Below are 115,343 nucleotides of genomic sequence, written 5' to 3' on the forward strand. Positions count from 1 at the left end.
CTTTGAATTCTTGTAAAAGTTGCCCTTGCAAGTTCCACAACCGCGCTGTTTTGTCCCAAGATGCAGTGGCGATAGTTTTGCCGTCCGGGCTGAAACTCAGGCTTAAGACACTGTCCTGATGCCCTTTGAATTCTTGTAAAAGTTGCCCTTGCAAATTCCACAACCGTGCCGTATTGTCAGCAGATGCGGTGGCGATAGTTTTGCCGTCGGGGTTGAAACTCACACTTAAGACATTGGCCTTATGTCCTTGGAATTCTTGTAAAAGTTGACCTTGCAGATTCCACAACCGCGCTGAATTGTCAAAGGTGGTGGCGATGGTTTTGCCGTCGGGGCTGAAGCTCACACTATAGAAGCTCTGATGACCTTTGAATTCTTGTAAAAGTTGCCCTTGCAGGTTCCATAACCGTGCTGTTTTGTCAGATGAACCGGTGGCGATGGTTTTGCCGTCGGGGCTGAAACTTACACTTAAGACACTGTCCTGATGCCCTTTAAATTCTTGTAAAAGTTGCCCTTGCAGGTTCCATAACCGTGCTGTTTTGTCAGATGAACCGGTGGCGATGGTTTTGCCGTCGGGGCTGAAACTTACACTTAAGACACTGTCCTGATGCCCTTTAAATTCTTGTAAAAGTTGCCCTTGCAGGTTCCATAATCGTGCTGTTTTGTCAGATGAACCGGTGGCGATGGTTTTGCCGTCGGGACTGAAACTTACACTTAAGACACTGGACTGATGCCCTTTAAATTCTTGTAAAAGTTGCCCTTGCAGGTTCCACAACCGTGCTGTTTTGTCCGGAGATGCGGTGGCGATAGTTTTGCCGTCGGGGTTGAAATTCACACTGAAAACACTGGACTGATGCCCTTTGAATTCTTGTAAAAGTTGCCCTTGCAAGTTCCACAACCGCGCTGTTTTGTCATGAGATGCGGTGGCGATAGTTTTGCCGTCGGGGCTGAAACTCACACTTAAGACACCGCCCTGATGCCCTGTGAATTCTTGTAAAAGTTGCCCTTGCAAGTTCCACAACCGCGCTGTATCGTCATCTGAGGCAGTGGCGATGGTTTTGCCGTCAGGGCTGAACCTCACACTAGTGACACCACCTTGATGCCCTTTGAATTCTTGTAAAAGTTGTCCTTGCAAGTTCCACAACCGCGCTGTTTTATCTAATGAGGCGGTAGCAATGGTTTTGCCGTCGGGGCTGAAACTCACACTAGTGACACCGCCCTGATGCCCTGTGAATTCTTGTAAAAGTTGCCCTTTCAGGTTCCACACCCACGCTGTTTTGTCCCAAGATGCGGTAGCAATGGTTTTGCCATCGGGGCTGAAACTCACACTAGTGAGACTGTCCTGATGCCCTTTGAATTCTTGTAAAAGTTGTCCTTGCAGGTTCCACAACCGCGCTGTTTTATCTAATGAGGCGGTAGCAATGGTTTTACCGTCGGGGCTGAAACTCACACTAGTGACAATGTCCTGATGCCCTATGAATTCTTGTAAAAGCTGCCCTTGTAGGTTCCACAACCGCGCTGTCTTGTCCCAAGATGTGGTGGCGATGGTTTTGCCGTCAGGGCTGAAACTCATACTATAGACACCGTCCTGATGCCCGTGAAACTGGTTACGTTCTTTAATATTGCTAAGGATGGTATACAAAGCATAAATCGGACTAAAAGCTGGATATTTTTCTATTGGGCGGCCATCTTTAACAATATTTTTCAACTCTTTACCACTGTGCATTGCCGACATCAGCGATTCTAACTCGGCATATTCAAATTGTCTTAAGGCATTAACTCCCGCCCGTTCTAAGTTTGTACCTTGTAGTGCTTCTTTTTGTGCTGCTTCTGCGGCAATTTTTGCGCTTTGTGCTTGTGTCAGGCTTGCTTGTGCTTGCTTCAAAATCTCATCAGCTTGTCTAGCTTTTAATTCTGCTTCTTTTTGTTGTGTTTCTGCCAGTTTTACTTTATCTTCAGCATCTTTTACATTTGCGTTAGCCGTTTTAATTCTCTCTTCTGCTTGGACGTTTTTCTCTTGTAATGTTCCTGCTTGCTGATTTACCTTTTCTAAATCTGCTTTAGCAGTTAACAAGTTTAGCTCTGCCTGTTGCGTCACCTGTTCTGCTAATTTTGATTTATCTTCTGCGGTTTTTTGAGTTTTTAATGCCTCTTGATAGTTTGTTTCTAAACCTTTCTTTTTATTTTCTAAGTCTTGTGCTTTTTTCTGAATTTCTCCCAGTCGCTTTTCTGTTTGTCGCTTTTGTAAATTTACATTTTCTAGATTGGTATTCGCTTCTGCCATTTTTGCAAGTGAGTCTTGCTTTCCTACATTTGCAATATTTGCTTCCCTAATTTTATTAAATGCATACAAAGCAGATAAACCCGCAGCCACTAATAAAACTATTGCCAAACCAGAACTCATCGCTAATCTATTACGCCCTTTCTTAATTTTATGTTCAGCTTCCCGGTTAGCATCGGCTAATACCTTCTTTGCCGCTTGTTCACGTTGTAAATTTTCCTCTGCTTGCAAACGTTGCTCACGTTCTCTTGCTAATTCTTCTAATAAATCATTTCCTTGCTGCTGGCGAATCAAATCAACTAAATAATCATGCACCAATTGATAACGTTCTGCTGGCGATTCTTGTAACAGCAATACCAAACCAGATTTAACAAAAATCTCCAACACCAAATCTAATTCCTCGGCTACTCCCAAATCTACGGCTAACTCAGCTTTAGTCTTTAGCGGGCGTGTCCCATTTTCATCAGTTAATAAATATAAAACTAATCTCGCAGTTCGTTCATTACCTGCACCACAATCTTTAATTACTTCCTCTAAAAATCGCTCAACTAGTTTTTCTTTAGTTCCCGCCTGACGATACTTTGCTAAAGTCGTAATTTTCTCAGTTTGCAATTGCGTCCCCACAATTTGCAACTCAATCGGGCGTACTTCCCCAATATCACCCGCCAAATCTATTACTAATTCATCAATCAGGTTAGGCTCTAAATAAAAGTGTGTTTTCTCTGTCAAACTCTGAATTACTGTCTTAGCATCTGCGGGTGAAAAATTACCCAAGTAATAACGAATATTTTTATCGAGAATATTATTATTAATAACTTTTAAATCAAATATCCGGTCTAATTCTAATAAATAATGTAAATAATCTTCCCGCAATGATAGAATCACCTTCACAAAAAGGATATCTAAGCAGACGCGCAGAAATTCATAAAAAGGTCGCCTTTGCGCTTGGTCTTTATAAACAAAGAAAAACTCTTCAAATTGGTCAAAAATTAAAACTGTTAACAAATTCCGTTCTGCATTGTTCCGCAACTGCGCTAATATATCTGCCGCTGAAGTTAGATATATTCCCCGCAACCTCTCAACACTTTCTACTAACCTCCTTCCCAATATCCCCACCCAATCTGTATAACTTCGCAACAGAATAGGTAAAGCATCTCGCTCACCAATTGCTTGCTGTTGCAACGCTGGTATTAATCCCCCCTGCAAAATAGAACTTTTCCCTACTCCCGACTGTCCATGAATTACAGTTAATTTATGTTCAGTCCCGCTAACTCTTTCGCGTAACCGCCTAACATCCTGTACTCGGCTAGAAACTGCAATTTCTTGAGCAATTGTTTCTGTATTTTCTGTTTGTACCTGTGCAGGGTTAATTGCCTGTCGCTGCGGGTTAAGATAAGATGCACCAATAAAAGCACGAAAACCATATTGCTGTTCAGTTTGTAATCGCTCTTGCTTGAGATGAAAAGCATCTAAATATCTAGCTTGCTCAAAGTAAAGTTCACGCAATCTCTCCAAAATCGAGATATATAATTGCGGGTTGTACTGCGGATTACTTTCTGATTTTGCCTGTTCTAAGCTACTAATTTCTGCTTCTACTTGTCCTAAACCCCGTTGCGCACGAGCCAACAAAACCCGATAAAAACTATGCTCATGGGTTTGTAATATCATGTCCGGTTGATTACTTACTAAACCCGATGAACCCCACCCCGCCAAAGCGGCGCTTTGTCTCCCCTCCCCGCAGGCGGGGAGGGGATTAAGGGGTGGGGTAAAAGCGTACTGCATCCCCACGGAAATCGCTATATTTAATACTTCCAGCGCTTGTTCTGCAAATTGCTGCGCCTCTTCCCATCGTGACTGCTGTAGCGCTACCTGTGCCAAAAAACCGTAATCTTCAGCTAGCTGTCGCGGTGTACCATAATCTTGATGCAGTATTAAAGATTGTTCCGCAAGGCTTTGTAGATCGCTCCATGCTTGTAAGCTGCGCAGCACTTCACCCAATTTACTAATATATTGAGCAATTAAATCTGGCTTTTCTGCTTCTTCAAAAATCTCAATAGCTTGCTGAAAATAATTTCTCGCTGCTTGCCAATAGCCTTGATTTTCTACCGAATTAATACTAGCCTTGCGTTGATATGCTAAAGCGATATGCGCTAATAATATACCTTGCCGTTCTACATCATTACTTTGTCGCCAAAAATTCAAACTTTGCTGATACTGTGCTAAAGCCGAATCTATGCGATCGTGTAAATAATCATGCAAACCAAGTACAAATTCGAGACTTGCTTGAATTGCTGAGTCTAAAACTTGCTGGCGACTTTGTAAATCCTGATGAGCAATTGTTAATTCCCAACAAATTTGCGGATTGGGGATAACATCACCAGCAAATATCTCATCAGTTTTTTGCCGCAGAAACTCTATTAAATTATTACTAGTATTATTAAAAGTAATCGTCGTCGCCCAATTATCCAAATCTGCTGCCAAGCGAATCATCTTTTGCAGAACTTGGTCATTAATCCACAACAATATAGGAAAAGGAAAGTTTTTTCTAAACTCTTCCCTAACTTGGTTAGCCGCAGTCAGAACCGTATCAATATCTTTAACCGATTCCAAACCAAAAACCATTAATGCTGGTGGTTGTTCATCTCCCAGTTGTTCTTTAATAGCTGTGTAAAGCGTTCTCACCGATGCAGGTAAAGTAATTTCGCGGATTTTCACCGGAGATAATTGGTGGAGGCGTTGCACTATGCGCTGACGCAAATCATCATAATTACAGCGCAGTAAAATCAGCGAAAATTCACCTTCAGAAAAGGTAATCGCTCTTACCAGAGTTTGTAATGATCTTTCGTTATCAACGTCTAAATTTTCTATTTCTTCATGACTCATAACATAATGATTTATTTAGTAGGATGGGCATTGCCTACATTTGTGATTTAGATCCCCGACTTCTTGAAGAAGTCGGGGATCTAAGCAGCAGAGTTTGTGATGCATCATTCATAACCGAAATTCTTTCGCCTCTATCAAAATTGGATTGATATCAAACCAAGAACCATCCTCATCCCGATATTCAAATACAAACATACTGCGAAGCAAAAGTTCGTATTTTTCATGTCCTCTAAAGCTTTTATCTTGCGCTACCTCACGCAATGATTGCCATTCATCAGGTGTAATCCCTAAAGTTAGCTCATTGCGGCGTTGTTTAATTACGCTTTCTACGCAATCATGCGAAAGCGGTGGATCTTCTCTTTGCAAACAACGAAACAACAGCATCAACAAGTTACGCAGATGTCCACCGCTAACTCGGCAAATTCGTTCTAATGTATCTGGACTGTCAAAAACCTGAGTAATTAAATTTTGGCTTTGTTCCCAACTTACCCCAGGAAAAGCCCTAACCATAATCATCTTTTGCAATAACGTAATTCCCTGTTGAGCATCAGAACTATCTCGTAACTGCACCGGAACCATCGGTAAAACTTTTGGGTCTACGCCAAAGCGATTGGTTAACCTGCCCAAAGCGTTAGAAAATACTAAAACTAGGGGAATTGTATAAATAACATGACAATTTAGCTGGTTTAACTGTTCACCGCGTTCGACAAACAAATATTCTGGCTGGTAATAACCCGAAGGCTTCAAAGAATTATCAACTCGGTCAAGATTATCGACAATTACCACCAATCCGGCTTTACCTTTCTCCTTCAGCTTGTCTCTAGCAGGCTGGAGTAATTCTTTATTAATTGCTTCTAAAATTCCATTAGTGCGCGGTTCTAGATATTGGCGCAACTGACTACGAAGCTTTGGGCTATCTTTAGTTTTAGCAGTAATCTTAGCAATCCCCGCCGATAGTTCAACTTCCGAAAGTTCCATCGGTGTAAGTAATAAATCGGTGATTTCCTTAAATAAATTTTGGAAATAACCTGGTTTGATATTAATTTTTATTGCTTCCAGACTTTGACTTACCTCACGAGCTATAGCTAATAAAATATCTGTAACATCAACATCTGCCATATCCAGGCTGTGGCTAGACTCAAAATAAACTACATGAAATCCCTGCTGTTCTAACTCTGCCTTTAATCGCAGTAATTCGGTAGACTTGCCACAACCGATATGTCCCGTAAATAATTGGCAGGTTGGCTCCTCTGGTGAAAGGCGGGTGATAGTTCGCCCTAATTCCTCAATAATCTTCGCACCCCGCACTTTAGAAAAATCAATATAATACTGCCGATCCTCTGCTTTGCTGACAACCAAAGTCTTGCTGGGGTTGGACGCCTGAAAAAACTTCTTTAAATCCAGTTTCATGACAAATCACCCGAATCAGCTTGATACTACTGCCCATTTCAGTGATTATACAAATGACTCAGCCACGCTTACGGAAAAGAGCGATTGGGAATTGAAGGTTATATGATGTCCGGCAAATTACCCTTAATATGTCATTGCGAGCGGAACGAAGTGGAGCGTTCGCCGAAGGCGTTCTCGCAGTGAAGCAATCACAAGGACTCTGCGATTGCTTCACTTCGTACCCTTCGAGAACGCCTGCCGTAGGATGCCCGAAGGGCTGTAGGGCGAACGCAATGACGGGCATTTGAACGGACATGATATTAGTCCTCAGTAGGGCGAGCATCGCCTACCAAAACCCGGATATAGTCGGCATGACCTAGATAAATTTACAAATATTTATATGCCATTTGTTAAAAAAATCTGACATTAATCTCTCACCAAAGTAATCCTAATTGTTGATCCTACATTTAGAAATTTACTTCTTTGACTAAACACCACTTTTTTATGGGAGTTTCCATCCCTCTATCTACAATAATTCTCAGCAACATCTGACTATAAATATCACTAATTTATGTGGAATTAATAGAAATTAGCGGTAAACATATCGGGATAGGTAACTTATAAAACTCTATATAAAAACCCTATTGACTCTTAAAAAATATAAGTCTAACGTGATAATTAAGTCCTCTCAAGGACGACTCACAATGCATCAGCAAGTTAGGAGGTTTTCCTATGATGATGATGATGATGAACGAATCCATGACAACTGAAATGCAAACTTGCATGGACGCTTGCATGGAATGTCATAAAATGTGCATGGAAACCATGACCCACTGTATGTCCATGTCTAAAGGCAAACAGATGGACATGAACATGATGAGCATGATGGGCATGATGCGCGACTGCGCTGAAATGTGCATGATGTGCATGAACATGATGATGAGTGGTTCCGAATTCATGGGACGCACTTGTATGCTATGTGCAGAAATGTGCGATCGCTGTGCAATGGCTTGTGAACAAATGAGCGACGATTCTAAAATGATGGAATGCGCCGCAGCTTGCCGTAAGTGTGCAGAATCTTGCCGTTCTATGCAAATGATGCCTGCTTAACTTCAATAACCAGCAGAAGTTTCTCTGCAACCTAATATTCAAGCGCTCAGGCTCAAAAAGTCTGGGCGCTTGAAGTATATTTATGGTTATGGGGTACATCTTATTTTGGAAGCAACAGGTTAAAACGAAAAATCCCAACCTAACAAAAACATTTTTTAGCTAAACAGTCTGCACAGGCTGGCTTAGTTTATTTAGCTTTAGGCTTTTAGCCTGAGAGCAACTGATACGATGTAGGTTGTCATGAAATACTTGTGCTGCGGATGACTTACAAATAAACGCAGATGAAACACCTTAAATCGCGTTCTCAAGATTTGCGGAGTTTGTTTGAGAACAACATCACGATTGAATACGTAGCAGAACCCCTCAAAGCAGTTTCAGGTGAAGCAGAAGTAACAGAGGTGCTGCATTGGATGCAAGCACGGGATTTTGATGTGGTTGGTGTGGAGTCGGAAGATAGTATTAGCGGTTATGTAGAACGCATCAGCTTAATGAAAGCCACATCAGGTAAGTGCAGTAATTATCAGCGAGTGTTTCATCCTAAAGAACTTATCGCTATTTCCACTCCACTGATGAAATTGCTACCAATTCTGCAACAAACTCCCCGATTATTTGTGCTTGACTGCAATCAAGTAACAGGAATTATTACCTGTGGCGATTTGCAAAAAGCACCTGCACGAATGCTGCTGTTTGGTTTAGTAACGTTGCTAGAGATGAATCTGCTGCGGCTGGTGCGGCTTTACTATCCTCAAGATTCCTGGCAGAAAGTTCTCAAACCAGAACGTTTACGAGTTGCTCAACGACTATGGCAAGAAAGCCAAGAAAGAAACGAAGCCACAGATTTGTTAGATTATCTGCAATTTTGCGATAAACGAGAGTTAGTTTTAAATCAACCAGAACTTCTTGAGCAACTTGGACTAAAATCAAAGCGATTTGGAGAGCGTTTTCTCAAGTCTGCCGAACAGCTACGCAACCGATTGGCGCACGCGCAAAATTTAGTCAGTGGTTCCTCTTGGATAGACTTAATTTCTTTAGCAGAAGCGATGGAAACATTATTAATCCGTTGTGAGGAAATTGAGTGATAATATGACGACTGGTACACTTTGCGGCATTTTTCACTTGAGTAAACCACAAGCGTAAGGGCACAAATAAGCTAATAATCATTAAAATTGCATCTCCGCGTCTTCCTTTCTCCGCGTCGCCGCGTCTTTCTGAGGCTAAGGATTCTGCAACTTAAAGGCGGGTTAGCTTATATTTTGCCCCTACAATCACCTATGCTTGATGCATGGGAATCATTTCATCAGCGAGCATTTATAAATGGAGCCAAGCATCTTGTGACTTTCCCTGTTTATATCGAGTTAGGTTCCTTACGAATTCATCCTCATATTTTGTTTGAGTCTTTGGCTTATGCCACTGCCTTTCGTTTATTATTACTTCGTGTCCGCAAAGATTCTATTGCACCTAGCCAACGCAGTTCTGTAATAGTTGGTGGTATGGTAGGTGCTTTAATTGGTGCCAAAATTTTGGTTTGGCTGCAACATCTTGATTTAATCTGGCAAAATCAACAGCAATTATTATTACTATTAATGCAAGGAAAAACAGTGGTAGGTGCACTTCTAGGTGGACTGATTGGTGTGGAAACTACCAAAAAAATTCTTGGTATTCATCAGTCTACTGGCGATGTATTTGTATATCCTTTAATTGTAGGCACAGCAATTGGCAGGATTGGTTGCTTTCTTACAGGGTTGAGCGATCGCACTTACGGAATTGCCACAAAATTACCTTGGGGAATAGATTTTGGCGATGGTATTCACCGTCATCCCACACAATTATATGAAATTTTCTTTTTAGTATTACTAATACTATTTTTGCACTTTCGCAGCCGCTATAAATATCAAAATGGCGATTTATTTAAATTTTATTTAGTTTCTTATTTCGGGTTTCGTTTTCTGGTAGATTTCATTAAACCGGATTTTCATCCTTTCTTAGGGTTGACTGCCATTCAAGTTGCTTGCCTATTAACTATTTTGTATTACCGCCGCAGTATTTCCCAAATCTTGCAATTCAAAAATTGATTTTAAATTAGACTTAACGGACATCTTTAGAATTTTCAGTAACCGTAAGGTGGGCAGTGCCCATCCTACATAAATGGCTTCTACCTTGTACCCTCTGCCTTATTTAAAAATTACCATGCCTACTCGCAATTATCTATTTTACGCCTTAACTAATAGTGTTTGTTCAAAATGTTTAGTTAAGGTAGAAGCCAAAATCATTTTTCAAGATGATTGTGTTTACTTAGTTAAGCATTGTCCCACTCATGGACAAGAAGAAGTTTTAATAGCTGATGATATTGAATATTATAAAAAGTCTTTAGAATTTATTAAACCGGGGGATATGCCCCTCAAGTTTAATACTCCGATAAAATATGGCTGTCCTTATGATTGTGGGCTTTGTCCCGATCATGAACAACATAGTTGTTTAACATTAATCGAAGTTACAGATCGGTGCAATCTTTCCTGTCCAATTTGTTACGCCGATTCTGGTGCAGAAGAAGTTTCCCAATTATCTCAGCAACCACGACTGCATCGCAGTTTAGCGCAAATTGAACAGATGATTGATGCGGTAGTAGCAAATGAAGGAGAACCGCAGATAGTTCAATTAAGCGGTGGTGAACCAACTATTCATCCTGATTTTTTTCAAATTTTGGATATTCTCAAAAGCAAGCCGATTAAGCATTTAATGATCAATACCAATGGCGTGATGATTGCTAAGGATAAATCATTCTGCGATCGCTTGAGCCAATATATGCCAGGAATTGAAATATATTTGCAATTTGATAGCTTTGAAGCCGACGCTTTAAAAGAGTTACGCGGTGCAGATTTACGAACTGTGCGCGAAAAAGCAATTGCCAATCTCAACGAGTATAATATCTCAACTACTTTAGTTGTCACCCTCAAAAAAGGACTGAATGACCACGAAATTGGAAAAATTATTGAGTATGCTTTGCAACAGAAATGTATCCGAGGCGTGACTTTTCAACCGATACAAGCAGCCGGAAGATTAGCAGGATTTGACCCCAAGCGAGACAGATATACCTTAACAGAAGTTCGTCGCTCAATTTTAGAACAAAGTCCTTATTTTAAACCTGAAGATATTCTCCCAGTTCCCTGCCATCCTGATTCTTTAGCGATGGCTTATGCATTGAAATTAAATGGTAAAGTAATACCTTTGACTGGCTTAATTAATCCAGATGTTTTTGTAAAAATTATGCCTAACAGTGTACTTTATGAGCAAAATGAAGAACTAAAACAGCAAATTTTTCAATTATTTTCTACAAGTCATTCACCAAATTCTGCGGCTTTATCACTCAAGCAGCTTTTGTGTTGTTTACCAATGATAGCCGTACCAGAAGGAATTAACTACTCTAATATATTTCGAGTGATGATTGTTCAGTTTCTTGACCCTTTTAACTTTGATGTCCGTTCAGTCAAGCGCTCCTGCATTCATATTGTGCATCCAGATGGTAGGATTATCCCATTTGATACCTTTAATATGTTTTACCGCGAAGGCAGTGCTGGATATCACCTAGTGAATAACCGTCCTGCTTGAAATTAATTTATCAGTATCATCTACAGGACTAAATTAATGTCTCAAAGAAATGAAATTTTAAATGTTTTTTTAGGGATATTTCTTTTATTCGGGCTGCATATCATAGCAATAGCTATAATCTTTTTGTTGGGCTGGATTTATGGTCAAATATTTGGGTATAGTAGTTACAATTATTTAGGTATTTGGATTATTGGGGCTTGGGGATTTTTTATTTGGCAAATGTTATATGTAATTCCCCTTTGTATTTGGCTCAGACGGCAACAGCGCCTAGCAATGATGAAAGGCGTAATTATTGGAGCAGTGATTACTGCTTTATTAAATGGCACTTGTTTTTTACTACTATTTACCAATCGTTAGAACAAAGATTCCCGACTTTTTTAAAAAGTCGGGAATCTTGTTTTTCATGTCTGATATCATGTCTGCTAAATTAGTTGCGATGTGTCCGCCGCGAGTGCAACGTAGTGGAACGACGCAATCCCTACATCTTTGCGATTGCTTCCCTCCGGTCGCAATGACAAGTGTTCAACCGGACATAATATGATTTAGCACTGTTATATTAGCGCGGCTTATTGAGAGAATCACTTAGCTGAGTCCCTGTGTAATTAGGCAACCAACCTTCTGCGGTGATGAAATAGCGTACTGCTTTAAAATTCAAAGATGCATTAGGACTACACCAATGCTCAACTCCCGCCGGAATAACGAGATAGTCTTGAGCTTGAACTAAAAGCTGTATCTGACTACCATCGGGTTTCACAAAGCCAAATATCATCTCTCCTGCCAAAACGTAGATGGGTTCAGCAGCAGTGTGAGTATGATAACGGTTGTAAGTGGCAATTAGGGTCTCGATATGCGGGGAACCAGGATGCACATTTAGCAAGTCACACCAGAGATACCCTGTTTCTTGCTGGAGAAATTCAAAGACGCCATTGTGGAGTTCTAAAATGTAGCGCTTCTCAGATTCTGTAACAACGTCTTGCGCTACTAAGTGAGGGAAAAGCAGTGATGTTCCTGGATCGTAGTGTTTCAGATGAATGCCAAGAGGAGCTAATTCACGGACTATATCGCCTAAATCACTCTCGATTGTACCGTCGTCAAGCAATAGAGTAGCCATAACAGAAACACTAATTAACCATTAACAAAAGTATACTTAAATTTTAATTAATTAGCCACTATGCCGATAGGTAAACCGGAGTTGTATATTCTCGTTCGCTGACACGGCAATTATGTTTGTGTAGTACGCTGTTTGGTGCTATTGAAAAGGCTAGAGTCTCTGACTAGTAGCACTCAAAATATGATTCAAAAACCTTAATTTTAAATTTTTGCCCAGAAATTTATCGCTAGAGTGATGCTTACGGGTACATAAGACTTTAAACTAGTACGGGCGAACTATTATGTGTATGGAATGTCTGACTTAATTTTATTTTGGCATCGCCGCGATTTGCGTATTGCTGATAATACAGGACTGGCTGCGGCACGCAAACAAAGTCCCAAAGTAGTGGGAGTATTTTGCCTCGATCCTAATATTCTCGAACGGGATGATGTTGCTCCAGTCAGAGCAACTTACATGATTGGCTGTTTACAGGCACTACAAGAGCGATATGCTCAAGCTGGTAGCCAACTGTTAATCCTCCACGCCAATCCTGTACAAGCAATTCCTGCATTAGCAGCGGCTTTGAATGCCAAAGCTGTTTTTTGGAACTGGGATGTAGAACCTTACTCCCAAGAACGCGATCGCACTATAATTAATGCTCTCAAAGAAAAAGGTATTGCGTTTCTAGACCACAACTGGGATCAAATTCTGCACGCACCAGAACAAATTCGCACAGGTGGCAATGGCCCTTATACTGTTTACACTCCCTTCTGGAAAAATTGGAGTAGCAGAACCAAGGCTAAACCAGTAGAAACTCTCCAAGATGTTGAGGGATTGACACCAGATGAACAGGAAATTGCCAAGCAAACAGGAGCAATCTCATTACCAACAGCCAAAGATTTAGGATTTATCTGGGATGGAGACTTGATTCTTTCCCCAGGAGAAGCCGCAGCACAAGAACGACTAGAGGGATTTAGCGCAACTTCCATTAATGAATATCGGGAACAGCGCAACTTTCCCGCAGTTGATGGTACATCCCAACTGAGTGCAGCTTTAAAATTTGGTGTCATCGGCATTCGTACCGTTTGGCAAGCCACCCTAGAAGCCGAAGAAAATAGCCGCAGCGAAGAAACAGCCGCCAATATCCGCACATGGCAACAGGAATTAGCATGGCGCGAATTTTATCAACATGCAATGTATAACTTTCCCGAATTAGCTGAAGGTGCTTACCGCGATACTTTCAAAACCTTTCCTTGGGAAAACAACGAAGAACATTTCCAAGCATGGTGTGAAGGCAGAACAGGTTATCCCATTGTCGATGCAGCCATGCGTCAAATGAATGAAAGCGGCTGGATGCATAATCGTTGCCGAATGATTGTTGCCAGCTTCCTCACTAAAGACTTATTAATTAGTCCTCAACGAGGAGAAAAATACTTTATGCAGAGATTGATTGATGCTGATTTATCTGCCAATAATGGTGGTTGGCAGTGGAGTGCTTCCAGTGGCATGGACCCCAAACCAGTGCGAATTTTTAACCCAGCCAGCCAAGCACAAAAATTCGATCCGGATGCCGAATACATCCGCCAATGGTTGCCAGAATTGCGGTCAATAGATACTGAATATTTAGTAACTGGTAAAATCACACCTCTGGAACGTCGCGCTGTTGGCTATCCTGACCCAATTGTCGAGCATAAAATTCAGCAACAGCAATTTAAGCAGCGTTATCAAGAGCAAAAACAGGTGCTGGGATAAAGATAAACTTAAGTTTGTAGTTAGCGGTTCTAGCTCCCAAAACCTTATACCAAATCCCATTGTTGAATGTAGCGCGATCGCAGGCAGCTTTTGAGAAAGTATGCGATCGCTTCTTAAAGAAGAATCTATAAACACCGCACGATAATATAAAAGGAGTTTTGAGGTCAGATATGGGTACTTTATCAGAGATTGAAGCTGCGATTAGACAGCTACCAGAAAACGATATTCGCCAACTTGCAACATGGCTTCAAGAATATTTAAATGATATGTGGGATCGGCAAATTGAAGGTGACTTGAAATCAGGCAAATTAGATAGCCTCATTGCTAAAGCAGAAGCAGACATTGAAGCTAACAGGCTCAAGGATATTAATGAAGTCATTTGCGACAAGTGATTTTTGGGAAGCTTATGCAAAACTACCAGAAGATATAAAAGAACAAGCTCAAAAAGCTTATCAACTTTGGCAAGATAATCAAATCCATCCTTCACTACACTTCAAAAAAGTAGGCAAAAACCTCTGGTCTGCTCGTGTTAGCGGTGGATATAGAGCTTTAGCATTGAAAAAAGGCGATGATTATTACTGGTTCTGGAGCGGTACTCACGACGAATACGACGCCATATTAAATTAAATTTTTCGGTTTTTATGACTAAAGAGAGCTATCTTAATTATGCTATGTGTCGGGTTTATTCATTAAGGCGATCGCAGCTTAGTTGAAAAGTATGCGCTCCCTCCTTGGCAGTCTTGTCATTACTTAATCAAGATAATTTCCTATCTTTGGCTTGCCTGGAAGTAGCTTCTAAAAAGTCAGTAAATACTTGGGTGAACTTATGTATTCCCTCGCTACCTCCAGCAATTAAACCACCTGTTAACAATGCATCTAAACAGCGAAAAATAATTATTTGAATGGGATTATTAGCATCAAGTACGACTAGTGGCTCAATAGAGCGAATACCGATCGCACTAATTAATAGACCGCATAAAAGAGATGTCCATAAAGCAATTATTCTAGTATCAGACTTATAATTTACTCGCTGCCTTTCTATTTCATTCAAATTCTTAATTCTGGTATTTAAATCATTAATATGCGGTTGTAATTGCTGAAATGCTTGTGTAGGAATTTGGTTATAATCTTGGATGAGTTGCTGTTCTAAAGTGGTTCCACCTGACTGATTAACTTTGATAGGACTTGCTTCTAAAGAAGAGATTTGATTTTGACTTTGTTGTTCTTCGATAAATTTTCGCTTTTCAGAAATTAGAGCTGTTTGTTGTTGAATACTAATTTCTAGCTGTTCTGTAGTAGGACCTCGCCAAGTAGTTATAAAAACTTCTAAGGAACGCTCTAATAAAAGTGAAATAAAAAACGGTAACGTAAGTAACTGCATAAGATCATCTAACCCAAAGGGTTTTAACTCCAAAGGTCGTTGCGATAACCAAGCTGTTAAAGTTACCAATAAAAAACTAATAATTATTAATAAAATAAATACCGGAGATTCCAGAGAAACTTTTAGCAACATTCCTATAGTCCTGCTTTGTTCCACAATATCTAACACAAAGAGAAATGTAGAACAGCAGGAAGAAATTAGTCTTACTTGAAAATACTTTGTGCCTTGGTATTTTAAGGAATATTAAATTACTAAGACACAAAGACACAGAGAAAAAAGGTTTTTATACAGCGAATTTCAAGTTAGTGAAGTACAGATCCTCAGCCTCAAACCCAAGCATAAAGACTGTTTTACTCCTGAATTCTGCTGTACGTGCTGGTATACGTAATTCATACTGGCTACTTCGTTAAATTCCCGCACCATCAAGAAAGTCTGCAATTACGCGATCGCTATCACAGGTACTACTTTCTATTACTCCATTGTCTTCTGGGATTGACGACAAACTTGACTCAGTTTGCAACTGTTCCAGGTGTTTTTCTAAAGCCTTAACTCGTTCAAACAAAGCGCGAATTGCTTCAGCTTCGACGTCCCGGACTTTACCATGAGCTAGAACATCGCCATTAACGTTGTTTTGACGAGTTATCCGTCCGGGAATCCCCACAACAGTAGTATCGCTTGGTACATCTCGCAGCACTACCGAACCTGCGCCGACACGCACGCGATCGCCAATTTGAATATTTCCCAAAACCTTTGCGCCTGCTCCCACTACTACATGGCTACCTAATGTGGGATGGCGTTTACCGCTTTCTTTACCAGTACCACCAAGGGTAACACCTTGATAAATTAAGGCATAGTCACCCACAATCGCCGTCTCGCCAATTACTACTCCCATTCCGTGATCGATAAACACACCCTTACCAATCACTGCTCCTGGGTGAATTTCAATCCCAGTGAAAAACCGACTCAGATGGGAAATAAATCTCGGTAGAAAAGGAATCCCCGCTTTATGCAACCTGTGTGCTAATCGATGAAACAGCAAGGCTTGCAGCCCAGGATAACAAAACAATATCTCTAGCCAGTTACGAGCTGCTGGGTCGCGCTCGTAAATTGTTCGCAAATCAGTTAGTAACATACATCTGGTGATTAAGATTGTCGTTGATGGGCGAGGCTCTGGATTTTGAAGAACGCAGGAGTCCAATAATTTCTACAAAAGATTCAAACTATTTATGAGAATTTTATAAGATAATCTACGGTAAGTCGATAGGTATACGTAGATTTATATAAGAAGTGAACATGCAATCGCATGTTCCACTTTTAACCGCATAAATAACGATAAATCAATCGACCCACCGTAGTATATTGAGTAGAGACTTGAATAGCCAAACATACGCTCTCCTGGATCTGTCTTCCAAAGTCGAATACGCACTGCTGGCACTTTTAGAGTTAGCAAGCAACCACAGCAAAAAAGTTCCTCTGACCATGAGTGAGATTACTGCCAAGCAACCCATACCCGAACGCTATCTAGAACAAATTTTGACCAACCTGCGGCGTGCTGGTGTGGTGCAGAGTCAACGCGGCTCTAAAGGAGGTTTTATTTTAGTGCGTGAGCCGTGGCAGATTACCTTACTGGAAATTGTTACTGTGGTGGAAGGTGAACGTAAAGAGAAAGACAGCTCTGAAGCTCGCACTTTAGAGAAGACTCTGGTTCATGAAGTTTGGGAGCAGGCTAATGCAGCCTCGATAGAGGTGTTAAATAGCTATACACTCCAAGACTTATGCCAGCAAAGAGAGGCTCGCGCACAGCAGAGTCCAATGTATTACATTTAGTTACGCAGGAGTACCCCTGATGCGGATAGCGAAAGACATCACAGAGTTAGTAGGACGGACGCCTTTAGTTCAATTAAACAAGATTCCCCAAGCTGCGGGCGCAGTTGCTCAGATTGTGGTGAAGCTAGAAAGCATGAACCCAGCCTCTTCTGTTAAAGACAGAATTGGTGTCAGCATGGTGGAAACCGCAGAAAAAGCTGGTTGGATTCAGCCGGGAAAAACCATTTTAGTGGAGCCAACCTCCGGTAATACAGGTATTGCTCTGGCAATGGTGGCGGCCGCTAAGGGCTACCATCTTATTCTAACGATGCCTGATACGATGAGCCAAGAACGGCGAGCAATGTTGAAAGCCTATGGCGCGCAATTAGAGTTAACACCTGGCGTAGAAGGAATGCGCGGGGCGATCGCCCATGCAGAGCAAATTGTCGCCAAAACGCCCAATGCTTATATGTTGCAGCAGTTTCGTAACCCTGCCAATCCCAAAGTTCACGCCTTAACTACGGCTGAAGAAATTTGGGCTGATACAGATGGACAAGTAGATATCCTCATCGCCGGAGTCGGTACTGGCGGGACAATTACAGGCGTGTCAGAAGTCATTAAACAACGCAAGCCAAGTTTTAAAGCGATCGCAGTTGAGCCTACTAACAGTCCTGTATTAGCAGGTGGTAAACCAGGTCCCCACAAAATTCAAGGAATTGGCCCTGGATTTGTACCAGCAATTTACCGCTCAGATTTGGTAGATGAGGTTATTGAAGTTACAGATGAGCAGGCGATTTCCTACAGCCGTCGTTTAGCAAAAGAAGAAGGATTACTTTCAGGTATTTCTGCTGGTGCAGCTTTATATGCAGCACTTGTAGTAGCACAGCGACCAGAAAATGAAGGTCGCCTGATTGTCATGGTGCAACCTAGCTTTGGCGAACGCTACCTCAGTACCTCTTTGTTTAGAGATCCAGAGGAAAGTGAATGGTTAAGTAAGGTTTGATGCCTAGTTTTTTTCTATTTCCTTGACATTTTCATCATCATTTTTTAACAGAATTGTCAAACAAAGACAACTACCAGCAAGCTTTATTAAACTTAAAGCTTCGCTCTTCAATACAATAAAAGCACCTAAACCCATCAGTACGAAAGGCACAATCTTGTTGCCGTAGCGAGTTAAGAAATTAGCTATGGTTTTCTGATGGGTTAGCTGATATGTGGCGTAGCACCATACTCCTAAAAGCAGAAAAAATAAGCCAATAATAACAACAAAACTTTCTAAGTTGTTGTTAGCAAACAAAGGCACATACACGCTAATGTTATCGCTACCATTAGCTACTGTTAGCGATGCCACAGTATAAATTTGTGGAGAAATAAAACTAGCAACAGCTGAGCCTTCAAATTGTTCCATTTCTGGTAGTAATTCTTCAGATGAATTAGCTTGCCAATTGACTAGGCTACTAAGACCAATTGCAAGAGGAATCAAACCAAGTAATCCAATCCAGTTTTGCGGTACAACTAATCCACCAAAAAAACCAGGAAGGCTCAGTATTAACAATGCAGTGAAACCTAAATATTGGCCAGCAACGATGTGCCAAGGGCTGAAGGTAGTATTAATCTGAGAAAAGAACAGTAGCAAAATAACAATATCATCAATGTTTGTAGCACTGAATGCGGCTACTCCTGTGCTAATTGCAGTGATGAACTCGTTCATATAGGGCTCATATTTGATTTGTGAAAAAATCTAAGTATCTGTAGGGTGGGCCATGCCCACTCTACATACTCTGCAATTTTGAATTTTGAATTTATTAATTTGGTATGGTGGTAAATTGTACATTCTAACCATCCACCATGAGCCAGCTTGGAGCAGCTTTCGCTGAAGGAATTATCGCCTTTGTCGCTACAAATATTGATGACATACTTATCCTATTGTTATTTTTTACCCAAGTAGATATTAACTTTAGACGACGGCATATCATCATTGGTCAGTACCTAGGTTTTGTAGCAATTATCCTTGCTAGCTTACCAGGATTCTTTGGTGGCTTGGTGGTACGACGAGAATGGATTGGATTATTGGGAATACTACCAATTGCAATTGGTCTTAAGCAATTACTATCTTGGCAACAAGAAACTACAGAAGTGCAGACAGTATCTACTAATTTTGCACAGACATCACCTAGTAACTTTATATTCTCTTTTATTTGGACTATTTTGCATCCCCAAACCTATAAAGTGGCAGCAGTAACAATTGCTAATGGTGGCGACAATATTAGTATATATATCCCCTTATTTGCTGGTCATAACCTTGCCAGCTTGGGGGTAATTTTAATAGTATTTTTTGTCATGGTAGGGATTTGGTGTGCGATCGCTTATTACTTAAGTCGTCACGCTGCCATTGCTGCTGTTTTAAGCCGCTACGGTCACCATATAGTACCTTTTGTATTGATTGGCTTGGGTTTGTTGATCATGTATGAAAGAGGTACATTCAGCTTACTACCGTGGGTAAAAGGCTAATTAGCAATTCATATTTCTTCTGCCTTCTGCCACTAGCTTAAACTTCATTTCATACTTGATAAACTAACTTCCAACTTACCATCATCAAAATCGCATAAACAATAAACCGTAGTGGACGTTGAGGGGCAATTTGGCAGATTTTCGCACCTAGTAACACACCTGGAATTGAGCCTATCCATATTGGTAATACCAAACTCCAATTTACTGTTCCTAGGGTGAGATGTCCTAGGGAAGTAAATAGCAATAAAATCGCTGCCTGGGAAATATCTGTACCTACTAATTTCCGCGCATCAAGACGGAAAAAGGCAATCATTACCAAAGCAAACATTGAGCCTGAAGAAACACTAGTAAGCCCTACCAAGCAGCCCAAAACTGCGCCTATGAGGATTGTCAGAAAACGACCCAAGTTGGTTTTTAAATCTAACTTTGGCAGTTCGGGTAAATTGAACTTGGGGAAAAAAGTCAACAACAGCAATTGTACTAGTGCTAACACTGTCACTAGGAGAATCATCACTCCTAGCATCCGCAGCATCATGTTATCTAGATGATACTCGCCTGTGCGCCGGAGAAAGTGCAAAATTCCTACCCCAAACAGCGAACCAGGAACGCTTCCCAGTGCCAGCCATTTTACAACTTCCACATCAAGGGTTTTCTGCTGCCAGTGCTTGGCACTACCAACAACCTTCATCAATGTTGCAGCTACCACATCAGAACTTACAGCAATGGAAGGGGGAACCTGAAAGACAAAAATCAACATGGGAGTGATTAGCGAAGCTCCACCAATCCCTGTTAACCCAACAATAATGCCAACAAAGAAGCTAAATAGTGGTAGTAATAAATAGTGCATACTCCTATCCAGAAACGAGGTTTCAAGTGTAATGAAGTCAGCTAGGACTTAAGCAGGCGAAATTTAGCCTAGTGGTAGACTAAGCTCGGTCGGTTATGGTACTGCTCAAGGGATAGGTAACACAAAGGTTATCCAAACTCAAGCTTTGGTCGAGTTAATCTCCAGTCCACAAAAAACATTTAGGAGTTGTTTGAGCATGGATGCTGGCATCGCTATTAAGCAAACCGTGATAACTGCTTATTGATCGCTTGTCCTGCTAGGTTTAACTGCCGATTGATTTTTTGTAGTTTTACATGTAAACACGGAAAACCGACTGGCTTACCGTATTTTAATCGTAAAGTTGATTTAAAGTCTAGGGTACTCGTGTTATAAATCACAAAAATTTTGGATAATACATGCCATTAAAAGGGATTCTCTAATTATTGCTGCTATAAAAATTACCCACCTCAGTGCGTGCCTTCCCAGTTCCCAGAAATTTAGGTGGTGCTAAGACATACAAGAGCGATCGCCTGCTATGTATGAATTAGCTGACGAGAGGTTTTGAAGTTACAATCGCTTGAGTTATATCCCCAACTTTCATTGATAGTCAAACAAGTTTGCCAAGGATGAGCAGGCGGTTGATGGGGAATAAACTGCTCAGGAGTTTCAAAGTCTCCACAATTTGGTAAGCGATCGCTGATGAGAATACAGGATAACTCCCACCCTTGTTGAGAACTATGTCCCCAATGAGTAAACATCCCCAACCGCGCTATTTGAAACCAATTATTCATAATTTGTATATCTATTAAGATTATTGTTTGATTTCTGAAAAACCGACCTACTCTTCTAGTTATCTTGTTCCCTGTTACCTATTCCCTGCCTTTGTGACTAAATTCAGTCCTTAATTAGAGGACTGACCTGAGATTAATATTTATTGTGGAATTAAACCAATACAAAATCATGCAAACTGTGAAACAAGCGACTAATGAGCGCCGTTCGCCGCTGAGTTTTCTCAAAAACCTACTTATTGCCCATTGGCGTTCTTTATTGATCCTATTAATAGGAGTTTATTTACCTTTTCAGTTCTTTGAAATTTTGGCAGTCAAAGTATGGCAGAATGCAGGTGGCTTTCCTTGGGATGTGCCGATTCTGTTGTCAATCCACTCTCAAGCATTGCCACAATTAGATATGGTGGCGGTGATCCTAACGAAGTTTGGCTCGTTTTGGACTGCCTTACCGATTTTCACTGCGATCGCCATCATATTATGGCAAAGACGGTGGTGGCGATCGCTAACTTATCTGCTCACCACAGCATTGGGAAGTGTGATCATCAACCGCACCGCTAAGGAACTCATGCACCGAGTGCGTCCGCAACTGTGGGTATCTGGTGCGCCTGAATTTGATTATGCATTTCCCAGCGGTCATGCAATGACAAGTATGACGCTAGTAATAGTTCTGCTAATTTTGAGCAGAGGTTATCCTTGGCGTTGGTTGATTCTTCTTTTCGGTAGTTTATATCTCTTGGCTATTGCTTGGACAAGGCTGTACTTGGGAGTTCACTTCCCTAGCGATATTCTAGCAGGTTGGATGGTTGCGATCGCCTGGGCCATTGGAGTGAGTCTAATTATCAAACCCCATTTGAATTTAGCCAACCCGATAATTGCCGATGAAACTGTAGATGAAACTTCTTTATTACCAGAAGAAAAACAGCTTTTAGCAAAAGATTAAACCTATCCTCTACCTGTTGTGAACACAGTGCAGGTGTTATGGATATCAAACCACAGATAAACACAGATGAACACAGATAAGTATCGGTGTTTATCTGTGTGCATCTGTGGTTCTTAATTTATCTAGATTTAAGCCTTTTTGGTAGGCGCATTAGTTACTCGTGCATCCACAATTGCCTGCGACACATTAGGGATAAACCAGTCTACTTCACCAGATTTGAGAATTTTAGTACCAGCTTGATTAAATTCAATTGCCCCAGTATCTGGATTTGCCTTCAGAGCTAAGTTAGTTCCATTTGGAACCTTAATTGCAACACCACCTGCCACTTCTGCACTTTGTCCCTCTTGGTTCAAAGCCGCAGCTGTCAAATCACTCGGCAGATAAATACCCTTACAATTCCATCTATCTCGAGTTGTCTGACCATTACCCAAAAAATACAGTGCAGCTCCTTGGGAGTAGTCATCATCATCTAGATTTGGTTCTGGCCCGTAGACAGCTAAAGTCTTACCTGTTTGATTAGTACACTGCCCCCAGTCAATTCCCGACTCAAAAGCATATTTTTGCAACTCTAACTCATTGATTGCTTGCTCAATTTGCTCTGGTGTATAGCCCTCTAATTGAGCTTGTGTTTCTTTGGCAGCTTGCAGCTTATTAATCTCTTCAGTTAGGGCTACATAATCAGGGTTTTTCGTAAATTTCGGGCGATCGGCAAATGAAGGTTGAGCAAAAACTAGATTGGCTATAAACAGCACTACCAACAATATATATTTGCAGGTTTTCATATTGTATGTCCTACTTTTTACAAATTGCAGTTTATGTGTATCTAAATAAATTGTCAATTTTGTAACAAAAATAATTTTTAATCTTTCTGAAAAATTCTTCTACAAAAACTCAGTATTTTTCAGAATAACTATTAATTTTAACCTACCACTTAAATTCAAACTTGGCAACATTAGCCTAGTAATTGAGTTTTATACTTTTTAAATTTAGGTAGATATTGTGCTGGTTATCAGCTTAAATCCTACATAGATTTGATCCCAGCATTTAATTTAATTAAATTTACCCAATTCCTACGATCTTATCGGGTATTATTTTTATCTTGTTATTCAATGTATTAATTATCAATTTATTTCTCATAAATTCAAATACACTATCTCGATAAACTTACTGTGAATAAATAAGCTTTAAATAAAGTTTAAAAATTATTTTTTACTAATACTTGATTGTAGAAAATACATGAGGTAGGATGGCATCTATCGTAAGAAATAGAACTAATGATAGAGATTGTTTAGTTGAGATATATATCGAAGTCTATGCTCAAACTTTTGGGATATCTGAATAGGGATATTGTGATTTAAAGCAACATCATAAACACCCATAATCCTCTCGATATATGTACTATTCCCTCTCAAAAGCAGCAACATGAAAAAGGAAATCTCATCGCATCACAGTGTTCATGGCTTAAAGCCAGAGTGTCTTTCCTTCACAGAAGTTTTAGCGCAATCTTTTGCTGTAATTGCACCCACAACAATCCCAGCATCTAACATTGGTTTGATAGTTGCACTCGCAGGTACTGGAACTTGGTTAAGTTTTCTAATTGGATTGATCGGGCTATTATTTGTCAGCATTAATATCAACCAATTTGCTAGTCGTTCCGCCTCTCCCGGTTCACTCTATTCTTATATCAGTAAAGGAATCGGTCCGATGGCTGGTGTAATTTGCGGCTGGAGTTTGGTCTTAGCTTATTTATTAACTGGCATGTCAGTACTCTGCGGTTTTGCTAACTTCAGCGGCATGTTCTTCGGTCATTTAGGTATTCATCCGTCTAGTATTACGCTGTTAGCGATTGGTGCTGGCATTTCCTGGTATGCAGCTTATAAAGATATTCAAATTTCCGCAGTAGCGATGCTATTAATGGAAGGAGTATCCATTTTTTTGATCGCTATTTTGTGCATCATCATTTGGGCACACAAAGGTTTTGTGCTGGATATTTCCCAATTGACTTTATCTGGTACAACACCAGGTAGCGTGGCCACAGGCCTTGTCTTAGTAATGTTTGCTTTTTCTGGCTTTGAAAGTGCAACATCGCTAGGTGATGAAGCAAAACACCCTTTGCGAACCATTCCTAAAGCTGTAAAGGGTAGCGTAATTCTGGCAGGTTTGTTTTACATTGCAACTACTTATATAGAGGTATTAGGGTTTAGCGGTACAGGAGTTTCAATTACCAAAACTGAAGAGCCACTGGGTTTTTTATCACAACAAGCCGGAGTTGGTTTTTTAGGAGAATTAGTTGCTTTAGGTGCTTTACTTAGCTTCTTTGCTTGCATTCTTGGCAGTATTAATCCTGCTGCTAGAGTGTTCTTTTTAATGGCGCGTCATGGTTTGTTTCATTCCTCTTTAGGTACAGCACATTCATCCAATAAAACACCCCATGTTGCAGTCACGATGTGTTCGTTAATTACATTTCTTGTGCCTGCTTTCATGTCTCTATGTCATATCAAACTGTTCGAGAGTATGGGTTATTTGGGCGCAATATGTAGCTATGGATTTTTAACAGTGTACATTTTGATATCTATTGCAGCACCAGTTTACCTATACAAAATTAGACAACTGCGTTTGCGAGATGTAGTGTTTGCAGTTTTGGCAGTTGGATTCATGATTATTCCAATTTTAGGAAGTGTTGGAATTCCTGGTAGTACGCTTTTCCCAGTTCCCGAAGCTCCTTACGATCTGTTTCCCTACCTATTCTTGCTCTACCTAGTTGTCACTTGTGGATGGTTCAACATCAAAAAGCTTCGTTCTCCTAACTTAGTTGCGGGTATGCGTCAAGGAATTGAAGAAATTCACGCTAGATTCAGCGACAGAAAAATTCCTTAATTTTTGTTGATTTTCTCTAATTTCCAAAATCTAAAATCCAAAATTGATATGAGTGGTTTAGTCACTGCAATTAACACCGGGATCGCAGCTTTCAGCGCTACCAATATTGATGATATGGTGCTGCTGACGCTGTTTTTCTCACAAGTAAATGCTAAGTTTCGCCGTTGGCATATTATTGCTGGTCAGTATCTAGGTTTTACAGCACTAATAGTTGCTAGTCTTCCCAGTTTCTTTGGTGGTTTAATAATACCACGTCCTTGGATTGGTCTATTTGGTATAGTGCCAATAGTTATAGGAATCCGTTCTTTACTTAAACAGGAAGAAGACAATTCGGAATCAGACGAGACAGAAATAAAGCAGTCTCATCACTCAGTTTTAACCAAATTTCTCAATATCCAAACTTACAGTGTGGCTGCTGTGACCTTTGCCAATGGTACAGATAACATCAGCATTTATGTTCCTTTATTTGCTAGTAGTACTGGGGAAAGCTTGCTGATAATTTTAACAGTATTTTTTCTGCTGGTTGGATGCTTGTGCTACGCAGCATATAAATTAACTCATAACAGAGCGATCGCAGATGTTATGGCTCGCTACGGTAATAATATTATGCCTTTTGTTTTGATGGGATTAGGAGCTTTTATTTTGTTAGAAAGTGGGTCTTTGACTTTCGTAAATCTATTAAAGGGCGAATTCTTCTTACCTTCCTTATAAATCTAAGCAACAAAAATCATCGGCTGGCGCTGGAAGTATCAAAAAAATGAAATGTTATCTAAGCATCATATTTAGCTTTCATCCGCCTGCCAGAGAGTAATTATTTATTTATCATCTATATTAAAAATCTCATCACACATTGATATATATCTAAGACAGAGGTATGAAATTTGAATATCCTAGAATTTTCTTTACTAGTTTGGACAGGTTCATTTACTGCTGGCTTTTTAGGTGCATTAACTGGTTTAGGTGGTGGAGTTGTAATCGTTCCCTTATTAACTTCGGTATTTGGTGTTGATATTCGATATGCTGTTGGTGCTTCCCTAGTATCTGTAATTGCTACTTCATTAGGTGCTGCGTCTACTTATATTAAAAAAGGCTACACCAATTTAAGGCTGGGAATGTTTTTAGAAGTAGCTACAACTTTAGGAGCTATAGTTGGTGCTTTATTAGCCACTGTTGTCTCTGTTAAAGCACTGACTATTGTGCTAGCGATCGTCCTTATATATTCAGCATATCTTTCTCAAAGACCTAGAGTCGAGCATATTGAAGATGAAGCAGCCGATCCTTTAGCAAACTATCTCAAACTCAATGGTACTTATCCAACTGCTGATGGACTGATGTCTTACCAAGTTCATGCTGTTCCAGCAGGATTTAGCGTGATGGTAGTAGCAGGCGTGCTTTCTGGTTTGCTTGGTATTGGTTCGGGGGGGTTTAAAGTATTAGCAATGGATCAAGCCATGCGTTTACCCTTCAAAGTTTCCACCACTACTAGCAATTTTATGATTGGCGTTACAGCCGCCGCATCAGCAGGAGTTTACCTAGCACGGGGTTACATCGATCCGGGATTGTCAATGCCAGTAATGTTGGGAGTACTACCTGGTGCTTTTTTAGGTGCTAGAGTCCTTTTAGGAGCCAAAACTCAAACTTTGAGAATAATTTTTAGTCTTGTACTGGTAGTAATGGCTTTGAAGATGGTCTACAACAGTGTCATAGGAGGGCTGTAAAATGTATAAATTCAATTCGGTTTTTCAGTCACTCTCATCAACACAGCCTGATACTGAAGTAGTAGCAATAGCTTTACAGCAAAAAGACTTAGATGCTGATATCGAACAATTTCAAGAACCACAACCCAGTATAGTGGCACCTTTGCCTAATGGTTGTGAGATTGAAAATAAAAAGAATTTAACAAAAACATTAAGCGAACAACAACTAGAAACTTTACTGAGCAACCTCCTAAAATATGGAGTTTTGCTTGCTAGTACTGTGGTATTAATAGGAGGAATACTATACCTAATACGCCACGGTTCTGAGCCTGTTACCTATCAGTTTTTTCAAGGAGAACCATCAGAATTTCGCTCACCGGTAGGTGTAATAAATGCAGTTTTATCAGGTAGCCGGCGTGGTATTGTCCAACTTGGATTGCTATTATTAATCGCTACACCTGTTTTGCGTGTAGTAATTTCTTTGTTAGCTTTTATATGGCGACGAGAATTTATTTACGTTATGGTCACTTTGTTGGTATTAGCCAGTTTAACTTATAGCCTTGTGGGAGCCTATTACTAATATTGTTATTTTTCTACTTAAAAGCCATTTATCATGTAGATATTAATGTAGAAGAGACAAAAAGCGCAAAAAGCTTTGCAAGGTTTCTTCGCAAGCTATTTTGCTAGACGGCGGTGTGGATTTTACCCCCACTTTATTGCCTTGGTGTAACGGCTGTGTAAGCATTTGAGCGTTTGCAATAGTAAGAATTAGCCGTAATCCACCTTTGTATCAGCGTTTATCTGTAGTTCGATATAAAAACGTAAGATTATACAAGATATCTATTTATGTATACCCCCAATAAAAATTTTACTTCTTTAAGAGCCAGCTAAAAAATCATTAACAAATCCTATACTTTGTTGAATTAAATTTGTTAAATAGGTTCTTAATAAATCTAGGGTTTCCACAGAAGTAGTTCCTGATACGAGAGCAGCTGCTAAACTTATTAAACCTATCAATAAAGCTAAAGTTCTGCCGAAACAACCTGGATTAATTTCCGCAAAACCTAGTTTAGTTTGCCCTAAAACAGCAATCAAGAGGAAAACAATTCCTGCTATTAAAAAGACGTTGGTTAAAGGAAAGTTTGTCATACTGTTTTAAACACTCATATTTTTGATTATAGCGATTCTAAAATTTTTCACCCAACCCAAAAATGTGGTTCAACCTGCTATATTCACTAATTTGTTCATAGATTAATTTCCTAATTATTAGTATCATTACTCGATTAAACATACTACTGAGTAATATTTTATACATTAAATTTAATCTTTTACTAGTTAAAACAGCCAAAATCTCAAATGGTATCAGTATTGTACTAGACTTTTTTTCAGTTTCTAGATTAAACTACACTAGACTGGTAGGAATAGTGTGTTTTTATGGAAAGCGTCCAAGAAGTTAGTCAAGAGTTGAGCGTAGCAGGGGAAAAACAGCCGGAGCAATTACAACAGGCTGCACCCCAAGAGCTAAAAAAAGGTATTTTAAAAAAGCTTAGAGGTGGCTTTTTCCTCGTACTTGGATATTTGCTCTCACCACTGTGTTGGTGGAATGACCTGTTATTTAATTTACCGATCGCTTACTTTTTTGGGTATATGTGTAGTTTACTATCACCCAAATTACTTCTACCTTGTTCAATTATAGGATATTGGCTATCTAACATTGTAGGCATTCTGTTAATGCAATTTGGGTCTGCGGATGTTTTTCAAAACGAAGCTAAAGAACGTAATTTGAAAAAAGAGTTATTAACAGGTTTTGTATCTTCAACTGTTTATACTCTTGTAATTATGGTATTGATACAGTTAAAAATACTCGATACTCCAGTTTTGTTCTCTAACGGTTAGCGATCGCGTTATCTAGAACAAGCAAGATTAGTTTTCGTAACCTTTAAAAAGTTCGCTCAAATTCCAAAATTTGGGCGTTTCCTTACCAACAATTAATGGTAGTTTGCCATTCCACTTTTCTATTGCTTGCCTTTGCAATATTTCTGTGGTCAAACCGTCTCGCAGTAACCTTTGTACCTCAGCTTCTCCTTTTGCCAAATTCACTTTAGCCTCAGCTTCTTTTGCTGCTCTAATCGCTATAAATTCTGCTCGCTTTGCTTCTTGTTCAGCAACTTGTTTTGCCTCTACTGCTTCGCCAAATCGTTCTGAAAAATGAACATGAACTAAAGAAATATCGTCAACAGCAATGTGATAATTACCCAGTCGTATACTCAATGCATTATCTACACCACTTTTAACTTCTCCTCGTTTAGTTATAATTTCTTCAGCCGTATACTTAGCAATGATTGCTTTTAAAACTTCTTCAACTGCTGGATGAATAATACTTTTAACTACGTCTTTCTCATCTCCAATCTGTTGAAAAATGGCATTTGCTTCCTCAGGAATAATATGCCAATTGAGCGCTACATCAGTGAAAACATCTTGTAAATCTTTCGAGGATGCCTCAGCCGAAATTTCCTGGTTTTGCACGCGAACGCTCAATTTTTTTACTGTGTTGACTACAGGAATAATTACGTGAATACCCTCCCCTAGTATTCTATTTTGCACTTTACCAAACTCCATTAAAACGCCGCGTTCACCAGCGTTAACAATTACAAACGGTGTCAAAAATATAGTTATCAATATTAATAGTGCAGTTAATTTACCAGCACTATTGAAAGCTTTATATTGTTTCATAACTATCTTTAAAAGCAAGGTAGAGCATATAAATACGGTAACTCGCTAGGAATACTGAATTAATAATGTCTAGATACAAATATGTCATAATTACACCTATCAAACAAGCCTTCTGAAGGTATACCAAAAATTGCAAAGCACTCTATTTATCTAGAGTAGTCTGGAAAAAATGCGCTGTTAGTAGGGTTAGCACAACTACCGTAGGGAACATTATTATGTTCTTACGAAACACCTATATGGCCTTTTTATTTAATTTGTAAAACCTTTGCCAGTGCTGCATTGTCTGCATATTCGGATTTTGCTGGGCAATGCCTACCCCTACCCTACAGAATTACTAATTTTTCCCAATTATTTAGGCTGGCTATCCAACAGGAAATTAGAAATGGCTATTAATAATTTTGGAAAATATATTTAATCTATTTAGTTAATCTTGTTGCCGATTAAACTCATCAACTGTTTATCCAATTTGATGAGATAATCTTTACCGTAGGCACCATTCTCTAAACCTGTAACTAGATGAATGGGAATGTCCTGTCTAATTTCTTCACTGCATGAACCAGCAGCTAAGGCAATTGTTGCGACTGTATCCACATCGCCGGTGAAGGCAATACAGTCTTGCAAGAGTTCGCTTATGCTGTCATTTCGGATTAGCGCTGTAATTGCTGCTCTAACGCTCATCCATCCTTTAGACTTAACTTTACCTTCCCACGCTTTAGACCATTCTCCAGATACATAGCTTTCGAGAAACTGTCCTAAATTGTGTTTTGGCCCTAGTCGGTAAATAAAATAATGGGACATCAGCGCCGCTGCAATGGCGGCGTGAATGCCATCGGGTGTGTTGTGGGTAATTGCTGCTTGAATGGTTGCGGCTTCTATCACCTTTTCGGGTGTGGAATAAATGCCAATTGGCCCTGCACGCATTGCAGCACCGCTTTTGTCACTGTCTGGGCGAATTTTGGCTAAAAACTCTTTTCCATCTTGAATATTTACGAGAAAATCGTAGAAACCACCAGCGTAGCCTTCTCTGCGATCGCGTTTAAAGCAGGTAACGAAACTATCAGCTAAGACTTGCGGTGTCCAAGGTGTTTGCGACACAATCACTTCGGCAATCGCAATGCTCATTTGTGTGTCGTCTGTATAGTTACCCGGAATGAGTCGATGACGGGGATGTGTGACGTATCGACTCAAATCGTTATAGACGCTCATTTCATCAGCGTATTCAAAGCCAGCTCCGTAAGCATCGCCGATCGCTAATTCTATGAGCATATTCACCTTAAACTAAGAAAGGACGAGCCAACAAAAAGCTAGAAATCGTTTTAGCATCTACTGGTTCACCGTCTAGGAAAGCTTTCTCCAGTTCTTGCGGAGTGTAATAGAGGATTTCAATATCTTCATCCTCTTCTTTGGCTGGCGGTGTTTCTAACTCTTCTACATCTCGCGCGAGAAAAGCGTAGAGAATTTCATCCGAATAACCAGGAGCTAAAAAAAACTCTCCTAACTTATCCCACTTTTGGGCACGATAACCAGTTTCTTCTTGAAGTTCACGCTGCACCGTTTCTAGGGGATCTTCACCAGGTTCTACAGTACCCGCTGGAAATTCGATGATTCTGCCTTGAATTGCAAAACGGTACTGGCGCAGCAATATCAGCTTACCCTCTGCTGTTACAGGCACAGCTAGAGCACCACCTGGATGACGAATACATTCCCATTCTCCCTCCGCTTTGTTGGGTAACCGCAAGCGATTAACTTCAAAATTGAACTTGCGCCCTTTATAGAACAAGCGTTGTTTCAGTAGCTGTGGTAATTCTCTACCTAATGGCATAGTAAAATTATATTGTCTTTAGATACACAGGCAAACACTGAAGCTGGTTGTACAACTCAGAAGCTCTCTGCATTTATGGGTGGTAATTTTAACTGCCCATCAATAAATGTACATCAGAACAGTTTACCTGTTTAACCAAATCTTTAATAACACATCCTGAAACTGGTTCTATCCAATCCGGGGCAATTTCTGTCAAGGGAACCAACACAAAAGCCCGCTCTCGCATACGGGGATGGGGAATTTGCAGGCTTGGTGTATCTACAATTAAGTCATCATATAAGAGCAAATCTAAATCTAGGGTGCGCGGTCCCCAACGTTCTTGACGAACACGCCCAAATTTTTGTTCAATCGCTAATAAAGTTTCTAATAACAGCTGCGGTAGCAGACAGATTCTCACTATGACGCAGCCGTTTAAGTAATCTGGCTGTGGCGGACCTACAGCTTTAGTTTTATACCAATGGGACTTGGCTTCTAGAACAATACCTGGTGTATTGGCTAAAGTTGCGATCGCTGCTTCTAAAATTTCCCTTGAATCTCCGATATTACTACCAAGCGCGATCGCTGCACGAACACCTTTGGCGATCGTGCCAGTTTTAGACATGTTGCTTGTCTTTTTGTCTATACCTTGCGGCATATTTTTAGTTGCTGAACGCAGTATTTTCCCTACGCAATTTTAATAAAATTCTGTATTAATATTTACGGGATCAAATTTAAAGAATTCCAAAAAATCACTGTTTGTTACTTAATTCTCTGATTTATTTATGGGATATTATACTAACACAAAGGTGGTATGCTAACCCCGAAACTGCTGGTGGTTAGGTAACAACTACATTTGAGCGAGGAACTAACGTGGGGAAACTGACCTCCTGGTTCAATCAAAGATCAAGTGATTTAAGTGCATCTGACAAGGAGAAACCGCGATTGTCGCCTGGTAATCATCTCGAAAATGAAGAATCCGTCAATGAGAACTTACCACCAACAAAGCTGGGCAAAGGAAGGCAGGTGCTAAGCCAGATGCAAAACGTCTCATCTGGAGTAATTGCCAAACTATCCAGTAGTGATAAACCGTTTTATCGTCGCCTTTGGTTCTGGGCAGGCTTGAGTTTAGGTGGTGGAATTATCGCCTTTAACTACGGCATTGGCACAATAGACCGCACATTGCCAGATAAAGCTGAATTGAACGCCGTTGTCCGAGAGCAAACATTAACTATTAAAGCTGCCGATGGTACTATCTTGCAACAGCAAGGAGAAGCGGCAAGAGAACAGCTCAACCTGGAGCAAATGCCAGATAGGTTGAAAAAAGCTTTCATCGCCTCAGAAGATAGAAGATTTCAGCAACACAAGGGAGTTGATGCTCAAGGAATAATCAGAGCAGTTTGGAATAACTTGCGATCGCAAGATGTTGTTGAAGGTGGTAGCACAATTACTCAACAGCTAGCACGGATTCTCTTCCTTAAACAAGAAAAGACAATCTGGCGCAAGCTCAAAGAAGTCCGTCTGGCACAGAAGATGGAGCACGAATTGACCAAAGACCAGATTTTGGAGCGTTACTTAAATCTAGTCTATTTGGGTTCTGGGGCTTATGGTGTAGCTGATGCTGCATGGGTATACTTCAGCAAATCAGTAGATCAACTGACTTTACCGGAAATGGCCACTATCGCTGGATTAGCGCCAGCCCCAAGTCTCTACGCCCCAGACAAAAATCCTGAAGCTGCAAAAGCCAGGCGGAATTTGGTGTTGCAGCGGATGCAAGAAGATGGCGTCATTACCGCAGCCGACAGAGAAAGTGCAAGTCGGGAACCGCTAATCGTTAAAAGTAGTCTCCCCAAGCGCCTGCAAGTAGATTCACCCTACTTTACTACCTATATTCAAAAAGAATTGCCTAAGTATGTTTCTCCTGATGTGTTAGCAGGAGGGGGTTTAGTTGTGGAAACTACTTTAAACCCGACTTGGCAGAAGTTTGCAGAAGAAGCAGTGGCGAAAACACTGCGAAATCAAGGTCGCTGGGAGAATTTTAAACAAGCAGCAATGGTTGCTATTGACCCCCGTAATGGTGAAGTTCAGGCAATGGTTGGGGGCAAAGACTTTGGGAAAAACCAGTTTAATCGCGTGACTCAGGCCCAGCGTCAGCCAGGCTCGACATTTAAAGGATTTGTCTATGCTACCGCGATCGCCAGTGGTAAAAACCCTTATGATACTTACGAGGATGAGCCTTTTGTCGTAGATGGCTATGAACCGAAAAACTACAGCGAAAAATTCCACGGCTCGATGAGTATGCGAGATGCTCTCACCCGTTCAATTAATATAATTGCGGTGAAGGTATTGATCGATGTGGGATTTGCACCAACTATTAAGCTCGCCCATGATATGGGAATTAAGTCAGAACTTAAGCCCACTTATTCCTTGGCTCTTGGCTCGAATGAAGTGAATTTGCTAGAATTGGCTAGCGCTTACGGAAGCTTTGCTACCCAAGGCTTACACACAGATGCTCATGGTATTCGCCGTATCCTGAACCGTCAAGGCAAGGTAATTTGGTCGGCTGATTTCCCCGCTAGGCGCGCTCTAGATGCTGATAGCGCTGCAATTATGACCTGGATGCTACGTAATGTCGTAGAAGAAGGTACTGGTGCTGCTGCCCAATTAGATAATAGACCGGTGGCTGGAAAGACAGGCACCTCCGATGAAGCCCGCGATTTATGGTTTATTGGCTACATTCCCCAACTAGTGACAGGAGTTTGGCTAGGTAATGATGATAACCGCCCGACTTGGGGTAGTAGCGGTAGTGCTGCTTATACCTGGCATGAATTTATGGAAAAAGCCGTAAAAGATATGCCAGTTGAAAAGTTTCCTGCACGTCCTAAACTAGATGGTCGAAAAGGCACGATTAAAGCTCAACCCTTAAAGCCCAAACGAATTGAGAATAAGTCTGTTTCCTCTGATGATGATGAGGACAACTCTAGCAGTGAGGAGCGTCCATCAAGAAGACGCAGATCTTATCAACAAGATCAACAACAAGATCAACAACAAGATGAGACTCCCAGACGCCGCAGACGTTATTATCAACAGCAAGATGATGAAACAGGTTCATCTAGCAGGAGGCGGCGTCGTTATCGCACTGAAGAAGCAAGCAACAGCAGTGATTCCTCAGAATCTCGTCCCAGACGGCGCAGTCGCCGGGTAGAGTCTTCTGAGCCTTCGTCACCTCCTAGGTATCGGAGATCATCATCTTCCTCAGGTAATAACTCATCCGGTTCAGGAAATTCATCGCCAGCACAGCCTTCTTGGCGGGACAGACTTAAACCATCCTCTTCGGAATGAGACTAATCAACTAATACGGTTCGGTTAAGGGGGAAAAGGAAAAGGGTAAATTTAAACTTTTCCCCTTTTATCCTTTGCCCAAAACACAAGGGAAGCTAGAAAACTAAACCGTTGAATATCTGTTTTCCGGAGTTTACCTGGGCAACTGATATTCAACTGTTCAAACTAGGGGGGGATGTTAGGTGCTACGCTCGTTTTATAGTCTGATAAGCAGTGTTACCTAACATTAGGAGAAAATACTCATGCTTTTATTGATGCAAACAGCAGCACAAGCAGCAGATGCGCCGCATTTTCCTTTTGCCTTTACCTTAGTGTATGTAGTTGGTTTTATTGCTGCTGTCACCATTGGCTCGATCGCCTGGTACAACTCTAAGCGTCCCCCCGGTTGGGAAAGCAAAGAGCGTCCTGACTTTGTGCCCAAAGTTGAAAAAGAAGAGACTCCGGGCGTGGGTGAACCGAAGTCATAAGCAGTAATGAGTGCTGAGTTAAATTATCAAATTTTAAAATCATCAACAGGCGCGATAAACCGCGTCTGATTAACTCACAAATCATAAATCTCTGTTAGTTTTGAACTTCAACCCAACGCCGATAAAGCTTTTGAATTTGTTTGAGCAAAGCAGTGTGGGCTGATTGGGTTGACTCACTGGCCTTAGTGATCTCCTGTAATTTTGTCAGGAGTCTTGCTTCCTCAATTGCTACGTCGCCGTCGCTGTAAATTAAACCACTGATCGCTTCAATTAGGCTAACGCAATCTTCAATACTGGGGCGATCGCCTAAATATTCTTGCACCCAGCCATAGCACTCTTTTGGCTGTACAGGAACCAATTCGTACAACCACGGCTTAATCTCTGGATCGGTAGCTAGACCTTTGGCTTGGGCTATTTCTCGGAGGTATTGCCGTTCCTCCGGCTGGATTACTCCATCAATCCAAGCCGCACCGATCAGGATCTTCACTAAGTTTTTCACATTGGAATCAGTAACCATGCTGCATCCTCTGGGAGATTTCAACCTCGATCAAATGGTACAGTCACAAACAGTATTCACTCGGAATCATTAGTTTTTCTTAAGCGAACCATAAAAAAGCCATCCATATTCTGGCGATGGGGCCAGACTTTGCACCACCCTTTTGGAGTGGAATAGCTAAAAAGAGGCGAATCAGCATGGGGAGGCTCTATTTGCCAATTAGGAAATTCAGTTAAAAACTCTGAAATCACCTCTTCATTTTCTGCTGGATGCAGCGTACAAGTTGCGTAGACTAGTACTCCACCTGGTTTAACAAAAGTTGAGGTATGCGAAAGTAATTCTTTTTGCAGCTTGGTAAGCTCTTGGACAGTTTCTGGTGTTTGTCGCCAACGTGCATCAGCATGGCGATGCAAGGTACCCAAACCAGAGCATGGAGCATCTAGTAAAACGCGATCGCCAGTATTTTGAAATTGTAAGAATTGGCGACTGTCTCCAGTACAAATTTGAATAGATTGTAAATTCAAGCGTCGTGCATTTTCTTGGAGTTTGCGTAGTCTAGAGGAAGTGCGATCGCAAGCCCAAATTTTCCCTTTATCCCCCATCAATTCAGCGATGTGAGTTGTTTTCCCTCCAGGTGCAGCACAAGCATCAATTACTACTTCTCCTGGTCGCGGGTCGAGCAAATGACTCACCATTTGAGCGCTACTATCTTGTACAACCCACCAACCTTCTTGAAAACCAGGTAAATTTTGAATTGGGCCGCTATTACTAATTAATCTTAAAGCTTGGGGTAAATTCGGAAGCCGCTTCACTAAAACATCAGCCGATTGCAACGCCTTTTCCACCACATCAGTTGAAGTTCGCAGTGGGTTAACGCGCAGATCGATTGTTGGTGATTGATTCATCCATTCACATAATTGTTCTGTTTCAGCAAAACTCAGTTGTTCTAACCATACTTGAATAATCCAGTCAGGAAAACTATATAAAATACCCAAGCGTTCTAAAGGATTTTCTGGTAGTTGCAAGGGGAGATGAGGATAATCTCCCTTATTATTTTCTGCAAGCCTAATATACTGTCGCAACAGACCATTCACAAAACCCGTAAGTCCCGAAAAGCCATTTTCTTTAGCTAGTTGGACTGTAGTATTAACAGCCGCAGAGGCAGGAATCCGTTCTTGATAGCATAGTTGGTATAAACCTAAATGCAGAATAGTGCGGAGGTCTTTTGGTTGTTGGTGGGATTTCTTTTTGGCGAGTTGGTCAATCAAGGTGTCGAGGGTGCGTTGTCGCCTGACACTGCCATACACTAATTCTGTTACTAAACGGCGATCAATATCTTGTAATTTAACCTTTTGCAGCACTTTGTCTAGAGCAACATCACCATAAGCCCCTTTGTGAACATCTCGCAGGGCAAGAAAAGCTATTTGACGGGGGTTTGTCATGAAAATATTTAAATTATGGATTTCAGGACATATGAGGAATCGTATGTTTACATTCTGACAATATTTACAGTACTTATCTATAAACTTGCGCTTAATGATTACCTCACTCTTCCTTGGAGTTACTGGCGGTTCATTTATTAAATATTAAATTTCCAGGAATCATCAATCACTTATAAAAAATCTTAAGTAATCTAGGCTGGGTATTGCCAGCCCTACAGGATGATTAATTGTTTGCTTGCCAATAGGATAAGACCAATACAAATTTTATGATTTTATTTAACTTTAAACTTATAAATCACAAACTTGGGAAGCATTGTTTAAATCAAATTCTGCAAAACTAATTAATTCTAAATAATCAGGGTTGCGCATCAATTCTTTTGCTAATAAAAACCCGGTAATTGTCCAGGTTTGATATCTTCTAGCTTCTTTACCAATTAATAATCCCCTCGTCCCATCGTAATATTGTGGCCATTGATCTTCACTAAGACGGGTTTGGGCAATTTCAATAGCGCGTTGAGCAAGACTTGTTCTACCTGTTTTTTGAGCAGCAGCAGTTAACAACCACAGTAAGACTGGCCAACTACCACCATTATGATACGACCAAGGTAGATTTTTGGGGTCACATCCTGTAAAAATTCTGTACTCTTCTTTTTCTATAGCAGGGAAACAGATTTTCATCGGCATTTCTGCCACTAAGTCTTGCCATTGTTCTTCAATTAAATACATAATTGCTTGTGATTGGCGATCACTAGCTAAAGAAGTCAGAATCGCCATCAAATTTCCAAGTGAAAAAAAGCGAGTATCTAGCTGCGAGGGACCAACATTACCAGCTAAATAACCACCGAGTTTTGGTAACCAAAGAGCCAACTTAGCATAAGCAATTGAATCTGCATATATATTGAACTGATTGACGGCTGTATGACCATATTCTTCACCCTTAAAGCGATAAATTGCATTCAGGCGATGCATATCTATCCAATAATGATTCCGAATATGATCTCGTAATAGAGGTAAGCGATTATCTATACCTATAACAATCTCTTCATCGCCTGCACAAATTAGCAGCTTACGAGCAGCACGCAATGCTGCATAGAATAGAGCTTGAATTTCTAAAGGATAGCCGTAAATACCCAAACGCCGTTGAATCATACAAGCGCCATCTGGAACTAATAGCGTTGGGTACATATCAAATCGAGTCGCCAAGCAGAGTTCCATTATTAACATGATTCCCTGCTGAAACTCAGGTTGCAAGGCGAAATTTATATCTTTTGTGGCTTTGACATAGGCATATAAAATAATAATCCACCAGAGGCAAGAATCAACTGGTGTAACTCTAGCGATCGCATGTTCGCCAAAATCTGCTTCTAAATATTCTTGCCCATTCGTTGATACCACTTTGAAGCTCGCTGGTATCAAACCTCGACCAGGTGTATAAGCATTCAAGAGATTTTCAGTTGGTTGTAATTTTAAAGTTTCTTCAAGGAAATTACGGACAATATCATATCTACCTTTGCTGAGAAAAAGTAAGGCTGAGGGTACAAAATCTCTGACAAAGCAATGATCGTAATTCAATGCTACTTCTGATGTTTCGCCAGCGGCGATTGTACCTATAGGGCGACCTTGATAGTAAATAATCGACTTTTCTAGTAGTTCCCATGCCTGTTTTTCTATGTCATCAAATATTAGTAATTCCTCTCTTTCCATTACGAAAACCACTCCATCCTTCTTGGATTTTGGCAGTAAATGATACTTTTATTTTTCTTCGTTGATGCAATGCTTTTTCGCCGATTAATAAAGACAAAAATATATAGTCACTGAGCTTTTGCCACACTCTCTCCAGCGCTATAATTCATTGTCCATTCTCTCAGGATAGCCCAATTTTTTCACTTACTTCATTTTCTGTGATGACATATTCTTGAAGTGCTCGTAGAGAGCAATTTAGAAAACAGAAAAGCCCCTATAGCTACAAAGGGGCTTTTAAAATATTGTTTATCCTGAACAATCAATTTATTTTAGTAGCAATAAAACTTTGCTGCTATCGCGGCATGTATGGATCTATACTACCAATTTCAAACTCACATGCTCTAGAAACTGCTTCTGGGGATAATTCATCAAAACTTACTAATCGTAAATAACTGGGGTTAGCTATCAGTTCTTTTGCTAATAAGAACCCAGCAATAGACCAAGTTTGATATTTCCTAGCTTGCTTACCAATCAATCGTCCTTTTTTACCATCGTAATATTCTGGCCATTCATCTTCACTTAGACGTGTTTGGGCAAGTTCAATAGCCTTTCTAACTAAACCTGTTTTGTTAGTTTTCACAGCAGCAGCTGCCATCATCCACATCAAAACTGGCCAACTTCCAGCATTATGATAAGACCAAGGAATATTTTTGGGGTCACATCCTGTGACAATTCTATACTCTTCGTGTTCTAAAGCTGGGAAACAAATTTTCATTGGCATATCTCCCACCAAATCTTCCCATCTTTCCTCAATGAGGTTCATAATCGCTTGCGACTGTTCTTCAGTTGCAAGATCGGAAATGATCGCCATCAAATTACCAAGGGAAAAGAAACGAGTATCTAGTTGAGAAGGACCAACATTACCAGCTAAATAACCACCTTTTCTCGGTAGCCATTTATCTAATTCATAATAAGGAAGAGAATCTACATATATATTGAATAAATTGACTGCTGCTTTGCCATACTCTTCACTTTTGAAGCGATAAATGGCATTCAGACGATTAATATCTATCCAATAATGTTGACGAATATGAGCACATAAAAGAGGTAAGCGGTTATCAATCGCTGCCACAATATCTTGATTACCTTGACAAATTAGCAATTCACGAGCAGCGCGCAGAGCCGTATAAAATAGAACTTGAATTTCTAGAGGATGACCATATATACCCAAACGGCGATCAATCATACAAGCGCCATCTGGAACCAACAGTGTTGGGTACATATCAAAACGATTCGCCAAGCAGATTTCCATAATCAACTTGATACCGTTTTGAAATTCAGGTCGATAGGCTAGGGAACAATCTTTAGTGGCGACTACATAAGCACGCAACAAAATAATCCACCAGAGACAGGAATCAACAGGTGTGACTCGCGCGATCGCGTGTTCGCCAAAATCGGCTTCTAAATATTCCTCGCCATTGAGAGATACAACTTTGAAGCTAGCTGGAATTAAACCTCTACCCGGCTTATATGCATCTAACGCTCTTTCTTTAGGCTGTAACTTTAATGTTTCTTCTAGAAAATTACGGACAATTTCTGTTTTACCTTTGATTAGGAAAATTAGAGCCGACGAAACAAAATCTCGGATAAAGCATTGGTCGTAATTCAGCGCCTCTACAGACGGATCGTATGCGGCCAAAGTCCCCACAGGACGACCTTGATAATAGAGAATCGACCTTTCTAGTGCTTGCCAAGCTTCTTCTTCTATATTTTCAGCTATTACCAATTCGTTTATCTGCATCGCCAAAATAACTCCATTAGGATTGTAAATGTGTGGTAGATGCGTTTTGATTTATGCTGCTACTCGGATCATAACAAAGACGATTTTTTGAATAGCAAATAGAATTTGGGAATAATGAAGTCTAAAAAAGATGTCTGTAACTGCCATTTTTTGCAGCTTAATTGACAGTTATTTTGCTTTGAAGCAATGAGCGTATTGGTGAATAATAAAATTTATTTTTCACCTTAAGCAATAATATTACTTTTAAAGCACTTAAGCAAAATATATTTTTATATCGATCATTCATCCACTTTTATACATGGAATGTTTGCTTTCCCAACCAAAAATATATTGCTAGCACTGTTTAAGGTTTCCTTAGAATTTAACTAGTTACAGTATCTCTATTAAGTAGGATTTAGTTTTTGAGGCTACAAAATGAAATTCATTCCCCTATAACTTAATAATTTATAACGTTTTTTTAGAAGTTGCAACATGAATAATTAAAAAATTTAAGAAGTCAATACTTCTTAAGGATTATATATTGTAACCTATTTAGCCATTAAGTAGGGAGCTTTTGAAAGTAAGTAGCTAAAATGCAAAGTATGCCAAAGAGAGAAACAATAAGTTTTTATATTTGTGCTATTAAACCCAAAATATCCAATATTCAGGGAAGTTAAAGTGATTATTGAAACAATAACAAAACTTAAAAAATTTGGCTTGAGGTTCACGCAAAGGCGCAGAGGAAGAGTGTAGAGGAGTGCGATCGCTCTTGAATTCGTCTTCACTAATTAATTAAATTATTGAAATTTGCTCGATTTCTCAGTAGTCAATTGCTCTTGAAACTTCTGGTAAGCTCGATTAACTGCTTGGATTGAGGCTTTAGCACTCCCAGAAGGATTGATATCAGGATGATACAATCTTGCTAACCGACGGTAAGCAAACTTCACATCTTTGGGATGAGCATCTTGAGCTACACCCAAAACTTCCCACCATTCGCCAGACTGTATAGTATCAAATGTCAAGTTATCAAAGCTTTGAGCTTGATGCCAAATCTTGAATGTACCACCATTACCACCACTTAATAGTGTTTTGCCATCAGGACTAAAAGCTACAGGAATAAGGCCGTTTAGAGTTTGTATGAGTCTGCCTGTCTTTACATGCCAAATTTTGATAATACCATCGCTGCTGCTACTGGCTAGGGTGTTTCCATCAGTGGTGATGCTAACAGATAAAACCGCCGTTAAGTGTCCAGTCAGAGTATGGAGTAATTCTCCGGTATTGAGATTCCACAGCTTAATTGTGGTATCTGTACTACCACTAATTAAATTTTGACTATCAGGACTAATAATAACTGTATTAACTGCTCCCAAATGTTCAGATAAAATGGAACGCTGTTTCCAAGTGTTGACATCCTAAAGCCTGATAGTTTTATCAGCACTACCACTAGCAATGGTTTTACCATCACAACTTACAGTAACAGACAAAACTGCATCAGAATGTCCATTCAAGGTACATTTTATTGTTCCTGTATAGCTTCCCCAAACTCTAATAGTCTTATCGGCACTACCACTCACAACATATTTACCATTAGGGCTGAAGGCAATTGAGTGAACAAAACCATTATGACTGTAGGGAGAGTTTAGATAAAAATATGTACGCAAGAATTTTCTTGCATCTATCTGCCAACTGCTGATTTTGCGATCGACACTAGCGCTTATAATCTTTTGCCCATCGGGGCTGATAGCAACAGATAAAACTGCTTCTGCTTGTCCAGAGAAAGTATAAAGCCATTTTCCTGTGGTCAAATTCCACAGATGAACTTGCCGATCGTCACTGCCAGTAGCACAAATATTACCATCAGGACTGATAGCGATTACATTCACTGCGGCTAAGTGTCCCTTTAGCGTATGTACACATTTCCAATTTTCAGTTGGCTGGGTGGTGACAGCAATTATTTTTGTTTCCGCAGTAGAAGTTTCAGATTTGTTAACTTGCTTACAATTAGATTCAGTCTTTTGCCTTAATTCAGCCTTCAACAGTTGTAATTCATCTTCAACTTCTAAAGCAGCAAATTTTTGATTGAGATCCTCACCAGATAAAAATGCCTCCAACTCCATCACAGCTGCGGCATAATAATCCATTTGTAATACTTTATCTTCCATTCGTTCAAAAACCTGTGCGGGACTTTCGCGAACTTCCGATTCGTCTAACAACTTGGCAATACCATAGGCAGCGAGTCCCACCACCGCACCAACGCCTACCATAGGTACTGTGCCAATACCAAACGCCAGCCCTATTTTTGGTGCAACTAATCCCATTCCACCAACGACGCTAGAAAAGCCAGCACCACCCACTGCGCCAATTCCCATAGCACCGAAAGCAGCTGCATCTCCTTGTGCTATTGCTTTAAAAGCACCATAAGCAGCTGCACCACCCACAGCACCAATGCCAACTACTGGAACTGTGCCCAGCCCCACAGCGCCAAATCCTCCAGCTAATCCCATCCCGCCAACTGTTGCGGAAACACTAGCGCCTGTTATGCTGCCTCCAGCAATAAATGCTGCTCCAGTTTGGAAATTTTCTGTCACTTTAAATTTCTTTGGAGAAAATCTTGATAAAACCAAGATGCTCCAAATGAAAAACAGATGAGAATAGAAAAAATACTTAAAAGTTTGTTTATACTTTTCTTACTCAATTTCTATCGTGAAGTTCATAGCTTGTGACGGTATTGTAGTAAAAGCTATGCCTGGATAAAACAAACAATTTATTATGACTTCGGTTTCTCCTCATAAAAAAGCCAAAGCCTTAAAACCCACTAGCCGCCGCCCTGCGAAAGAACTTTGTAGCGAGTGCGGACTGTGCGATACATACTACATTCACTACGTTAAAGAAGCTTGCGCCTTCATTAATCAGCAGATAGGCGAACTCGAAGAACAAGCGCACACCCGCCCCCGCAATCTCGATAATCCCGATGAACTCTACTTTGGCGTTCATCAAGACATGATGGCGGCGCGGAAACAGCAGCCCATCGAAGGCGCACAGTGGACGGGTATTGTCAGCAGTATTGCGATTGAAATGTTGAATCGTGGCATAGTTGAAGGTGTTGTCTGCGTGCAAAACACCAAAGAAGACCGCTTTCAACCCATGCCCATTATTGCCAGCACTCCAGAGGAAATACTGGCAGCTAAAGTAAATAAACCAACACTATCACCCAATTTATCTGTTTTAGAACAGATAGAAAAATCCGGGATGAAGCGGCTATTAGTGATTGGAGTTGGTTGCCAAATCCAGGCATTAAGAGCCGTAGAAAAACAGCTTGGGTTAGAAAAGTTGTATGTGTTAGGTACTCCGTGCGTAGATAACGTTAGCCGTGCTGGACTGCAAAAATTCTTAGAAACCACTAGCCGATCGCCTGAGACAGTCGTGCATTATGAATTCATGCAAGACTTCCGAGTTCACTTCAAACATGAAGATGGTTCTTTAGAGACTGTGCCATTCTTTGGCTTAAAGACCAATAAACTCAAAGATGTCTTTGCTCCTTCTTGCATGAGTTGCTTTGATTACGTCAACTCCCTAGCCGATTTAGTTGTTGGCTACATGGGCGCACCCTTCGGCTGGCAATGGATTGTAGTTAGAAATGATACAGGTAAAGAAATGTTGGACTTGGTGAAAGACCAGTTAGATACCCAACCTGTCATGTCCCAAGGAAATCGTAAAGAAGCTGTACAACAAAGCATTCCTGCTTACGATAAAGCTGTTACCTTACCGATGTGGGCAGCAAAATTGATGGGTGTGGTAATTGAAAGAATTGGGCCCAAAGGGTTGGAATATGCTCGGTTTTCGATTGATTCGCACTTTACAAGGAATTACTTGTATGTGAAGCGGAATCATCCCCAGAAGTTGGAGGCGCATGTGCCGGAGTATGCTAGGCGGATCGTTGGGCAGTATAAGTTACCGAAAGAATAGCTCACGCAAAGGCGCAAAGACGCAAAGGAAAGAGTAAAATCTAATCTTCGCGTCTTTGATGTCATATTTTTACAACCCATTTACTACCCGCGAGATACCGTCTTTGATGAGAAGGGTTCCAAAGTTGATGAGTAAACCAAGGCGCTTGTTAGCAAGGCGAAGGTGGGTTAGCAATTGTTTTTTGTGTACTGGATGTACTGTTTCTACAGATTTGAGTTCGACAATAACTTGATCTTCAACTATGAGGTCGGCACGAAACCCCACTTCCAAACGCACACCTTCATAAACAACAGGTATGGCTTGCTCCGCTTCTACCCGCAACCCTCGGTTCCGTAACTCATACTCCAGAACAGTCTGATACACAGATTCCAGCAACCCCGGCCCCAAAGTTGTGTGAACCTTGTAAGCAGCATCAACAATTTCCTTGGCAATCTCATTCTCATGCATCTTTCTTTGCGCCTTTGCGCCTTTGCGTGAGACAATCCTAACTCATGTTATTTATATAACTATCCTCAAGCCATCCCTACTGCTTCTATTGCCGCCTCCAATGCAATCGCAATATGGGTCCAATGCGTCCCTCCCTGGCAATAAACGACATACGGCTCACGCAAAGGCCCATCCGCTGAGAATTCCAAAGTACTGCCCTCGATAAATGTCCCCCCAGCCATAACTACCTGGCTCTCATACCCTGGCATTTCATCGGGGATGGGGTCTAGGTAGGAACCAATGGGAGAATTTTGTTGTACGGCTTTACAGAAGGCAATCAGCTTTTGTGCAGAACCAAGTTTGATTGCCTGAATTACATCGCGACGGGGAGCAAAAGGTGCTGGATTTACAGGATAGCCAAGCTTGTCAAACACGTAACCAGTCAGATGAGTGCCTTTCATCGCCTCTCCTACCATCTGTGGTGCGAGAAATAAGCCTTGGAATAGCAGGCGATTTTGGTCAAAGGTAGCACCAGCATAACTACCAATACCAGGAGCAGTGAGGCGACAGGCAGCAGCTTCTACCAAGTCAGCACGACCGACGACATACCCGCCTGCGGTGACAATCGTGCCACCAGGATTTTTAATCAATGAACCCGCCATTAAATCAGCACCAACATCTGTGGGTTCTTTTGTTTCGATGAATTCGCCGTAGCAGTTGTCTACAAAGCAAACTGTGTTGGGATTTTGCTGTTTGACTAAGTGGACGATTTTTTCGATGTCAGCAATGGACAAGCTAGGACGCCAAGAATAGCCACAAGAACGTTGAATTAAAACTAAACGTGTGTTATTAGACACACTATTGCTTAAGGCTTGCCAATCTATGGTTCCGTCCGAGGTTAAGTCTAATTGACGGTAATTTATGCCAAACTCAATAAGGGAGCCTTGACCTTGACCCCGTAGCCCAATTACTTCTTCGAGCGTATCGTAGGGAGAACCGACCACTGCTAACATTTCATCTCCAGGACGCAGCACCCCAAATAACGCACAAGCGATCGCGTGAGTCCCGGAAACAAACTGCACCCGCACTGCTGACGCTTCGGCACCCATTACTTCGGCAAATACTTTATCTAAAGTTTCTCGTCCTAAATCATCGTGACCATAGCCACTTACACCCGCAAAATGGTGTGCACCGACACGTTGATTACGAAAGGCATTTAGCACTTTTTGAAGATTTTGCTTGACCTGAGCGTCAATTCCAGAAAAAATCTCTAACAGTGCCTGTTCTGCTTGTTGCAGCTGTTCCAAGCTGTTCATTGTTTCCTCGTTCACAAAAAATTTAAAATGCGGATTTTTCGATCGCGCAGACTAGGCTTAACCTTTCCTATTCAGGTTTCCCATGACAATTGCTACCTCAACCAAACTTCAAATTAACTGGGTTAATACCCTATTCTTCGCTGCATTGCACATCGGAGCTCTGTTTGCCTTGGTTCCTAGTAACTTTAGCTGGAGTGCAGTTGGTGTCGGTTTATTGCTCTACTGGATCACTGGTGGTTTAGGAATTACTTTGGGATTTCACCGCCTGGTTACCCATCGCAGTTTTCAAACTCCCAAGTGGCTGGAATATCTATTGGTTCTTTTCGGAACTCTCGCCTGTCAAGGTGGGCCAATTGAGTGGGTGGGTACGCACCGTATCCATCATCTACATTCGGATACTGAACAAGACCCTCATGATTCTAATAAGGGTTTTTGGTGGAGTCACATGGGTTGGCTGATTTATCACGCGCCTGCTCACGCAGAAGTTCCTCGCTTCACTAAAGACATTGCCGAAGACCCAGTTTATCAGTTTTTGCAAAAATATTTTATTCTCGTGCAAGTGGCTCTGGGTTTATTACTATTGGCTATTGGCGGTTGGCCGATGGTGGTTTGGGGAATTTTTGTGCGCATTGTTTGGGTTTACCACTGTACTTGGTTAGTCAATAGCGCCACTCATAAATTTGGTTATCGCAGCTACGAAGCAGGCGATCGCTCAACTAACTGCTGGTGGGTAGCCTTACTAGTATTTGGTGAAGGTTGGCACAATAATCATCATGCTTTCCAATACTCAGCGCGTCACGGCTTAGAATGGTGGGAAATTGACATGACTTGGATGACTATTCAATTGCTGCAAGTGCTTGGTCTCGCTACAAATGTGAAGCTGGCAGATAAAAAGTCCTAAGCAAGTCGTTAATTGTCAGTTTAATCTTGTCATTGGATGGTTGACTGTAGACAATTAATTGATGACAAAGTTTTTTCAGCAACTATGATATCCATTGACTAATTCCGAAAAAAGAGTGGCTTAGGTTGCTATAATCCGAGACGCTATTGTTAAGAAACTTTACGACAAACCACTTTGTGGTGTGTTGGTGGTAGTTTTTGTTGTTTTTCAGGTTTTCATGACTACATCAATAATCAAAAATCAGAATCAAGCCTATGACCTTGGTAATTCCGACCTGAGGCTTAAAGATATAATTAAAACCTTGCCAAAGGAGTGCTTTCAGAAGAATAAGCGTAAAGCTTGGACAAAAGTGCTGATTGCTGTTGTGATGGTGGCTTTAGGCTACTTCAGTATCGCCATTTCTCCTTGGTTCCTCTTGCCCTTTGCTTGGATTTTTACAGGCACTGCTTTAACAGGTTTTTTTGTTATCGCTCATGATTGTGGTCATCGTTCGTTTGCTAACCGTCGCTGGGTAAATGATTTGGTCGGGCATTTATTAATGCTGCCTTTGATTTATCCATTTCACAGTTGGCGTCTTAAGCATAATTATCACCATAAGCATACAAATAAGCTGGAAGAGGACAATGCTTGGCATCCCATCACACCAGAAATATTTAAAAGTTGGGGTCCATTTCGGCAATCTGTCTTTGAAGGCTTCATGCGTAACCGCCTTTGGTGGCTAGGTTCTATTGGGCATTGGGCAGTTGTACATTTTGATTGGCGTAATTTCAAAAATAAAGACCAATCAAGTGTTAAACTTTCTGTGGCTGTAGTAGTTCTGTTTGCAGCTGTGGCGTTCCCGCTGCTCATCGCTACAACTGGTATCTGGGGATTTGTCAAATTTTGGCTTTTACCCTGGATGGTTTACCATTTTTGGATGAGTACTTTTACAATTGTTCACCATACTGCCCCAGATGTTCCTTTTGTGGCAGTAAACAAGTGGAACGAGGCTCTAGCACAACTATCTGGAACTATTCACTGTGATTACCCACGCTGGATAGAATTCCTCTGCCATGATATCAATGTCCACGTACCCCACCATCTTTCCACTGCGATTCCTTCTTATAATCTGCGGCTAGCTTACAGCAGCATCAAAGAAAATTGGGGGGATTATCTACATGATGAAAGTAAGTTTTCTTGGGCTTTAATGAAGCAAATTACAGACCAATGTCAACTGTACGTAACTGATGTTGGTTATCAGACTTTTGACGAATATTATGCAGGGCGATAAATCAAAGATAAAATATAACTTGGGAAGTTCTTTAGTCTTCCTAAAAGTTGTGCCTTTATCTGCGTTGTAATTTCACCTTGTAAGTTATTTGAATTCTGGCAGTTCCTACTGATGAACATTGTTCAGGAAATTGCCAGAAAATCTTCTCGTGTGCAGGTTAGTGAGAACAGAGATGTCTCCAAAGCTGCCCATTGCAGAGGTAACATTTCCTTGTTTAAAACAAGGTTAGAATTTATATTTAATTGAATCCAGTGCCATTAAATAGTATCCCCGAAAATAGCAGGCGCTATTTCTAGCATTGACCGCAATTATGGTTTACTCAATCATATCCACCATAATATCGGTACTCATGTAGCTCACCATATCTACCTAAACATCCCTCACTACAATTTGCTAAAGGCAACTGAAGCAATTAAACCCGTTATGGGGGAGTTGTTTCATGAGACTCAAGAACCAATTTGGAAGTCATTATGGATGGCGTTCCTGTTTTAGCTGCCATTTTGTACATGATTCTAAAGGAAAATTTTGCTATACATCTAATAGTAAATTAGTTAAAGGTTGATCAATAAACAGCCTTTTATGAACTAAACCATAGGCGTAGCCCAAGAAATTTGAAGTTTACTTTTATTTATATCTCTCTACGCTTTTTTTACATTTTGGCTAACTAATGCTAACCTGCTTGTTGGCAAAGATATAAGTGTTCTATGAACGAGTACTAAGAATAACCAGTAAAAATAATTTTTACTATTCTCTCTTTCTAAGCACGACTTTCAAGCTAGATTCTAGGTTGTTAATTTTGGCAACACAACCTCAGGCTACGCAGTTTTTGTCAATAGATTCACATTTTATTTACCTGAGGAGTTTCTATGGCGCAACCACAGCTAACAAGAGTAACTTTTACTAAAAACTTCGGTTTTAGAAAAGAATTAAATAAACGAGTTGATGCTTATTTTAAGTCCGAAAACATGGCTACCAGAGATAACCCAGCAATGTACTTAAAAACATTGATTATTGCAGTATGGGTAATTTCTGCTTGGACATTTACTCTCTTCGGCCCACCGCAAATCTGGCTGAAAGTGATTAGCTGTGTTGTTCTAGGATTGGGTATCGCTGCCGTAGGATTTAGTATCGGACATGATGCTAATCATGGTGGTTACTCTAGTAAAAAATGGGTCAACAACGTCTTAGGTTCAACTTATGACGTAATCGGATTATCTAGTTATTTATGGCGATATCGGCATAATTTTTTACATCATACTTTTACCAATATTTTAGGTCATGATGTGGAAATACATGGTGATGGCTTAGTGCGGATGACTCCATATATGGAGCATAAATGGTATCACTCATTTCAACACATATTTATTTTCTCTATCTATACAGTCATACCAATTTATTGGTCTTTTGCTGATATTCATATCATTCTGTTTAAGCGTAAATATCATTCCCATGTGGTTCCTACACCCAAACCACTAGATATGCTTATCCTTTTTGGTGGTAAGATCATCTGGCTGGCACTTTTTATAGGAATACCAATTGCTATAGGATACAGTCCAATTCAAACGCTTGTAGGATTTCTCATCACTTATATGACCTATGGATTTTGGATTTGCATAGTTTTCATGCTGGCTCATGTGATGGACACAGCAGAGTTTATCCAACCAGATGGGGAACCAGAACAAATTGATGATGAGTGGGCAATTTTTCAAGTTAGAACCACTGTTGATTTCGCTCCAAAAAATCACTTCTTAAATTGGTATTTAGGTGGACTGAATTATCAAGTTGTGCATCATTTATTTCCTCATATCTGTCACATTCACTATCCAAAAATTGCTTCAATCTTGGCAGAGTTATGTGAGGAGTATGGGGTGAAGTATAATGTTTACCCAACCTTTACCGCAGCACTTGCTTCTAATTTTCGTTGGCTGAAATATTTAGGGAATAAGCCAAAAGAAGATTATACAGATGTAGCTTTAGTAAGAAACTAGCAGAATTTTAAATCTCTGAATATCTTTGTGGGGACACGGGAATACTGTGTCCCTATATTTATATCTGATTAAGTTGCTGATGAAGCGTAAGAAGTCGGTATGATTACCTCGTTCCACGACCAGATATGTGAGAATCCGTCAGAGACAAGTTCAGTAATCTGACTATCCGCATATTTGAGAACAGTAGTCATGCGCCTCACTTTGAACAGCCGGAGCTATTCGATAAAGAGTTGATCGACTGGCTTTGCAATAGCTAACCCTTTGTTCTATAGGAAACCCAACATCTTCTTCTGTTTAGGGTTTCAACTACTTCCTCAACAAGAGAAATCCGCGTCCATTTTTTATAAAACAAGGCTTAATTGTAGTTGCAATCCCTAACTAAAAAGTCTAGATTTTTCACTTGTGCCCCCTTGTCCGGGTTTCTCTAAAATCTTCCATTTCCTTGGACAATATGCTTGACCGTCGTCAGGGTTTCCAGGCTAATAAATCCGCGACGATGACCTTTTTGATTAGACATACCTAGGAATACTGCATCTCCGCGCGAGGGATTGCGGGAAAAACGGGGGGAAGCATTGATATAAGTAGAAGCGCTGTTGACTCCCAAGGCAAATTGTCGGCTTTCTTGGTAGGATTCAGTCACAATGCAGTCGGCATGACCGCTACTGTATTGATTAATCCAAGCGATCGCAGCCTCTAGGCTATCAACTAGTTTAAAAGCTACTGTCTTAGTTAAATAGGCACTTCCCCATTCTCCTTCCTTAGCCAGTTGCAATTGAGGAAAGGCTTCTACTAATTCGGCGTCGCCTTTGACTTCAAAACCTTTGTCCTTTAAGCTGTTCCATAAAACTGCCAAGGATGATGGTAAAGCTTGCCGATGAATTAGTACTTTTTCAATAGCGTTGACTGGATCTGGCTCGCTTTCATGGCTATCAATAATCATCCACCGCACCATCTCCAAACTGCTATTTAGCGACCAATAAAGGTAACAGTTGCCCATTGCTGATTTTAAAACTGGGCAAGTTGCTTGCCGCATTACCTGCTGTACCAAGGTGGAACGTCCGTAGGGAATGACTAAATTCAAGTATTGGTCTTGGATGACTAAATCCCGAATGGATGCGCCATGTTCTGTTGTAATCAGTTCTAAACAGCCCGATGGTAGACCTGCTTCGGCAATAGCAGTTTGTAGTACATTAGCGATCGCCTCGTTAGAGTGGCTGGCTTCTGTACTACCTTTAAGAATGATACTATTACCAGTTTTGATACATAAACCCGCTGCGATCGCTCCCAAATCAGGAAAAGCTTCATAAATAAATGCAATGACACCTAAGGGCATCAGCTGGGAATAACTTTGAGAATCATCTTGTTGATACTCAGCGTTTCTCACCCGCCGCAACGGATCTGATAATTCCCCCAAACGTTGGAGGATTTCTACTGTCGTTTCTAGCCTTGTGGGAGTTAATTTTAGCCAATCTAAAATCAACTCTGGCACAGCCATTTCCCGACTCGCTTCTAGATCTAAAGTGTTAGCCTCTAGAATGTCATCAAATGAGCGTTCTATTGCTCGTGCCATCGCCAATACAGCACGACTGCGGTCTACTCCCTTTGCGATCCCCAGCTTTAGGGAAGCTTGATAAGCGCGTTTAGCGCTATTAATAGGTTCGGGGCGATCGTCCAAAACTTCAACGGTCATTGGTTAACGTCTGTAGGTAAGCCAGACCATTAGTGCTGGCAAAATAGCCAGAAGTACCGCCACCATTGCCCAAGCAATAATGGTGGAACCATTTGCTAATCGCAGTGCTAATGGTAGCCATATAATCACTAGCACGAAAATAATGCCCAGCGCTATCGGCAGATAGCTTTCTCCTAGTCGAGGATGGACAACATGCCAACTATTTCCTACCCAGCGCCAAGCTCGCTTGTAGGGATAAGTGGTAGAGAGTTGCTCTAGGACATAAGCATCATTTTCCACCACAAAGATTTGTTGACAGCGATCGCAACCAAATGCATCCGTCAGCGTAATCGGAATTAACCGTCCCCGGCGACGACAGGGACAGGGGTATTCCGTATTGAAGTCAATTTTTTCAGGTTTTTGAGATTGCACAAGCGTTCTAATAACTTGAGCTTATTTTTTACAATATGTGGAAATAACATTCCCTAATCTATACCTTGGGTACTGGTTTTCTGAGATTCCAGATTTATACAGATGGGGAGGCAAAGCCAATACTGCTATGATGCCCAAGGATAGATGAGGCTAAATTAAGCTGTCGTAACTATCATCTTAAAGTTTGGATGTTTGACCAGAGGCTATCAGTCTGCGGTTCTTCCCTATATTGGGCAATTTTGTTTAAGGATTTTCTTCTCTTCATCTGTGGCTTAAAAGGTAATTTTAGTCGTGTTCTTAGACTTTTATGCTTTTTGAAAGCTGGCACAGTTTTCAGTTTACGTGGCGACATCTCATAAAACAACTGTTCTCTGAGGCTACGCCTAAAAGTAATCAGTACCAGCAAATCAATACTTAGCTATTCCCAGTGCCCCTGTTTGGATTGATCTTGGGTAACTCGTTATTACTCTCCTGTGTATTCATTATTGCTGATTTTTGAGTATAAATACTCAATTTTTCCTAATAAACCACAGATATTTTTTGAGAACAGGGAGCCTAAAAACATTAGTGAGTTTATCCAACTCTTGCCCTAGGTAGATTTTGGCTCACTTCATTGCTACAAAGCAATTTGCACCTAACAATATCGCGCCACCCTTCATCCAGTGTAGTACACTGTACAAAAAACGAATTGACTACACCTATGAAGATTAGCTTAAGCTAGTTTCATATATTAGCTAATTACAGTTTTTTATTCTTTTTCAAAGCGGGTAACGCGATTCGAACGCGCGACATTCACCTTGGCAAGGTGACGCTCTACCACTGAGCTATACCCGCAATCTTTAGACAAATACTAGACTCTCATATCTGTTCTGAGTTGTCAAGGCCTCAGTTGAGTTTTGAGTAACGAGTGCTGAGTCAACAAAGAAAGCACCGGAGTAAGGGAGAAAGAACCAATAAGTCTTACCTATTGACCTTTGACTCAGCACTCAGCACTCTTTTAGCTTAATTCTTCAGACTCAGGGGAAAAATTGCCTAAGCTAGCACTGGGAAAAGAAGCTGGCAGAGATTGACTATTACGAGCGTATGGCTCTACCAGATTAGAGCGCAATTGCCGCATGAGGCTTGCCATTTCTAGGGCATTCATGGCATAGTCCCAACCATGATTGCTTTTGATACCTGCCCGTTCTAAGGCTTGCTGCATAGTGTCTACTGTCAAGATGCCAAAAATCACCGGTACGCCAGTTTGAAAGCTAGCGGCGGCAATGCCCTTGGCAACTTCCGAAGAAACATAATCAAAATGAGGTGTTTGCCCTCGAATAACAGCGCCCAGGCAAATTATGGCATCATAGCGATGAGAAAGTGCTAGCTGACGGGCAACTACGGGCACTTCAAAGCTTCCAGGAACCCAAACGTAGTCCACCTGATTACCGTGGGGGTTGGGATCGACACCGTGGCGTTTCAAGCAATCTTGACATCCCTCTAGCAGCTTTACGGTAACAAGGTCATTAAATCGACCAATTACCAACGCAAACCGCAAGGGTTCTGTTTGGGTAAAAGTTCCCTCAAAAACTGCCATGACCGCCTCTTAACAAACTATACTTCAAGGCTAATATACATTTCTTCTGTAAAGATAGAAGAACAGAAGAACACAATCAGCTAAAAAGAACAAGGTAATCCTTATTAATTTTTAGCTTGGCTCTTCTGCTCTGAAAGTATCTATGCTATTTACCCGCGTTCGGAAGCGATCGCTTAAACTACAAAAAAGTTTAATAGCCCAACTAAAAATACCAAAGCAATCCAAACTCCAGAACCAAGCCAGAGTAACTTTTTCGATTCAACCCAATTTTGGGGCGTAGCATAAGCCACAGGAACGCCAATCACTAATACAAAAGACAGCAGAACGAGTGCCAACAAAGAGATTTGGAATATTATGGTCATTTTTGCTTCTCCCAAGACAGCGAAATACTAAAGATAGAATATCGTACAGGGCAACACTGACATTTTTCCACGCCACTTGCTCCACTTGGGGAGCCAGCCGCGTGCGGGGGTTCCCCCCCGTTGAGCGGACTGGCGTGAAACCCCAAGACCGCAGTGGCTCTTATTTGTTAAGCTAGCAGAAATTGCGTCACTATAGTCATTAATCCGAAGTCCAAATATTTACTCTTGGCTCTTGTTCAAATCTTTCAAATAAGGCACAGGGCAGAAGCAGCAGAGAAAAAGTTTTTGTTTTGCCTTTGTGCCTTACCAGTTTGGGTACACATCGCCTCTAGTGATTGTCTTACCTTGTGCCTTTGTTTTTGACTCTTGACTATGGACTTAATTCTTTGCCACACCACAGCTGATTTTGACGCACTTGGAGCAGCCGTAGGGCTGACGCGTTTACAACCAGGAAGTAAGATTGTACTGACTGGCGGTGCTCATCCACCTGTAAGAGATTTTTTGGCGCTGCATCGGGATGAGTATCCACTGATTGAACGACGTTCGGTGAATCCAGACCAAATTCGTTCTTTAACTGTGGTAGACGCTCAACAGCGCGATCGCTTGGGTAAGGCTGCTGAGTGGCTAGATTTACCTAATTTAAAAGAAATTATTGTTTATGACCATCACGTGGGGCAGGAACTAGACATTCTGGCCACACAAACCTATATTTCCCCTGTAGGAGCCACTACAACTTTAATGGTGGAGCAATTGCAAAAACAGCAAATCTCCTTGACACCATCTGAAGCGACTGTGATGGCTTTGGGTATCCACGTTGATACAGGCTCTCTCACCTACGAGCAAGCGACACCAAGAGATGCTTTAGCATTGGCTTGGTTGATGCAACAAGGAACCAGTTTGTCAGTGATATCTACTTACATTGACCCTGGTTTATCGCCTCAATTACAACAGATGTTAACCGAGGCATTGGATAAATTGGAATCTCTTTGCTGGCGTGGATATACGATTGCTTGGGTAACTTTAAAAACTGAGGGATTTGTGCCAGGGTTATCGAGTCTGGCTTCGCAACTAGTAGAGTTAACCGAAATAGATGCTTTATTGTTGGCAAATGAGTATCCCTTATCAGAAGATGATTCACGCTTAACTGTAATTGGGCGATCGCAAATTCCCAATACAAATCTCAACCAATTATTTCAACCTCTAGGTGGTGGGGGTCATTCACAAGCAGCATCGCTAAATTTACGCAAAGTAGATTCCCAAGCAATATTAAAACAGCTTTTAGATGAGTTTAAAGCTACTATTCCCCATCCGCTCACAGCGAGAGACTTGATGTCCTCCCCTGTCCGCACCATCCGTCCTGACACCACAATTGCGGAAGCACAGCGGATATTGTTACGTTATGGGCACTCTGGGTTATCCGTAGTCGATGCCGCTGGGCAACTTTTAGGTATTGTTTCCCGAAGAGATATTGATATTGCCCTACACCACGGGTTTAGTCATGCGCCAGTCAAAGGCTATATGACAACAAATATCAAGACTATTACACCCGAAACGACATTACCCCAAATTGAGGCGTTGATGGTGACCTATGATATTGGGCGCTTACCAGTCATAGACAACGGGCATTTAGTCGGAATTGTTACCCGCACTGATGTATTGCGGGAATTACATCAAAATAGTGCTGAGTTTCGAGTGCTGAGTTCTGAGTCTCAACTCTCCCTCCGCACTCATTACTCAGCAACACCAGTACTCTACGATAAGCCGCCCTCCAGGCGTCTACGCTCAAGTCGGGAGACCCGCCCACGTGACTGGCTCCTCAGCACTGAATTAAAAAATCGCCTGACTCCCCAATTATGGCAACTGCTCACTCAAGCATCACAAGAGGCCGAAAAAAGAGGTTGGCATTTGTATCTGGTAGGAGGTGCAGTGCGTGACTTGCTATTAGCTGAGAACGCAACCAAGACTTTAATGATTAAAGATATTGACCTGGTAGTTGATGGCTTTCATAAATCAGCAGATGTTGGTGCTGGGGTGGAACTAGCCAAGGCGTTGCAAAAAATGCACCCAGAGGCCCGCTTAGAAATCCACGGTGCTTTTCAAACTGCGGCTTTGTTATGGCACAAAGACCCAGAATTAGACTCTTTATGGGTAGATATTGCGACCGCTAGGACAGAATTCTATCCTTATCCCGCTGCGAACCCGGAGGTTGAGGCGAGTTCTATTCGTCAAGATTTATATCGTCGTGACTTTACCATTAATGCTATGGCGTTGCGGCTGACTTATCCTCGTGCTGGTGAATTACTTGATTTTTTTGGGGGGCTGCTGGATTTACAGGCAAAGCAAATTCGGGTTTTACACGCCAACAGCTTTATCGAAGACCCCACCCGCATTTATCGCGGCGTTCGTTTTGCTGTACGCTTCGGATTTGAGATTGAACCACAAACTGAAGATTATATTCGCTATGCCATCAATAGTGGCATTTACGATCGCACTGCCCAAGAAAATAGCAGAACCCCAGGTTTACAAACCCGCCTGAAAGCAGAATTGAAACATATTCTAGAAGCAGCCTACTGGAAACCTGCTTTACAGTTACTCGAGAGTTTGGGAGCATTGCAGTGTCTTCATCCCACTCTCAAGTTAGATGCGGAAATTTTACGGCAGCTACGTTTGCTAGAGCGATGTTTGCAACGATTTGACCGCCAACAAACCTTAATTCACTGGCAAATGCGGCTAGAAACTTTAATCGCTCACCTATTGCCAGAATATAGAGAGAAAGTAGCAAAAAATCTGCAAATGCAAGAGGAAAGTATTAGCAGGTTAAAAAACTTAGCTGAAGTAAAAGCTGAGGTAACGGCATCATTATCTACTTTTAAACTCCCCAGTCAGGTAGTAAATTTGCTGCGACAATATGACTTACCAACACTGATTTTAATCGCTTTGCAAAGTCCGCGATCGCACCGACGACAGATTTGGCATTATTTAAAAGTTTGGGCTAATGTTCAACCAATTTTCAATGGTAATGATCTAAAGAAACTAGGCTACAAACCCGGCCCGCAATATCGACAAATCCTGGATGAGCTACTAGCTGCCACCTTAGATGGCGTGATTACAAATAAAACTGAAGCACAAGAATTTTTAACCAAGCATTATCCTCAATAAATCTCCTCCTCTTCTTTGCGCCTTTGCGCCTCTGCGTGAGAAAAAAGATTTTCTATTCCCTTTATTAAGATTTATTTTTCTAATGAAAGCGTTGCTTGATTATGTTATTAAAAGCTCACGCTAAGGCGCAAAGACGCAAATAAAGGCCAAATAGTCACTCTACGGCATAAGCAGTAAACTGACGTTTAAAAGGCGAATAGAAACCAATCACAATATCTGAAGCAGGTACACCAAAATCAACCAACCTTTCCGCAATCAGATCTTCTGTACCGTTATATTGAATCCATATTTTCCCATTTAAAATATCAAAATGCATTATAGGGCCAAATACCCGCTTATCCCCATCCCAGCCCACATAAGCTAATTGATAGTGGTCGTTCTCACGATCAAAAATTAATTGCGGTTTAACAGCATCTTTATGAGAACTAATTTGTGCGTGTTCTGTCAAAATTTGTTGGATTATTTGGCGATAGCGTTCTATTTTATCCATTGCCGTATCTCCTCTTTTTTAGGGTCGTAAATTATCAATTTAATTTGATAACGTTGAAGTGAATTTTGAACAAAAGCAAGCTGAAAAAAATCTTGATAAGTTTCATTAGGAACAGCTAAATAAACTATTCTATCTGTCTCATATTCTTCTAATGCTTGGCGATAATTAAGATATTGCCCAAGTGCCGTATGAAATTCATTAATATCCGAACCTGTAATAAAGCTCTTAATTTCAACTGCTATCTTTTCAGCATCACGTTCGGCTGCAATAGTATTTTCTGCTGCTAAATCTATCTGGACTTTAATCACTTCGCTAATCCGAATTGTCAACGGATCATTGGTAATTATCCAGCCATCTTTAATCAAGGCATTTTTTACCTGTTGATGGAAAACATCTCTAGCCATTTTTAAAAGTTATTATAAAGCTCGCACAAAGACGAGCCAGTGCGTTAGACGGGTTTCCCAGCTTAATGCAACTGGCGTTGTAAAGACGCAAAGAAAATCAAACACTTACATTCTTCCCCGTGTCTGTGTCTTGAAAAGTTCAGATCGCCGGAAGCCGGCGCTCCGACTTTTCGCTGCGATTCTGCGTGAGCAATTAATTTGTAGTTGATTTGGCAATTGCTCCTAATTGCAAACCTGATGGATAGCTACCATCTTCTTTGATACGCTTAATTTCTGCATCGCCAATCCGCAAATTTAGCTGTTGTGCTATTGTCCTGACAATATCTCCGCGATCGATGACACCAGCTACAGCACCCGCGGGAGAAACTACGGTAATGCGAGGTAACTGCTCATTTTCCAGTTTGTTAATCACTTCAGCTAAAGAAATTGATTCTGCTACAGTAGGTATTTCTGTCAGGGGATGCACAATGCTTTGGAGAGTTTGAGTTTCCCATGCACTTCTTTCTACTAAGCGTAAATCATCAATGGAAACCATACCCCGATAACGTCCATCAGAAGCAGCAAAATAAACTTGTGGGGCATTAGTATCTAATAGATATGAATCGGCAAAGGAACGCAAAGTCTGGTCAGCATCGACTACGCGAAAGTCACGAGTCATAGCATCACTAGCTGTGACTTTCAGCAAAGTTTCTTGTAATGTCGTAACGCTGTCATAAGTGTTGGCGTTGCGAATCCCAAACCACCCCAACAATACAATCCACAAACCTAAAGCCAGTTCCCTAGTAAAAAAGTCTATGGCAAATCCTAGAGCGATCGCAGCATAACCTAAAATTTGCCCTGCCCTAGCTGCCAAGTGTACTGCTTGAAAGCGATCGCCTGTAACTTTCCATAGCGCTGCTTTTAACACTTGTCCCCCATCCAGAGGTAAGCCAGGAATTAAGTTAAACAGAGCCACAACTAAGTTAATTCTTGCTAAATCACCTACCATGATACTGACTGGGCTAGCCTCAGGTAAAACATAAGCCACGAGATGCAGTATAAAAAACAGAGCAATACTAACCAAGGGGCCAGCGATCGCTACTTGAAATGCTTTACCCGGAGTTTTGGATTCTTCTTCTATCGCAGCAATGCCGCCAAATAAAAATAGGGTAATCGAATTAACTTTAATTCCTTGCGATCGCGCTACCAAACTGTGACCTAATTCGTGTAACAACACCGAACCAAATAGCAGTAGTGCCATTACCATTCCTGCACTCCAAGCTAAGACACTTCCCCATTCTTGATAAGCTACCCCAAAGTTGAGGGTTGCCAATCCTAAAATCACGAACCACAAAGGGTCTAAAAATAGTGGAATTCCAAATAAAGACCCGATTCTCCAATTTGTTTGCATGACATTGTCCTAAAAGTAGATATTTACATTTCCAGATGATATAAATGATACAAGTATGTTTTTATACTGGAGATTCGCTTATGAGCAAGCCACAGAGCGCTCACCAAAAACTTATGTCTGAAATGAAGGCTTTACTAGACCTTGGTGACGATGCTCTCATTTCTAGAATAGACAATTAATCATATTTAATCATTTTGAGAAAATAAAATTCTTCTTCCCAAAGAATAGCAAATGAGTGTGAGGTTAAGAATCGCTTTCAACAAAGGTAAATCTATCTGAAGATACTGCTTTAGTAATATTGAAAAAAGTAATTCCTGATTTACTCAATCCTCAAACTTTAGCTATAAGGTAATACTTGGTACTCAGATCTACTGAATACCTTAAAGATGAAGGTGTTGAAACCCCATTTAAATAATAGAGATTACCTCTTTTGTTAATAGAACAGTTTTGCTGTGGTTGCAAATTTAACTAGCAACCAGAAAAACACGATTTTCAAAAAAGTCCTGAAGCATTCTTTAACCAATAAAAAAAGCTATGTTCATGCTTTTACAAGCATCAAAATTTAATTCGGTTTTTACTTAATTATGTGTTTGATTTTTACTACTATCTAACTTGATGAAAGCGAAATATACAAATTTTTCACAATTTGTAAAAGACTGAACTCTTATTCAACTAAGATTATGGTAGGGTGAATTTAACACTGGAGTTAGTAATACTATATTTCTGAGATAAACAGTATGCTTTTACCAGTTTTTTACATGGAAAGTATTGATAAAATAGACATTGTAAATCTTCCTCGCGGTGAAGTCCAAGTTCGTAAGATAGCAAAAAATATTTCCTTAATTCCGACTTTTTTCGTTTATGCAATATTTTTACCGCTACTGATGATTTTATATTACTGTCACGAACCAGGTAAAGAAATAGTTCAGGGTTTTATCTTTACTTTTATTATTAAACCAACTCGTTGGTTCTGTTATCAAATCGTTTATTTTATATGTGATTTTTTAAGAAAATTAAATAATTGAATGCTAATAAGCATCAGTAAGTAGAATACTTTTCCTTCCTGCTACCCTTCCTTGCCATATATATTAATCTTCATCTCACAAGTCAAAGGGCGTTAGTTTATTTACTAGCTGCTTGCAATACACATTGAGACAGATAGTATTGTTTGAGATGCCTAAGAGGGTGTTTGAAAAGTTTTAGGGAGTCAAAAATTAAGCCAGTTGCTTAACCATAATACGGATCATGGCAAGGTAGATAAAAGTCTCAGATGTTTCAGGCAATAACTCATAATCTCTGACCCAAAGCCGACATCCCATCAACCAAGCAAAAGTGCGCTCTACTACCCAACGTTTTTTAAGTAATACCAATTCCCGAAAATCCTGATACAAATAAATTTTTCGTAGGGGTTTAGCAATGCTCATACGTGTCAACTTAACGCGAAACCCTGTTACCGCAAGGAACTGAAGTTCCTTGCTAATAGCAAAAGTTATCTTTAGATGACTAAATATCCTCAAAATCTTGAGTCTACTTCAGTAGACTTGGACTATTAGCCTGAGAATTCATTCTTAGGCGGATGGCAAAACTAATACCAATTCCAGCAAAAAATGAGACAGATGCGTAGGTTGGGGAGCCACTCATGTGGGCGGGTTTCCCGACTTGAGTGAAGTGGCGTTTGAACTGAGTGAAACCCAACAATTAAAAGACTTTGGAATGTTGGGTTTCGTTCCTCAACCCAATCTACATCTACATCATATTTTTTGTGAAATGGTATAAGACAGAGGCTATTTTTAGCTTAAGTTGACACCAATGAGCATTTGGATAAGCATTTCAGATTTCCATCTGTCGCAATCATTTTTCAAATTGGTATTACTATTGCAGCTCTTTTGATACTTTGACTGTAATTACTATAAGGCAGGAAAATAAGCACTTAGTAAGTGCTTATTTTCCTGCCTGTAAAATGCGTTACTAAGAATATGCAAACCACAGCAAAATCTAAAGGATGCCGATAGTTATTTAATTTGAAAACGGCAGCAACGCATAGATTTAGCAAAGAAACAACCTGAAGATATTTTCAGGGTTTTGGATTCAAAGAGACTTGGATTTCCGAGCCTCTATTCATAAAAATTACAGCCGACCGATGTTAGTCAATCCTAAAACAATCCCAGTACCGATAATATGACCGAAAGCCATTGCAGCAATGAATGTGGGAATACTTACAGGAAGACCAGGCAACTTAGGACCCACATTCGGATATTCAATTCTGGTAGCTAGCAAAAGAACTACTATGCTACTGATGCCGATGATAAGTGCTACTGTGGGATTCCATGCAGGTGTTGCGGGAACAGATGCAGCTGCTGCTAGTAAAATTGATGAAATCAAGCTTGTGTCTCCTAAATAAGAAAATTATGTAAACCATCAAGATTATAAAATTTATTAGGAAAAAACCTGAAATTATTGCAAAAATATCTACCTTTATGTAGGTATTTATCCTAAATAACTCAATATCTATGCGAATTAAAATTTGTGGCATCACCCAACCACAGCAGTCTGTAGCGATCGCCTCTCTTGGTGCCACGGCACTAGGATTTATTTGTGTGCCTACTTCACCTCGCTATGTTAATATACTGCAAATTCAGGCAGCAGTAGCACCACTACCAGAAAAGATTGACAAAATCGGTGTGTTTGCCAACACTAGTATTACAGAAATCAAGCAAACAGTAGTTGAGTCTGGTTTAACTAGTGTGCAGTTACACGGTAATGAATCACCAGAATTTTGCTCTCAACTGCGCCAAGCTTTGCCAGAGATAGAAATTATTAAAGCCTTTAGGATTCGCAGCAGCGAACAACTTGAGCAGGTAGCTGAGTACACCAATTGTATAGATACTTTATTGCTGGATGCCTATCATCCCCAGCAACTGGGTGGTACAGGTCAAACTTTAGATTGGAGTACGCTACAAGCATTTAGCCCAAGTTGTCCTTGGTTTCTAGCTGGGGGATTAACACCAGATAATATTTTGGACGCTCTAAATATGCTACAACCCAGCGGCATTGATTTATCTAGTGGTGTGGAAAAAGCACCTGGGGATAAAGATTTAGATCAAGTTGCCAAGTTGTTTATAAAGCTAGCAACTATTCAAGAATAAATGTAAAAAAGGCGATTTATTTAGGTAACTATCAAATTAGCCAATTGTTTATGAGAAATTCAGGAAGGGGCAAAATGCGATCGCAGATTACAACCAAACTATTAGACTCGATCCAACTTTACTTTAAGTAAATTCAGTATACCGAGTGCTGAGTCCTGAGGAAAAAATTTTCAGGACTCAATACTTAGTACACCTCGTTATTTATGGGTGTGGCGAATACTGAGGGTTGATACAAGATTTGGTTCTATTTTACCCAAGCACCGACAAATAAAATTTTGACCCGTGATTACAGTAACGCGTACTCAGCGCTTAAAAGAATGCTGCTTGATGACGAATCAAATTAAAGAATTCTTCGCGGGTTTTTTGTTCTTCTTGGAACACACCAAGCATTGCGCTGGTAACAGTCCAAGAACCGGGTTTTTGCACACCCCGCATTACCATGCACATATGAGTAGCTTCCATGACTACGGCAACTCCCTGAGGTTCTAAGACAGCCTGAACCGCTTCTGCAATTTGGCGAGTGAGCCTTTCCTGTACTTGCAGACGACGGGAATACATCTCGACAATCCGGGCCAGCTTACTTAGTCCGACAACTTTTTGGTTGGGGATATATGCAACATGTGCTCTACCCATAAAAGGCAACATATGGTGTTCGCACAGGCTAAAGAAATTAATATCCCGGACTAAAACCATCTCGTTATGTCCTTCATCAAAGATAGCTCCATTAACGAGTTCTTCGAGAGATTGGTTGTAGCCACTAGTCAGAAACCTCATTGCTTCTGCTACTCGCTTGGGTGTTTTCAAAAGACCTTCACGTTCCGGGTCTTCTCCCACACCCAATAGGATTTGCCGCACAGCTTCCGTCATTTGCTCCATCTCTTCTTCTTGAGGAGGGTGCAACTTTGGTTCATGTCCGTCGTGAGTATTGCGATCGGGTCTAGGACTGATGGCATCTGTCAAATCGGGAATTAGAGGCGATTGAGAGCGATTAGAACCGTTAGAACTTGCGATAGTCATATTAAGTCTTAGTAAGGATGAGTCATTAGTAATTTGTTACTTGTCATAAGTCATCTGTTATTAGCAAAAACAGATGACACACAACAAAGGACTGATTAGAGAACGCCAGCGCTGGGCATAAGAATCAATTCATCAATGACCGCTTGTGGTGGCAATAAGGCTGTGTGTAGAATTGACTGAGCAACAATTTCCGGCGTTAACATCTTTGAACGGTCAAAGTTGGCATGGACTGTTTCTGTATCCCAAAGTTCGGTATTAACGGCACCAGGACAAATCGCTGTGACGCGAATGCCGTGGACGCGTTCTTCTTGTGCTAAGGCTTGAGAAAGAGCAATCACACCAGCTTTACTGACGCTGTATGCACCCCAATTAGAAAAAGCTTGCTTCCCGGCAATCGAGGCGACGTTGATAATTGTGCCTCTGCCGCGATCGCGCATTCCTGGCAAAATCCCCATAATGCACTGGAAGACGCTGGTTAGATTTAAGTTAATCACTTGCTGCCAATCTTCTAAGGGAGTTTCGCTTAAGGTGGCTGTATACGCTATCCCAGCATTATTTACCAGAATATCTATATCGCCAAATTCATCAGCGATCGCTTGTATTTGTGCTTTTACTTGCCAAACATCAGCTAAATCGACAGCATAACTTTTTGCTTCAACTCCTGTATGCCTTGCTGCTACTGCAACTGCCTCCAACTTTTCCAGGGAACGGCTAACTAAGGCGATATCTATTCCCGCCTTCGCAAATGCTAAAGCAGTTGCTTTTCCAATTCCACTACTTGCCCCAGTAATTAAGGCGCGTCGTTTCGGCTCAACGCTCATGCTATCTCCAGATTTGTTGGCGGTTATGCAAGCTTTTACCCCATTATTGAAATCTATCGGTTTGCTATAGATTAAACGAATCTAAAAAATAGATTAAATAAATCTAAAAAATCCGATGATTGCCACTGGCAACTGTTAAATTACAATGCCAGGATGGGTTTGTTTTTGGTTAAGTCTTTGCCCAGGGATGACAACTATAGTGTCCGTCTGGGAAATTTCATAGGGACACTCAAAATTAATGATCAAATATTAGACTAACCAATTATCTAGTTGACTTGGTATGTCTAAAATTAAAACGCCTATGACTGAGAAGATTGTTAAAAATCTTTAAGCGTCATAGGCAATTATAGCATTGCTGTTATGCTAATCAAGCATCTCAAGGTTTTTAGTGGGCAACTTCAGTAAAAACGCCAATTTTACGGAATTTTTCATAGCGCAGTTGGCGGCGTTCGGAAGCGGTTAAACGATTGAGTGCGTCTAAATTCTCCAATAAAGCTTGTTTTAGGGTATTAGCGGCTTCTATGGGGTCGGAATGAGCGCCGCCGATAGGTTCGGGCAATATCTGGTCGATAATACCCAAATTTTTCAGGTCGTGGGAAATAATTTTGAGAGCCACAGCTGCTTGTGGAGCCTTAGCGGCATCTTTCCACAAAATGGCAGCGCAGGCTTCGGGGGTGGCTACAGTATAGACAGAGTGTTCAAACATCATCAGGCGATCGCCTACCCCAATCCCGAGTGCACCACCAGAACCGCCCTCACCAATGACTGTACAAATAATGGGTACATCAAAGCAGAACATTTCGCGCAAATTGTAAGCGATCGCTTCTCCTTGGCCTTGATGCTCTGCTTCTACCCCAGACCAAGCCCCTGGCGTGTCAATAAAAGTTAAAATCGGCATGGAAAACTTGTTAGCGTGTTCCATCAACCGCAGTGCTTTGCGATAGCCGCCAGGATAGGGCATACCAAAGTTACGGGCAATATTATCCTTAGTATCCCGTCCTTTTTGATGACCCAACATTACTACAGGCTGCCCACCCAAACGACCGACACCACCCACTAAAGCCGGATCGTCACCACCACAGCGATCGCCATGTAATTCCATCCATTCATCACTAATAGCCTGAATGTAATCTAGAGTACTAGGGCGGCGGGGATGACGAGCCACTTGCAGTCTCTGAGATGGAGATAGACTAGTAAAAATTTCCTCACGCAGTTGCATAGCGCGTGCTTCTAATTGGCGTATTTGACCAGATACATCGACGCCATTTTCTTCTGCAAGTTGCCGAATTTGGTCAATTCGCGTGGCGAGTTCTGCTAGCGGCTTTTCAAAATCTAACAGTAGCGGTTTACGCTCGGTAGTTGCCATCGTACAAGTTATGAGTGTGAGTTGTTCAGGGTTAGAATCTAGGGAATGGCGAGTAGAACCTAATTAGTCATCAGTAATTAGCTAATAACTAATGACCAATGACCAATGACTAAACCAGCAGTGGTCTAAATCCATGCTTAACTGAAACCTGACCAATCTGCTCCATTTTGTCTACGGTAATCTGATTACGCCCCCAAGAAAAGTTCGTGTATAACTTCTCAAATTCCAAGAGCATTGATTCCGCAAAACAAGCAAATAACTGACGTGCTGGCACCTCCATATTGACTATTTTCATAATTTTCCAGTCAATATCTAGAGAATGCTCAACAATTCCACCATTTAACACATATACACCAGGATACTGAATTTTTGTCCCTAAGTTTTTAGGATAGCCTCCATCAATCAGCAAGCAAGGTTGCTTCAACACAGTGGGGTCGATTTCCACACCTTTGGGCATACTAGCAACCCAAACGACAATATCCGCTTGCGGTAGGGCTTCATCCAAAGACATAATTTTGCCTCGCCCCAATTCAGCTTGTAAATATTGCAGCCGTTCTTGGTTACGGGCTATGAGTAATAGTTCTTTGACATCTGTTTTCGCATCTAGCCAGCGCGTAACTGCACTACCAATGTCCCCCGTTGCGCCACACACAGCCACGGTTGCTTTCGACAAATCAATTCCTAATTGTTTCGATGCTTGTTCCACTTGCCGACAAATAATGTAAGCAGTGTGAGTATTACCTGTAGTGAAGCGTTCAAACTCTAATTTGATATTACGAACTTGGCTAAACTGCTCTAAGCTAAAGTTTTCAAAAATAATTGAAGAAAATCCGCCTAAAGCTGTGATATTGATGCCATGCTTTTGAGCATGGGCCATGGCGTTCAGAATTTTACGTGTCGCCGCCTTAATTCGGCGGTTTGCTAGCATCTCTGGCAAAAAGCAGGATTCTACATACTGTCCTTCAATTTTCTGTCCAGTGACACTAGTGACAGTGATGTTATCAACGATTTGGGGCGGGGCGCTGCACCAAAAATCTAACCCTTGATCGGCATATTCTGGGTATCCCAAGTCTTTAGCTACGGCTTGAGCGTGTTCTAAACTAGTCAAATGTCCAATTAGACCAAACATGTATTGATATATTAAGCGCGTGCTGCGTCGAAAGCGTGGAATTTAGGTGGGTTAAGAGAGAATAACTTACTCTTAAAAATACTACACAAAGCGTAATATACATCAGGGGCAACACGAGCAGTCACCCCTATGGGTTATATTTAAGCGGCTGTAAGCCCGTAGGCTGATAAGCGCATGATGTCGCGAGTGCTGAAGCCGATGTTACTTAATGCTTCACCATACTGAATCATGAAATCTTCAACCAACGCATCTTTTTCCATTGCCAAAACTTGAGCATCATCTGCAACTTGGTTGAGCATTTTCCAAACAATGGGAAGGTTGTGACGATTTGCTTCTTCTAGTTCAGTTTTGGCTTCGACAAAGTTTTCTTTTAACCAAACTTCTCCAAAGTTGAGATGGCTGTATTCATCTTTGACTACTCCCTCAGTAATTTTGCGGGCAAAATCATCAGCAACAGGGATGTAGATGTTGTATGCTGCTATGGCAAAACATTCAATAATCAAAGACTGAATCAGCAAGCAAGTAACCACTTTACCTTCTGCCGCTGCTTTTTGGAAGTTGCTGTGTAGCCCCAGGAAAAAATCTTTGGCAAATTGCAGATCTGGCACTACCTGTAAATTGCGTCCACAAGCTTCAAATCCCTTCTTATGGCGACTTTCCATTTTAGATAGGCGAATCAATTGCTCTTGATGTTCCGGCAGCATTTGGGCCAGTTGGATGTAATTATCATAAGCTTCTTGTTCACCTTCAATTACAATCGCATTAATGCGGCTGTAGGCGTCTTTGTATTTTTCGCTCTGGAAATCAATTTCAGGTTGCTCTGTAATCTGCTGCATGTTATCTTTACCCCTGTAAACGTGAATCATTTGATACCAAAAATAAATTTACCCTATGAGTTTAGGGTAACAATCACTGTGATTTAATTTAACTTAACAAGCCACTATGTTTATAGATTAGCTGTTGCTGGGGGCGATGCTCTAGTACTACAAACACAAATGCTTGAAAGCAAAACTCATGTCCAAACCACAATGGAATCTGAAATATACCGATTTTTTAAGCCTAGGAGTATTGCTAATAGGCGCTTTTATCGTTTTGCTACCCTTGTTTGTGGTTTTCCTCACCTCTTTTGCGCCTGGAGGAGCAACGCCGGAAGTTTTACCTAAAAATAATTGGACTTTAGCTAATTATCAGGATGCATGGCAGCGGGGTAAGTTTTTATTGGCGTTTGCTAATTCTACCTTAGTAGCGATCGCAGTGACCGCGTTTCAGATTGTGACTTCGGCATTGGCAGGTTATGCTCTCGCAAGATTAAAATTTCGCGGCAGACAAGCACTGCTATTGATTGTCTTAGCAACTTTAGTGATACCCTTTCAGTTATTGGTGATTCCCATCTTTTTGGTTTTGAAGTGGGGACATTTGATCAATACCTATGGGGCATTGATTCTACCAACGGCTGTCAACGGCTTTGGCATTTTTTTGTTACGTCAATATTTCCAGACAATTCCCGTAGAGTTAGAGGAAGCCGCAACCATCGACGGGGCGAACCGACTGCAAATTTTGTGGCGAGTGATGTTACCTTTAGCCCGTCCAGCTTTGGTGACATTGTTTTTGTTCACCTTTATCGCCGAATGGAACGATTTGTTTAAACCGTTGGTATTTACCACACGCCCCGAATTAAGAACAGTGCAGTTAGCGTTAGCAGAGTTTCAGGAGCAATTTACCAATAATTGGCCGTTGATGATGGCAGCGGTAACAATTGCAACTGTGCCTGTGATGGTACTCTTCCTCATCGGTCAGCGTCAGTTTATTCAGGGTATTGCCACTACGGGGATTAAGAATTAGTCAAGGGTTAAGAGTCAACAGTCAAGGGGGTAATCTTTAAACCTAAGATCGGTTCATGAATCTAGAATTTGAGTGGGATAACCAAAAAGATAGTCTGAATCTGCAAAAGCACGGTATCAGCTTTGAAACTGCTAAGACAGTCTTGATGACCCCCTTGCGTACATCTTCGATGATGAATGGCATTCTGTTGGGGAAAGTCGGGAAATTATCATCGGACATGACGAAGAAAATCGCCTGTTATTGGTCTGTTTTACTGAAAGAGCAAAGGTTATCCGGATTATTAGCGCACGTCTAGCAACAAAGAAAGAACGACGAGACTATGAAGAATTCACAGGCTTTTGAATCCCAGAACAATGCAGACGATGAGTTGCTTCTAGAATATGACTTTGACTATCGCAAAGCCAAGCCTAATCGGTTTGCCAGCCAGGAAAAAAAAACTCTTGTGACTGTTATTCTTGATCCAGACGTGGCTGAGGTATTTAAAACCTCAGCAGATGTTAACAATGCCTTACGTGCTTTGTTATCAGCTATTTCACGGACTGAAAAATAAACCGCGATCGCCCAATGCTCAATTCCCCGTTCCTAATTCATTTCCTGAATTTGTAAGCGGACAGTATGTTCAACAGTGCCACTCAGTTGCAATTCCATGATTTCACTACCCAAGGGTTCTAAGGAACTGAGAAGCGATCGCAAATTTGGTGTACTTGCACCTGTATCTACATACAATCGATCTGCTAAATTACTGATGCGCTTCCAAGTCATGTATAACTTGCCGATCGTTTGTTCGATCTGAGATGCTTGATTTACTAAATCAGCCGCTATGGTTAAACAGCCTACTCTTTGCGCTTCTTCTAAGGCTGTTTCAATATCAACATCTGCTTGGGTCAATGCTTGAACTTGAGCAGCGGATTTTAGATATTTTGCTAGGTAACGCGCTTCGGTAGTTACCTGTTTGAGGGTATCAACATCAGGGTTAGCAGCAATTTCTTTTTGTAAGTATTTTTGATGTGGTTCTGGTAGTTTTTCCAATTCCTTCACCAGTGGGGCGATGTAGCGAGGGGGAAGGGTGTTATCTGCTGCTTTTACCTTAACTGGTTCTGGTAGCAATTCTGAGGACATTGCTGTCCATTCGTCGCTGAGTTGACGGACTTCGCGGCGAGTGATGCGATCGCCTTTTTGCGCGGCTTCACTCACCATCTGCTGCACTTCTGGCGAAGCTTTGGAGGTTTCGACAAAAGCCCGTTTACTAAAATTATTGACCGTGCCTGGGTCAAGTTTACCTTCTTCTAAAAGCGTATCAGCACTGTTAGCTAGTTGAATCCAGGCATAAGCTTGACTTTTGCTGATTTCTCGTTCTTTCAGCCAGCGGAGAAAACCAGCACCCCGACTATCACCGCCTATTTTCTCGCGATCGCGGATCGCGCGTAAAATTCGCCCCCGCCAGATTTCGGTTTGTAAATCGAAGCGATCGCATACCTGCCAAGCTACATCCAGCTGTTGTTGAAAATCTGACTCTAGTATCTGTTCATCTTCTGGATCTGGCAGTTCAAAGGTAAGATCCGCTGGCTGTTGCAAAGCAGCAGCAATGTCGTTAATAGATTCGTTATATTCCACGACTGGTAGCCGAGTAGTGTATGCGTCGGCTTATTATGCCACAATCTGTGTACTTGGGTAGTGAGATAAAGTCAATTTTCGCTTAGTTCATTTGTATTAATGGCTGCTTCTTTCATTAAGTCTCGACTCGGAAGCAGTAGAACAAATAATTTTTTTTAGCGTACACCATTGGCTAAAATTCCCAAAATTTTATTAACATCTTTCAGGTAATATTCACTTAAGTCAATCTGAATCTCTTGCCCGTCTAATTTCAAAAATTGCCAAATACTTCCAGTTGTAACAGTTCCATAAATTGCCAAGTTTTCTTTACCTGAGCGTTCGTTAAATATTCTTGCTGCTAGCATCTCTGCTATACATTGTCCTAAACTAGCAGGAATATTTTCTTTTTTTGCCTCCACAATTACAACTACTGGTGCTGTAACAATTAGCCTTTCTGGAGAATCGGTAATAATAAAATCACAAATTCCGTTCAATCCCTGTGCTGCATCAACATTAAATTCAACTCCCGAAAACAAATTTATCTTGTCATTTAATTGTCTCCTAAGGTCTATTAAAATTGGCGCAATAATCATTTATGAGCGAGCTTTTTCACTATTGCTAGCAATTGCTATAGGTACATTATATTGAAGAATTTCTTTTAATAACTGGCTGCACTCTAAATCAGATACATTAGCAAAAATATCAGCCGCTTCAATAGTATTTATTTGAAAAGTCTGTTTAACTTTCTCTAAATTAAAATCGCTGTATGCCATATCAGTTTTATGAATATTTTGATGATCTGCAAGATCCCCGACTTCTTCAAGAAGTCGGGGATCTGAACACCCGCGTTTAGTCTATCAGAGTGTTTTGGGCATTGCGATGTCTACGACGGGCTACGCCTACGCACAACCACGTTCGTTAACACTACAATTTAAAGTTTTTGTAAACTTCCGAAAAACTGCATAAGCTCAAAATCACCAGAGATATAGTAACTCGTAGGTATAAATCAGCAAACTCACTCAGATTTATGAACCAGCGAGTTGAAAACTCAAGACAGCAGAGCATTTCACAGATTTTTTGGTACTTGCTACCAAAATTGGCCCGCTACAGTGCCATTTTGTTGCTGAGTGTAGTTGTGTTGCCTGATGCAGTGGGGGCAAAGAAAAGTACAGAGTTGCAGATAGCACAACAGGCGAAACCAATTATTCAAGACGATATTCGTGTGGCGGCGAAACCAGCGTATGCAGATTCGTTTTCAGAAAATATAACTAGGGAAGTCTTTACTAGTGTTAACACTGCAAGCTTAGGGCTGCAAATAGCCCAGTCGCCAGCTACAAAACCTGCGCCAAGTCCAATTCAACCACTAATTGATAAAGCATCTCAACTCTACAAAGAAGCAGGTGAACTGTCCAAACAACCATCAGCAGCAGCAAAGCGACAAGCAATTATAAAATACGAAGAAATACTAAAAATCTCAAGATTACCAGAAATACGTGCAGTAATACCTCAAGAATCCCGATCCAATGAAGCTTCTACACTTTATCTGATCGCCAATACCTACGGTAATCTGAATGAAAACACCAAAGCTCTGGAATATTTGGAGCAAGCATTAGCTATTTCGCGAGAAATACAGAATCGCCTTCTTGAAGCTAATATGCTTTGGACAATCGGCAATATCTACGGCTTCAACCTGACTCAAGACACAAAAGCTGTGGGATATTGGGAACAAGCATTAACTATCTTGCGGGAATCCAAAGAACCAGAAGCTCGATCCTTGCAACGTCTAACGCTCTTAGGACTTGGTGAATTTTATCGACAACTAGGGGAAAAGCAAAAAGCGTTTGATGCTTACAACCAAGCACTGTTATTGTATGATGCTGACAATCAATCCAAAGAAAAGGCTGAAGCACTATCAGGAATTGCTGGAGTATATGGTAGATTTGACGAACCGAAAAAGGAGCGTGAGTATTTAGATCAAGCCTTAAAGATTTACAAGGCAAATAACGATTTACCAGGACAAGCAGATACACTGACATCCATTGCATTCAATTACCAAAAATTGGGTGAAACAGAGAAAGCTCTTGATTATCACCGACAAGCACTAGAAATTTATCGCCAAACAAAAGATTTATTTGAACAAGCAAACACACTTAGCATCATAGGCTCAGTCTATAGTTTAAGGGGCGATCGCTCTTCAGCAGAAAAATATATCCAGCAGGTTTTAGAGTTACAAAAGACAGTCCAAAAGCAATTAGAACAAGACGTAAAATCTCAAAGAAATCAAATCATTATTCTCAAGCAGATTGCCCACAGTTACAATGCGTTGGGCGATACACAGCAGCAAATTTATTACTTAAATCAAGGACGAATTATAGCCCATGAGCTAGGTAAAACTCAAGAAGAAGCAGATATTATTTCCAGCATTGGTTTGGCTTACTCTCATCTAGGTGAGACTCAAAAAGCCAAAGATAATTTTACTCAAGCTTTAAAGGTACAAACTGAAATTAAAGATTTTCAAGGAAAAGCTAAAACACTAGTAGATATTGCTTATATCCATAGACAATCTGGAGAATTTCAACAAGCTCTAGATATACTCAACCAAGCACTGGAGATTTGTAAGCAGAAACAAAACTCCGTTTTAGAAAGAGATATTATCATTGAAATGAGCTTGGTTTACGTAGTTTTAGGGGCTTATGAATTAAGCATTGAAAAAAGTAAAGAACTTTTGGCAATATATCAGCAAAGCAATCCGAGTTTAGTAGAAGAACATACTCTCTTTACCTTCGTAGGTACTGTTTATGACAGAAGTTGCTTTTATCAAAAAAAACTAGAAGATTGCCGTCAATCATTGGACTATTTTAACCAAGCATTAACATCTGCCCGCAAACAAGGTTCTTTCTCCAGCCAAGCCTACTCCCTTGAAATGATTGCCAAGGCTTATGAATTATTGGAGGATTATCAGCAAGCAATTACCAATGCCAAACAGGCTTTGGAATTATCTCGCAAATATGGCCTTAAGGATAAGGAAGAGAGTACTCTCGCTTCTTTAAGCGACGCTTATGAACGCGCAGGGGATTATCAAAACGCCCTTAATGCTAGTAAACAAAGTTTGTTGCTATCACAGCAACTAGGAGATTTAACATCACAAGCCACCGTCTACAAAATTCAAGGTAAGATTTACACCTCTATGAAACAGCCGCAGCTGGCTATAGAGGTTTACAACCAAGAACTAAAGCTAGCGCAGCAAATTGGTGATATATCAGAACAAACTTATCCACTGTATAAGATAGCCGTAATTGAGCGCGACAGAGGCAATCTCAACCAAGCCAAGACACAAATAGAATCAGCCATAAAAATCATTGAGACTACGCGCAGCAAAGTCAACAGTAACGACTTGCGTACTTCCTACTTTGCAACAGTGCAAGATTATTACAAGTTTTACATCGACTTGTTAATGCAGTTGCATAAAAAAGACCCATCAAAAGGATACGACGCTTTAGCTTTGCATATCAGTGAGCGATCGCGCGCCAGAAGTCTCATAGATTTGTTAAACGAAGCTCATGCCAAAATTCTTAAAGGTGCAAACCCAGAACTAGTACAACAAGAACGCGATTTACGGCAAAAAATTGATGCTAGAGATGCGCTGCGGCTAAATTTACAAACCTCAGCAAATCAGAATGATCCGAATACCAAAGCAACAATTCAAACACTGTCTACAGAAATCAGTAATCTCCTAAGCCAATACAAAGAAGTCCAAGCAAAAATCCGGGCTAATAACCCCGAATACGCGAAATTAACCAACCCAAATCCCGAAAAGGATATTCTCCAATTACCGCAAATTCAACAACAACTCGATAAAGACACGCTGCTGTTGCAGTATTCCTTGGGAGAAGAACGCAGCTATTTGTGGGCTGTCACTCCTACATCTATGCAAGTTTACACACTCCCCTCACGGGAGGAAATAGAAAAAGTCGCAACCAGATTCTATGAAAGTTTGCAGCAAGGATCAGCCAGTGACATATCCATTCCAAACGCACAACAACTTAGTAAACTCATCCTCGCACCCGTCGCTGATAAATTATCAGGAAAACGTTTAGTAATTGTTGCTGATGGTGGGCTGCAAACCATTCCCTTTGCAGCGTTGGCTGATTTAAGCGTAAATAAATACCAACCTCTGATGGTAAATCATGAGATTCTTAATTTACCTTCAGCCTCAACCATCGCCTTTCAACGCCAACAACTCGCCAACCGCAAACCCGCACCAAAAGCTTTGGCTATCCTCGCTGATCCGGTATTCAATGCCACAGATTGCCGATTTACCTCAAAAGATTGCCGAGAAACTGACACACCCCAACCTATTAACCCTAATCTTGATACTCGATCTCAATTAGAACAATCTGCCCTGAGTCGTTCCGCCAAAAACCTGAAACGCAATGGTTGGGAGAGGCTACTATACACAGGAGACGAAGCAAAAGCAATTTTACAACTTATACCACCAGCAAGCAGCCTGCAAGCCTTCGGTTTTGATGCCAACTATAATTGGGCAACCAGCAGCGCCTTAAATCAATACCGGATTCTACATTTTGCCACCCACGGAATAGCTGATCCCAAAGAACCAGGTTTATCCGGCATAATACTGTCTAGGTATGATCGAAAGCGCAACGAAATATTACCCAGTAAATTGACTTTGGGAGATTTGTTTAACCAAGATTACCCAGCAGAGTTAATTGTCTTGAGTGCTTGCGAAACTGGACTTGGTAAAAACATCAACGGTGAGGGATTAGTCGGCTTAACACGCGGCTTAATGTATGCGGGTGCAGCGCGGGTCGCCGTATCCCTGTGGAAGGTTAGCGATGAAGGCACATCAACACTGATGCAAGAATTTTACAAACAGATGTTACAGCAAGGTAAAACCCCGGCTGAGGCGTTGCGTGCAGCCCAAAGTAAGTTATGGCAAGAAGGGCGTAGTTCTTATGAATGGGCAGCTTTCACTTTACAAGGAGAATGGCGATGAATTTGCAGCTAAAGATAGTAATTCTTGCATAAGGGGTAGGGAAATTCGGTGTTATTTATAAACGGAACTAATCTATTTTCCAACCCCCTAACTTCCAGCCTAATCCCAGTTCGGTAGGCTTCGTGTATGTGTCCGTAAACTCTGCATCCTTCTGGGTGATGATTAGTGAAAGATTTAAGTAAGTGTCACATAATTCTTCGCAGAAAATTTTAACTTTTATTTTTGGAGAGATAATCCCATGAATACAAAACCTATTTACAAACAACCTTTCGCTCTTTTCTTTGCTGGAATTCTTAGTGCGATGACTTTGGGTGGTTCGGTATCTGTACAAGCACAGACAGAATCACAACCCAGTTCTCCACCCAAATTTACCAAATTCCAAGCAGGTCAATTAAAAATACAAGGCAATGGCAAGCCGTTCAAACCTACTGGACTAAGACAGTCTGAAAAACCAACTGGAGGTAAACGGGGAATTCCCGATGGTATAGACGATCGCACTCCTATGCTCAGTCGAGAATACCCTTGGTCAGCTATTGGCCGCGTACAAGGAACAACAACTGATGCCCAAAGTTATCACTGTACTGGCACTTTAATTGCTGACGATATAGTTTTGACAAATTCCCACTGTGTTATTGATCCGGAAACTCATCAACTCAGTAAAAAAATTCAGTTTCTACCTAATGTCATCAATCATGTTGTGAGCGATGAAAGAGATGTAGCGATAGTAGATCAAGTAATTTATGGTACAGACTTTACTGGTGATAGCAGCAGCAATCAGACTAACGACTGGGCAATTATGAAAATTGATAAACCACTGGGTCGCAAGTATGGTTATTTAGGGTGGAAATCGCTTCCTACTGCTGCACTGCTGAAGAATAAACAAAAATTATTTTTTGTCGGCTACTCTGGTGACTTTCCCGATCCTAATAAAAAAGGCTATGAGTATCTAAGTGCTGGTCAAGGATGGACTGCAAGCTTTCAGGCTGGATGTAGCATTGTTCGAGAGGAGGAAAATGTTCTCTTTCATGATTGTGACACTGCTGGTGGTTCTTCTGGTGGACCTATCATCGGCTTGATTGATGGACAACCATATATTGTGGCTCTTAACAATGCTGAAATTAAAAATACGAGAACTCACCAAGATATTATCAACCTGGCTGTAAAAATCTCCTTCTTAGATCAGTTGGCAGGTAATAAGTAAAAATCCGCAATCCAATTATCCTAGATGGGATAGGTAATACTGCTGTAGAGACATTGTTTTCAAAGTCTCTACAATCCAAAATATAAAATTCTAATTACCCTAAATTCCTGATTGACCGACCCCTAACCGGGAGCATCCCACTTTTTTGAACGTCATTGCGAGCGGAGCGAAGCAATCGCATGGACTCGTTCTTAGTTGAAGATTTTGTGATTGCTTCGTCGTTCCTCCTCTCTACGAGACGCTACGCGCTAAGCGAAGCTATGCCGTAGGCTTTACGCAATGACAGTTATTCTCTAGTTGCAAAATAAAAACTGGGATGCACCCCCCCTAACCCTCTTTCACGGGTAGGCTTTCTAGATTTTGCATTTTTACTATGAGGTTTTATGAGTATAATTAATTACGAATATTATACGTTCACAGCCTTTTTCTTTACACCCAGTTTTACCAGACAACCTTGGTGCATAAGACCTGCGGTATGATGCGATCGCCTGAAACAATAAAATCACACCCAATAATATTTGTTAAACCTTATACCTTTATTGCTTACAGGACTTTTCAATTTTGTACAGTACATATTTCTTAACAATAGCTATGCAGAGGATTTGTTTCCTTATAGTTGTTTATGCTTTATGCTTAATACTTGTGTCTAAATTATTCAAAATTTGCATTCATCTAACTTATATTTAATGTACCAAGTTTGAGAATTTTAGGCTACTAAAAATTATGCAAAAATCATTGATTGTAAAAAAGCCAAAAACAGTTTAATCTATTTTAGATGTAATTTCATAGTATAATTGCCAAAACAAGAAGTTGATTTTTAAACAATATACTAAACAGAAAAAGAAAATTAGCAATATATATTTACCAAAGTTTTAGTAACTAAATAGATATATTCATTTTGTTTCAAAATAGATACATAATCAACAAAGCAATTTTATTAATTCTTATGTATTTAATAAATATTTGAAACAATAGCTTACAGAATTATCAGTGGTGCTTATCAGTAAATTGTGAGAACTAAATCTTAAGTTTTGAGTCTTGAGTTCTCAGTAGAGTCATGGGGTTATATGGTAATCATAATGCTACTCTGCTCGCCTCTACATTCCCCTAATTTCTGCTGAGTCTCATTCAGTAACAACTTGAATGCGTATTCCCACACCACTATGAAATACCAGGCATTAGAGCGTATTTTTAATAAACCTTCATTCCCACGTAAATTTGAACGCTTAGAACTGGATCAGAATTTACATATTTTAGCTACTTCCGAGCAAGTTCAAAGGTTTGCTGCTCGTCCAGAAGAAGTAATACTAGGAAAAGATGTGCGCTTAAGTTTTCCAGAATTTATAGGTCTAGAAGATATTCTGGTATCTATTCTAAAAGGAGAACAAGAACTATTTGAAATAACTGGAGTTAGAAGAGGCTCAGAGCAGATATCTGAGATCTATATAGATATATATATTATCAGTAAACAACTTGATTCAACCTCTTGCAATAAATTAATTATCCTGATTGAAGAGGTTACCGAAAGGCTAGCTTTAGAACAGAAATTAACACAGAGATATCATGAAGCTAGTCTACTATCAAGTACTTTAATAGTATACAAAAATTACATGGAACAAGTTATCAACTCAATGGCAGACGCCTTGTTGGTAACCAGTAATTCAGGAACGATAAAAAAAATTAACTTTGCTACAGAAAAATTATTTGGTTATCGCGAATCAGAATTAATTGGACAGTCCATATCGTTAATAATCGATGATTATACATTATTGCAAAAACATTTATCATCTCAGCAAAGCTCTTCAAATATAGAAGTAGTTTGCCGTACTAAAAAAACAGAAAAGTTGTTAATTGCTTTTTCTTGTTCAGCTATTCATAACCATATAGAAAGCTTAGAGGATATTGTCTATATTGGTCGGGACATTACTGCTCGCCAGCGCCGAGAGCAGCGGATTTGTGCTCAGTATGCTATTAGCCGCATTTTATCAGAATCCCAAAGCGTAAAGCAGGCAATGCCAAAAATTTTGCAGGCCATTTGTCAAACCTTAGGATGGGATGTAGGAGAACTTTGGACACCAAATCAATACATAACTAAATCGGCGCAGTATGAGAGTTCTAATGTTGTGCTCAGATGTGTAGAAATTTGGTCAAGTAGACTAGTTTCGGTTCGAGAGTTTAAAGCAATTACTTGGCAGACAACTTATAACTCTGGTGTAGGATTACCAGGTCGAATTTGGGCTAGACGTTCGCCACTTTGGATTAAAGATATTGCAGATGATGATGACTTACAGCGATCGCAGCCAGCCGCAGCAGCCGAATTACTCGCTGCATTTGGCTTCCCAATCTTAGATGACAGTGAAATTTTAGGGGTCATGGTTTTTTTTAGTAAAGAGGTACAACAAAAAGATATAGACCTACTGCAAATGATGGTTTCTATTGGTAGCCAAATTTCTCATTTTGTCAAATGCAAACATACAGAAGCAGCTTTGGTAGAAAGTGAAGAACGATATCGAGATTTATTAGAAAATGCTAATGACTTAATTCAGTCTGTTAATGTTTATGGACGTTTTTTATATGTCAATAAGGCATGGCAAAAAACCTTAGGATATAGTGCAGATGAAATTGCTAGGATGAATCTTTTTGATATTATCCATCCTGATTTTCAACAACGCAGCCGACAAAAGTTTTATAACGTGATGTCAGGAGAAAAGCTAGAACAAGTCCAAACTGCATTTATGACTAAAAATGGTCAATCTATATTTGTAGAAGGAAATATTAATTGTAAATTTGTAGAAGGAAAACCAGCAGCTATTCGGGGAATTTTTCGGAATGTCACGCAGCGACTATTAGCAGAAGAAGCGCTGCGCCATCAACAGGAGCAAACTAAACGTCTGTTGGGAAATATCTCATCACCAGTAATTTCTCAACCACCGCAACAAGTAGGCAGCATAGCAAAAGACTTTGCCGATGTTACAGTTTTATTTGCAGATATTGTCGGCTTGAGCAAAATCGCTGCTGCAATAAGTGCGTTGCAATTGGTAAGCTTACTCAATCCTATTTTTTCTGCTTTTGATCGCTTGAGTGAAAAGTATGGTCTCAAAAAAATTCAGAGTATTAACGAAGTTTATATGGTAATTGGTGGGTTACCTGTACAACGCTCAGATCATGCTCAAGCGATCGCTCATATGGCTTTGGATATGCAAACTGCGATCGCCTTATTTAATAGCGAGCATCACCAAAACTTTAACATCCGCATCGGCATCCATAGCGGTCCTCTCGTAGTAGGAATCATGGACGTAGAAAAATTTAACTATAACCGCTGGGGAGAAACAGTGAACCTTGCTAGCTGCATGGAATCTCAGGGAATTCCAGGGCAAATTCAAGTGTCACAAAATACCTATGAACGTTTATGTAATGAATTTTTGTTGCAAAGGCGGGGTGAAATTGAAGTTAAAGGAAGAGAAAAAATGACAACTTATTTATTAATTGGACGCAAATAATTTCAATTGCTGCTAGTTTGGAAACAGCGATCGCTTTGTGCAATTTCGCCCTTGCCTTTGGGTAGTTTTCCTCTGCTTTTATAAGCAGTGCTAATTGTTCATAGTAGTGGACTGACACAGCTAATTTAGTGCATTAGCGAGGAGAAAATGAACCACTGATGAACACACTGAGAAGTCGGATCGGCGGAAACCGCCGATCTCAACTTCGGTTTGAACACCGATAAAATGGATTTCTGTAACGCACCATTTTAGGCGTGTCAGTCCACTACGACTGAAAACAGCTAAGGAGTATTAGGAATTAATCTACCACAGGGATAAGTAGCTGATTGCTGGGATGCACTGTCTGCAACAGCCGCGGGTATTTGATCTGATGGTTGTGCTTTAGCTGCTAGATAGTCTTTGCGCAATGTCTCGAGAATTGCTTCTCGTCTGTCGTACAGCCGCTTCAAAGGACGAGGCTGGCATTGCTTGAGGACGTATGCTGTTACCAGTGGTAAAGCGATCGTGCTGTCGGTATAACAAACAATCGTACTGGGTAATTCTTCTGGATCAATCTTACCCCAACTCACAGCTTCCGAAGGTGTCGCCCCAGACAAACCACCTGTATCAGGACGTGCATCGGTAAACTGGACAAAGTAATCGTGTCCTCGTTCTTCTAGCCCTAGTACTTCGTGAATTTGCGGTTGGGTTTGGAGCAAAAAGTTTTTGGGGCTACCGCCGCCAATAATCACAGCTGCACTTTTACCTGCTCCTTCCCGTGCATTGTAGGCGATCGCAGCTGTTTCATTTACGTCAATTGATGGATCTAAAATTAACTGCGAACCTTCTAATGCCAAGGCTGCGACGTTCATCCCAATAGAACTATCTCCAGGTGAAGACGTATAAATCGGTACGCCATACTCATAAGCTGTTGCTAACAAGCAGGAGTTTTTCACACCCACTTGCTTTTCGATTTCCCAAACATACTTTCCTAGCAAATGATGGAATTCAGCAGTTCCCATCCGCTTTTGGAAAGGTTCAGCTTGCAGTATCTTGCGGATAAAGGCATCAGTTTCTAGCAGCACATCGTAGCCGAAAATAATGTCATAAATGCGGATAGTTCCTTGTTGGCGTAGCTTGACATCATCCAAAAAAGGATTACCCGCGAAGAGTTCAAAACCCAAACCGTAGTGCATATCGTGGTAAAGATTTGCACCAGTGCTAATCATCCAGTCAATAAAGCCATTGCGAATCAAAGGTGCAAGGGCGGAAACCCCAAAGCCGGCTGGTGTCATCGCACCGGAAAGGCTAACACCTACCGTTACACTGTCCGTTAGCACATCGCGACTCAGCAATTGACAAATTTCCCGTAACCGCGCCGAGTTGTAAGCGGTGAAGTAATTATCAATCAAATCAACCACTCCAATATCTGCTGACATCGGTGTAGGCGAAATTTTTTGACCCAGCTGTTTTGACATTTTGAGAATCCCGAAAAGTAAACGCGCCGAATCTAATGTTATCTAGCTTTCTGCTAATTCTTGTACAACCTTGAGATAGCAATCGTAGGCACTTTGCCCAAAACACACAAAAATTACTTGTTCTGGGGACTTATGGCTGTGTAAAAACTTGTTAACTTCTGCGATCGCAATTCTGCTAGCGCGTTCTAATGGAAACCCATAAACACCTGTGCTAATCGCTGGGAAAGCAATACTTTTAATTTGATATTGTTCAGCCAAGGCCAAACTGTTGCGATAACATCGAGCTAACATCTCGTCTTCACCTTGATTGCCACCGTACCAAATCGGCCCGACAGTGTGAATTACCCATTTTGCTGGGAGTTTGTAACCTTTGGTGATTTTTGCTTCCCCAGTAGGACAACCATGTAACTGGCGACATTCTGCCAACAATTCAGGCCCAGCTGCACGATGAATTGTACCATCAACACCGCCACCACCAAGTAGAGAATTTTTAGCAGCATTGACAATCGCATCTACTTGTAGCTGAGTAATATCACCTTGAAAAACTGATGTTTGCTTGATCATCTTTGGTCTGCCATTGTTGTGAGCGTTTTCTACAATCAAAGCTGCATGGATTGCTTGCAGTCTGTTGAATATTGCCAGAAAGTGTCCATTTTCAATCATCCCAGCTAAATGACCACTACAAAAGCGCTCTTTACGAAGGTGTGTTGTAAACAATTTCTGCAATGTAGAAATGTCTGCTAAAGTTAATAATTCTGGATCTGTAACAAAACGATGAGCTTCATTCTGCCAAGCTGGCCAATCAAAGTCAATGACAAAATTTTCTTGGTAAACAGATGTAATGAAGCTGTCAAATTCTTTAGAATAACAATAAGGATTTAAAGTCAAAGGTTCAATTTGTATGTTATATAACTTTGCTTCTTTATCCGAAAATAAGGTTAAAAAAGCTAAAATGATTTCAATATTTTTCAGTGTAATTGTAGTGGACATCTAGAAAATACAAGTTAAGTAAAATTGGATAAAGAACAAAATTTTACTTTATTCTAAGTAGCTATCATGAATTGCGTTCATCAGGAAGGATGAAATAAAATTTAATCCTTCCTTGTGCCATCTGCCTCCTGCCTTTATTAACATTATTGCCAGTATTGTCAAATAAAATTAATGAAAAACGATACCCCACAACAATTAGATTCAGACCAAGAGATTGCACGTGTAATTGACGAAGTCATGTCCTCATCTTTAAGCAATGAACAGTATCGCCAAAAGATGCAGCGACGTAAAGAAGTACAGGAAAAGCGCATAGCACAAGCTGTACCTGAAAAAGGATTAATTATTGTAAATACTGGTAATGGTAAAGGTAAAACAACAGCAGCCTTGGGGATGGTGATGCGATCGCTTGGTCACGGATATAAAGTGGCGATCGTCCAATTTATCAAAGGAGCCTGGGAACCTTCAGAAAAAAGGGTGTTCAGTAATTGGCAAGACCAGTTAGAATTTCATGCGATGGGCGAAGGCTTTACATGGGAAACTCAAGATCGCGATCGCGATTTAGATAAAGCTCAAGCCGCCTGGGATAAATCATTAGAATATATCCGTAACCCAGAATTTAGATTAGTCTTATTAGATGAAATTAATATTGCGCTGAAAATGGCTTACTTACAAGTTGACCAAGTGTTAGCGGGTTTAGCCGAAAAACCTGCTGAGACTCACGTTATTCTTACAGGTCGAGGCGCACCAGCCGCGTTAATCGAGCGAGCTGACCTAGTAACAGAAATGACCCTCGTTAAGCATCCCTTCCGCGATCAAGGCGTGAAAGCTCAACCAGGAATTGAGTATTAAAAAATTCGTCATTAACTATTGTAGGGTGGGTATAGCCCACCATGTGGGGTTCTGGTGTTTTTAAAAAATCAAATAGCAACCCTGCATAACCCATTTTTAATTACGATCGTGTCTTGCACTGCTTACAGTAAGGCTAACATTTTCATCAGTGCGCTGCGGCATTGTCAATTAATGCATAATATCATCGAGTTTAAATTGTAAATTGGGGAATAGATAAGAAGAAATAGTATCTCCTAAACGATATTGTTGCTGCTGGTACACACCGTTAACTAATTGACAGATGGTGAAGGTAGGTTGTTTTGGATTACCAATAAATTGCCAACCGCCCAAACCACGAAAGTCCACAATCCAATACTCTGGAATGTTAAGAAAAGCATATTCTTCAACTTTTCTGGCATAATCATCTTGCCAATTAGTGCTGACAACTTCAGCAACAAGTTTGATTGTACTACCGTTACAAATAATAGGTTCTTTTTGCCAGAGTGGTTCTTTACTAAGTTCTGCTTTATCTAAAACAATTACATCAGGACGTAACGCTGTGGCTTCAGCAGCATGTGGTTTTATCAGACAAGTTTTTGGAACTAACCAGTTGAAATTAGAACTAAAAATTTCGACATAGATTCTACCAGCTATGCTACCTGCAACAGCTTCGTGAGGACCAGTAGGTTCCATGTCTCTTAGCTCTCCATCAATTAATTCGTAGCGTGTATTGTCACCATATTGGGCGATAAATTCCTCAAAAGTAAATACTTTAGGTGGGGTGTAGGTCATAGGTCTTGTTTGGACTAGACGTAGCCTTATTGTAGCGAAGGCACTTCGACGGTATAGACTTTGCCGCAAACAACTAGAAGCGATCGCATAATCTTAAGCACCCTACGATCAGCACTAAAATCTTTGCTATGTTCAGTAAGAATGACCTTATACCTTAATTTCAAAATCTTAAAAATAACCAGCAGTACCACAAACGTTGAAATCATAAATTAGGAATTATGAAAAACGTAATTCCTAATTTATAATTTGTAATTGATCATTCATTATTTAACTAGTTTGCGGTATTCGCTGGCAGCAGGTTGATTGCACATCTGCAAAATGCGTTTGTCATTACTACTAATAGACTTTAGCTGATGATAATCTTGCAGTGCGACTGAGTAAGCATAGGTACTTAACTCATCATCATTAATGCTAGGTATGCTATTAGCTGTCGCAACCTGATTTGAGCTACTTTCATCTGGCGAAGCATTAACAGTCATCGCCAACTCTCCTGAGCGGTCAACTGTGCCCTGAAAACAACTAAACTCAGAATTGGGCATATACATTGCACCCTTCACCTGAGCTTGACGCTTCTCAAATACGATATACCCTTGCCCAATTTGATTTGGTGTTGGCGATTGACCATACAGATACACGCCATCTTGTTGGGGGAGATTATTAATCGGCACATTTCCCGCTTCTATAGCAGATTTTTCAGTTCTGCTCACCATTACTGTAGTTGCGGGTGCTGTTTTTAAGCCTTTCGCTGAACTTTTAGAAACGGTAGCTGACTTAGCAAGTTGTCTGTGTTGCCCATTCTCGTTATTATTTTGAGTTGCGGAAGCCGTCAAACCTTCATTTCTTTGCGCTCTAACTTCTCTTAGCTTTGATAAAACATGAGCAGAACTATTTTGAGAATCTATTTTGATTTGATTACTCAGTACAGGTTTAGTCTGTTCACCCAAAACACCAAGGGTAATCATTAAAGCAACAGTGGGAATTGTCACCCGACGAGAGGAAAAGAACTCATAAATGTTATTAAGCACCCGCTTTCTCCTGTTAAAAAACTAACTACTCTCTTAGCACCTTACTTAAAATTAACTAAGTACTTGTAATGCAAGGCTCCCTCAAAGGTTTGATTTATATTGTCCGGGAAATAAAATTCCACAAACTGAAATTTTTATGTACTTTGCGATCGCAAACTTACATTACCGCCCTCAAGCCATCCGCTGCTTCACCCTACAGAGTCACCTGATCGGGTGATGTAATCGGCAAGAATAAAAAATTGTTTTTACTTTTTAATTTAAAAAAATATTGACATTTATCCAGAAACATCTAACTTTTGTCCTATATCTTTAGTAACGGTATAGGCAACTACAAAAGGATCTTCCTCTATTACGGATTATGTCTGAAGATTTTTCCCGCAGCGATTAGTTGAGGGGTAGGCATTACTCAGGAAAGCTGATGCAATAAAAATTTGAGGTATTGGTGGGCAATCAATGCCCACCCGACGAGCTGTAATTTAGTCAACATACCCCACAGTTGTAGTACAGATTAGACCTCTTGCAAAAATATATTTTTGCAAGAGGGGGGAAAGGGAAAAGGTTAAAGGGAAAGGGTTTTGAGTTCCTTTCCCTTTAACCTTTTCCCCTTTCCCTTTTACCGAATTCTGCAAGAAGTCTATTGATTATCGACTAGTACAACGTGAGTACAAGATCTTTGCGGTTAGCAAAAAAAGTACAATTGTCTGAAATCACCCTGCTATTACTTTGCTTTCAGAGGAGAACGGCTGCGATTTGGTTAACTGAACTGTATAGTTTTAACAAAATCTAAAATCTTTTCTTTGATATTTTTGGCTTCTTCTTCCACCCCAGCGGGAGTTTCGCCGTTAAAAAAGCTGCGCTGATAACTAACTATATATAAAAAATCAGCCTTAATAAAGACAAGTAACCCTCGGTACGCATCTAATCTTGTGGCAGAACCGTTATTTTCTTGCTTGGAAATTGTTGACCCTTGTGGCATATCAACTAACACATAGTAAGCCCCTGCTAATGTGGCTTCCAAATATTCTGCATACTTTATCTGAGCATTTGGTACATTGGCAGAAATCGCCTGAGGTACATACCTGTCTACTAAAATCGATTGCAGATATTCTTCCTGTCCCAAAGATTCTATTTCTTCTTCATGTTCTGGAGGAATAGGATAATAATCAATCCTGATTAAAGTGCCAAAATCATCAGAAAAGCCGACTACTCCTTCCTGGCTCTGAATTCTACCCCCTTGCTCTGAGTTAACAGGAATTGGCACTGTAAAATTTCCTAAAGGCGATTCGTATGCTTCATCGCCATAGTCTTCCGCTAACGTGATTTCAACTTCGTCATCTGTGAATTCTAGATTTTCTGCTTCTTCAAAAGCAGCAATTACTTCTTGGATAATTTCTTCTGCTTCCTCATCTTCCAAATCTAGGGCTTGTTGTAACTCTTTGAGATAAGACTGCTTTTCTTTAGGAATAACCAATTCTTCGTCTATAAGTACGATCGCACCCGCCGCAAAAGCATCTAACACTATGTCATCCGAAAGGGCTGCACTGGCGGTATTAAACAAAGCGCCGAGTCCTTTCTCTTCTGCAATCTCTAAGAGTCTTTGAACCATATCTGTGATTTCTGCTTCTGAGTATTCCTCAAATACCTCAAAATCCCAGAGAACAGTGGCTAAAGCTTCTGCATCTATTTCTTCTATCGAAGAATCAGTGATCGCGGTGATGACTGCGATCGCTGCTACTCCTTCTTCTGGACTCAATGATTCTTCTGTAGTCTGTTTTGAATCAAAAATCTTATCATACTTAGTCATTATCGCTACCTCAAAAAAATACCTTTCTAGTAATAACTGATTAAAACTGACAATGGTTAGTTTAGCAATGTAGCGAATCTGTGCCACAACAGATTCGCCATAAGATCATCTAATTTTGCTGTTGCCTTGAAACATAAAGGAAGTGATTGGCAATACTTTCATAGAACTTCATATCAGTCCAGTAACTTAGATGTCCTCCAGTTCCCCAAGTAGTTTGAGATGTCATTTCCTCATTCTTGAGGTTGTCGTAGTAATCTAGGTTACCGCTAATTGGATCTAGTAAGTGGTAATAATTGACCCAAAAAATTTGCTCAAGTTGGCAAACTACAGGAGTTTTGGATAAGTAAGGAATTTTCCTAATCAATTCTGGTTTCACACGGAAGGAGTTAAGCTGTTCGATAATCCGTCGTCGAATATACTGTTGTTCCTGTGCCACATTTCGGAAGAAAAAGGCGATTTTATCTAGTGGTGAACCAAAGGTAATGAGTCCTTTGAGTTTATCGATACCCATACTTTTGCCCAAATCTGGAGAAAGGCTGGACTCAATACACAGAAGATTTAATGTATCGTAGGCAATACAACTACCTAAAGAATGTCCAGCAATGATGACTTGGTCGTAATTAGCTTGCTGATCTTGCAGAATTTCTTGGAGTAATGTTAAGCATTCTGAAATCACCTGTTGGCGAATTTTTTGATAAGGTGATTTGGGATCAGTTTTGGTGTAAATAGCAACATCACCGACAAAATTAATTAAAGGTGGAGTGATCAACGTTTTACTAAGTTTCCACGCTGATTGCAGATAACGTCCCTTGAGAAACGGGCCTGCAAATAATAGAACTAACAAAAGTCCCAATCGCAATACAGGGTATATAAAGTTAAATATACGCAGGAATATAGTGAGCGATCGCAAGCGAAATCTAAAGAAACCTTTGCGATTTTGGTTCTCCAAAAGCTCATCTAATAAGTCTTTGTTCTGTGGGCGGTTGTAAAACTCAATTGTGCCATCAAGTGTCTGCTCTGCCCATTGCAATATTTCAGGCACAGTAATTTTATTTTCTGTATCAGGTGCCCAATAATATTCGTGAACGTCAATTAATCCTTCTTGTTGATTGTCTGTTGGAGTTAATCTGACATAGCTTTCCGTCCACCCACTACCATTTGAAAATTTACGCCTAGCAATGTGGTGTTCTAGATCGGTTGGTAATTTCTGCTCTTCAAAGTATTTAAGCAAGTTCTGAGCAAAATAGTCTACAGTTTCATAAGGATTTTGTTCACCGATTCCGTGGATCAGTAAAAAAGCTGTGCGACCTTGAGGAAACCTCGCATTAATTGGTGTCTCAGTCATATGTTTACCACTTTTATAGGAATTATTTTGCTCTTATAGCCGTTTGTAGTGGAGTGAAAAATGACAGCCTTAACGAAAAAATTGCCAATTTAGTCGTGCATCCACCCTCACTACTACTTTTTTTCAGTTTTTAGCAGAAATACAGCTGCTATTTATAGTGTCACGAGCTTGCAGCCAAATTCCTCATACCTGTTAACAAGTTTATATTTCATCATCTGTTTGTAAGCATTTCCAGGGTTTTCGGCATATCATCTATAGTTCAGCACCGATGAAGACTGGCGCAATCGAGAAAAGTGGCCTTACTACGAAGTAGCAGTCAATCAAGAGATTCAACGTACCACTATCCCAACCGCTCCTTGGACAATCGTTGCTGCTAATGACAAATACTATGCCAGAGTCAAGGTGATTGAAACAGTTGTTGATGCAATTCAGGCTGAAATCAAACGACGTAAGAAAGGGAATCGTTTAATTTTTTAATGCGACTTTGGGTAAATTTTGGTTTGAAACGCAGAGGTACACAAAGAATTTCTAAAATAAAGCGATCGCACCTCTGACATTGACTTATTAATTTTAACTAGTATAAATGTGATTTTCCTATCAAAAATCAGCAATAGAAAGAACTCGTATTTTATTGCTGAAAAAACGACCTACTCATTTTCTAATGGGTGCATCCCAGTTTTTATTTCGCAACGAGAGTATAACTGTCATTACGTAAAGCCTTCTCCTAGCAAAGACGCTGCGCGTAGCGTCTCGTAGAGAGGAGGTACGATGTAGGCGGAGCCTTCCCGTTCGACGAAGTCGTTCCCGAAGAGTAGGGTAGCAATCGCATAGATTTGTTCGTAGTGCGAGATTTGCGATTGCTTCACTGCACTTCGTTTCGTACCCTGCGGGAAGGCGTTCCGCCAACGCAATGACGTTGTAAAAAAGTGGGATGCTCCCTTTTCTAATTTTCTTTCCTTTTTGCCTGTGCCTTACCTCTACGAGTAAGTTCACGAATCACATAGGAGAAACTAAATTTATCTACAAACCTCTTCTTTTCTGTCCTCTGCCATCTGCTTTTTCATAACAACAATTTTTAATGCCGACCTGCTTATATCCCAATACAGTTCAGTTAAGAAAATTCATTGACAACAAAGTTCAGAAATAATTACTAAACAAAAAACCGAACAATTATTTTGGAGGGGGCTTGGGGGACGCAACCGTCCCTCAATCGGGGGTTTGGGGGAGAATCCCCCAAATCTTGGTTTTTGTTCGACAGATGAGAACTCTTATCACCTTAACTGAACCGTATTGACTTATATCCAGAGGCAGAAGCTTAAACTACCTGGAGATAGATGCTTATAAAAGAAAAATGATTAGATAATACCGAAGTTTGCAGTTAAATAGATACATCAAAAGCAAAATATCCTTAGCGCTACAAACCTTTATTCTCTAAAAACTTAAATCTTTTTATGGTACAGACTCCCCCATCTCAATTCTCTTCAGAGCAATACAAAGTAGATGCACCCAATGAAGAAGTAGAAAATATAATACAATCACCACCATCAGAGACAGAAATTAATTTAGAATTCCTCTACACTAGGGATATTGAGTTTCGTCAGGAAACTATTTACTTTATCGTGGTCGATCGCTTTCATGATGGCGATCCAAATAATAGCGAAGGTATCAACTCAGAACTGTACGATCCAACCGGACAAGATTGGGGAAAGTACTGGGGTGGAGACTTACAAGGTGTAATTGATAAATTAGATTATTTAAAAAATATGGGAGTCACAGCCATTTGGTTGACTCCATTGTTTGAGCAAGTTGAAGAGTTATTTGTTGGGAATGCTGCCATACATGGCTATTGGACAAAAGACTTTAAGCGGCTCAATCCTCGCTTCATTGCTGAAGGAGAAAATCCTTCTTTAAACGCAACTCAAGAAACAAGAGATACAACATTTGATCGCTTGATTACAGAGCTACACAAGCGCAACATGAAGTTGGTGCTGGATATTGTGTGCAACCATAGTACACCTGATACTAGTGGTAGCAAAGGTGAATTATATGATGATGGTGTGAAAATTGCTGACTTCAATGATGATGTGAATCATTGGTATCATCATTACGGCGAAGTGCAAAATTGGGAAGATGACTGGCAAGTACAGAATTGCGAATTAGCTGGTTTAGCAACTTTCAATGAAAATAATAGCGAATATCGTGAGTACATCAAATCAGCAATTAAACAATGGCTAGACAGAGGTGTTGATGCACTGCGCGTAGATACTGTCAAGCATATGCCAATTTGGTTTTGGCAAGAATTCACTGGTGATATGTGCAATCACAAACCAGATGTATTCATTTTTGGTGAATGGATTTATAGCAATCCCAGTGACGATCGCTCTGTGGAATTTGCTAATAACTCTGGGATGACAATCCTAGACTTTGGTTTGTGTGTGGCGATTAGAGCCGCATTGGCACAGGGTTCAGAAAACGGATTTCATACAATTCAATATATCTTTGACCAAGACCATCGCTACAGTGGGGCAACAGAGTTAATTACTTTTATCGATAACCATGATATGTCTCGCTTCCAATCGCTGAACCCCGATCCAGCGATGTTGAAGGTTGCGATCGCCTTAATTATGACTTGTCGTGGTATTCCCTGCATCTATTACGGTACAGAACAATATCTGCATAACGATACCGATGGCGGTAACGATCCCTACAATCGCCCGATGATGGAGAAGTGGGATAATGATACTGAGATTTATCGTTACGTTAGACTACTATCTGGTTTGCGACGACTCAATCCTGCCATATCAATGGGTAGCCACTGGCAAAAGTATTTAACAGAAAATGTTTATTGCTACGTGCGCCGCTATCGTGACTCTTTGTGCTTTGTCGCCTTGAATCGTGGCGGAGAAGTTACTCTAGAAGAAGTAGAGACAGAACTACCTGATGGCGAACATACCTGTGTAGTAACTCGTAACAAGTATGAAGTCAAAGATGGCAAGATTCAAAACTTGGTACTTGAAGAACGAGGAGTGATTGTTTTTAGCCACGTTGGGGAAAGAATTAAAGCACAGACAATTGTACGCGTGCAATTAAATGGCGTCCAAACTCAACCAGGTGAAATCATCGTTGTCACCGGAGACTGTCCAGAGTTGGGTAACTGGGATATTAGCAAAGCCTATCCCCTAGAGTACATCAACACCAATACCTGGTTTGCGGAGATTCCGTTTAATGAGAGTACAGGTAAGTTAATTAGTTACAAATATGCCATGTGGCGTGAAGGGCGATCGCCCCTGCGCGAAAATACTGTACCCCGTCGTTGGGTAATTGCCAAAGAAGGCACAGTCAAATGGCGGGATACCTGGACATCGGGAAGAGAATCGTAGAAATATAAAATCAAGAGTGAGGGAACAAAATTTTCATCCTTCACTCTTCATTTTCCTCTACCTCCCTTGTTTTTACCAAATAAAAGTACGATTTTATAAAACTTTTACTCAGAATATATATAATCTTCTAAATTAAAAGCACAAAGTTTAAATTATGCTTTTCATAAGCGGATCATAGCCAGCTTAATTGATATAAAACATAATTTTTACAACCTCAATATTTGCTGCTGAAACTACAATGTTAAACTAGTATTTTTACTATCTTTAATATTCTTCAGCTTTAAAAATACTTGATATTTTAGTAAAAAACTGGAATTAAATATAAATTTTGTGAAAAAAGCTCTCAATTAATTTGACATTAAGTAGAAATTTACTGTCCAATAATAATTAATTCATCATAATAAAGGCTCACATAATAATCATCCGAAAAAAAACTTAGATATTGTTATTGCTTAACCTATATCCAGCGGGAGTATCCACTTTTGGAAGAAATACCAAGCGATTAGAAATCGCGGCTAGAAAAACCAAATTCACCTGCGTGGATTATATTGAGCTTTAGCCCCAGACTTCTAGTCTGAGGAGCTATTTGCCAAAAGTGGATGCACCCTATCCAGCAAATAATCATGTTTGTTTTGCTAAAAATGAGAATGACTATGTAGTGGGTTAATACTAACTACCATTTGATTATTTAAAATTACCAAATTTAAATCAATTAGGCACTATTAAAGATTAATTTAGTGCCTAACTTTTAGTGCCTTTTTGAGGCATTAGTTATCAACGGCAATGAGTCCAAAAAACTCTCTTTTGGACTTATTGATGTTCGGTTAACTAAAAATAAAATGTTAAATTCTCCAAATCTAGGAAACCCTTCTTTTGATCTGGGAACATATACTTCTTTAAATGATATCTCTGGTGTACGCGACAAGACTATTCTAGGTAACGAGCTGATGTTATCAGGGGCGCAGCTTGAATCCTCTAGTAGCCAGAATTTGGTTTTTATTGATGGTGCTATTGCCAACAACTTTAGTCTGACTAAAAGCTTTCGTGATGCAAAGGTGTTCACCCTCAATCCCAACCTTGATGGTGTAGCACAGATTGCTGATGTTCTTGCTGATTACACAAATGTTGCGAGTGTACATATTGTCTCCCACGGTAATGTTGCGGATGTGGCATTAGGCAACACTCATTTGAATTTACAGAACCTCAGCTTATACAACAGTGCTCTCAAAAGTTGGAGTCATGCTTTTACTGAAGATACTGATGTGTTGTTCTATGGCTGTAATGTAGGAGCAGGCACTCAAGGACAGTCATTTATCCAGCAGCTTAGTCAATTAACTGGTGCGGATATTGCTGCCTCAAATAACCTTACAGGTAGTTCCCAGTTCGCGGGAGACTGGAATTTAGAAGTGACAACTGGCAGCATTGAGAGCATCGGTGTCCTAGATAAAGCCGCTATTGCAGATTATGACGGTGCTAACCTTGCAAGTATTGATGATGGTTTGATTGCTCGCTGGCAATTTGATGAAGGTAGCGGTCTGACAGCAACTGATACTATTCAGAGCAACAATGGCACCCTGTTAAATAACCCTCAGTGGTCTAGTGGCAAGGTTAACGGCTCTTTACGATTTGATGGAGTAGATGATTATGTAAGCGTGCCTAGTAATCCTAGCCTCAATCTGAATGGTGGGACATTCACCCAATCGCTATGGATTTATTCCAACATTACAGATAATGGCTATCATGGCGTTCTCGGCTATCAACCAGGAGGCGCAGTTAATCAGCGCTACCCAGGCATTTGGGTTTATAACCAAACACAAATTCATGCTGGTTTTGGAGATGGTAGCAACTGGAACGCTTTTAGCACAGGAAATGTCCTCAAACCGAATTCTTGGAATCATGTAGCTACAACCTTTGACGGCACAACATACAAAGCTTATGTAAATGGCCAAGAAGTTTACTCAACTAATAACTTTGCCGGACGCAAACCTTATGCAACTCAACAATTAAATATTGGACGAGTTGATAACTACTTTGCTGGGCAAATTGATGATGTGCGCATTTATAATCGCGCCCTCAATGCTGCTGATATTGCCACCTTGGCACAGCTTGGGACACCCACTGCCACCCCCGGTGTAATTAGTGTGGAAACCAATACTATCGCTGTCAATGAAGCTGATAGCAGTGCCACTGTTACCGTACTTCGACAACAGGGAAGTGATGGTACGGTAACGGTTGACTATCAAACAGTTGATGGTTCTGCTACTGCTGGTGCAGACTACACCAGACAATCAGGGACGCTAACATTTGCTCCTGGCGAAACCCGCAAATCTGTAACGATTCCAATCCTAAATGACAATCTGCCAGAACCGAATGAAACTTTTGATTTTGCTATTAATAACATCACTGGTGGAGCCACTCTATTAGCACCTCAAACCGCTGAAATCACAATTGTAGACAATGAGAATAGCACTGGTTTGGTGGGTTATTGGAAGTTAGATGAGACTACTATTGGTGCCACCGTCGTTGATTCATCGGGTTTTAACAATAATGGCAACCACGTCAATATCACCTCACCAAGCGGTCCGACAACGAAAGTTCCTTTGTTAAACTTTGCTGATCCCAACAGTTTGACATTTGACGGAGTAGATGACTACGTTAATCTGCCTAGTAATCCTAGCCTCAATCTGAATAGTGGGACATTTACACAATCAGCGTGGATCTATTCCAACATTACAGATAATGGCTATCATGGCGTTCTCGGCTATCAACCAGGAAATGCAGTCAATCAGCGCTATCCGAGCATTTGGATTTATAACCAAACACAAATTCATGCTGGGTTTGGGGATGGTAGTAACTGGAACGCTTTTAGCACAGGAGATGTCCTTAAACCAAATTCCTGGAATCATGTAGCCACATCATTTGACGGCACCACATACAAGGCTTATGTGAATGGACAAGAAGTATACTCCACCACTCAGTTTGCCGGACGTAAACCCTATGCAACTCAACAACTAAATATTGGGCGAATTGATAACTACTTCTCTGGACAAATTGATGATGTGCGCATTTATAATCGTGCCCTCACTGCTGCTGATATTACTACCTTGGCACAACTTGGGACACCTACTTCTAGCCCTGGTGTAATTGGATTAGAAACTAGCACTATCAATGTCAATGAAGCGAATGGCACTGCCACTGTCACTGTACTCCGAAAACAGGGAAGTGATGGTACGGTCACGGTTGACTATCAAACAGTTGATGGTTCTGCTACTCCTGGTGCAGACTACATCAGACAATCAGGGACGCTGACCTTTGCTCCTGGTGAAACCCGCAAATCTGTAACGATTCCTATCCTAGATGATAGTCTCACAGAGGGAAATGAAACTTTTGGCTTTGCCATTGACAACATCACTGGTGGGGCGACTCTATTAGCACCCCGGACTGCTCAAATTACGATTGTAGACAATGAAAATGTCTCAGGACTGGTGGGGTATTGGAAGTTAGATGAGACTACTATTGGTGCCACCGTTGTAGATTCATCGGGTTTTAACAATAATGGCAGCCACGTCAATATCACCTCACCTAACGGTCCCACAACGAAAGTCCCCCTCTTAAATTTTGTTGACCCTAACAGTTTGACCTTTGATGGGGTAGATGACTACGTGAATTTACCCAGCAGTCCGACACTGAATTTGAGCAATGGTACATTTACTGAATCAGTATGGATCTATTCCAACATTACAAATAATGGCTATTATGGGGTTCTTGGTTATCAACCAGCTGGCGGCAATGCTCAGCGTTACCCAGGAATTTGGGTGTATAACCAAACACAAATTCATGCTGGTTTTGGGGATGGTACTAACTGGAACGCGTTCACCACAGGAAATGTCTTGAGGCTCAATGCCTGGAACCAAGTGGTCACAACGTTTGACGGTACTACATACAAGGCTTATGTGAATGGGCAGGAAGTTTACTCCACCAATGACTTTGCTGGACGCAAACCCTATGCAACTCAACAACTAAATATTGGGCGCGTTGATAACAACTTCTCTGGGCAAATTGACGATGTGCGAATTTATAACACAGCTTTAGGAGCAGCAGAGATCCAGCAGCTATACCAAGCTCAACCTGTGACGGAGCAGAAGCAGTTATTCACGGATACGGTTATATCTGGTTTAGTACAACCAACAGCTATAGACTGGACACCTTCTGGACAGCTACCTGATGGACAGCTAATGTTTGTTGCCCAAAAGAGTGGAGTGGTCAGAGTCTTCAAAAATGGTTCTTTACTACCAACTCCTTTTATCGATATTTCTCAACAGGTTAACAATGTTAGCGATCGCGGTTTGCTAGATATTGCTGTTCATCCGGATTTCATTCACAATCCCTATGTTTACTTGCTGTTTACCTACGATCCTCCAGAAGTTTACCAAAACACTGGTTTAGCAGGCCCAGACCAGGAAGGAAATCGAGCTGGTCGCCTGATTCGAGTCACAGCTGATGCAAGCACAAACTATACTACCGCTATACCTGGTAGTGAAGTTATCCTGCTTGGTAAAAATAGTACCTGGAATAATTTCAATGGATTTGTTAACAGCACAGTAGAATTTAACGAACCTCCAGCCGGGATTCTACCAAATGGGCAAAATATCCAAGATTTCCTTGCTGGCGATAGTACAACTCACTCCATTGGTACGGTGAAATTTGGGCCAGACGGCGCACTCTATGTCAGCAATGGAGATGCAACTTCCTACAACCAAGTTGACCCCCGTACATTTCGTGTTCAAGATATTGATAACCTGTCTGGTAAGATTTTGCGTATTGACCCCTTGACTGGTCAGGGTCTGCCAAATAATCCCTTCTATAATGGCGATCCTAACAGTAACCGTTCCAAGGTCTACCAATATGGATTGCGGAACGCTTTCCGTTTTACCATCGATCCTCAAACCGGACAAGTTTATATCGGTGAAGTAGGTTGGACTCAGTGGGAAGAAATCAATGCAGGCGGACCAGGGGCAAACTATGGTTGGCCCTACTATGAAGGAGGTAGTGGCGTTAGCTTACAGACTAGTGGCTACAAAGATTTATCCCAATCCCAAGCTTTTTATGCTAGTGGGCAAACAACGACACCAGCTATTTATGCTCTTAACCATAGTACTAGTGGAATTAACGCTATTATCATGGGTGACCTTTACACAGGAACTGCATATCCCCAACAGTATTGGGGCGACTTGTTCTTCAACGATTTAGGTCAAGGTATCGTCCGTAATCTCAGCTTTGATTCGGCTGGGAACGTTACATCAGTGGAAACTTTTGCTACGAATGCTCAAATTGTGGTGCAGATTAATATGGGCCCTGACGGTAACTTATACTTTGTTGATTTAGATAATGGTTCAGTTGGTCGCTGGCGGTTTGCCTAATCAATCTAATTAGTCTTTTGATAAATCCCTAGTAAATCGCTGGGGATTTTTTGATGTAGCGATCGCTATTGAACAAGTTTTTTTGCTGACACAAGAGTTTGCGATCGCCTGTTTTCAGAAAGCGTGCTGCTTCAAATATTTCCTATTTCTGTCCTCTTTGTTGAATAAAGTACCTTTTATTTGCAGTCATTTAATTTATTAAAAAAACAGATACACATAGATAATTTATTTATATATCTATGTGTATCTATTGTTTGTAAGCGGCTGAAGTTCCATATATCTGTAACACATTTGCCATCACTTTGATACAAAAGATATTTAAAATTATATTTAATCTTAATATTTAACTTAAGCACTGGGTATTAGTACTATTTTTTTCGCCGTATGATACCTCTTCGGGTAGATGTAAAAACTAGCATTTTTCTTACACAGTAGTAGTTTCCGGTTGATTTAGGAAATATTTAGTTAGCTTTTACCTTGGAATTCAAAATTCAAATTAAGGCTATCCATCAGCGAATCTTGGGGCTGGCAGCGTGGAGATTTGATATGAAAAAACATCAGGAACATCAAGATGAAAATCCACTTCCGACCAAATTTACAGATAAATCACAGAGAAAGTTTGGCAGAACAGAACTGTATCTTCTCCTATTACTACTTTTTGCCGGGATTACTGTAGATACTTGCTTCAACCATCACCAACTCCCTTGGAAATCATCCGATGGTAATGTAACTAGTGAATTTAAAGCAGGGAGTGCGATCGCTCCCCCCAGCAGTAACTAACTTTCCTTTGATGGTAGTTGTTTAATGGCTAAAGTCGCTGATTGGTTTTTCAAATCTAACTCCAAGATGGTCAATATTGGACGAATTCTAGGTAAACGTCTATCTCGTCTACTTTTACGACCAAAGCGTCTTGCCATTTTTGAAGCTTGCCTAATTGGTTTAGTTTCTGGATTAGCGGCTGTTTTGTTAGGTCAAAGCGTGGGTTGGCTAGGTGGCTGGCGACAACATGCATCTCATATATTTGCTGCTTACCTGGTGTTACCAGCAATTGGGCTAGTTGGAGGATTTTTGGCTGGGTGGCTGGTAGAAAAGATTGCTCCTTCGGCAGCTGGTAGCGGTATGTCAGAAGTCAAGGCAGTGCTGGCACAAGTACCCATGCCCCTGAATTTGCAAATTGCTTTAGTCAAACTAGTGAGTGCAACTTTGGTTTTAGCGTCAGGAATGCCTCTAGGGCGGGAAGGGCCAACAGTGCAAATTGGCGCAGCTTTAGCTAATCAGCTGAGTCGCTGGTTTCCCACATCTCCTGACCATCGTCGTCAGTTAATAGCCGCGGGTGCTGGGGCGGGACTGGCGGCTGCTTTTGATGCACCGATCGCAGGAGTGTTATTTGTAGTTGAAGAACTCTTGCAAGAGACTTCTGGTATCACCTTAGGAACGGCAATTCTCGCTTCATTTATCGGTGCTGTTGTAGCTAGGATTTGCGGTACTCACAGTTTAGATTTAAATCTACACTTAGTAACTCCCAACACCAGCTTTTTTGCCTCTGAGATTCCCTTTTATCTGCTGCTGGGAATCTTGGCAGGCTTAGGAGGTGTGTTATTTAATCGCGGAATTCTGGCTGGACTTAACTTCAATCGTCGCTTTCTCAAAATCAGCTTACCTTGGCGAGTAGGACTAGCTGGTTTACTCACTGGATTAGCACTTGTTGCCCTACCGCCAGTTTTTAGAGATAATGCTGGCTTACGAGAACTGTTACTCACAGGTAATGCCAACTGGCCACTAGTGACGCTGGTATTTTGCATTCAATTCTTGCTCATTCTCGTTACTTACTCTTCCGGCGCGCCTGGGGGATTATTAGTGCCAACTCTGGCTTTAGGGGCTGCCCTCGGTTATCTAATTGGGATGTGGGAACATCAGTGGTTGGGTTTGAGCTTGGCGACAACCTATGCCAGGGTAGGCATGGGGGCGTTCTTTTGTGCTGTCGCGCGAGTACCGATTACAGCAGTGATCATCGTCTTTGAAATGACCACCGACTTTAATCTGGTGTTACCGTTGATGATTGTCTCGGTGACTGCTTATTTAGTAGCAGAAATCGTAGAGGAGGGGTCACTTTACGATAAATTGCTGGCATTTAAAGGTATTCATTTATCTAAAGCAGGCATAGCTTCTGGGCCTTGGACAGAATTAACAGCCGCCGATGTCATGCAACCTCGTGTGGAAACCCTCACCAGCCAGATGAGTTTGGATGAAGCATTGCAGGCATTTTCGCAATCCTCCCATCGCGGCTTTCCAGTCTTAGAGGACGGTAAGTTAGTAGGTATGCTGACGCAAAAAGATATTGCCAACCTCTCTCAAAGGGGTTTGAATAGCGATCGCACTGTAGCAGCAACTATGACTCCACAGCCAGTCATTACTCGCCCTGATGACACCTTGGCCCATGTACTGCACTTGCTCAATCACTACAATCTCAGCAGTTTACCAGTAGTAGAAGGACGCCGCCTGGTAGGCATTATCACCCGTAGCGATATTATCCGTATCGAAGCCGCCTATCTCAACGGACAAGAACAGTTATTAGGCCCCAAACCAGAACCATCGCGGGTGATTTACCAAACTCGTTCTCCAGAAACTGGACAAGGAAGATTACTAGTACTGTTAAGCAATCCCAAAACAGCTGCAACAATTTTGGAGATGGCTGTAGCTATTGCCCGCGATCGCCATTATGAAATTGAATGTCTGCATATAATTGTTGTACCTCGCCATCAATCTTTGACAGAAACCAATACTAGTATAAGTTCTGCTCAACACCTGCTGCGTCAGGCGATGCGTTTAGGACAAGCATGGAATGTCCCGATGCATACTCAAATCCGGGTGGCTCACGATTTATCGGAAGCAATTTTGCAAACTATCAAAGACCGGCATATCAACCTAGTGCTGATGGGTTGGAAAGGTAGCACAAATACACCAGGACGAGTTTTCAGCCGAGTTGTCGATACAATTATCCGGCAAGCAGCCTGTGAAGTAGTTCTAATCAAACTCAAAGACCACAGCCAATTTAATCGCTGGCTAGTGCCAATGGCAGGTGGTCCCAATGCCCAACAAGCAATTCAACTGCTACCTGCGATCGCCTTACTGAGTAAAACCCCAGAAGTCAAGTTATGTCAAGTCTTTGAGTCAAATAAAAATAAACCAGATACAACCATTCTTGAAAAATCTGCTCATTTTCTCAAACAACGGATACAAGGCTCAATTACAATTGCTCCCGTCTACGCTACTTCAGTACCAGAAGCTGTCATAGAATGTGCTAAACAAAACCACAGTGATGTGATTGTTTTAGGAGCTTCTCGTGAAGGAATGCTGCAACAGGCAGTGCATGGTAATATTCCCGCCGTTATCTCCCGCAATAGCCAACAGACTGTAATTTTAGTCAGAGCTGCATCCGCTGTTGGTACAGGTAAACCATATAGCAATCCGATTTAAGTCCTGAATTTACAAAGTAGAGGTGTACTTAGCTTCGCAAAAACAAATATGAGTCGGATAGCACTCCTATTTAATTTAATGTGAGTTCGATGAACCTCTCCCCAACCCCTCTCCGCATCGGCTACGGTGTATAAACAAGTACTATCTGCAAGGGTTTCAGGCGTTATAGACCCAATAAATTGTCAAGTCTCCTCCAACACTGTTTTAAGATTAGAATTCATCTACCCATAGATAGGTAATAAAAAATCTTCAGTCTATTTATATAGCTGCTTCTGGCTTTCTCTTGAATGAGAAGACACTAATCTTGAGATTGTTGTTTTGCTTTTGCAAACAGTTCCTCCGATGGATAGACTCAAATTATTGTATCGCTTTAAAATTGGTACATAAAGCAGAGATAACCTACCAAAAAGAAGAATTTTGTTACCTCTAATTGCTGAAAAAGTATAGATAATTTGAGGCTGGATTATGAACGACATTCGCGTAATTTTAATTGAAGACCACGACCTCACTCGGATAGGAATGCGTGCTGCTTTAAAGCAAAAAGAAGGAATTCAGGTGATTGGTGAAGCTAAAGATGCCAAATCAGGTTTGTCACTGCTTAAATCTATGCAACCAGATGTTGCAATAGTAGATGTGGGCTTACCGGATATGAGCGGAATTGAGTTAACGCAGATGTTCAAAAGTTCTGAGGTAGACTCATCTTTGCCAACTAAAATTTTAATTTTAACTATGAATGATAGTGAAGATACTGTTTTAGCTGCGTTTGCTGCTGGAGCAGATTCTTATTACATGAAAGATGCCAGCATTGAGAAATTAGCTGATGCGATCCGAACTACTCATGAAGGTAACTCATGGATTGACCCTGCTATTGCTCGGATTGTATTGCGGCAAAGCAACAATGTTTATACAGAAGCAAATTCTTCAGTTAAACCGACAACAGTTGCGATTAATTCTTTGTCACCAGTAGAAAGTGAATTTCTTCTTTCCTATCCTTTAACAGCACGTGAGTTAGATGTATTGAAGTTAATAGTGGATGGGTGCAGTAATAGCCAAATTGGTGAGCAACTTTATATTACAGTCGGCACAGTTAAAACTCACGTTCGTAATATTTTAAATAAGCTTTCGGTCAGTGACCGTACTCAAATTGCAGTCCGCGCTTTGCGAGCAGGATTAGTACAATAACTGTTGTTTAAAACATTTGCAATAGAATTTATAAATTCTATTGGTTCTATTGGCTTGACAAAGTAAGCCTGAAATCCTGATGCAAGTGCTTCTTTCTCAGCTATCTCTTGAGAATAAGCAGTTAGAGCTATTGCCGGAATTTGTTTTAGTTGCTTTGCAGACATTGCTCTAATTTTCCGCATCAAAGTACAACCATCTATTTCAGGCAAGCCAATATCACAAAGTAATATATCAGGTTGCGTTTGTTCTAAAACTGCCAGTGCTTCATAAGCTGATCCTGTTACTGCTACATCCGCTCCTGAATCCTCTAACAGAAAAGTTAACAAGAGTTGCGTATCCTCATTATCTTCTACCAGTAAAACTCTTAAACCTTCTAAAATTAGAGAACTTTCGAGAATTTCAGCATTTAGGCTTGTTTTGGCCTGCATATTTTATCCTATCCCCAAATTCTATTCTGAAAGTTAATAGTTTCTTCAGAATTCTAGCAAATAAAAAAAGTATGAGCAAAGGATTAAATTCTGGGCTTGAAATGCATTATAAAACTGTATTAAGTAAATGAATTTATGCCTTTAGATAGATGAAATCCTCATGTAAAATTTAACTAAATACTGCGAATTCCAAGTTAGTGAAGTACATATACTAAAGTCTCAAACGATCATCCACAAGCAGGTTGTTAAATTTGGGTTATATCATGTCTGTTCAAATACCCGTGGTTATCGCTCTTGCGTCACTTTGGGGAGAGAAAATAAATGTAGGTTGGGGAGCCACTCACGTGGGCGGGTTTCCCGACTTGAGTGAAGTGGCGTTTGAACGCAGTGAAACCCAACTAGATCAAGGTTTAAGGATGTTGGGTTTCGTTCCTCAACCCAACCTACGCCTAAATTTATAAAAGTCCGGCATAATAAGCGTTGTAGATTTTTATCTCACGAGAGTGATTAAAGAGCGTTATGTACTCCTTCGCAGAACCCGTTTGCGTAGCGTCTCCAACAGGAGAAGGGTAGTGAAATGAAGCAATCGCAAAAGTTAGATCGATTTTATATTTTGTTATATAGTTAAGTTTATTTTCACCGACTTACTTCTACATGTCCTTTGTTTTAGCACTAATGAAATAGCACTTCTATAACTGCTATAACCGTTGTTTATTTGTATAGTGGCAAAGATAAACTAATTTCTTTGCTATCTCTTCTAAGGACAAAATCCAATCTACAGCAACAGCAGTAATAGCAGCTTTTGGCATCACAGCACATTCAGCCGTAGTAGGTTCTTGAACAATTGCGATTCCAAAATGGGATTTTACCATTTTTAAACCTTGTACGCCATCTTCATTGGCTCCGGTTAAGATCACCCCTATTACTTGTTCGTTATAAATATCAGCAGCAGACTCAAATAAAACATCGATTGACGGACGAGCATAGGAAACAGGAGCATCAGTAGAAAGTGTAAAGTAACCGAATTCAACTAACAAATGATAATCAGCAGGCGCTAAATAAACATAGCCTGATAGAATTTCGTCTTTATCTTCCACTTCTCGCACTATCAAAGGCGTATCTTGCTGTAATAAGTCTCCCAACTTATCACGAGAATCTCGATGGCGATGTTGCACAATTATAATAGGAGATTTTAAGTCTGGTGGTAGATTTTGCAGCAAAACTTTTATAGCAGACAAACCACCAGAAGACGCTCCAATAACTATAATTTTAACCACCTCTAATTCAACCTCCGATAGAGCTTTTCACCTTTGACAAGCTCTTGGTAGTGTTGGTCTTGGCTGGTAAAACGAATTGATTCTTGTCGCCCTAAACCTAAAATACCAAAAGGACAAAGGCTATTATAAAAAAGTTCATGTACGCGCTTTTGCAGCGTTTGGTTGAAATAAATTAAGACATTGCGGCAAATTATGATGTGAAATTCATTAAAAGAACTATCAGTTGCCAAATTATGTTGAGCAAACACAATATTTTCGCGTAGGGATGCGCGAATAATGGCACTGTCGTAACCTGCGGTATAGTATTCTGAAAAAGATGCCTTTCCACCTGCTTTGAGATAAAGTTGAGTGTATTCCTGCATTAGTTTGAGAGAAAAAATCCCACTTTTAGCTTTTTGCAGCACTCTTTCGTTAAAATCAGTAGCGTAAATACGACAACGTTGATAAATCTTTTCCTCTTCTAGTAAAATCGCCATTGAGTAAACTTCTTCTCCCGTTGAACATCCAGCGTGCCAAATGCGAATAAAAGGATAGGTACGTAAAAGCGGAATTACGTCCTTTCTTAACGCCAGATAAAAGCTAGGATCGCGAAACATTGAAGTTACATTTACTGTGAGACTAAGCAAAAATCTTTCCAAACATTCCTGATCGTGTAGCACCTGTGCTTGTAAATTAGAAACGCTAGTAAAGCCTTCTTTTTTGATAAATTGATGGATACGACGTTTTAGCGAAGATAAAGCATAATTGCGGAAGTCGTAACCCCAGTAGCGATAAACTCCTTCAAGTAGTAACTGAATTTCGATATCTTCTAATTTTGGTTTGGGTGAAGTCATAATAAAAGCATGAAACAACTAATTAGTGCTCTTGCTGTAAATGTTTAAAAACCAGCTCCACTAATTATTCAATAAACTATAAAAATCAAGTTTGAATTTTGAAAAAATTTCTTACATATGAAGGTCAATTGTAGGGTGGATATTGCCCTCAGAAGCTAAAGAAGCCCTTCCACAGCACTTTCTCGCCGCCCTCTGGGCGTCTACAAGCTGGGGAACCCTTTCGGCCGTTCCTCTTTGGTGTGACATACGCTAACACTAACGCACTGGCTCCCTTAGATGTATTTCAACAACCAGATATGAATCTTATATTTTTTGTAAATCTTGTTGCTGAGATATAATTGGCTTGTCATTACAGATTGAAATTATCCAGCAATTATTTATTTCTTGATTGAGTATTTTGCTTGCTAGTGAAAATCCTCCCTGTTTTTAAGCAACTATGGTAATAGTAATCTTCATTTAAAGAAAGATGTGAGAAAGTAAATTGTTAACTAGTTTTTGAGTATTATTGATTACTTCATTTTTGATTTCTATAAATACACTCATTTCTAAAATAAAACTTTGATAATGTTTTAACGCCTGTCTCAAGTGAGATAAATGAATAATTCTATGGTTGTAGCTTTAGAATTTTATGTATATAATTATTTAATTTAATATTAAGCTTTACAAAATATTTATTGAATAATATTAAATGCAAATTGCTAATTTAAAATACATTCTTACTTTTGCCTCTGCTTTCTAGTTCTAGAAATATTAAATAATTAATATATTATTAATAAATTATTTAGTAAAAACCATATTCAGCTAAAAAGACAAAACCTGGTTTTGTTGGATAAACCTGGTTATTGTCTTAATAGCGTTCCTAGAAACAAAATTCCTGGCTATTATTGCCAGACAAAGACCTTAGCTTCAAACGGGCCTACATCAGTCATCAACGAGTTATCACCAGCTTCGACATCATAATTAGCTGTCCACTCGTGCCAAGTACCATTTTCAGGAAAATCGGGAATTGTATATCCTGCCAAAAATTCACTAGAAAAGTTGGCAACGACTACCACACGGGAACCTTCATCATTCCAACGAGTGTATGCTAGTACTTGAGATTCTGAATTTTCATGGAAAAAGTTAATATTTTCCGTATAGAGAGCATGATTTTGTTTGCGGAGAGCGATTAAACCTTTGTAGTAATTAAATAAACCGCGATTATCGTCACCAGCAAGCAATGTCCAGTCAATTTTTACCTGACTGGGAGTTTTATATTTGAATTCACCAAACTCTTCCCCCATCCAAATTAAAGGAACACCTACCGCAGTCATTAAGAGAACTACACCCAACTTGATGCGACGGAAAGCTTCCTCACCCAAAATTTCGCGATCGCCTAGATCTGCCATCACATGATTGTGGTCATGGTTGGTGAGGTAGTTAACTACATTGGTTGCACCCATAAAGCCTTGGCGTTTGCAATCCAGTACATCTTTTAGCCGTTCTAAATCAAAAGTATCTCCAGCGATATGCTCTAGAACGCAATGATAAAAGCTATCATGCCAGCAACCATCCATCGGGCCATCAACATTGGTAATGCTAGGTGTTTCGGGGATGTGTTCGGCAATATTGTAAAAGGGTTTGGCTCCAGCAGTTTGCTTTGCTTCCTGGACAATCCAATGCATAAAATCATAATTGGCAATTTGCCGTGCTGCATCGTAACGAATACCGTCAATATGGTACTCCTGAACCCAGTAACGCACAGTATCGCCAATAAATTTGCGTGCTGGGTAGATTTCGAGATTTTCGTCGTAGTGTTCGTAATTAAATTCCGGCCCCCAGTTATTATCAGGGTCGCGGGGAGCATGATGATACCAATAATCGTGGTCAATTTGAGTTAATGGTGCGGAAGCTTCGGAGTGGTTGTAAATCCCGTCCATCAACACCCGAATTCCTCTAGCATGACACTCATCAATTAACTGTTTCAAATCTGCGGTAGAACCATAACTAGATTCTGTGGCAAAGAAATGCCGAGGATTATAACCCCAACTGTAATCGCCAGGATACTCTTTGACTGGCATCAGTTCAATGGCGTTAATTCCCAAATCGCAGAGATAATCCAGCTTCTCAATTACATGCTTATACTTACCTCGCGTCTTGGGGTCATCTTCACCACCAGAGAAGTCTGCAACATGCAATTCGTATATAACTAATTCATGGTCAGCAGGTAATGGGCGATCGTCATACATCCAAACATATGTATCGACAATCTTTTCACCATCCTTGATCCGCACAATACTATTTTCACTAGCGCTCATGCCATCAATATCAGTAGCATAAGGGTCAGTGACCTCTATCCACTGGTCTTCTTCAAAAAACCAACTTTTCGACTGTACGCGAAATTTGTATTCGTAAGTGCCATCTTCTAAATCTACAGTAACTCGAAAATAACCTTCTTCGCCCTTTTCCATTGGGATCTCTTGCCAATCAGAAAAAGAAGCAATTAAAGATGCAGCTTTGTTATAAGGAGCAAACAAATTAAATTCTATAGAACTTGACATAAAATCCTTTTTTGTGGCGAACTCTTTTTCGGCGTTGCATGATTTCATTTTCCAACGCAGCTTTAAAGAAGCACATCACACTTCAGATCAAAAAATAGCTTAACTGATTCTTCCTCAAGATTTACTAGAGTCATCCATAAGATAGTCTGCAATATTCTCACAGGTTTTGATGCTAATGTCTGGTTGGAATTATAAAAAAATAATGAGCATTTTAGGATAAAGCAGTTATCACTTGGCTGAAGTCCAAGATTTTTCCTATAAGGAAAAAGTGAATACAAAATTGTTATCTCACGAGTATTACCCCAACTCTAAGTAATCATAAGTAATTTGGCAGAAATGATATCAAGGTGAATTTTGGTATCTTGGCTTTGAATTCAGCCATTTTACCGATACAACCAAACCCGCAGCAGCGAGAGTAATTGCTCAGTATCTACAGGTTTAGTAATATAATCTGATGCTCCGGCTTCGATGCATTTTTCCCTATCACCTTGCATGGCTTTCGCAGTTAAAGCAATTATCGGCAGCGAACGAAATTGCTGTTGTTGACGGATAGCACGCGTTGTTTCATAACCATCCATTTCTGGCATCATCACATCCATCAAGACGGCATTTATATCAGGATTCACTTGCAGAACTTCAATGCCATCTCTACCATTTTCAGCAAACAATACTTGCATTTGATAGCCTTCTAACAAGCTGGTGATTGCAAAGATATTCCGCATGTCGTCATCGATAATTAAAATCTTTTTATGTGCAAGTACCGGGTCGGAATTACGAAGTTTCTCTAACATTTGCCGCTTCGGCTGAGGTAAGTTTGCCTGGATGCGATGTAAAAATAAGGCAGTTTCATCGAGTAAACGCTCAGGCGATCGCACATCTTTAATAATTATCGTTTCTGCTAGTCGTCGCAGTTGGGTTTCTTCTTGACGGGAGAGTTGTTTACCTGTATATACAATGATGGGAATTCTCCGTAAGTTGGGTTGTTTTTTAATTTGCTCAATTAGTTCCAACCCACTCATATCAGGCAGACCCAAATCCAGCACAATACAATCAATACGCTTGGATTGCAATGTAGCTAACGCTGCTGCTGCTGTATTTACCGCCGTACTTTGAACATCGCCATTGCCGATCAGTTCAATAATACTGCGAGCTTGTACTGAATCATCCTCGATTACCAGTAAATTTTTTACCTTACGCTCGATAAAGCCTTTAATATCAATTAAAGCCTCAGTTAATTGTTCTTTAGAAACAGGCTTTTGCAAGTAAGCGATCGCTCCTAACTCTAACCCGCGTTGCTGCCGATCATCAATAGAAAATATATGTACTGGAATGTGGCGAGTTTCCGAATCATGTTTAAGACGGTCTAGCACCATCCAACCATCCATATCTGGCATACAAATATCTAATGTAATTGCATGAGGTTTAAACTGTTGTGCTAGCGTTAAACCTTGTTTACTGTCTAAAGCCACCAAAACTTTAAACCCTTGTTGTCGTGCCATTTCTAGCAAGATGCGGGCAAATTTTACATCATCTTCAATCACCAGCAAAACTCTGTCACCTGGTTGAATTGTGTCTCTGTCGTCTGGAACTTCGGTTTGAAAAGTCGGAGAGATTGAGGCTGGAGGTGATTGGGAAACAGGGTGAAGTGGTGAAATTTTCTTCTGGCTATCCTTCCTCTTGTCTTCAAAAATAATTTCTTCTTTATCTTGTTCCTTTGCCCGAACTCTCTGTATGGGTAGATAAAGAGTAAAAGTACTTCCCAACCCTGGTTGACTGACTAGTTCAATTCTGCCACCCAACAGATGAGCCAGTTGACGGCTGATAGATAAACCTAAGCCTGTTCCACCATATTTGCGGCTGGTTGTACCATCTGCTTGTTGAAAAGCTTCAAAAATTAGTTGCTGTTTATCTGTGGGAATCCCAATACCTGTATCCCTCACTGCAAAAGCAACCGTATCGGCTTCTGCCATGTTAACTTGTAAAGTTACTCCTCCCTGTTCTGTAAACTTAAAGGCGTTCGCCAACAAGTTATTCAGAATTTGTTGCAAGCGTTTGATATCAGTATTAAATCCCCGCGGCAATCTTTCATCAAATTCTATATTAAAACTAAGTCTTTTCTCTTGAGCAATTTGACGGAATGTTGCTTGGATATGGCTTTGCAAATCTACAAAATATACCTGTTTATTTTCTAAAATAAAAGTGCCAGATTCAATTTTAGCCAAATCTAAAATTTCGTTGATTAGTTCTAATAGATCAGTACCAGCATTATATATGGTTTGGCTATATTCTATTTGTTTATCTGTTAAATTACCTTCAGGATTTTCTGACATTAATCTTGCTAAAATTAACAAGCTATTCAGGGGTGTCCGCAACTCATGAGACATATTCGCTAAAAATTCCGACTTATATTCAGAAGTTAAACTTAATTGTTTTGCTTTCTCTTCTAAAGCCAGCCTAGCTCGTTCAATTTGTTGATTTTTCTCCTCAACTTCTCGTTTTTGTACTGCTAACAACTCTGCCTTTTCTTCCAACTCTTCATTTAGCGTTTGTAATTCTTCGTTAGATTGTTGTAATTCCTCCTGTTGTTGCTTTAACAGTAATTGTGATTCTTCTAACTCCTGTGCCTGTTCTTGTAAAAGTAGATTGCTGTGCTTAAGTTCTTCTTGTTGGTTCTGTAATTGCTCAGTCAATGTTTGAGATTGTTGAAGTAGTTGCTGAGTTAGCATATCGGCATTAATAGCATTTAAAGCTATGCCAATTACTTCGCTAACTTGCTCCAAAAAAATTAAATGCAATTTATTAAAATCTTGAAACGATGCTAATTCAATTACAGCAATTACCTGCTTTTCAAACAATACAGGTAAGACAACAATATTTAATGGGGAAGCTTCTCCTAAGCCAGAATGAATCAGAATATAATCTTTGGGAACTTGTGTTAGTAAAATTCTCTGCCTTTCTAAAGCACACTGACCTACCAATCCTTCTCCTAAGCGGAATTGATTGGCTAAATTTTTCCGCTCACTGTAAGCATAGCTAGCAAGTAACTTTAAGACAGGCTGATTGTCTAGGGCATCCATTACATAAAAAACGCCATGTTGTGCTCTCACTAAAGGCGCTAGCCGCGATAAGAGTAACTGAGTAACAGTTGCTAAATTTCTGCGTCCTTGAAGGAGATGACTAAAGTCAGCCAAATTTGACTTTAACCAATTTTCTTCCTCATTTTTTTGCTGGGTTTCTCGCAAATTAACAATCATTTGATTGAAACTGCGTGTCAGTAAACCTACCTCATCTTGGCGTTCTGTATTTGGTAAGTTAGCCGACAAATCACCATCAGCAATCTTTTTTGCTACGCGAGAAATTTGCCCTAGAGGTTTGGAAATATTGCGCGAGAGCAAATATCCAATCAAAGCTATCAATATAAAAGATGTGGGAATACCATAGGCAATAGTAGCAAGAGTTTCTCCTGCTGCGATTTTTGCTTTTCTGGAACGTTTATCTAATAATTGACGCTCTTCTGTTGTCATCTCCTCAGTCAGGTTGCGGATTCTATCCATTAACCGCTTTCCCTCATTTTGAAGAACTACCTTCTGAGCAGCGTCAAAGCCCTGACTTTCTCGCAAGTCAATCACTCTTTGCATGATATTTATCCTTTCGGTAATCAGCGGCTCCAACATATCAAGACGACGTTGTTGATTGGGGTTATCAGAAGTTAAACTCCGCAGTTGTTTGATAGGTTGGTCTATGGATTTTATCGCCGTTTGATAAGGCTCTAAATAAGGCTTTGATCCGGTAATTATGTAACCACGCTGTCCAGTTTCAGCTTCTTGAAGTTTAGAACTTAGGTCTTCTAGTAGCCCAAGCACTTGGTATGTATGGCTTTCCCAGGATGACGTTGTAATCAAGTCATTAGTAGTGCGATAGGAGATTACACCAATCGCGCTTAAAATTGCTAGACCCAGAGCAAAACTAGCTCCGATTTTGCTTCCAATCTTCAAACGCTTTAACATTTTAAATGTCAATTTCGGCTATATCGGCTTTCAAAACTTACTTTTACTGTCTTATTTCAATAAAAAAGACATTACATAATTTAGTAGCAGTACATTTTTAACAGTTTTTATAGTATTTTAACAGAAAGTAATATAAATGTGATGTTTAGATAATTAAGTATAAAAAATAAGTTCATAAAAACTAGCGTTCATCCTATAGATTAATAACTTGTTTCTAGAGAATTAAGTTATTAATCTATACATTTTAACTTTTGATAGATAATAAAATAAATAACTTGCACTATAAATTAAATAGAGATTAGCTTTTATCAGAACTGGGGATTGCAATGAGTGTAAGAAGTTTAACAATACCCAAATTTAATCAAGGACAAACAGTAGAATTTACTGGCGGTGCAGGAATGATAGTTAAATGCAGCCCTAATTCTCAAACTTGGGCTTATCTTGTTGAAATGGAAATGGGAGAAGAACCAGAAATAGGTAGGATTGGTTATGAAACTACTATTTTGTTATTTGAGACGGATATTGCCTTGTCAGTCAAGTAGATTGTTGCCGCTTGAGTTTCAATCTGATGTTGCTCAAAGCTATTATCGTTTGCAAAAATATAAATATAAAAGTATATTTATGCCAATCAATTTCTCAGTTATTAATTTGATAATTCGTTGAGTAAAATATTGATAAGCAGTCTACAGACAGACTGCTTTTTTTATGGTAAAGAATGTTATTAAACTTTATTAATAACAGAACTAACAAGTGGATGATAAATATGGAAATCTTCAACTCCATTAGCCTCTAAAATAGTTCTTGCAGCTGCAATTTGGATATCTGTACCGCCTAAAACCAATAGATAACCATCCAAAGCCAAAAAACTTTTATAATGTCCGACAATATTTTCAGGTATTTTTAATATTATCCATTTATCTTTACTAAATACCTTGACTTCTCTAAGAGTTTCATTAAGTAGCCTTCCTTGAGTAACAAGAGAAACTTGATTCATTGGATAGCCTGCTACTTTTAATTCTATTAGAGCCTGTTCAGTATTGTGGTGATTAAAAAACAGAGCAACTGCGTTTTTATAACGACCTGTTGAAAGTGAGGACACTGAAGAAGCTGCCCATCGTTGAGTGCTACCTTGGCTAAGAATCTTTTCAACCATGCTAATTTCTTCTGGTGTAGCTTTTACTATCACTAAGTAGTAACCCTGGGAAACTAAATCGATCAAAGCTTTTCTTTCGTCTTCAGGAATTCCCAAACCTACTAATACACCGTGTAGACTACTAGTGACGGCACAAACTACAGATACTTTAATCATCGGGAAATTAGCACCTATTAATCGGAAAACTGCTAATTCTACGTCAGAAAATTTTGCAAAAACACCTACTGCTATTTGCTGTTTTGTTAATGTCATTTTTTTATTATTGCGATCGCTAGCTAGATAAATTACCAGTTCTTGTCTCTGTACGCCGCCTATCTCCAGAGCCAAAACCCTTTATCTGGGGATGTAATTGGTAATATATCTGCTTCTATCTCAAGATTTTGGTTGTGAATCTTGAAGATGAATCGAATTATTAATAAGCTATATATTACGAATAAGAAAAAAAAGCTCAACTCTATTCTCTAGATAGAAGCATCCTCAAAAATAAACCGATATTCTATAAACATTGGATGGCTTAATAAGCCTCAAGTAAACATAGAAAATAACAGGAGCATATTATGAGTCTTGAAGATAGAGCTAAAGCTGTTGCCAAAAATATTGAAGGTAAAGTTCAAGAAGCAGTCGGTGAAGTTACTGGTAATCCTAACGACAAAGCAGAAGGTCAAGCAAAGCAAGCAGAATCTCAGGTTCGGCATACAGCCGAAAACCTTAAGGATGAAGTGAAGAAGGCGTTAGACTAAATAACAGTTACTTCAGGAATAAGAAATAGTAAAAATAAACGATCATTTTTACTATTTCTTCTTGATTCAGATAATCACAGTCTTGTTAAAAATTCCCATAGCTTTGATTTATTACTAGATTTAGGTTAAAAAATGATGATTAATATAGCTTTTACTTACCTTTTAACACAAGCATCTGTAGCATCAGAAAGTTCTAGCTATTCTCTCGCTTTAACAACTGTTTTAATTGTAGGTTTTGTTGCAGCCGCACTTATCGGCTCTATTGCTTGGTACAATTCCAAACGTCCTGTAGGCTGGGAAGATAAAGAACGTCCCGATTTCGTTCCAGATGTTGATAAGTAATTGAATTAGTGTCTCCTTATTTGCCATAGTGTTTATAGTGTTCGCTATTTTCCATAGCGGACGCTATTTTATTAATGTGAGTGGGAAATATTATTTAGGTAAACTGATAGTAAATGTACTACCATATCCAGGCTCAGATTCTACGTTAATTGCACCTTGATGTGATTCTATGATGTAGCGAGATAGGTAAAGTCCTAAACCACTACCTGAACCTGTATGTTTACCCGGACGAAATCGCTCAAATAAAATTGCTTGGTCTTGTTGAGAAATTCCTGGGCCTGTATCTTGAATTTTAATCAGTACATTATTTACATCTAAATATAAACTTACATCTATATAACCTGTTGTAGTAAATTTAATTGCATTTCCTATAATGTTGGTTAAAACTCGCCGCAATTCTATGCGATCGCCCATTACTATAGTTACTGTTTCTGACTCAAAATCGAGCTTTTTATCTAGTTCAGCCTTTAATACTAAGTTCTTTTCTTCCGCCAGTGGCTTCAATTCTTGAGTAACTTCCCAAACTAGTTCTCTAATATCGAAGGGATAAAAACTTAGATTTTTACAACCAGCTTCATGTCTATAAACTTCTAATAAGGTATTCACCATTGCCAGCAAATCTTGATTACTGCCAATCATAGTATTAATAATTTGAGTAAATTCTGGTGTACCAGAGCTAAACATTCCTTCTTGCATTAATTTTAATACTCTATTTGCAGCCGCTAGAGGCGTCCGTAAATCGTGAGTAAACCGCGAAACGAAATCTTCCCGTAAGTTAGCCATGTGATCGCGTTCGTCTATAGTGTGCTTCAAACGCAAAAGAGAACGAACCCGTGCATTTAACTCATCTGGGTCAAATGGTTTACGAATAAAATCATCAGCACCTGCATCAAGCCCTTCGACAACACTAGAGTAAATGTGTGCGGTAATTAATAAGATAGGAATGTATGGCAAAGTTTGATGTTGGCGAATGCGGCGAGTGAATTCATAGCCATCTAACTCTGGCATCATAATATCAAGCAGAATTAAGTCTGGTGGCGACTGCTCAACTATAGCCAAAGCAGTTTTACTATCTTGCGCCAAAATAACTTCATAGTCATCTTCTTGTAAGACTGTTTCTAAGAGTAGTAAATTGTCATAAACATCATCAACAACCAAGATGTTGTCTTTTTTAACAGGATTTTTTAGTGACATGGCTAATTAGAAAATTATCTGCTTAAATGTGCTAACTTTAATACACAATTCTTGAATTAAACTTTCATGAGTTGAACGAAATTATATTTTTATCTATCTTAAGCCGATCTTGTTTAGTTAATTATATTAAACAAAAAATCTATCTACTGATAGATGCATAAAAACATATTTAAAATTTTTAGCAAAATTTTCAGCTATTAGCCTTTCAGATAAAGGGTTTACGACTTTAGTTAGATGTATTTTTTATAAAATTACTATCATCTCCCTTTTGGTATAAACTTCAAAGTAAGATAGCAAAGTTATTTTATTCTGTACTTTAGATAGACCCGGATAGAGGTAACAGCCATGAGTGAGATTAAGGTCGTTGTGATTGAAGACCACAACCTTACCAGAATAGGCTTACGGGCTGCTTTACAAGCTGAGGCAGACATTAAAATTATTGGTGAGGCTGCCAACGCGACGGATGGATTGCAACT

Annotated in this window: 95 protein-coding genes, 1 tRNA gene and 2 pseudogenes (1 of these 98 running past the window's edge); 45 read left to right on the forward strand and 53 right to left on the reverse strand. The window is 40.3% G+C overall.

What is annotated here, in order from left to right:
- Together BV375_RS15490 and BV375_RS15495 are read right to left on the reverse strand one after the other, a co-directional pair.
- The coding region (locus BV375_RS15490) for a hypothetical protein (protein ID WP_086761966.1) at positions 1–5,161 on the reverse strand (5,161 nt) is incomplete at its 3' end.
- 108 nt (positions 5,162–5,269) lie between these two features.
- A complete protein-coding gene (locus BV375_RS15495) occupies positions 5,270–6,571 on the reverse strand; it encodes an ATP-binding protein (RefSeq protein WP_086761968.1) in 1,302 nt (433 codons plus the stop codon).
- Between the two features lie 714 nt (positions 6,572–7,285).
- Between BV375_RS15495 and BV375_RS15500 the strand changes: the two genes are divergently transcribed.
- From BV375_RS15500 to BV375_RS15520, 5 genes are all read left to right on the forward strand, one after another.
- Positions 7,286–7,660 (forward strand): four-helix bundle copper-binding protein, encoded by a 375-nt coding sequence (locus tag BV375_RS15500; RefSeq protein ID WP_086762137.1) that lies wholly within the window; start codon positions 7,286–7,288, stop codon positions 7,658–7,660.
- A 281-nt stretch (positions 7,661–7,941) separates the two neighbouring features.
- Positions 7,942–8,739 carry a hypothetical protein gene (locus tag BV375_RS15505; RefSeq protein ID WP_086761970.1) on the forward strand — a complete coding sequence of 266 codons (798 nt, stop codon included), beginning with the start codon at positions 7,942–7,944 and terminating at the stop codon, positions 8,737–8,739.
- Between the two features lie 252 nt (positions 8,740–8,991).
- Complete coding sequence (locus BV375_RS15510; RefSeq protein ID WP_086762139.1) at positions 8,992–9,732, forward strand: prolipoprotein diacylglyceryl transferase family protein; 741 nt, start codon at positions 8,992–8,994, stop codon at positions 9,730–9,732.
- 115 nt (positions 9,733–9,847) lie between these two features.
- Positions 9,848–11,266 carry a radical SAM protein gene (locus tag BV375_RS15515; protein ID WP_086762141.1) on the forward strand — a complete coding sequence of 473 codons (1,419 nt, stop codon included), beginning with the start codon at positions 9,848–9,850 and terminating at the stop codon, positions 11,264–11,266.
- A gap of 36 nt (positions 11,267–11,302) precedes the next feature.
- Complete coding sequence (locus BV375_RS15520; protein ID WP_086687825.1) at positions 11,303–11,623, forward strand: hypothetical protein; 321 nt, start codon at positions 11,303–11,305, stop codon at positions 11,621–11,623.
- A gap of 199 nt (positions 11,624–11,822) precedes the next feature.
- Here BV375_RS15520 and BV375_RS15525 read toward each other — a convergent pair whose 3' ends face one another.
- The gene (locus BV375_RS15525) at positions 11,823–12,377 is read right to left on the reverse strand and encodes a cupin domain-containing protein (RefSeq protein WP_086761972.1); all 555 of its coding nucleotides are present in this window, start codon (positions 12,375–12,377) and stop codon (positions 11,823–11,825) included.
- A gap of 291 nt (positions 12,378–12,668) precedes the next feature.
- Between BV375_RS15525 and BV375_RS15530 the strand changes: the two genes are divergently transcribed.
- The 3 genes from BV375_RS15530 to BV375_RS15540 all read left to right on the forward strand — a co-directional run bounded on the left by BV375_RS15530 (position 12,669) and on the right by BV375_RS15540 (position 14,735).
- Entirely contained in the window at positions 12,669–14,108 is a 1,440-nt protein-coding gene (locus tag BV375_RS15530; protein WP_086761974.1) for a deoxyribodipyrimidine photo-lyase, 8-HDF type, read from the forward strand.
- A 170-nt stretch (positions 14,109–14,278) separates the two neighbouring features.
- On the forward strand, positions 14,279–14,500 hold the full coding sequence (locus BV375_RS15535) for a hypothetical protein (protein WP_086761976.1): 222 nt from the start codon (positions 14,279–14,281) through the stop codon (positions 14,498–14,500).
- On the forward strand, positions 14,478–14,735 hold the full coding sequence (locus BV375_RS15540) for a hypothetical protein (RefSeq protein ID WP_086761978.1): 258 nt from the start codon (positions 14,478–14,480) through the stop codon (positions 14,733–14,735). Before BV375_RS15535 ends, BV375_RS15540 begins: the two co-directional genes overlap by 23 nt.
- 127 nt (positions 14,736–14,862) lie before the next feature.
- Here the strand turns inward: BV375_RS15540 and BV375_RS15545 are convergent, their stop codons facing one another.
- Together BV375_RS15545 and cysE are read right to left on the reverse strand one after the other, a co-directional pair.
- Complete coding sequence (locus BV375_RS15545; protein ID WP_086761980.1) at positions 14,863–15,621, reverse strand: hypothetical protein; 759 nt, start codon at positions 15,619–15,621, stop codon at positions 14,863–14,865.
- A 274-nt stretch (positions 15,622–15,895) separates the two neighbouring features.
- Positions 15,896–16,621 (reverse strand): serine O-acetyltransferase, encoded by a 726-nt coding sequence (gene cysE, locus BV375_RS15550; RefSeq protein WP_086761982.1) that lies wholly within the window; start codon positions 16,619–16,621, stop codon positions 15,896–15,898.
- Between the two features lie 239 nt (positions 16,622–16,860).
- Between cysE and BV375_RS15555 the strand changes: the two genes are divergently transcribed.
- On the forward strand, positions 16,861–17,316 hold the full coding sequence (locus BV375_RS15555; protein WP_243713952.1) for an Rrf2 family transcriptional regulator: 456 nt from the start codon (positions 16,861–16,863) through the stop codon (positions 17,314–17,316).
- 19 nt (positions 17,317–17,335) lie between these two features.
- The gene (gene cysK, locus BV375_RS15560) at positions 17,336–18,298 is read left to right on the forward strand and encodes a cysteine synthase A (protein ID WP_086761985.1); all 963 of its coding nucleotides are present in this window, start codon (positions 17,336–17,338) and stop codon (positions 18,296–18,298) included.
- A gap of 3 nt (positions 18,299–18,301) precedes the next feature.
- On the opposite strand, the gene BV375_RS15565 is transcribed toward cysK, so the two are convergent.
- A complete protein-coding gene (locus BV375_RS15565; protein WP_086761987.1) occupies positions 18,302–19,006 on the reverse strand; it encodes a cadmium resistance transporter in 705 nt (234 codons plus the stop codon).
- Positions 19,007–19,143: 137 nt separating this feature from the next.
- Here BV375_RS15565 and BV375_RS15570 point away from each other — a divergent pair, with 137 nt between their 5' ends.
- A complete protein-coding gene (locus BV375_RS15570) occupies positions 19,144–19,806 on the forward strand; it encodes a cadmium resistance transporter (RefSeq protein ID WP_086761989.1) in 663 nt (220 codons plus the stop codon).
- Between the two features lie 49 nt (positions 19,807–19,855).
- Here the strand turns inward: BV375_RS15570 and BV375_RS15575 are convergent, their stop codons facing one another.
- Both BV375_RS15575 and BV375_RS15580 read right to left on the reverse strand, forming a co-directional pair.
- The gene (locus tag BV375_RS15575; protein WP_086761991.1) at positions 19,856–20,653 is read right to left on the reverse strand and encodes a sulfite exporter TauE/SafE family protein; all 798 of its coding nucleotides are present in this window, start codon (positions 20,651–20,653) and stop codon (positions 19,856–19,858) included.
- Positions 20,654–21,165: 512 nt separating this feature from the next.
- Complete coding sequence (locus BV375_RS15580; RefSeq protein WP_243713953.1) at positions 21,166–21,423, reverse strand: alpha-L-fucosidase; 258 nt, start codon at positions 21,421–21,423, stop codon at positions 21,166–21,168.
- A gap of 169 nt (positions 21,424–21,592) precedes the next feature.
- On the opposite strand from BV375_RS15580, the gene BV375_RS15585 reads away from it, so the two are divergent.
- Positions 21,593–22,360 (forward strand): phosphatase PAP2 family protein, encoded by a 768-nt coding sequence (locus BV375_RS15585; protein WP_086762144.1) that lies wholly within the window; start codon positions 21,593–21,595, stop codon positions 22,358–22,360.
- Between the two features lie 128 nt (positions 22,361–22,488).
- On the opposite strand, the gene BV375_RS15590 is transcribed toward BV375_RS15585, so the two are convergent.
- Entirely contained in the window at positions 22,489–23,142 is a 654-nt protein-coding gene (locus tag BV375_RS15590) for a hypothetical protein (RefSeq protein ID WP_086761993.1), read from the reverse strand.
- Between the two features lie 640 nt (positions 23,143–23,782).
- Here BV375_RS15590 and BV375_RS15595 point away from each other — a divergent pair.
- From BV375_RS15595 to BV375_RS15610, 4 genes are all read left to right on the forward strand, one after another.
- Positions 23,783–25,237 carry an APC family permease gene (locus BV375_RS15595; RefSeq protein WP_086761995.1) on the forward strand — a complete coding sequence of 485 codons (1,455 nt, stop codon included), beginning with the start codon at positions 23,783–23,785 and terminating at the stop codon, positions 25,235–25,237.
- A gap of 48 nt (positions 25,238–25,285) precedes the next feature.
- Complete coding sequence (locus tag BV375_RS15600; protein WP_086761997.1) at positions 25,286–25,948, forward strand: cadmium resistance transporter; 663 nt, start codon at positions 25,286–25,288, stop codon at positions 25,946–25,948.
- Between the two features lie 170 nt (positions 25,949–26,118).
- Positions 26,119–26,955: a sulfite exporter TauE/SafE family protein gene (locus tag BV375_RS15605; protein WP_086761999.1), complete on the forward strand. Its 837-nt coding sequence runs from the start codon at positions 26,119–26,121 to the stop codon at positions 26,953–26,955.
- Between the two features lies 1 nt (position 26,956).
- The gene (locus tag BV375_RS15610) at positions 26,957–27,514 is read left to right on the forward strand and encodes a DUF1634 domain-containing protein (protein ID WP_086762000.1); all 558 of its coding nucleotides are present in this window, start codon (positions 26,957–26,959) and stop codon (positions 27,512–27,514) included.
- Positions 27,515–27,810: 296 nt separating this feature from the next.
- Here BV375_RS15610 and BV375_RS15615 read toward each other — a convergent pair whose 3' ends face one another.
- A complete protein-coding gene (locus tag BV375_RS15615; RefSeq protein ID WP_086762002.1) occupies positions 27,811–28,083 on the reverse strand; it encodes a hypothetical protein in 273 nt (90 codons plus the stop codon).
- Positions 28,084–28,368: 285 nt separating this feature from the next.
- On the opposite strand from BV375_RS15615, the gene BV375_RS15620 reads away from it, so the two are divergent.
- Positions 28,369–28,830, forward strand: a complete 462-nt coding sequence (locus BV375_RS15620; protein ID WP_086762004.1) for a hypothetical protein — start codon at positions 28,369–28,371, stop codon at positions 28,828–28,830.
- Positions 28,831–28,857: 27 nt separating this feature from the next.
- Here the strand turns inward: BV375_RS15620 and BV375_RS15625 are convergent, their stop codons facing one another.
- The 4 genes from BV375_RS15625 to folK form a co-directional block, all read right to left on the reverse strand.
- Complete coding sequence (locus BV375_RS15625) at positions 28,858–29,667, reverse strand: prohibitin family protein (RefSeq protein WP_086762006.1); 810 nt, start codon at positions 29,665–29,667, stop codon at positions 28,858–28,860.
- Between the two features lie 420 nt (positions 29,668–30,087).
- Positions 30,088–30,933 (reverse strand): ADP-ribosylglycohydrolase family protein, encoded by an 846-nt coding sequence (locus tag BV375_RS15630; RefSeq protein WP_086762008.1) that lies wholly within the window; start codon positions 30,931–30,933, stop codon positions 30,088–30,090.
- 7 nt (positions 30,934–30,940) lie between these two features.
- On the reverse strand, positions 30,941–31,489 hold the full coding sequence (locus tag BV375_RS15635) for an NUDIX hydrolase (protein ID WP_086687804.1): 549 nt from the start codon (positions 31,487–31,489) through the stop codon (positions 30,941–30,943).
- An 88-nt stretch (positions 31,490–31,577) separates the two neighbouring features.
- Entirely contained in the window at positions 31,578–32,090 is a 513-nt protein-coding gene (gene folK, locus BV375_RS15640; protein ID WP_086762147.1) for a 2-amino-4-hydroxy-6-hydroxymethyldihydropteridine diphosphokinase, read from the reverse strand.
- A 248-nt stretch (positions 32,091–32,338) separates the two neighbouring features.
- On the opposite strand from folK, the gene BV375_RS15645 reads away from it, so the two are divergent.
- Both BV375_RS15645 and BV375_RS15650 read left to right on the forward strand, forming a co-directional pair.
- The gene (locus BV375_RS15645; RefSeq protein WP_086762010.1) at positions 32,339–34,807 is read left to right on the forward strand and encodes a penicillin-binding protein 1A; all 2,469 of its coding nucleotides are present in this window, start codon (positions 32,339–32,341) and stop codon (positions 34,805–34,807) included.
- Positions 34,808–35,049: 242 nt separating this feature from the next.
- A complete protein-coding gene (locus BV375_RS15650; protein WP_086687802.1) occupies positions 35,050–35,274 on the forward strand; it encodes a hypothetical protein in 225 nt (74 codons plus the stop codon).
- Positions 35,275–35,368: 94 nt separating this feature from the next.
- On the opposite strand, the gene BV375_RS15655 is transcribed toward BV375_RS15650, so the two are convergent.
- The 6 genes from BV375_RS15655 to BV375_RS38155 all read right to left on the reverse strand — a co-directional run bounded on the left by BV375_RS15655 (position 35,369) and on the right by BV375_RS38155 (position 43,263).
- Positions 35,369–35,791, reverse strand: coding sequence for a TerB family tellurite resistance protein (locus BV375_RS15655; protein WP_086762012.1), 423 nt, complete (start codon positions 35,789–35,791; stop codon positions 35,369–35,371).
- A gap of 56 nt (positions 35,792–35,847) precedes the next feature.
- Positions 35,848–37,212 carry a 16S rRNA (cytosine(967)-C(5))-methyltransferase gene (locus tag BV375_RS15660; RefSeq protein WP_086762014.1) on the reverse strand — a complete coding sequence of 455 codons (1,365 nt, stop codon included), beginning with the start codon at positions 37,210–37,212 and terminating at the stop codon, positions 35,848–35,850.
- 288 nt (positions 37,213–37,500) lie between these two features.
- Complete coding sequence (locus tag BV375_RS15665) at positions 37,501–38,916, reverse strand: glycoside hydrolase 100 family protein (protein ID WP_086762015.1); 1,416 nt, start codon at positions 38,914–38,916, stop codon at positions 37,501–37,503.
- Positions 38,917–39,247: 331 nt separating this feature from the next.
- Positions 39,248–40,696, reverse strand: a complete 1,449-nt coding sequence (locus BV375_RS15670; protein ID WP_086762017.1) for a glycoside hydrolase 100 family protein — start codon at positions 40,694–40,696, stop codon at positions 39,248–39,250.
- A gap of 776 nt (positions 40,697–41,472) precedes the next feature.
- Entirely contained in the window at positions 41,473–42,060 is a 588-nt protein-coding gene (locus BV375_RS38150) for a DnaJ domain-containing protein (protein ID WP_279432928.1), read from the reverse strand.
- 27 nt (positions 42,061–42,087) lie between these two features.
- Positions 42,088–43,263, reverse strand: a complete 1,176-nt coding sequence (locus tag BV375_RS38155) for a WD40 repeat domain-containing protein (RefSeq protein ID WP_243713955.1) — start codon at positions 43,261–43,263, stop codon at positions 42,088–42,090.
- A gap of 181 nt (positions 43,264–43,444) precedes the next feature.
- Between BV375_RS38155 and BV375_RS15680 the strand changes: the two genes are divergently transcribed.
- The gene (locus BV375_RS15680; RefSeq protein WP_086762019.1) at positions 43,445–44,641 is read left to right on the forward strand and encodes a Coenzyme F420 hydrogenase/dehydrogenase, beta subunit C-terminal domain; all 1,197 of its coding nucleotides are present in this window, start codon (positions 43,445–43,447) and stop codon (positions 44,639–44,641) included.
- A 69-nt stretch (positions 44,642–44,710) separates the two neighbouring features.
- Here the strand turns inward: BV375_RS15680 and BV375_RS15685 are convergent, their stop codons facing one another.
- Together BV375_RS15685 and BV375_RS15690 are read right to left on the reverse strand one after the other, a co-directional pair.
- On the reverse strand, positions 44,711–45,088 hold the full coding sequence (locus BV375_RS15685; protein WP_086762021.1) for a GxxExxY protein: 378 nt from the start codon (positions 45,086–45,088) through the stop codon (positions 44,711–44,713).
- A 65-nt stretch (positions 45,089–45,153) separates the two neighbouring features.
- Positions 45,154–46,383 (reverse strand): methionine gamma-lyase family protein, encoded by a 1,230-nt coding sequence (locus BV375_RS15690; RefSeq protein WP_086762023.1) that lies wholly within the window; start codon positions 46,381–46,383, stop codon positions 45,154–45,156.
- Positions 46,384–46,465: 82 nt separating this feature from the next.
- Between BV375_RS15690 and BV375_RS15695 the strand changes: the two genes are divergently transcribed.
- The 4 genes and pseudogenes from BV375_RS15695 to BV375_RS15710 all read left to right on the forward strand — a co-directional run bounded on the left by BV375_RS15695 (position 46,466) and on the right by BV375_RS15710 (position 50,542).
- A complete protein-coding gene (locus tag BV375_RS15695) occupies positions 46,466–47,284 on the forward strand; it encodes an acyl-CoA desaturase (RefSeq protein ID WP_086762025.1) in 819 nt (272 codons plus the stop codon).
- A 217-nt stretch (positions 47,285–47,501) separates the two neighbouring features.
- On the forward strand, positions 47,502–48,554 hold the full coding sequence (locus BV375_RS15700; RefSeq protein WP_086762027.1) for a fatty acid desaturase: 1,053 nt from the start codon (positions 47,502–47,504) through the stop codon (positions 48,552–48,554).
- Between the two features lie 282 nt (positions 48,555–48,836).
- A pseudogene (locus tag BV375_RS15705) lies at positions 48,837–49,116 on the forward strand (fatty acid desaturase); the annotation flags it as partial.
- A 304-nt stretch (positions 49,117–49,420) separates the two neighbouring features.
- Positions 49,421–50,542 carry an acyl-CoA desaturase gene (locus BV375_RS15710; protein ID WP_086762029.1) on the forward strand — a complete coding sequence of 374 codons (1,122 nt, stop codon included), beginning with the start codon at positions 49,421–49,423 and terminating at the stop codon, positions 50,540–50,542.
- Between the two features lie 424 nt (positions 50,543–50,966).
- Here BV375_RS15710 and BV375_RS15715 read toward each other — a convergent pair whose 3' ends face one another.
- The 5 genes from BV375_RS15715 to psbZ form a co-directional block, all read right to left on the reverse strand.
- On the reverse strand, positions 50,967–52,232 hold the full coding sequence (locus BV375_RS15715) for a glutamate-5-semialdehyde dehydrogenase (RefSeq protein WP_086762031.1): 1,266 nt from the start codon (positions 52,230–52,232) through the stop codon (positions 50,967–50,969).
- Between the two features lie 3 nt (positions 52,233–52,235).
- Positions 52,236–52,643 carry a hypothetical protein gene (locus BV375_RS15720; RefSeq protein ID WP_086687787.1) on the reverse strand — a complete coding sequence of 136 codons (408 nt, stop codon included), beginning with the start codon at positions 52,641–52,643 and terminating at the stop codon, positions 52,236–52,238.
- 762 nt (positions 52,644–53,405) lie between these two features.
- Positions 53,406–53,477 (reverse strand) — tRNA-Gly (locus BV375_RS15725).
- 163 nt (positions 53,478–53,640) lie between these two features.
- A complete protein-coding gene (gene ribH / locus BV375_RS15730; protein ID WP_086762033.1) occupies positions 53,641–54,219 on the reverse strand; it encodes a 6,7-dimethyl-8-ribityllumazine synthase in 579 nt (192 codons plus the stop codon).
- 173 nt (positions 54,220–54,392) lie between these two features.
- Positions 54,393–54,581: a photosystem II reaction center protein PsbZ gene (gene psbZ, locus BV375_RS15735; protein WP_086762035.1), complete on the reverse strand. Its 189-nt coding sequence runs from the start codon at positions 54,579–54,581 to the stop codon at positions 54,393–54,395.
- A gap of 372 nt (positions 54,582–54,953) precedes the next feature.
- Between psbZ and BV375_RS15740 the strand changes: the two genes are divergently transcribed.
- A complete protein-coding gene (locus BV375_RS15740; RefSeq protein ID WP_086762037.1) occupies positions 54,954–57,740 on the forward strand; it encodes a CBS domain-containing protein in 2,787 nt (928 codons plus the stop codon).
- A gap of 154 nt (positions 57,741–57,894) precedes the next feature.
- Here BV375_RS15740 and BV375_RS15745 read toward each other — a convergent pair whose 3' ends face one another.
- From BV375_RS15745 to BV375_RS15755, 3 genes are all read right to left on the reverse strand, one after another.
- Positions 57,895–58,230, reverse strand: a complete 336-nt coding sequence (locus BV375_RS15745) for a XisI protein (protein WP_086762039.1) — start codon at positions 58,228–58,230, stop codon at positions 57,895–57,897.
- Positions 58,218–58,634 carry a XisH family protein gene (locus BV375_RS15750; RefSeq protein ID WP_086762041.1) on the reverse strand — a complete coding sequence of 139 codons (417 nt, stop codon included), beginning with the start codon at positions 58,632–58,634 and terminating at the stop codon, positions 58,218–58,220. The genes BV375_RS15745 and BV375_RS15750 overlap by 13 nt, the downstream gene beginning before the upstream one ends.
- Positions 58,635–58,827: 193 nt before the next feature.
- On the reverse strand, positions 58,828–60,024 hold the full coding sequence (locus tag BV375_RS15755) for a site-2 protease family protein (RefSeq protein ID WP_086762043.1): 1,197 nt from the start codon (positions 60,022–60,024) through the stop codon (positions 58,828–58,830).
- Between the two features lie 737 nt (positions 60,025–60,761).
- On the opposite strand from BV375_RS15755, the gene BV375_RS15760 reads away from it, so the two are divergent.
- On the forward strand, positions 60,762–61,049 hold the full coding sequence (locus BV375_RS15760; protein ID WP_086762045.1) for a hypothetical protein: 288 nt from the start codon (positions 60,762–60,764) through the stop codon (positions 61,047–61,049).
- A 189-nt stretch (positions 61,050–61,238) separates the two neighbouring features.
- On the opposite strand, the gene BV375_RS15765 is transcribed toward BV375_RS15760, so the two are convergent.
- On the reverse strand, positions 61,239–61,448 hold the full coding sequence (locus tag BV375_RS15765; protein WP_339376865.1) for a transposase: 210 nt from the start codon (positions 61,446–61,448) through the stop codon (positions 61,239–61,241).
- Between the two features lie 217 nt (positions 61,449–61,665).
- Between BV375_RS15765 and BV375_RS38715 the strand changes: the two genes are divergently transcribed.
- Positions 61,666–61,800, forward strand: a complete 135-nt coding sequence (locus tag BV375_RS38715) for a hypothetical protein (protein WP_279432927.1) — start codon at positions 61,666–61,668, stop codon at positions 61,798–61,800.
- 351 nt (positions 61,801–62,151) lie between these two features.
- Here BV375_RS38715 and psaK read toward each other — a convergent pair whose 3' ends face one another.
- Entirely contained in the window at positions 62,152–62,406 is a 255-nt protein-coding gene (gene psaK, locus BV375_RS15770) for a photosystem I reaction center subunit PsaK (protein ID WP_086762047.1), read from the reverse strand.
- A 128-nt stretch (positions 62,407–62,534) separates the two neighbouring features.
- On the opposite strand from psaK, the gene BV375_RS15775 reads away from it, so the two are divergent.
- On the forward strand, positions 62,535–63,170 hold the full coding sequence (locus BV375_RS15775; RefSeq protein WP_086762049.1) for a phosphoribosylanthranilate isomerase: 636 nt from the start codon (positions 62,535–62,537) through the stop codon (positions 63,168–63,170).
- Positions 63,171–63,479: 309 nt separating this feature from the next.
- Here the strand turns inward: BV375_RS15775 and folE are convergent, their stop codons facing one another.
- The 5 genes from folE to BV375_RS15800 form a co-directional block, all read right to left on the reverse strand.
- Positions 63,480–64,187, reverse strand: coding sequence for a GTP cyclohydrolase I FolE (gene folE / locus BV375_RS15780; protein WP_086762051.1), 708 nt, complete (start codon positions 64,185–64,187; stop codon positions 63,480–63,482).
- A gap of 95 nt (positions 64,188–64,282) precedes the next feature.
- The gene (locus tag BV375_RS15785) at positions 64,283–65,008 is read right to left on the reverse strand and encodes an SDR family oxidoreductase (protein ID WP_086762053.1); all 726 of its coding nucleotides are present in this window, start codon (positions 65,006–65,008) and stop codon (positions 64,283–64,285) included.
- Positions 65,009–65,393: 385 nt separating this feature from the next.
- Entirely contained in the window at positions 65,394–66,374 is a 981-nt protein-coding gene (locus BV375_RS15790) for an acetyl-CoA carboxylase carboxyltransferase subunit alpha (protein WP_086762055.1), read from the reverse strand.
- A gap of 109 nt (positions 66,375–66,483) precedes the next feature.
- Positions 66,484–67,503, reverse strand: coding sequence for a long-chain acyl-[acyl-carrier-protein] reductase (locus BV375_RS15795; protein WP_086762057.1), 1,020 nt, complete (start codon positions 67,501–67,503; stop codon positions 66,484–66,486).
- A 140-nt stretch (positions 67,504–67,643) separates the two neighbouring features.
- On the reverse strand, positions 67,644–68,339 hold the full coding sequence (locus tag BV375_RS15800) for an aldehyde oxygenase (deformylating) (protein ID WP_086762059.1): 696 nt from the start codon (positions 68,337–68,339) through the stop codon (positions 67,644–67,646).
- A gap of 178 nt (positions 68,340–68,517) precedes the next feature.
- Between BV375_RS15800 and BV375_RS15805 the strand changes: the two genes are divergently transcribed.
- From BV375_RS15805 to BV375_RS15815, 3 genes are all read left to right on the forward strand, one after another.
- Positions 68,518–69,345: a carbohydrate ABC transporter permease gene (locus tag BV375_RS15805; protein WP_086762061.1), complete on the forward strand. Its 828-nt coding sequence runs from the start codon at positions 68,518–68,520 to the stop codon at positions 69,343–69,345.
- A gap of 162 nt (positions 69,346–69,507) precedes the next feature.
- Entirely contained in the window at positions 69,508–69,687 is a 180-nt protein-coding gene (locus tag BV375_RS39015) for a BrnT family toxin (protein WP_339376868.1), read from the forward strand.
- Positions 69,665–69,895, forward strand: a complete 231-nt coding sequence (locus tag BV375_RS15815) for a hypothetical protein (RefSeq protein ID WP_086762063.1) — start codon at positions 69,665–69,667, stop codon at positions 69,893–69,895. The genes BV375_RS39015 and BV375_RS15815 overlap by 23 nt, the downstream gene beginning before the upstream one ends.
- 32 nt (positions 69,896–69,927) lie before the next feature.
- Here the strand turns inward: BV375_RS15815 and BV375_RS15820 are convergent, their stop codons facing one another.
- The 3 genes from BV375_RS15820 to BV375_RS39025 all read right to left on the reverse strand — a co-directional run bounded on the left by BV375_RS15820 (position 69,928) and on the right by BV375_RS39025 (position 71,711).
- Positions 69,928–70,959: a hypothetical protein gene (locus BV375_RS15820; protein ID WP_086762064.1), complete on the reverse strand. Its 1,032-nt coding sequence runs from the start codon at positions 70,957–70,959 to the stop codon at positions 69,928–69,930.
- 155 nt (positions 70,960–71,114) lie between these two features.
- Positions 71,115–71,474, reverse strand: coding sequence for a hypothetical protein (locus tag BV375_RS39020; RefSeq protein WP_339376866.1), 360 nt, complete (start codon positions 71,472–71,474; stop codon positions 71,115–71,117).
- Positions 71,475–71,531: 57 nt separating this feature from the next.
- Positions 71,532–71,711: a hypothetical protein gene (locus tag BV375_RS39025; RefSeq protein ID WP_339376867.1), complete on the reverse strand. Its 180-nt coding sequence runs from the start codon at positions 71,709–71,711 to the stop codon at positions 71,532–71,534.
- A gap of 254 nt (positions 71,712–71,965) precedes the next feature.
- Between BV375_RS39025 and BV375_RS15830 the strand changes: the two genes are divergently transcribed.
- From BV375_RS15830 to BV375_RS15840, 3 genes are all read left to right on the forward strand, one after another.
- On the forward strand, positions 71,966–75,952 hold the full coding sequence (locus tag BV375_RS15830; protein WP_086762066.1) for a CHAT domain-containing protein: 3,987 nt from the start codon (positions 71,966–71,968) through the stop codon (positions 75,950–75,952).
- A 238-nt stretch (positions 75,953–76,190) separates the two neighbouring features.
- Complete coding sequence (locus BV375_RS15835; RefSeq protein ID WP_086762068.1) at positions 76,191–77,153, forward strand: trypsin-like peptidase domain-containing protein; 963 nt, start codon at positions 76,191–76,193, stop codon at positions 77,151–77,153.
- A 1,163-nt stretch (positions 77,154–78,316) separates the two neighbouring features.
- A complete protein-coding gene (locus BV375_RS15840; protein WP_086762070.1) occupies positions 78,317–80,653 on the forward strand; it encodes an adenylate/guanylate cyclase domain-containing protein in 2,337 nt (778 codons plus the stop codon).
- A gap of 281 nt (positions 80,654–80,934) precedes the next feature.
- Here BV375_RS15840 and speY read toward each other — a convergent pair whose 3' ends face one another.
- Together speY and BV375_RS37645 are read right to left on the reverse strand one after the other, a co-directional pair.
- Complete coding sequence (gene speY / locus BV375_RS15845; protein WP_086762072.1) at positions 80,935–82,110, reverse strand: deoxyhypusine synthase; 1,176 nt, start codon at positions 82,108–82,110, stop codon at positions 80,935–80,937.
- A gap of 42 nt (positions 82,111–82,152) precedes the next feature.
- Positions 82,153–83,100 (reverse strand): O-acetyl-ADP-ribose deacetylase, encoded by a 948-nt coding sequence (locus BV375_RS37645; protein WP_208099131.1) that lies wholly within the window; start codon positions 83,098–83,100, stop codon positions 82,153–82,155.
- 171 nt (positions 83,101–83,271) lie between these two features.
- On the opposite strand from BV375_RS37645, the gene cobO reads away from it, so the two are divergent.
- A complete protein-coding gene (gene cobO / locus BV375_RS15855; RefSeq protein ID WP_086762074.1) occupies positions 83,272–83,949 on the forward strand; it encodes a cob(I)yrinic acid a,c-diamide adenosyltransferase in 678 nt (225 codons plus the stop codon).
- A gap of 168 nt (positions 83,950–84,117) precedes the next feature.
- On the opposite strand, the gene BV375_RS15860 is transcribed toward cobO, so the two are convergent.
- From BV375_RS15860 to BV375_RS15875, 4 genes are all read right to left on the reverse strand, one after another.
- Positions 84,118–84,720, reverse strand: a complete 603-nt coding sequence (locus BV375_RS15860; protein ID WP_086762076.1) for a Uma2 family endonuclease — start codon at positions 84,718–84,720, stop codon at positions 84,118–84,120.
- A 263-nt stretch (positions 84,721–84,983) separates the two neighbouring features.
- A complete protein-coding gene (locus tag BV375_RS15865; RefSeq protein ID WP_086762078.1) occupies positions 84,984–85,745 on the reverse strand; it encodes a hypothetical protein in 762 nt (253 codons plus the stop codon).
- A gap of 754 nt (positions 85,746–86,499) precedes the next feature.
- Positions 86,500–87,549 (reverse strand): tellurite resistance TerB family protein, encoded by a 1,050-nt coding sequence (locus BV375_RS15870; RefSeq protein WP_086762153.1) that lies wholly within the window; start codon positions 87,547–87,549, stop codon positions 86,500–86,502.
- 109 nt (positions 87,550–87,658) lie between these two features.
- On the reverse strand, positions 87,659–88,894 hold the full coding sequence (locus BV375_RS15875) for a hypothetical protein (protein WP_086762080.1): 1,236 nt from the start codon (positions 88,892–88,894) through the stop codon (positions 87,659–87,661).
- Positions 88,895–89,170: 276 nt separating this feature from the next.
- Here BV375_RS15875 and BV375_RS15880 point away from each other — a divergent pair.
- The 6 genes and pseudogenes from BV375_RS15880 to BV375_RS15905 all read left to right on the forward strand — a co-directional run.
- Positions 89,171–89,371: pseudogene (locus tag BV375_RS15880) on the forward strand (polyphosphate:AMP phosphotransferase); the annotation flags it as partial.
- 974 nt (positions 89,372–90,345) lie between these two features.
- On the forward strand, positions 90,346–92,274 hold the full coding sequence (locus tag BV375_RS15885; RefSeq protein WP_086762082.1) for an alpha-amylase family glycosyl hydrolase: 1,929 nt from the start codon (positions 90,346–90,348) through the stop codon (positions 92,272–92,274).
- 839 nt (positions 92,275–93,113) lie between these two features.
- A complete protein-coding gene (locus BV375_RS15890; RefSeq protein WP_086762084.1) occupies positions 93,114–97,694 on the forward strand; it encodes a LamG-like jellyroll fold domain-containing protein in 4,581 nt (1,526 codons plus the stop codon).
- Between the two features lie 546 nt (positions 97,695–98,240).
- Positions 98,241–98,474 (forward strand): hypothetical protein, encoded by a 234-nt coding sequence (locus BV375_RS15895; protein ID WP_143842098.1) that lies wholly within the window; start codon positions 98,241–98,243, stop codon positions 98,472–98,474.
- A gap of 66 nt (positions 98,475–98,540) precedes the next feature.
- Positions 98,541–101,171: a chloride channel protein gene (locus tag BV375_RS15900; RefSeq protein WP_086762155.1), complete on the forward strand. Its 2,631-nt coding sequence runs from the start codon at positions 98,541–98,543 to the stop codon at positions 101,169–101,171.
- Positions 101,172–101,636: 465 nt separating this feature from the next.
- Positions 101,637–102,353, forward strand: a complete 717-nt coding sequence (locus BV375_RS15905) for a response regulator transcription factor (RefSeq protein ID WP_086762088.1) — start codon at positions 101,637–101,639, stop codon at positions 102,351–102,353.
- Here BV375_RS15905 and BV375_RS15910 read toward each other — a convergent pair.
- From BV375_RS15910 to BV375_RS15935, 5 genes are all read right to left on the reverse strand, one after another.
- Complete coding sequence (locus BV375_RS15910; protein WP_086762090.1) at positions 102,311–102,781, reverse strand: response regulator; 471 nt, start codon at positions 102,779–102,781, stop codon at positions 102,311–102,313. The two genes, BV375_RS15905 and BV375_RS15910, sit on opposite strands and share 43 nt — an antisense overlap.
- Before the next feature lie 698 nt (positions 102,782–103,479).
- Positions 103,480–104,058 carry a chemotaxis protein CheB gene (locus tag BV375_RS15920; RefSeq protein WP_086762095.1) on the reverse strand — a complete coding sequence of 193 codons (579 nt, stop codon included), beginning with the start codon at positions 104,056–104,058 and terminating at the stop codon, positions 103,480–103,482.
- A 2-nt stretch (positions 104,059–104,060) separates the two neighbouring features.
- The gene (locus BV375_RS15925) at positions 104,061–104,891 is read right to left on the reverse strand and encodes a protein-glutamate O-methyltransferase CheR (RefSeq protein WP_086762097.1); all 831 of its coding nucleotides are present in this window, start codon (positions 104,889–104,891) and stop codon (positions 104,061–104,063) included.
- Positions 104,892–105,772: 881 nt separating this feature from the next.
- Complete coding sequence (locus tag BV375_RS15930; RefSeq protein WP_086762099.1) at positions 105,773–107,431, reverse strand: alpha-amylase family glycosyl hydrolase; 1,659 nt, start codon at positions 107,429–107,431, stop codon at positions 105,773–105,775.
- Between the two features lie 383 nt (positions 107,432–107,814).
- A complete protein-coding gene (locus BV375_RS15935; RefSeq protein ID WP_086762101.1) occupies positions 107,815–111,438 on the reverse strand; it encodes a response regulator in 3,624 nt (1,207 codons plus the stop codon).
- A gap of 326 nt (positions 111,439–111,764) precedes the next feature.
- Here BV375_RS15935 and BV375_RS15940 point away from each other — a divergent pair, with 326 nt between their 5' ends.
- Positions 111,765–111,980 carry a hypothetical protein gene (locus BV375_RS15940; RefSeq protein ID WP_086762103.1) on the forward strand — a complete coding sequence of 72 codons (216 nt, stop codon included), beginning with the start codon at positions 111,765–111,767 and terminating at the stop codon, positions 111,978–111,980.
- Positions 111,981–112,159: 179 nt separating this feature from the next.
- On the opposite strand, the gene BV375_RS15945 is transcribed toward BV375_RS15940, so the two are convergent.
- Complete coding sequence (locus BV375_RS15945; protein WP_143842100.1) at positions 112,160–112,843, reverse strand: hypothetical protein; 684 nt, start codon at positions 112,841–112,843, stop codon at positions 112,160–112,162.
- 305 nt (positions 112,844–113,148) lie between these two features.
- Here BV375_RS15945 and BV375_RS15950 point away from each other — a divergent pair, with 305 nt between their 5' ends.
- Positions 113,149–113,331: a CsbD family protein gene (locus BV375_RS15950; RefSeq protein ID WP_086762107.1), complete on the forward strand. Its 183-nt coding sequence runs from the start codon at positions 113,149–113,151 to the stop codon at positions 113,329–113,331.
- 135 nt (positions 113,332–113,466) lie between these two features.
- The gene (locus BV375_RS15955; protein WP_086762157.1) at positions 113,467–113,673 is read left to right on the forward strand and encodes a hypothetical protein; all 207 of its coding nucleotides are present in this window, start codon (positions 113,467–113,469) and stop codon (positions 113,671–113,673) included.
- A gap of 90 nt (positions 113,674–113,763) precedes the next feature.
- Here the strand turns inward: BV375_RS15955 and BV375_RS15960 are convergent, their stop codons facing one another.
- A complete protein-coding gene (locus tag BV375_RS15960) occupies positions 113,764–114,867 on the reverse strand; it encodes a hybrid sensor histidine kinase/response regulator (RefSeq protein WP_086762109.1) in 1,104 nt (367 codons plus the stop codon).
- A 345-nt stretch (positions 114,868–115,212) separates the two neighbouring features.
- Between BV375_RS15960 and BV375_RS15965 the strand changes: the two genes are divergently transcribed.
- Positions 115,213–115,343, forward strand: partial view of a response regulator transcription factor gene (locus BV375_RS15965; protein WP_086762111.1) — the start only. Its footprint extends 583 nt past the window's final position; 131 of the gene's 714 nt are visible here — the first part of the coding sequence; its start codon is at positions 115,213–115,215; the stop codon falls past the right edge of the window.

The organism is Nostoc sp. 106C, assembly GCF_002154725.1.
In the GTDB taxonomy this organism is placed as follows: domain Bacteria; phylum Cyanobacteriota; class Cyanobacteriia; order Cyanobacteriales; family Nostocaceae; genus Aulosira.

Coding starts and splice junctions, on each gene's coding strand:
- BV375_RS15495 (WP_086761968.1), bottom strand. CDS start 6,571: ATGAAACTGGATTTAAAGAAGTTTTTTCAGGCGTCCAACCCCAGCAAG.
- BV375_RS15500 (WP_086762137.1), top strand. CDS start 7,286: ATGATGATGATGATGAACGAATCCATGACAACTGAAATGCAAACTTGC.
- BV375_RS15505 (WP_086761970.1), top strand. CDS start 7,942: ATGAAACACCTTAAATCGCGTTCTCAAGATTTGCGGAGTTTGTTTGAG.
- BV375_RS15515 (WP_086762141.1), top strand. CDS start 9,848: ATGCCTACTCGCAATTATCTATTTTACGCCTTAACTAATAGTGTTTGT.
- BV375_RS15520 (WP_086687825.1), top strand. CDS start 11,303: ATGTCTCAAAGAAATGAAATTTTAAATGTTTTTTTAGGGATATTTCTT.
- BV375_RS15525 (WP_086761972.1), bottom strand. CDS start 12,377: ATGGCTACTCTATTGCTTGACGACGGTACAATCGAGAGTGATTTAGGC.
- BV375_RS15530 (WP_086761974.1), top strand. CDS start 12,669: ATGTCTGACTTAATTTTATTTTGGCATCGCCGCGATTTGCGTATTGCT.
- BV375_RS15535 (WP_086761976.1), top strand. CDS start 14,279: ATGGGTACTTTATCAGAGATTGAAGCTGCGATTAGACAGCTACCAGAA.
- BV375_RS15540 (WP_086761978.1), top strand. CDS start 14,478: ATGAAGTCATTTGCGACAAGTGATTTTTGGGAAGCTTATGCAAAACTA.
- BV375_RS15545 (WP_086761980.1), bottom strand. CDS start 15,621: ATGTTGCTAAAAGTTTCTCTGGAATCTCCGGTATTTATTTTATTAATA.
- cysE (WP_086761982.1), bottom strand. CDS start 16,621: ATGTTACTAACTGATTTGCGAACAATTTACGAGCGCGACCCAGCAGCT.
- cysK (WP_086761985.1), top strand. CDS start 17,336: ATGCGGATAGCGAAAGACATCACAGAGTTAGTAGGACGGACGCCTTTA.
- BV375_RS15565 (WP_086761987.1), bottom strand. CDS start 19,006: ATGAACGAGTTCATCACTGCAATTAGCACAGGAGTAGCCGCATTCAGT.
- BV375_RS15570 (WP_086761989.1), top strand. CDS start 19,144: ATGAGCCAGCTTGGAGCAGCTTTCGCTGAAGGAATTATCGCCTTTGTC.
- BV375_RS15575 (WP_086761991.1), bottom strand. CDS start 20,653: ATGCACTATTTATTACTACCACTATTTAGCTTCTTTGTTGGCATTATT.
- BV375_RS15580 (WP_243713953.1), bottom strand. CDS start 21,423: ATGAATAATTGGTTTCAAATAGCGCGGTTGGGGATGTTTACTCATTGG.
- BV375_RS15585 (WP_086762144.1), top strand. CDS start 21,593: ATGCAAACTGTGAAACAAGCGACTAATGAGCGCCGTTCGCCGCTGAGT.
- BV375_RS15590 (WP_086761993.1), bottom strand. CDS start 23,142: ATGAAAACCTGCAAATATATATTGTTGGTAGTGCTGTTTATAGCCAAT.
- BV375_RS15595 (WP_086761995.1), top strand. CDS start 23,783: ATGAAAAAGGAAATCTCATCGCATCACAGTGTTCATGGCTTAAAGCCA.
- BV375_RS15600 (WP_086761997.1), top strand. CDS start 25,286: ATGAGTGGTTTAGTCACTGCAATTAACACCGGGATCGCAGCTTTCAGC.
- BV375_RS15610 (WP_086762000.1), top strand. CDS start 26,957: ATGTATAAATTCAATTCGGTTTTTCAGTCACTCTCATCAACACAGCCT.
- BV375_RS15615 (WP_086762002.1), bottom strand. CDS start 28,083: ATGACAAACTTTCCTTTAACCAACGTCTTTTTAATAGCAGGAATTGTT.
- BV375_RS15620 (WP_086762004.1), top strand. CDS start 28,369: ATGGAAAGCGTCCAAGAAGTTAGTCAAGAGTTGAGCGTAGCAGGGGAA.
- BV375_RS15625 (WP_086762006.1), bottom strand. CDS start 29,667: ATGAAACAATATAAAGCTTTCAATAGTGCTGGTAAATTAACTGCACTA.
- BV375_RS15630 (WP_086762008.1), bottom strand. CDS start 30,933: ATGCTCATAGAATTAGCGATCGGCGATGCTTACGGAGCTGGCTTTGAA.
- BV375_RS15635 (WP_086687804.1), bottom strand. CDS start 31,489: ATGCCATTAGGTAGAGAATTACCACAGCTACTGAAACAACGCTTGTTC.
- folK (WP_086762147.1), bottom strand. CDS start 32,090: ATGTCTAAAACTGGCACGATCGCCAAAGGTGTTCGTGCAGCGATCGCG.
- BV375_RS15650 (WP_086687802.1), top strand. CDS start 35,050: ATGCTTTTATTGATGCAAACAGCAGCACAAGCAGCAGATGCGCCGCAT.
- BV375_RS15655 (WP_086762012.1), bottom strand. CDS start 35,791: ATGGTTACTGATTCCAATGTGAAAAACTTAGTGAAGATCCTGATCGGT.
- BV375_RS15660 (WP_086762014.1), bottom strand. CDS start 37,212: ATGACAAACCCCCGTCAAATAGCTTTTCTTGCCCTGCGAGATGTTCAC.
- BV375_RS15665 (WP_086762015.1), bottom strand. CDS start 38,916: ATGGAAAGAGAGGAATTACTAATATTTGATGACATAGAAAAACAGGCA.
- BV375_RS15670 (WP_086762017.1), bottom strand. CDS start 40,696: ATGCAGATAAACGAATTGGTAATAGCTGAAAATATAGAAGAAGAAGCT.
- BV375_RS15680 (WP_086762019.1), top strand. CDS start 43,445: ATGACTTCGGTTTCTCCTCATAAAAAAGCCAAAGCCTTAAAACCCACT.
- BV375_RS15685 (WP_086762021.1), bottom strand. CDS start 45,088: ATGCATGAGAATGAGATTGCCAAGGAAATTGTTGATGCTGCTTACAAG.
- BV375_RS15690 (WP_086762023.1), bottom strand. CDS start 46,383: ATGAACAGCTTGGAACAGCTGCAACAAGCAGAACAGGCACTGTTAGAG.
- BV375_RS15695 (WP_086762025.1), top strand. CDS start 46,466: ATGACAATTGCTACCTCAACCAAACTTCAAATTAACTGGGTTAATACC.
- BV375_RS15700 (WP_086762027.1), top strand. CDS start 47,502: ATGACTACATCAATAATCAAAAATCAGAATCAAGCCTATGACCTTGGT.
- BV375_RS15710 (WP_086762029.1), top strand. CDS start 49,421: ATGGCGCAACCACAGCTAACAAGAGTAACTTTTACTAAAAACTTCGGT.
- BV375_RS15715 (WP_086762031.1), bottom strand. CDS start 52,232: ATGACCGTTGAAGTTTTGGACGATCGCCCCGAACCTATTAATAGCGCT.
- ribH (WP_086762033.1), bottom strand. CDS start 54,219: ATGGCAGTTTTTGAGGGAACTTTTACCCAAACAGAACCCTTGCGGTTT.
- psbZ (WP_086762035.1), bottom strand. CDS start 54,581: ATGACCATAATATTCCAAATCTCTTTGTTGGCACTCGTTCTGCTGTCT.
- BV375_RS15740 (WP_086762037.1), top strand. CDS start 54,954: ATGGACTTAATTCTTTGCCACACCACAGCTGATTTTGACGCACTTGGA.
- BV375_RS15745 (WP_086762039.1), bottom strand. CDS start 58,230: ATGGATAAAATAGAACGCTATCGCCAAATAATCCAACAAATTTTGACA.
- BV375_RS15750 (WP_086762041.1), bottom strand. CDS start 58,634: ATGGCTAGAGATGTTTTCCATCAACAGGTAAAAAATGCCTTGATTAAA.
- BV375_RS15755 (WP_086762043.1), bottom strand. CDS start 60,024: ATGCAAACAAATTGGAGAATCGGGTCTTTATTTGGAATTCCACTATTT.
- BV375_RS15760 (WP_086762045.1), top strand. CDS start 60,762: ATGCTTTTACCAGTTTTTTACATGGAAAGTATTGATAAAATAGACATT.
- BV375_RS15765 (WP_339376865.1), bottom strand. CDS start 61,448: ATGAGCATTGCTAAACCCCTACGAAAAATTTATTTGTATCAGGATTTT.
- BV375_RS15775 (WP_086762049.1), top strand. CDS start 62,535: ATGCGAATTAAAATTTGTGGCATCACCCAACCACAGCAGTCTGTAGCG.
- folE (WP_086762051.1), bottom strand. CDS start 64,187: ATGACTATCGCAAGTTCTAACGGTTCTAATCGCTCTCAATCGCCTCTA.
- BV375_RS15785 (WP_086762053.1), bottom strand. CDS start 65,008: ATGAGCGTTGAGCCGAAACGACGCGCCTTAATTACTGGGGCAAGTAGT.
- BV375_RS15790 (WP_086762055.1), bottom strand. CDS start 66,374: ATGGCAACTACCGAGCGTAAACCGCTACTGTTAGATTTTGAAAAGCCG.
- BV375_RS15795 (WP_086762057.1), bottom strand. CDS start 67,503: ATGTTTGGTCTAATTGGACATTTGACTAGTTTAGAACACGCTCAAGCC.
- BV375_RS15800 (WP_086762059.1), bottom strand. CDS start 68,339: ATGCAGCAGATTACAGAGCAACCTGAAATTGATTTCCAGAGCGAAAAA.
- BV375_RS15805 (WP_086762061.1), top strand. CDS start 68,518: ATGTCCAAACCACAATGGAATCTGAAATATACCGATTTTTTAAGCCTA.
- BV375_RS15815 (WP_086762063.1), top strand. CDS start 69,665: ATGAAGAATTCACAGGCTTTTGAATCCCAGAACAATGCAGACGATGAG.
- BV375_RS39025 (WP_339376867.1), bottom strand. CDS start 71,711: ATGGCATACAGCGATTTTAATTTAGAGAAAGTTAAACAGACTTTTCAA.
- BV375_RS15830 (WP_086762066.1), top strand. CDS start 71,966: ATGAACCAGCGAGTTGAAAACTCAAGACAGCAGAGCATTTCACAGATT.
- BV375_RS15835 (WP_086762068.1), top strand. CDS start 76,191: ATGAATACAAAACCTATTTACAAACAACCTTTCGCTCTTTTCTTTGCT.
- BV375_RS15840 (WP_086762070.1), top strand. CDS start 78,317: ATGAAATACCAGGCATTAGAGCGTATTTTTAATAAACCTTCATTCCCA.
- speY (WP_086762072.1), bottom strand. CDS start 82,110: ATGTCAAAACAGCTGGGTCAAAAAATTTCGCCTACACCGATGTCAGCA.
- BV375_RS37645 (WP_208099131.1), bottom strand. CDS start 83,100: ATGTCCACTACAATTACACTGAAAAATATTGAAATCATTTTAGCTTTT.
- cobO (WP_086762074.1), top strand. CDS start 83,272: ATGAAAAACGATACCCCACAACAATTAGATTCAGACCAAGAGATTGCA.
- BV375_RS15860 (WP_086762076.1), bottom strand. CDS start 84,720: ATGACCTACACCCCACCTAAAGTATTTACTTTTGAGGAATTTATCGCC.
- BV375_RS15870 (WP_086762153.1), bottom strand. CDS start 87,549: ATGACTAAGTATGATAAGATTTTTGATTCAAAACAGACTACAGAAGAA.
- BV375_RS15875 (WP_086762080.1), bottom strand. CDS start 88,894: ATGACTGAGACACCAATTAATGCGAGGTTTCCTCAAGGTCGCACAGCT.
- BV375_RS15885 (WP_086762082.1), top strand. CDS start 90,346: ATGGTACAGACTCCCCCATCTCAATTCTCTTCAGAGCAATACAAAGTA.
- BV375_RS15890 (WP_086762084.1), top strand. CDS start 93,114: ATGTTAAATTCTCCAAATCTAGGAAACCCTTCTTTTGATCTGGGAACA.
- BV375_RS15895 (WP_143842098.1), top strand. CDS start 98,241: ATGAAAAAACATCAGGAACATCAAGATGAAAATCCACTTCCGACCAAA.
- BV375_RS15900 (WP_086762155.1), top strand. CDS start 98,541: ATGGTCAATATTGGACGAATTCTAGGTAAACGTCTATCTCGTCTACTT.
- BV375_RS15905 (WP_086762088.1), top strand. CDS start 101,637: ATGAACGACATTCGCGTAATTTTAATTGAAGACCACGACCTCACTCGG.
- BV375_RS15910 (WP_086762090.1), bottom strand. CDS start 102,781: ATGCAGGCCAAAACAAGCCTAAATGCTGAAATTCTCGAAAGTTCTCTA.
- BV375_RS15925 (WP_086762097.1), bottom strand. CDS start 104,891: ATGACTTCACCCAAACCAAAATTAGAAGATATCGAAATTCAGTTACTA.
- BV375_RS15930 (WP_086762099.1), bottom strand. CDS start 107,431: ATGTCAAGTTCTATAGAATTTAATTTGTTTGCTCCTTATAACAAAGCT.
- BV375_RS15935 (WP_086762101.1), bottom strand. CDS start 111,438: ATGTTAAAGCGTTTGAAGATTGGAAGCAAAATCGGAGCTAGTTTTGCT.
- BV375_RS15940 (WP_086762103.1), top strand. CDS start 111,765: ATGAGTGTAAGAAGTTTAACAATACCCAAATTTAATCAAGGACAAACA.
- BV375_RS15945 (WP_143842100.1), bottom strand. CDS start 112,843: ATGACATTAACAAAACAGCAAATAGCAGTAGGTGTTTTTGCAAAATTT.
- BV375_RS15950 (WP_086762107.1), top strand. CDS start 113,149: ATGAGTCTTGAAGATAGAGCTAAAGCTGTTGCCAAAAATATTGAAGGT.
- BV375_RS15955 (WP_086762157.1), top strand. CDS start 113,467: ATGATTAATATAGCTTTTACTTACCTTTTAACACAAGCATCTGTAGCA.
- BV375_RS15960 (WP_086762109.1), bottom strand. CDS start 114,867: ATGTCACTAAAAAATCCTGTTAAAAAAGACAACATCTTGGTTGTTGAT.